At 69.2% G+C, this 107,737-nt stretch carries 116 protein-coding genes, 1 tRNA gene and 1 pseudogene (2 of these 118 only partly in view); 62 read left to right on the top strand and 56 right to left on the bottom strand.

The genetic code is table 11. The annotated features are described in order from the left end of the window. Both gluQRS and AC3WJT_RS09680 read left to right on the top strand, forming a co-directional pair. On the top strand, nt 1-250 hold the end of the coding sequence (gene gluQRS / locus AC3WJT_RS09685; RefSeq protein WP_492342903.1) for a tRNA glutamyl-Q(34) synthetase GluQRS. The gene continues 611 nt to the left of window position 1, outside the view; only the last 250 of its 861 coding nucleotides appear in the window; the start codon falls outside the window, past its left edge; the stop codon is at nt 248-250. Next, nucleotides 247-1,140: a DMT family transporter gene (locus AC3WJT_RS09680; RefSeq protein WP_492342902.1), complete on the top strand. Its 894-nt coding sequence runs from the start codon at nt 247-249 to the stop codon at nt 1,138-1,140. Before gluQRS ends, AC3WJT_RS09680 begins: the two co-directional genes overlap by 4 nt. On the opposite strand, the gene AC3WJT_RS09675 is transcribed toward AC3WJT_RS09680, so the two are convergent. After that, on the bottom strand, nt 1,125-1,847 hold the full coding sequence (locus AC3WJT_RS09675; RefSeq protein ID WP_492342901.1) for a GNAT family N-acetyltransferase: 723 nt from the start codon (nt 1,845-1,847) through the stop codon (nt 1,125-1,127). The two genes, AC3WJT_RS09680 and AC3WJT_RS09675, sit on opposite strands and share 16 nt — an antisense overlap. A gap of 18 nt (nt 1,848-1,865) precedes the next feature. Next, on the bottom strand, nt 1,866-2,441 hold the full coding sequence (locus AC3WJT_RS09670; RefSeq protein ID WP_492342900.1) for a TlpA family protein disulfide reductase: 576 nt from the start codon (nt 2,439-2,441) through the stop codon (nt 1,866-1,868). Nucleotides 2,442-2,480: 39 nt separating this feature from the next. Here AC3WJT_RS09670 and argH point away from each other — a divergent pair, with 39 nt between their 5' ends. Genes argH through AC3WJT_RS09650 form a run of 4 tightly spaced genes read left to right on the top strand, consistent with a single transcriptional unit; the run spans nt 2,481 to nt 7,030 of the window. After that, nucleotides 2,481-3,890 (top strand): argininosuccinate lyase, encoded by a 1,410-nt coding sequence (gene argH / locus AC3WJT_RS09665; protein ID WP_492342899.1) that lies wholly within the window; start codon nt 2,481-2,483, stop codon nt 3,888-3,890. Further along, nucleotides 3,887-4,078 (top strand): hypothetical protein, encoded by a 192-nt coding sequence (locus AC3WJT_RS09660; RefSeq protein ID WP_492342898.1) that lies wholly within the window; start codon nt 3,887-3,889, stop codon nt 4,076-4,078. The genes argH and AC3WJT_RS09660 overlap by 4 nt, the downstream gene beginning before the upstream one ends. A 12-nt stretch (nt 4,079-4,090) precedes the next feature. Continuing rightward, a complete protein-coding gene (gene lysA / locus AC3WJT_RS09655) occupies nt 4,091-5,362 on the top strand; it encodes a diaminopimelate decarboxylase (protein ID WP_492342897.1) in 1,272 nt (423 codons plus the stop codon). A gap of 3 nt (nt 5,363-5,365) precedes the next feature. Then, entirely contained in the window at nt 5,366-7,030 is a 1,665-nt protein-coding gene (locus AC3WJT_RS09650) for a M28 family metallopeptidase (protein ID WP_492342896.1), read from the top strand. 83 nt (nt 7,031-7,113) lie between these two features. On the opposite strand, the gene AC3WJT_RS09645 is transcribed toward AC3WJT_RS09650, so the two are convergent. Next, nucleotides 7,114-7,965, bottom strand: a complete 852-nt coding sequence (locus AC3WJT_RS09645) for an enoyl-CoA hydratase-related protein (protein ID WP_492342895.1) — start codon at nt 7,963-7,965, stop codon at nt 7,114-7,116. Between the two features lie 170 nt (nt 7,966-8,135). Between AC3WJT_RS09645 and AC3WJT_RS09640 the strand changes: the two genes are divergently transcribed. Together AC3WJT_RS09640 and AC3WJT_RS09635 are read left to right on the top strand one after the other, a co-directional pair. Next, on the top strand, nt 8,136-8,555 hold the full coding sequence (locus AC3WJT_RS09640; RefSeq protein WP_492342894.1) for a hypothetical protein: 420 nt from the start codon (nt 8,136-8,138) through the stop codon (nt 8,553-8,555). A gap of 1 nt (nt 8,556) precedes the next feature. After that, nucleotides 8,557-8,772, top strand: a complete 216-nt coding sequence (locus AC3WJT_RS09635) for a helix-turn-helix transcriptional regulator (protein WP_492342893.1) — start codon at nt 8,557-8,559, stop codon at nt 8,770-8,772. A 13-nt stretch (nt 8,773-8,785) separates the two neighbouring features. On the opposite strand, the gene AC3WJT_RS09630 is transcribed toward AC3WJT_RS09635, so the two are convergent. Together AC3WJT_RS09630 and AC3WJT_RS09625 are read right to left on the bottom strand one after the other, a co-directional pair. Beyond that, nucleotides 8,786-9,310 (bottom strand): phosphoribosyltransferase, encoded by a 525-nt coding sequence (locus AC3WJT_RS09630; RefSeq protein ID WP_492342892.1) that lies wholly within the window; start codon nt 9,308-9,310, stop codon nt 8,786-8,788. Further along, nucleotides 9,310-10,170, bottom strand: a complete 861-nt coding sequence (locus AC3WJT_RS09625; RefSeq protein WP_492342891.1) for a DUF3426 domain-containing protein — start codon at nt 10,168-10,170, stop codon at nt 9,310-9,312. The genes AC3WJT_RS09630 and AC3WJT_RS09625 overlap by 1 nt, the downstream gene beginning before the upstream one ends. Before the next feature lie 54 nt (nt 10,171-10,224). On the opposite strand from AC3WJT_RS09625, the gene ftsE reads away from it, so the two are divergent. From ftsE to AC3WJT_RS09600, 5 genes are read left to right on the top strand one after another with little or no spacing between them, the layout of a single operon-like run. Then, entirely contained in the window at nt 10,225-10,962 is a 738-nt protein-coding gene (ftsE, locus tag AC3WJT_RS09620) for a cell division ATP-binding protein FtsE (RefSeq protein ID WP_492342890.1), read from the top strand. Further along, nucleotides 10,959-11,855, top strand: a complete 897-nt coding sequence (locus AC3WJT_RS09615; protein ID WP_492342889.1) for a cell division protein FtsX — start codon at nt 10,959-10,961, stop codon at nt 11,853-11,855. The genes ftsE and AC3WJT_RS09615 overlap by 4 nt, the downstream gene beginning before the upstream one ends. Continuing rightward, complete coding sequence (locus AC3WJT_RS09610; protein ID WP_492342888.1) at nt 11,852-12,487, top strand: YdcF family protein; 636 nt, start codon at nt 11,852-11,854, stop codon at nt 12,485-12,487. Before AC3WJT_RS09615 ends, AC3WJT_RS09610 begins: the two co-directional genes overlap by 4 nt. Further along, on the top strand, nt 12,484-13,197 hold the full coding sequence (locus AC3WJT_RS09605; protein ID WP_492342887.1) for a lysophospholipid acyltransferase family protein: 714 nt from the start codon (nt 12,484-12,486) through the stop codon (nt 13,195-13,197). Before AC3WJT_RS09610 ends, AC3WJT_RS09605 begins: the two co-directional genes overlap by 4 nt. Before the next feature lie 28 nt (nt 13,198-13,225). Further along, the gene (locus tag AC3WJT_RS09600; protein WP_492342886.1) at nt 13,226-13,666 is read left to right on the top strand and encodes a DUF2147 domain-containing protein; all 441 of its coding nucleotides are present in this window, start codon (nt 13,226-13,228) and stop codon (nt 13,664-13,666) included. Here the strand turns inward: AC3WJT_RS09600 and AC3WJT_RS09595 are convergent. Beyond that, nucleotides 13,663-14,217, bottom strand: a complete 555-nt coding sequence (locus AC3WJT_RS09595) for a gamma-glutamylcyclotransferase (protein ID WP_492342885.1) — start codon at nt 14,215-14,217, stop codon at nt 13,663-13,665. The two genes, AC3WJT_RS09600 and AC3WJT_RS09595, sit on opposite strands and share 4 nt — an antisense overlap. A gap of 28 nt (nt 14,218-14,245) precedes the next feature. On the opposite strand from AC3WJT_RS09595, the gene AC3WJT_RS09590 reads away from it, so the two are divergent. The 4 genes from AC3WJT_RS09590 (at nt 14,246) to AC3WJT_RS09575 (ending at nt 18,321) form a co-directional block, all read left to right on the top strand. Next, nucleotides 14,246-15,196 (top strand): DUF2125 domain-containing protein, encoded by a 951-nt coding sequence (locus tag AC3WJT_RS09590; RefSeq protein ID WP_492342884.1) that lies wholly within the window; start codon nt 14,246-14,248, stop codon nt 15,194-15,196. 94 nt (nt 15,197-15,290) lie between these two features. Next, nucleotides 15,291-16,091, top strand: coding sequence for a chorismate mutase (locus AC3WJT_RS09585; RefSeq protein ID WP_492342883.1), 801 nt, complete (start codon nt 15,291-15,293; stop codon nt 16,089-16,091). A gap of 45 nt (nt 16,092-16,136) precedes the next feature. Next, the gene (hisC, locus tag AC3WJT_RS09580; protein ID WP_492342882.1) at nt 16,137-17,261 is read left to right on the top strand and encodes a histidinol-phosphate transaminase; all 1,125 of its coding nucleotides are present in this window, start codon (nt 16,137-16,139) and stop codon (nt 17,259-17,261) included. A 127-nt stretch (nt 17,262-17,388) separates the two neighbouring features. Next, nucleotides 17,389-18,321, top strand: a complete 933-nt coding sequence (locus AC3WJT_RS09575) for a prephenate/arogenate dehydrogenase family protein (RefSeq protein WP_492342881.1) — start codon at nt 17,389-17,391, stop codon at nt 18,319-18,321. Here AC3WJT_RS09575 and AC3WJT_RS09570 read toward each other — a convergent pair. Then, a complete protein-coding gene (locus tag AC3WJT_RS09570) occupies nt 18,318-18,860 on the bottom strand; it encodes an SRPBCC family protein (RefSeq protein WP_492342880.1) in 543 nt (180 codons plus the stop codon). The two genes, AC3WJT_RS09575 and AC3WJT_RS09570, sit on opposite strands and share 4 nt — an antisense overlap. 100 nt (nt 18,861-18,960) lie before the next feature. Continuing rightward, nucleotides 18,961-19,536 carry an SRPBCC family protein gene (locus AC3WJT_RS09565; protein WP_492342879.1) on the bottom strand — a complete coding sequence of 192 codons (576 nt, stop codon included), beginning with the start codon at nt 19,534-19,536 and terminating at the stop codon, nt 18,961-18,963. Nucleotides 19,537-19,717: 181 nt separating this feature from the next. On the opposite strand from AC3WJT_RS09565, the gene AC3WJT_RS09560 reads away from it, so the two are divergent. Further along, on the top strand, nt 19,718-20,533 hold the full coding sequence (locus AC3WJT_RS09560) for an acyl-CoA thioesterase (protein WP_492342878.1): 816 nt from the start codon (nt 19,718-19,720) through the stop codon (nt 20,531-20,533). 10 nt (nt 20,534-20,543) lie between these two features. Here AC3WJT_RS09560 and AC3WJT_RS09555 read toward each other — a convergent pair whose 3' ends face one another. The 3 genes from AC3WJT_RS09555 to AC3WJT_RS09545 all read right to left on the bottom strand — a co-directional run bounded on the left by AC3WJT_RS09555 (nt 20,544) and on the right by AC3WJT_RS09545 (nt 23,370). After that, nucleotides 20,544-20,795, bottom strand: coding sequence for a hypothetical protein (locus tag AC3WJT_RS09555; protein WP_492342877.1), 252 nt, complete (start codon nt 20,793-20,795; stop codon nt 20,544-20,546). A gap of 500 nt (nt 20,796-21,295) precedes the next feature. Continuing rightward, nucleotides 21,296-21,940 (bottom strand): response regulator transcription factor, encoded by a 645-nt coding sequence (locus AC3WJT_RS09550; RefSeq protein WP_492342876.1) that lies wholly within the window; start codon nt 21,938-21,940, stop codon nt 21,296-21,298. Nucleotides 21,941-21,960: 20 nt separating this feature from the next. Then, the gene (locus AC3WJT_RS09545; protein WP_492342875.1) at nt 21,961-23,370 is read right to left on the bottom strand and encodes a DUF4118 domain-containing protein; all 1,410 of its coding nucleotides are present in this window, start codon (nt 23,368-23,370) and stop codon (nt 21,961-21,963) included. A 169-nt stretch (nt 23,371-23,539) separates the two neighbouring features. Here AC3WJT_RS09545 and AC3WJT_RS09540 point away from each other — a divergent pair, with 169 nt between their 5' ends. Next, entirely contained in the window at nt 23,540-25,462 is a 1,923-nt protein-coding gene (locus tag AC3WJT_RS09540; RefSeq protein ID WP_492342874.1) for a potassium transporter Kup, read from the top strand. Between the two features lie 221 nt (nt 25,463-25,683). Here the strand turns inward: AC3WJT_RS09540 and AC3WJT_RS09535 are convergent, their stop codons facing one another. The 3 genes from AC3WJT_RS09535 to AC3WJT_RS09525 form a co-directional block, all read right to left on the bottom strand. After that, complete coding sequence (locus tag AC3WJT_RS09535; RefSeq protein ID WP_492342873.1) at nt 25,684-28,482, bottom strand: ATP-dependent DNA helicase; 2,799 nt, start codon at nt 28,480-28,482, stop codon at nt 25,684-25,686. A gap of 40 nt (nt 28,483-28,522) precedes the next feature. Then, nucleotides 28,523-29,212, bottom strand: coding sequence for a tetratricopeptide repeat protein (locus tag AC3WJT_RS09530; RefSeq protein WP_492342872.1), 690 nt, complete (start codon nt 29,210-29,212; stop codon nt 28,523-28,525). Nucleotides 29,213-29,281: 69 nt separating this feature from the next. After that, entirely contained in the window at nt 29,282-29,974 is a 693-nt protein-coding gene (locus AC3WJT_RS09525; protein WP_492342871.1) for a tetratricopeptide repeat protein, read from the bottom strand. Between the two features lie 140 nt (nt 29,975-30,114). Here AC3WJT_RS09525 and AC3WJT_RS09520 point away from each other — a divergent pair, with 140 nt between their 5' ends. Continuing rightward, on the top strand, nt 30,115-32,553 hold the full coding sequence (locus AC3WJT_RS09520) for a ligase-associated DNA damage response DEXH box helicase (protein WP_492342870.1): 2,439 nt from the start codon (nt 30,115-30,117) through the stop codon (nt 32,551-32,553). Then, nucleotides 32,550-33,275, top strand: coding sequence for a ligase-associated DNA damage response endonuclease PdeM (gene pdeM / locus AC3WJT_RS09515; protein WP_492342869.1), 726 nt, complete (start codon nt 32,550-32,552; stop codon nt 33,273-33,275). Before AC3WJT_RS09520 ends, pdeM begins: the two co-directional genes overlap by 4 nt. A 21-nt stretch (nt 33,276-33,296) precedes the next feature. Here pdeM and AC3WJT_RS09510 read toward each other — a convergent pair whose 3' ends face one another. From AC3WJT_RS09510 to AC3WJT_RS09495, 4 genes are all read right to left on the bottom strand, one after another. Further along, a complete protein-coding gene (locus tag AC3WJT_RS09510) occupies nt 33,297-33,758 on the bottom strand; it encodes a DUF3429 domain-containing protein (protein ID WP_492342868.1) in 462 nt (153 codons plus the stop codon). Nucleotides 33,759-33,763: 5 nt separating this feature from the next. Continuing rightward, the gene (locus tag AC3WJT_RS09505; RefSeq protein WP_492342867.1) at nt 33,764-34,528 is read right to left on the bottom strand and encodes a TIGR02186 family protein; all 765 of its coding nucleotides are present in this window, start codon (nt 34,526-34,528) and stop codon (nt 33,764-33,766) included. Beyond that, nucleotides 34,528-35,448 (bottom strand): sulfite exporter TauE/SafE family protein, encoded by a 921-nt coding sequence (locus tag AC3WJT_RS09500; protein ID WP_492342866.1) that lies wholly within the window; start codon nt 35,446-35,448, stop codon nt 34,528-34,530. Before AC3WJT_RS09500 ends, AC3WJT_RS09505 begins: the two co-directional genes overlap by 1 nt. A gap of 66 nt (nt 35,449-35,514) precedes the next feature. After that, nucleotides 35,515-38,397: a peptidoglycan-binding protein gene (locus AC3WJT_RS09495; RefSeq protein WP_492342865.1), complete on the bottom strand. Its 2,883-nt coding sequence runs from the start codon at nt 38,395-38,397 to the stop codon at nt 35,515-35,517. Between the two features lie 230 nt (nt 38,398-38,627). Between AC3WJT_RS09495 and AC3WJT_RS09490 the strand changes: the two genes are divergently transcribed. Continuing rightward, on the top strand, nt 38,628-38,831 hold the full coding sequence (locus AC3WJT_RS09490) for a hypothetical protein (protein ID WP_492342864.1): 204 nt from the start codon (nt 38,628-38,630) through the stop codon (nt 38,829-38,831). Nucleotides 38,832-38,840: 9 nt separating this feature from the next. On the opposite strand, the gene AC3WJT_RS09485 is transcribed toward AC3WJT_RS09490, so the two are convergent. After that, nucleotides 38,841-40,490, bottom strand: coding sequence for a GNAT family N-acetyltransferase (locus AC3WJT_RS09485; protein ID WP_492342863.1), 1,650 nt, complete (start codon nt 40,488-40,490; stop codon nt 38,841-38,843). A 146-nt stretch (nt 40,491-40,636) separates the two neighbouring features. On the opposite strand from AC3WJT_RS09485, the gene AC3WJT_RS09480 reads away from it, so the two are divergent. From AC3WJT_RS09480 to AC3WJT_RS09465, 4 genes are read left to right on the top strand one after another with little or no spacing between them, the layout of a single operon-like run. Further along, nucleotides 40,637-41,845 (top strand): acyl-CoA dehydrogenase family protein, encoded by a 1,209-nt coding sequence (locus tag AC3WJT_RS09480; RefSeq protein ID WP_492342862.1) that lies wholly within the window; start codon nt 40,637-40,639, stop codon nt 41,843-41,845. Next, on the top strand, nt 41,845-42,468 hold the full coding sequence (locus AC3WJT_RS09475; protein ID WP_492342861.1) for a 2-hydroxychromene-2-carboxylate isomerase: 624 nt from the start codon (nt 41,845-41,847) through the stop codon (nt 42,466-42,468). The genes AC3WJT_RS09480 and AC3WJT_RS09475 overlap by 1 nt, the downstream gene beginning before the upstream one ends. 1 nt (nt 42,469) lies before the next feature. Then, on the top strand, nt 42,470-43,606 hold the full coding sequence (locus tag AC3WJT_RS09470) for an acyl-CoA dehydrogenase family protein (protein ID WP_492342860.1): 1,137 nt from the start codon (nt 42,470-42,472) through the stop codon (nt 43,604-43,606). Nucleotides 43,607-43,608: 2 nt separating this feature from the next. Beyond that, entirely contained in the window at nt 43,609-44,445 is an 837-nt protein-coding gene (locus AC3WJT_RS09465; protein ID WP_492342859.1) for an SDR family NAD(P)-dependent oxidoreductase, read from the top strand. Nucleotides 44,446-44,456: 11 nt separating this feature from the next. On the opposite strand, the gene AC3WJT_RS09460 is transcribed toward AC3WJT_RS09465, so the two are convergent. Then, nucleotides 44,457-46,553 carry an ATP-binding protein gene (locus AC3WJT_RS09460; RefSeq protein ID WP_492342858.1) on the bottom strand — a complete coding sequence of 699 codons (2,097 nt, stop codon included), beginning with the start codon at nt 46,551-46,553 and terminating at the stop codon, nt 44,457-44,459. A gap of 172 nt (nt 46,554-46,725) precedes the next feature. On the opposite strand from AC3WJT_RS09460, the gene AC3WJT_RS09455 reads away from it, so the two are divergent. After that, nucleotides 46,726-47,229, top strand: a complete 504-nt coding sequence (locus AC3WJT_RS09455; protein ID WP_492342857.1) for a pyridoxamine 5'-phosphate oxidase family protein — start codon at nt 46,726-46,728, stop codon at nt 47,227-47,229. Here the strand turns inward: AC3WJT_RS09455 and AC3WJT_RS09450 are convergent. Further along, nucleotides 47,226-48,272 carry an aldo/keto reductase gene (locus AC3WJT_RS09450; RefSeq protein WP_492342856.1) on the bottom strand — a complete coding sequence of 349 codons (1,047 nt, stop codon included), beginning with the start codon at nt 48,270-48,272 and terminating at the stop codon, nt 47,226-47,228. The two genes, AC3WJT_RS09455 and AC3WJT_RS09450, sit on opposite strands and share 4 nt — an antisense overlap. Before the next feature lie 256 nt (nt 48,273-48,528). Between AC3WJT_RS09450 and AC3WJT_RS09445 the strand changes: the two genes are divergently transcribed. Together AC3WJT_RS09445 and AC3WJT_RS09440 are read left to right on the top strand one after the other, a co-directional pair. Further along, complete coding sequence (locus AC3WJT_RS09445; RefSeq protein ID WP_492342855.1) at nt 48,529-49,227, top strand: Crp/Fnr family transcriptional regulator; 699 nt, start codon at nt 48,529-48,531, stop codon at nt 49,225-49,227. 92 nt (nt 49,228-49,319) lie between these two features. Further along, nucleotides 49,320-50,774 carry a flavin-containing monooxygenase gene (locus AC3WJT_RS09440; protein WP_492342854.1) on the top strand — a complete coding sequence of 485 codons (1,455 nt, stop codon included), beginning with the start codon at nt 49,320-49,322 and terminating at the stop codon, nt 50,772-50,774. Here AC3WJT_RS09440 and AC3WJT_RS09435 read toward each other — a convergent pair whose 3' ends face one another. The 3 genes from AC3WJT_RS09435 to AC3WJT_RS09425 are packed head-to-tail and all read right to left on the bottom strand — an operon-like array spanning nt 50,775 to nt 52,512. Next, nucleotides 50,775-51,398: an exopolysaccharide biosynthesis protein gene (locus tag AC3WJT_RS09435; RefSeq protein WP_492342853.1), complete on the bottom strand. Its 624-nt coding sequence runs from the start codon at nt 51,396-51,398 to the stop codon at nt 50,775-50,777. 56 nt (nt 51,399-51,454) lie between these two features. Continuing rightward, nucleotides 51,455-52,135 carry an SDR family NAD(P)-dependent oxidoreductase gene (locus AC3WJT_RS09430; RefSeq protein ID WP_492342852.1) on the bottom strand — a complete coding sequence of 227 codons (681 nt, stop codon included), beginning with the start codon at nt 52,133-52,135 and terminating at the stop codon, nt 51,455-51,457. An 11-nt stretch (nt 52,136-52,146) separates the two neighbouring features. After that, nucleotides 52,147-52,512: a hypothetical protein gene (locus AC3WJT_RS09425; RefSeq protein ID WP_492342851.1), complete on the bottom strand. Its 366-nt coding sequence runs from the start codon at nt 52,510-52,512 to the stop codon at nt 52,147-52,149. Between the two features lie 80 nt (nt 52,513-52,592). Here AC3WJT_RS09425 and AC3WJT_RS09420 point away from each other — a divergent pair, with 80 nt between their 5' ends. The 4 genes from AC3WJT_RS09420 (at nt 52,593) to AC3WJT_RS09405 (ending at nt 56,362) form a co-directional block, all read left to right on the top strand. Continuing rightward, complete coding sequence (locus AC3WJT_RS09420) at nt 52,593-53,627, top strand: serine hydrolase domain-containing protein (protein WP_492342850.1); 1,035 nt, start codon at nt 52,593-52,595, stop codon at nt 53,625-53,627. Between the two features lie 66 nt (nt 53,628-53,693). Beyond that, nucleotides 53,694-54,323 (top strand): SOUL family heme-binding protein, encoded by a 630-nt coding sequence (locus AC3WJT_RS09415; protein WP_492342849.1) that lies wholly within the window; start codon nt 53,694-53,696, stop codon nt 54,321-54,323. Nucleotides 54,324-54,451: 128 nt separating this feature from the next. After that, nucleotides 54,452-55,468 carry an aldo/keto reductase gene (locus AC3WJT_RS09410; protein ID WP_492342848.1) on the top strand — a complete coding sequence of 339 codons (1,017 nt, stop codon included), beginning with the start codon at nt 54,452-54,454 and terminating at the stop codon, nt 55,466-55,468. Between the two features lie 3 nt (nt 55,469-55,471). Beyond that, nucleotides 55,472-56,362 carry an alpha/beta fold hydrolase gene (locus AC3WJT_RS09405; RefSeq protein ID WP_492342847.1) on the top strand — a complete coding sequence of 297 codons (891 nt, stop codon included), beginning with the start codon at nt 55,472-55,474 and terminating at the stop codon, nt 56,360-56,362. Nucleotides 56,363-56,374: 12 nt separating this feature from the next. Here AC3WJT_RS09405 and AC3WJT_RS09400 read toward each other — a convergent pair whose 3' ends face one another. The 3 genes from AC3WJT_RS09400 to AC3WJT_RS09390 all read right to left on the bottom strand — a co-directional run bounded on the left by AC3WJT_RS09400 (nt 56,375) and on the right by AC3WJT_RS09390 (nt 58,770). After that, a complete protein-coding gene (locus AC3WJT_RS09400) occupies nt 56,375-58,009 on the bottom strand; it encodes a flavin-containing monooxygenase (protein WP_492342846.1) in 1,635 nt (544 codons plus the stop codon). 137 nt (nt 58,010-58,146) lie between these two features. Further along, nucleotides 58,147-58,220 (bottom strand) — tRNA-Gly (locus tag AC3WJT_RS09395). A gap of 94 nt (nt 58,221-58,314) precedes the next feature. Beyond that, nucleotides 58,315-58,770, bottom strand: coding sequence for a hypothetical protein (locus tag AC3WJT_RS09390; protein WP_492342845.1), 456 nt, complete (start codon nt 58,768-58,770; stop codon nt 58,315-58,317). A gap of 315 nt (nt 58,771-59,085) precedes the next feature. Between AC3WJT_RS09390 and AC3WJT_RS09385 the strand changes: the two genes are divergently transcribed. Further along, complete coding sequence (locus tag AC3WJT_RS09385) at nt 59,086-59,700, top strand: TetR/AcrR family transcriptional regulator (RefSeq protein WP_492342844.1); 615 nt, start codon at nt 59,086-59,088, stop codon at nt 59,698-59,700. Between the two features lie 20 nt (nt 59,701-59,720). On the opposite strand, the gene AC3WJT_RS09380 is transcribed toward AC3WJT_RS09385, so the two are convergent. Further along, nucleotides 59,721-60,188, bottom strand: coding sequence for a hypothetical protein (locus tag AC3WJT_RS09380; protein ID WP_492342843.1), 468 nt, complete (start codon nt 60,186-60,188; stop codon nt 59,721-59,723). Nucleotides 60,189-60,322: 134 nt separating this feature from the next. Here AC3WJT_RS09380 and AC3WJT_RS09375 point away from each other — a divergent pair, with 134 nt between their 5' ends. Then, a complete protein-coding gene (locus AC3WJT_RS09375; RefSeq protein WP_492342842.1) occupies nt 60,323-60,931 on the top strand; it encodes an HD domain-containing protein in 609 nt (202 codons plus the stop codon). 38 nt (nt 60,932-60,969) lie between these two features. Here the strand turns inward: AC3WJT_RS09375 and AC3WJT_RS09370 are convergent, their stop codons facing one another. The 8 genes from AC3WJT_RS09370 to AC3WJT_RS09335 all read right to left on the bottom strand — a co-directional run bounded on the left by AC3WJT_RS09370 (nt 60,970) and on the right by AC3WJT_RS09335 (nt 65,993). Continuing rightward, entirely contained in the window at nt 60,970-61,851 is an 882-nt protein-coding gene (locus AC3WJT_RS09370) for a TraB/GumN family protein (RefSeq protein ID WP_492342841.1), read from the bottom strand. 90 nt (nt 61,852-61,941) lie between these two features. Then, nucleotides 61,942-62,820 (bottom strand): alpha/beta fold hydrolase, encoded by an 879-nt coding sequence (locus AC3WJT_RS09365; RefSeq protein WP_492342840.1) that lies wholly within the window; start codon nt 62,818-62,820, stop codon nt 61,942-61,944. 30 nt (nt 62,821-62,850) lie between these two features. Beyond that, on the bottom strand, nt 62,851-63,510 hold the full coding sequence (locus AC3WJT_RS09360) for a hypothetical protein (RefSeq protein ID WP_492342839.1): 660 nt from the start codon (nt 63,508-63,510) through the stop codon (nt 62,851-62,853). Nucleotides 63,511-63,534: 24 nt separating this feature from the next. Next, nucleotides 63,535-63,732 carry a helix-turn-helix transcriptional regulator gene (locus AC3WJT_RS09355; protein ID WP_492342838.1) on the bottom strand — a complete coding sequence of 66 codons (198 nt, stop codon included), beginning with the start codon at nt 63,730-63,732 and terminating at the stop codon, nt 63,535-63,537. Next, complete coding sequence (locus tag AC3WJT_RS09350; RefSeq protein ID WP_492342837.1) at nt 63,729-64,127, bottom strand: hypothetical protein; 399 nt, start codon at nt 64,125-64,127, stop codon at nt 63,729-63,731. The genes AC3WJT_RS09355 and AC3WJT_RS09350 overlap by 4 nt, the downstream gene beginning before the upstream one ends. A 25-nt stretch (nt 64,128-64,152) precedes the next feature. Further along, the gene (locus AC3WJT_RS09345) at nt 64,153-64,602 is read right to left on the bottom strand and encodes a hypothetical protein (RefSeq protein WP_492342836.1); all 450 of its coding nucleotides are present in this window, start codon (nt 64,600-64,602) and stop codon (nt 64,153-64,155) included. A gap of 101 nt (nt 64,603-64,703) precedes the next feature. Then, nucleotides 64,704-65,720 (bottom strand): 2'-deoxycytidine 5'-triphosphate deaminase, encoded by a 1,017-nt coding sequence (locus AC3WJT_RS09340; protein WP_492342835.1) that lies wholly within the window; start codon nt 65,718-65,720, stop codon nt 64,704-64,706. Between the two features lie 63 nt (nt 65,721-65,783). Next, nucleotides 65,784-65,993, bottom strand: coding sequence for a hypothetical protein (locus tag AC3WJT_RS09335; RefSeq protein ID WP_492342834.1), 210 nt, complete (start codon nt 65,991-65,993; stop codon nt 65,784-65,786). 236 nt (nt 65,994-66,229) lie between these two features. Here AC3WJT_RS09335 and metZ point away from each other — a divergent pair, with 236 nt between their 5' ends. The 4 genes from metZ (at nt 66,230) to AC3WJT_RS09315 (ending at nt 69,278) form a co-directional block, all read left to right on the top strand. Beyond that, a complete protein-coding gene (gene metZ / locus AC3WJT_RS09330; RefSeq protein ID WP_492342833.1) occupies nt 66,230-67,417 on the top strand; it encodes an O-succinylhomoserine sulfhydrylase in 1,188 nt (395 codons plus the stop codon). Nucleotides 67,418-67,433: 16 nt separating this feature from the next. Next, nucleotides 67,434-67,865 carry a Co2+/Mg2+ efflux protein ApaG gene (gene apaG, locus AC3WJT_RS09325; RefSeq protein ID WP_492342832.1) on the top strand — a complete coding sequence of 144 codons (432 nt, stop codon included), beginning with the start codon at nt 67,434-67,436 and terminating at the stop codon, nt 67,863-67,865. 104 nt (nt 67,866-67,969) lie between these two features. Then, nucleotides 67,970-68,740 carry a DUF2189 domain-containing protein gene (locus AC3WJT_RS09320; protein WP_492342831.1) on the top strand — a complete coding sequence of 257 codons (771 nt, stop codon included), beginning with the start codon at nt 67,970-67,972 and terminating at the stop codon, nt 68,738-68,740. Between the two features lie 115 nt (nt 68,741-68,855). Further along, the gene (locus AC3WJT_RS09315; RefSeq protein WP_492342830.1) at nt 68,856-69,278 is read left to right on the top strand and encodes a hypothetical protein; all 423 of its coding nucleotides are present in this window, start codon (nt 68,856-68,858) and stop codon (nt 69,276-69,278) included. 59 nt (nt 69,279-69,337) lie between these two features. Here AC3WJT_RS09315 and AC3WJT_RS09310 read toward each other — a convergent pair whose 3' ends face one another. Further along, complete coding sequence (locus AC3WJT_RS09310) at nt 69,338-70,261, bottom strand: Hsp33 family molecular chaperone (RefSeq protein ID WP_492342829.1); 924 nt, start codon at nt 70,259-70,261, stop codon at nt 69,338-69,340. Nucleotides 70,262-70,552: 291 nt separating this feature from the next. Here AC3WJT_RS09310 and AC3WJT_RS09305 point away from each other — a divergent pair, with 291 nt between their 5' ends. Continuing rightward, entirely contained in the window at nt 70,553-72,436 is a 1,884-nt protein-coding gene (locus AC3WJT_RS09305; protein WP_492342828.1) for a M1 family metallopeptidase, read from the top strand. Nucleotides 72,437-72,467: 31 nt separating this feature from the next. Here the strand turns inward: AC3WJT_RS09305 and AC3WJT_RS09300 are convergent, their stop codons facing one another. The 4 genes from AC3WJT_RS09300 to AC3WJT_RS09285 all read right to left on the bottom strand — a co-directional run bounded on the left by AC3WJT_RS09300 (nt 72,468) and on the right by AC3WJT_RS09285 (nt 75,488). Beyond that, entirely contained in the window at nt 72,468-72,833 is a 366-nt protein-coding gene (locus AC3WJT_RS09300) for a hypothetical protein (RefSeq protein WP_492342827.1), read from the bottom strand. A gap of 122 nt (nt 72,834-72,955) precedes the next feature. Beyond that, a complete protein-coding gene (locus AC3WJT_RS09295) occupies nt 72,956-73,201 on the bottom strand; it encodes a DUF2164 domain-containing protein (RefSeq protein ID WP_492342826.1) in 246 nt (81 codons plus the stop codon). A gap of 4 nt (nt 73,202-73,205) precedes the next feature. Further along, nucleotides 73,206-74,144 (bottom strand): ornithine carbamoyltransferase, encoded by a 939-nt coding sequence (gene argF, locus AC3WJT_RS09290; protein ID WP_492342825.1) that lies wholly within the window; start codon nt 74,142-74,144, stop codon nt 73,206-73,208. Between the two features lie 123 nt (nt 74,145-74,267). Then, on the bottom strand, nt 74,268-75,488 hold the full coding sequence (locus AC3WJT_RS09285) for an aspartate aminotransferase family protein (RefSeq protein ID WP_492342824.1): 1,221 nt from the start codon (nt 75,486-75,488) through the stop codon (nt 74,268-74,270). 306 nt (nt 75,489-75,794) lie between these two features. Between AC3WJT_RS09285 and AC3WJT_RS09280 the strand changes: the two genes are divergently transcribed. Continuing rightward, complete coding sequence (locus tag AC3WJT_RS09280; protein ID WP_492342823.1) at nt 75,795-76,070, top strand: hypothetical protein; 276 nt, start codon at nt 75,795-75,797, stop codon at nt 76,068-76,070. Nucleotides 76,071-76,222: 152 nt separating this feature from the next. Here the strand turns inward: AC3WJT_RS09280 and AC3WJT_RS09275 are convergent, their stop codons facing one another. Then, entirely contained in the window at nt 76,223-77,044 is an 822-nt protein-coding gene (locus AC3WJT_RS09275; protein WP_492342822.1) for an ABC transporter permease, read from the bottom strand. A 377-nt stretch (nt 77,045-77,421) separates the two neighbouring features. On the opposite strand from AC3WJT_RS09275, the gene gcrA reads away from it, so the two are divergent. From gcrA to AC3WJT_RS09250, 5 genes are all read left to right on the top strand, one after another. Next, on the top strand, nt 77,422-77,937 hold the full coding sequence (gene gcrA / locus AC3WJT_RS09270; protein WP_492342821.1) for a cell cycle sigma 70 cofactor GcrA: 516 nt from the start codon (nt 77,422-77,424) through the stop codon (nt 77,935-77,937). Nucleotides 77,938-78,063: 126 nt separating this feature from the next. After that, on the top strand, nt 78,064-79,521 hold the full coding sequence (gene xseA / locus AC3WJT_RS09265) for an exodeoxyribonuclease VII large subunit (RefSeq protein WP_492342820.1): 1,458 nt from the start codon (nt 78,064-78,066) through the stop codon (nt 79,519-79,521). Nucleotides 79,522-79,548: 27 nt separating this feature from the next. Then, nucleotides 79,549-79,764, top strand: a complete 216-nt coding sequence (locus AC3WJT_RS09260) for a DUF2093 domain-containing protein (protein WP_492342819.1) — start codon at nt 79,549-79,551, stop codon at nt 79,762-79,764. A gap of 29 nt (nt 79,765-79,793) precedes the next feature. Continuing rightward, the gene (locus tag AC3WJT_RS09255) at nt 79,794-80,594 is read left to right on the top strand and encodes a M23 family metallopeptidase (protein WP_492342818.1); all 801 of its coding nucleotides are present in this window, start codon (nt 79,794-79,796) and stop codon (nt 80,592-80,594) included. A 90-nt stretch (nt 80,595-80,684) separates the two neighbouring features. Beyond that, entirely contained in the window at nt 80,685-81,179 is a 495-nt protein-coding gene (locus AC3WJT_RS09250; RefSeq protein ID WP_492342817.1) for a response regulator, read from the top strand. Here AC3WJT_RS09250 and AC3WJT_RS09245 read toward each other — a convergent pair. After that, nucleotides 81,170-82,105: a lysophospholipid acyltransferase family protein gene (locus AC3WJT_RS09245; RefSeq protein WP_492342816.1), complete on the bottom strand. Its 936-nt coding sequence runs from the start codon at nt 82,103-82,105 to the stop codon at nt 81,170-81,172. The two genes, AC3WJT_RS09250 and AC3WJT_RS09245, sit on opposite strands and share 10 nt — an antisense overlap. 169 nt (nt 82,106-82,274) lie before the next feature. Here AC3WJT_RS09245 and AC3WJT_RS09240 point away from each other — a divergent pair, with 169 nt between their 5' ends. Beyond that, nucleotides 82,275-82,661, top strand: a complete 387-nt coding sequence (locus AC3WJT_RS09240; RefSeq protein ID WP_488899062.1) for a helix-turn-helix domain-containing protein — start codon at nt 82,275-82,277, stop codon at nt 82,659-82,661. 20 nt (nt 82,662-82,681) lie between these two features. Here the strand turns inward: AC3WJT_RS09240 and AC3WJT_RS09235 are convergent. Further along, a pseudogene (locus AC3WJT_RS09235) lies at nt 82,682-82,775 on the bottom strand (hypothetical protein); the annotation flags it as partial. 43 nt (nt 82,776-82,818) lie between these two features. Here AC3WJT_RS09235 and AC3WJT_RS09230 point away from each other — a divergent pair. Continuing rightward, nucleotides 82,819-83,631, top strand: coding sequence for an inositol monophosphatase family protein (locus AC3WJT_RS09230; protein ID WP_492342815.1), 813 nt, complete (start codon nt 82,819-82,821; stop codon nt 83,629-83,631). A gap of 157 nt (nt 83,632-83,788) precedes the next feature. Here the strand turns inward: AC3WJT_RS09230 and AC3WJT_RS09225 are convergent, their stop codons facing one another. The 5 genes from AC3WJT_RS09225 to AC3WJT_RS09205 all read right to left on the bottom strand — a co-directional run bounded on the left by AC3WJT_RS09225 (nt 83,789) and on the right by AC3WJT_RS09205 (nt 87,681). Next, complete coding sequence (locus AC3WJT_RS09225) at nt 83,789-84,730, bottom strand: alpha/beta fold hydrolase (RefSeq protein ID WP_492342814.1); 942 nt, start codon at nt 84,728-84,730, stop codon at nt 83,789-83,791. A 10-nt stretch (nt 84,731-84,740) separates the two neighbouring features. Next, on the bottom strand, nt 84,741-85,049 hold the full coding sequence (locus tag AC3WJT_RS09220; RefSeq protein ID WP_492342813.1) for an SCP2 sterol-binding domain-containing protein: 309 nt from the start codon (nt 85,047-85,049) through the stop codon (nt 84,741-84,743). 163 nt (nt 85,050-85,212) lie between these two features. Further along, nucleotides 85,213-85,875 (bottom strand): hypothetical protein, encoded by a 663-nt coding sequence (locus AC3WJT_RS09215; RefSeq protein ID WP_492342812.1) that lies wholly within the window; start codon nt 85,873-85,875, stop codon nt 85,213-85,215. Then, entirely contained in the window at nt 85,872-86,747 is an 876-nt protein-coding gene (locus AC3WJT_RS09210) for a class I SAM-dependent methyltransferase (protein ID WP_492342811.1), read from the bottom strand. Before AC3WJT_RS09210 ends, AC3WJT_RS09215 begins: the two co-directional genes overlap by 4 nt. Before the next feature lie 82 nt (nt 86,748-86,829). After that, nucleotides 86,830-87,681, bottom strand: coding sequence for a class I SAM-dependent methyltransferase (locus AC3WJT_RS09205; protein ID WP_492342810.1), 852 nt, complete (start codon nt 87,679-87,681; stop codon nt 86,830-86,832). A 214-nt stretch (nt 87,682-87,895) separates the two neighbouring features. Between AC3WJT_RS09205 and AC3WJT_RS09200 the strand changes: the two genes are divergently transcribed. Further along, on the top strand, nt 87,896-88,360 hold the full coding sequence (locus AC3WJT_RS09200) for an Hsp20 family protein (protein ID WP_492342809.1): 465 nt from the start codon (nt 87,896-87,898) through the stop codon (nt 88,358-88,360). 309 nt (nt 88,361-88,669) lie between these two features. Further along, entirely contained in the window at nt 88,670-91,963 is a 3,294-nt protein-coding gene (locus tag AC3WJT_RS09195; RefSeq protein ID WP_492342808.1) for a beta strand repeat-containing protein, read from the top strand. A 50-nt stretch (nt 91,964-92,013) separates the two neighbouring features. Here the strand turns inward: AC3WJT_RS09195 and AC3WJT_RS09190 are convergent, their stop codons facing one another. From AC3WJT_RS09190 to gpmA, 4 genes are all read right to left on the bottom strand, one after another. Next, entirely contained in the window at nt 92,014-93,273 is a 1,260-nt protein-coding gene (locus tag AC3WJT_RS09190; RefSeq protein WP_492342807.1) for a pentapeptide repeat-containing protein, read from the bottom strand. Nucleotides 93,274-93,350: 77 nt separating this feature from the next. Then, the gene (locus tag AC3WJT_RS09185) at nt 93,351-94,610 is read right to left on the bottom strand and encodes a pentapeptide repeat-containing protein (protein ID WP_492342806.1); all 1,260 of its coding nucleotides are present in this window, start codon (nt 94,608-94,610) and stop codon (nt 93,351-93,353) included. A 24-nt stretch (nt 94,611-94,634) separates the two neighbouring features. After that, the gene (locus tag AC3WJT_RS09180) at nt 94,635-95,081 is read right to left on the bottom strand and encodes a bifunctional diaminohydroxyphosphoribosylaminopyrimidine deaminase/5-amino-6-(5-phosphoribosylamino)uracil reductase RibD (RefSeq protein WP_492342805.1); all 447 of its coding nucleotides are present in this window, start codon (nt 95,079-95,081) and stop codon (nt 94,635-94,637) included. Nucleotides 95,082-95,274: 193 nt separating this feature from the next. Next, complete coding sequence (gene gpmA, locus AC3WJT_RS09175) at nt 95,275-95,985, bottom strand: 2,3-diphosphoglycerate-dependent phosphoglycerate mutase (protein WP_492342804.1); 711 nt, start codon at nt 95,983-95,985, stop codon at nt 95,275-95,277. A 101-nt stretch (nt 95,986-96,086) separates the two neighbouring features. Here gpmA and AC3WJT_RS09170 point away from each other — a divergent pair, with 101 nt between their 5' ends. The 6 genes from AC3WJT_RS09170 to AC3WJT_RS09145 all read left to right on the top strand — a co-directional run bounded on the left by AC3WJT_RS09170 (nt 96,087) and on the right by AC3WJT_RS09145 (nt 101,284). Further along, a complete protein-coding gene (locus AC3WJT_RS09170) occupies nt 96,087-96,707 on the top strand; it encodes a DUF998 domain-containing protein (protein ID WP_492342803.1) in 621 nt (206 codons plus the stop codon). Between the two features lie 86 nt (nt 96,708-96,793). Further along, nucleotides 96,794-97,144 (top strand): hypothetical protein, encoded by a 351-nt coding sequence (locus tag AC3WJT_RS09165; RefSeq protein ID WP_492342802.1) that lies wholly within the window; start codon nt 96,794-96,796, stop codon nt 97,142-97,144. Between the two features lie 59 nt (nt 97,145-97,203). Next, nucleotides 97,204-97,416 carry a hypothetical protein gene (locus AC3WJT_RS09160; protein ID WP_492342801.1) on the top strand — a complete coding sequence of 71 codons (213 nt, stop codon included), beginning with the start codon at nt 97,204-97,206 and terminating at the stop codon, nt 97,414-97,416. Next, nucleotides 97,413-98,369 (top strand): KpsF/GutQ family sugar-phosphate isomerase, encoded by a 957-nt coding sequence (locus AC3WJT_RS09155; RefSeq protein ID WP_492342800.1) that lies wholly within the window; start codon nt 97,413-97,415, stop codon nt 98,367-98,369. Before AC3WJT_RS09160 ends, AC3WJT_RS09155 begins: the two co-directional genes overlap by 4 nt. A 99-nt stretch (nt 98,370-98,468) precedes the next feature. Then, complete coding sequence (locus AC3WJT_RS09150; RefSeq protein ID WP_492342799.1) at nt 98,469-99,971, top strand: phosphomannomutase/phosphoglucomutase; 1,503 nt, start codon at nt 98,469-98,471, stop codon at nt 99,969-99,971. 11 nt (nt 99,972-99,982) lie between these two features. After that, nucleotides 99,983-101,284 (top strand): UDP-glucose dehydrogenase family protein, encoded by a 1,302-nt coding sequence (locus AC3WJT_RS09145; RefSeq protein ID WP_492342798.1) that lies wholly within the window; start codon nt 99,983-99,985, stop codon nt 101,282-101,284. Nucleotides 101,285-101,433: 149 nt separating this feature from the next. On the opposite strand, the gene AC3WJT_RS09140 is transcribed toward AC3WJT_RS09145, so the two are convergent. Together AC3WJT_RS09140 and AC3WJT_RS09135 are read right to left on the bottom strand one after the other, a co-directional pair. Then, complete coding sequence (locus tag AC3WJT_RS09140; protein ID WP_492342797.1) at nt 101,434-102,333, bottom strand: CPBP family intramembrane glutamic endopeptidase; 900 nt, start codon at nt 102,331-102,333, stop codon at nt 101,434-101,436. A 22-nt stretch (nt 102,334-102,355) separates the two neighbouring features. Further along, nucleotides 102,356-103,177: an AraC family transcriptional regulator gene (locus AC3WJT_RS09135; RefSeq protein WP_492342796.1), complete on the bottom strand. Its 822-nt coding sequence runs from the start codon at nt 103,175-103,177 to the stop codon at nt 102,356-102,358. A 175-nt stretch (nt 103,178-103,352) separates the two neighbouring features. Here AC3WJT_RS09135 and AC3WJT_RS09130 point away from each other — a divergent pair, with 175 nt between their 5' ends. Genes AC3WJT_RS09130 through AC3WJT_RS09120 form a run of 3 tightly spaced genes read left to right on the top strand, consistent with a single transcriptional unit; the run spans nt 103,353 to nt 105,965 of the window. After that, nucleotides 103,353-104,021 (top strand): DUF969 domain-containing protein, encoded by a 669-nt coding sequence (locus AC3WJT_RS09130; RefSeq protein ID WP_492342795.1) that lies wholly within the window; start codon nt 103,353-103,355, stop codon nt 104,019-104,021. After that, nucleotides 104,018-104,968 (top strand): DUF979 domain-containing protein, encoded by a 951-nt coding sequence (locus AC3WJT_RS09125; RefSeq protein WP_492342794.1) that lies wholly within the window; start codon nt 104,018-104,020, stop codon nt 104,966-104,968. Before AC3WJT_RS09130 ends, AC3WJT_RS09125 begins: the two co-directional genes overlap by 4 nt. After that, nucleotides 104,946-105,965: a DUF2891 domain-containing protein gene (locus tag AC3WJT_RS09120; protein ID WP_492342793.1), complete on the top strand. Its 1,020-nt coding sequence runs from the start codon at nt 104,946-104,948 to the stop codon at nt 105,963-105,965. Before AC3WJT_RS09125 ends, AC3WJT_RS09120 begins: the two co-directional genes overlap by 23 nt. Before the next feature lie 100 nt (nt 105,966-106,065). Here AC3WJT_RS09120 and AC3WJT_RS09115 read toward each other — a convergent pair whose 3' ends face one another. Further along, nucleotides 106,066-106,494, bottom strand: a complete 429-nt coding sequence (locus AC3WJT_RS09115) for an MAPEG family protein (protein ID WP_492342792.1) — start codon at nt 106,492-106,494, stop codon at nt 106,066-106,068. Between the two features lie 100 nt (nt 106,495-106,594). Here AC3WJT_RS09115 and AC3WJT_RS09110 point away from each other — a divergent pair, with 100 nt between their 5' ends. The 3 genes in view from AC3WJT_RS09110 to AC3WJT_RS09100 are tightly spaced (at most 28 nt apart) and all read left to right on the top strand, a layout consistent with a single transcriptional unit that may run on beyond the window. Further along, nucleotides 106,595-107,050 (top strand): MarR family winged helix-turn-helix transcriptional regulator, encoded by a 456-nt coding sequence (locus AC3WJT_RS09110; RefSeq protein WP_492342791.1) that lies wholly within the window; start codon nt 106,595-106,597, stop codon nt 107,048-107,050. Further along, entirely contained in the window at nt 107,047-107,697 is a 651-nt protein-coding gene (locus tag AC3WJT_RS09105; RefSeq protein WP_492342790.1) for a glutathione S-transferase family protein, read from the top strand. The genes AC3WJT_RS09110 and AC3WJT_RS09105 overlap by 4 nt, the downstream gene beginning before the upstream one ends. Nucleotides 107,698-107,725: 28 nt before the next feature. Beyond that, on the top strand, nt 107,726-107,737 hold the beginning of the coding sequence (locus tag AC3WJT_RS09100) for a YciI family protein (protein ID WP_492342789.1). 330 nt of this gene lie beyond the right edge of the window; the window shows 12 of its 342 coding nt (coding positions 1-12); it begins with the start codon at nt 107,726-107,728; its stop codon lies off the right edge, out of view.

Here is a 107,737-nt window from a genome sequence, read left to right as displayed (position 1 = left end):
CGATGATGCGCTGCAGGGTGTCACCGACGTGGTGCGGGGCGCAGACCTGTTCGAGTCCTGCCACATCCAGCGGCTGCTGCAGGCGTTGCTGGACCTGCCGACCCCGACCTACCGCCATCATCGCCTGATCATGGACAAGGCGACCGGCGAGCGGATGGCCAAGCGCAAGGGCGGCGAGACGCTCGGCACGCTGCGCGACGCCGGCATGACCGGCGCCGAGCTGCGCGCGCAACTGGGGTTCGACTGGTGAGCGAGACGACGGCCCCAGCCCCGGTAAAGGCGCCCGTTTCGGCTCTGGCCGCCCTGGTCTTCGGCGCCTGCGCCATCGGCTTTGCGCCGATCTTCGTGCGGATGACCGAGACCGGCCCCGCGGCCGCCGGCTTCTGGCGGCTGCTGCTCGCCCTGCCGATCCTGGCGTTGTTCGCCCTGCGCGACGGCGGCGGGGTGAAGACCCTGCCGTCGAAGGCCATGGTGATGGCCGGACTGTTCTTCGCCATGGACCTGTCGTTCTGGCACTACGGGGTCAAGCTGACCTCGGTGGCCAATGCGACCGTGCTGACCAACCTGTCGCCGGTGGTGGTGACGGCGGTCGCCTGGTTCGCCTTCCGGGAGCGGCCGGGGCGCATCTTCCTCGCCGGTCTGGCGCTGGCGATCAGCGGGGCCTGGACCATGGCCGCCGGGGCCGACAAGAGCCAGGCCATCGCGCCGCTGCTGGGCGACCTGCTCTCGCTGGCGACGGCCGTCTGGTACGCGCTCTACTTCATCGCCATGCGCCAGGCGCGGCAGGGCGCGGGCGCCTCGCGGGCGATGTTCTGGTCGACGCTGGTCTCGACGCCGATCCTGCTGATCGCGGCGTTCGGCATGCGCGAGGACATCATTCCCGCGTCCGGCGCCGGCTGGCTGGCGTGCCTTGGCCTCGCTGTCGTGCATGTGGCGGGACAGGGCTCGATCGCCTGGGCGCTGGGCCGCCTGCCGGCCTCGATCGCCTCGGTGGTGGTGCTGGCCCAGCCGGTGGTCGCCGCCGTGGCCGGCTGGATCCTGTTCCATGAGGCGCTGACGCCGGTGCAGATGCTGGGCGGCGCGCTGACGTTGGTCGGGGTGGTGATCGCGCAACGCGCCCCGGTCTACCGGCCCCAGTAGCGGTAGCGGTAGGCCTCGCGGAAGCCGAAGCCTTCGTAGAGCGTCACCGCCGGCGCGTTGTCGGCCTCGACCTGCAGATAGCCGCGATGGGCGCCCGCCTGACGCGCGGTGGCGAACAGCGCCTCCAGGATATCCCGCGCCAGACCCTTGCGACGGTGGGCCGCCAGGGTGCGCATGCCGAAGACGCCCGCCCAGTCCCCCTCGATCGCCGTGCCGCCGATGGCGACCGGCTCGCCGTCGATCTCGATGACGCCGAAGCCGCGCGGCGCGGGGATGCGGCGGAAGGCGCCCATCCGCTCGGCGGCGTCGTCCGGATTGTTCTGGGCGCCGTTGAACACGGTCTCGAAGCGCGCGTCGGGGTCGGCGGTCACTTCGGCTCGACCGCCTTCGCCGCGCAGGGGACCGACCATCATCAGGGTTTCCGTGCGGGGCGCGTAGCCGCGCCGGGCCAGTTCGGCCTCCAGGTCGGGCGAAAGACCGTCCACCGGCTTGAACAGCGGCGGCAGGCCGGCGGCGGCGTAGCGCGCCTCGACCGCGTCCACCGCGTCGGCGATCGGCAGGCCGGGATCGCCGAGCGGCCAGCAGGCGTTCAGGCGCCCGGAGAAGCCGCGATCCGTGTTGACGATCCAGTCGCCCAGCCGGCCCCGCCCGGCGGCGGGCCAGGACCGGTCGGCGATGCGTTCGAGGGTGGCCGGGTCGATGTTCATCCTCAACAGGCTATCCCGTCACTCTTTCAGCAGCGCCTCGATCATCGCGCGGGCTTCCTTGCCGTTCCAGTCGGCGCCGCCGCTGAGGCGGGCGCGTTCGCGGCCCTGGCGATCGTAGATGATCGTCGTCGGGAAGCCGGCGGCGCGGGGCTTGATCGCGAAGGCGAACTTGTAGCCGGGGTCGCGATAGAGCTTCAGCGGGGCGTTCTTTGCGATGTCGGATTTCGCCAGGGCCAGGTCGGCGTCGCGGTCGACGCTGAGCGCCACCACCTGGACCGGCTGGGTCTGGTAGGCGGCCTGCAGCGCGGCCAGGGTCGGCATCTCGATGCGGCAGGGCGCGCACCAGGTGGCCCACAGATTGAGCACCACGATCTGGCCCTTGAAGTCGGCCAGGGTCATCGGCTTGCCGTCCGCGTCGGTGAAGCCGGCGGTCGTCGGGGCGGCCGGGGTCCCGGGAACTTCGAGCTTCGCCAGTTCGCCCCGTTTGAAGGCGTTCAGATCAAGGACTTCAGCGGGTTTGATGGAAGCGCTGGCGATGACGTATAGAACCGCCGCGACGCCGATCAGGGCGGCGCCCCGGATGGCCCAGGTCAACAGATCGGGCCTGGGTCTCGCCGGCTGGACTTCGCTCATATGACTGACAAACCCTCGAATAAGCCCGATGCAGGGCAGGCAATGTGGGGCGGGCGGTTCTCGGCGAGCCCCAACGCCCTGATGCAGGCGATCAACGTCTCGATCAGCTTCGACAAGCGCCTGGCGGCCCAGGATATCGCCGGGTCGCAGGCCCACGCCGCCATGCTGGCGAAGACAGGGGTCATATCTAGCGGCGACGCCGCCGAAATCCAGCGCGGGCTTTCGGAGATCGCCGCGGAGATGGAGGCCGGGACGTTCCCGTTCCGCGACGAGTTCGAGGACATCCACATGAATGTGGAGGCGCGGCTGCGTGAGCTGATCGGCCCCGTGGCCGGCCGGCTGCATACGGCGCGCTCGCGCAACGACCAGGTGGCGCTCGATTTCCGGCTTTGGGTGCGCGAGGCCTGCGACCGCTCCGCCGCCCAGCTCGAGGCGCTGCAATCGGCGCTGATCGCCAAGGCCGAGGCGCACGCCGACACCCTGATGCCGGGCTTCACCCATTTGCAGCCGGCCCAGCCAGTGACCTTCGGCCACCACCTGATGGCCTATGTCGAGATGTTCGGCCGCGACGCCAGCCGGTTCCGCGACGCCCGCACCCGGATGAACGAGTGCCCGCTGGGCGCCGCGGCCCTCGCCGGTTCGCCCTTCCCCATTGATCGCGAAATGACGGCGAAGGCGCTCGGCTTCGACCGACCGACGGCCAATTCGCTCGACAGCGTATCGGCGCGCGACTTCGCGCTGGAGGGCCTGTCGGCAGCCAGCATCGCCGCCACCCACCTGTCGCGGCTGGCCGAGGAGATCGTGATCTGGATGACGCCGCAGTTCGGCTTCATCAAGCTGAGCGACGCCTTCACCACCGGCAGCTCGATCATGCCGCAGAAGAAGAACCCGGACGCCGCCGAACTGATCCGGGCCAAGGTCGGGCGGATACTGGGCTCGCTGACCAGCCTGACCGTGGTCATGAAGGGCCTGCCGCTCGCCTATTCGAAGGATATGCAGGAGGACAAGGTCCCGACCTTCGAGGCGTTCGACGCCCTGGAGCTCAGCCTGCTGGCGATGACCGGCATGGTCGCGGATCTGGAGCCGAACGTGCAGCGCATGGCCGCGGCCGCCGGCGCGGGCTTTTCGACCGCCACGGACCTCGCCGACTGGCTGGTGCGGGAGCTCGACCTGCCGTTCCGCGACGCCCACCATGTGACCGGCGCGGCGGTAAAGCGGGCCGAGCAGCTGGGGGTCGATCTGGCCGATCTGCCGCTCGCCGAGCTGCAGGCGTTGAACCAGGGCATCGGCGAGGACGTTTTCAAGGTCCTGACCCCTGCCGCCTCGTCGGCGAGCCGCGTAAGCTATGGCGGAACGGCGCCGGACCAGGTTCGGTCACAGATCAAGCGCTGGAAGGATACCCTGCGATGAAAGCCAAGGCCCTGATCCTCTCGATGGCCCTCGCGGGTCTGGCGCTCGGCGGCTGCGGCCGGCTGGGCGAGCTGGAACGGCCCGGCGCCGAGCCGTCGAAGACCGGCACCACCGGCACCGTGATGGACCCGGCCACCGACGGCCGGACTCCCCGCGACGCGCCGATCCCCGGCTCCAATCCCAAGTAGACCCGGCAGGCCGTGAACCACTTCGAGGTCCGGGGCGGCGAGCTCCATTGCGAGGATACGCCGCTCTCCCGGATCGCGGAGGCCGTCGGCACCCCCGTCTATGTCTATTCCCGCGCCACGCTGGAGCGGCATTTCACGGTGTTCCGCGACGCCCTGATCGGCGCGGGCCTCGGCGATCCGCTGATCGCCTATGCGGTCAAGGCCAACGGCAATGTGTCGGTGCTCCGGACGCTGGGCGACCTGGGCGCCGGGGCGGACACCGTCTCGGAGGGCGAGATCCGGCGGGCGCTGGCGGCGGGCATTCCGGGTGATCGGATCGTCTTCTCCGGCGTCGGCAAGGCGCGGCGGGAGATCGAGTTCGCGCTGAAGGCCGGGGTGTCGGAAATCAACGTCGAGTCCGAGCCCGAACTGAAGCTGGTCGCCGAGGTGGCGGGGGACCTGGGCCTGCGCGCGCCGATCGTGTTTCGGGTCAATCCGGACGTCGCGGCCGGCGGGCACGCCAAGATCGCCACCGGCAAGGCCGAGAACAAGTTCGGCGTCTCGTTCACCGAAGCCGCGCGGCTCTACGCCAACGCGTCAAACCATCCGCACCTGAACCCGCTCGGCGTGGCCTGCCACATCGGCAGCCAGATCACCGATCTCGCCCCGTTCGAGGCCGCCTTCACCCGCATGCGCGGGCTGGTCGAGGCCTTGCGCGCCGAGGGCATGAGCGTCGAGCGTCTGGACCTCGGCGGCGGCCTGGGCGTGCCCTATTTCGACATGCCCGACCCGCCGGGACCGGCCGAGTACGCGGCGATGATCGGTCGGGTCATGGAAGGTCTGGAGGGCGTGCGCTTCGCGTTCGAGCCCGGCCGGGTGATCGCCGCCAACGCGGGCGTGCTGCTGGCCAGCGTGATCCATCTGCACGAGCGGCCCGAGGGGCGCCGGTTCCTGGTGCTCGATGCGGCGATGAACGATCTGATCCGCCCGGCGATGTATGACGCCTTCCACGACATCCGGCCGGTGAAGGACAGCGACGCCGCGCCCGTTCCCTGCGATGTGGTCGGGCCGGTCTGCGAGACCGGCGACACCTTCACCCGCGAGCGGCTGCTGCCGCCGCTGGGCCCGGGCGACGTGGTGGCCTTCATGAGCGCCGGCGCCTACGGCGCGGCCATGGCCAGCGAATACAATTCCCGCCCCCTCGTCCCCGAGGTGCTGGTCGACGGCGCCCGCTTCGCGGTGATCCGCCGGCGGCCGACCTATGACGAGATGCTGGCGACTGAAACACCTACGGATTGGCAGTAAACCATGACCTTTCGACCGTTCGCCGCCCTGACCCTGGCCGCCCTGCTCGCCGCGCCGGCGCTCGCCCAGGCGCCGGGGATCATCTCGCCCGACCGGCTGGCGGACCATGTGAAGGTGCTGGCCGCCGATGAGTTCGCCGGCCGCGCGCCGGGCGGTCCGGGCGAGCCGCTGACGATCAAATACCTCGTGGACCAGTTCAAGGCGCTGGGCCTGGAGCCGGCCGGCGACAACGGCGGCTGGACCCAGGAAGTGGCGCTGAACCGGTTCGTCGTGCCCGGCGACGCAGGCCTGTCCCTGACCGTGAACGGCGCGACCCAGCCGCTGGTCCAGACCCGCGACATCATGGCCGCCAGCCAGCGGCCCGTGGACCGCGTGACCATCGACAAGGCCCCGCTGGTGTTCGTCGGCTACGGCGTCAGCGCGCCCGAGCGCGGCTGGGACGACTTCAAGGGTGTGGACCTGAAGGGCAAGGTCGCGGTCTTCCTGATCAACGACCCGGACTTCGAGGCCACGGCGGCTGATCCTGTCGCTGGAAAGTTCGGCGGCAAGGCGGCGACCTACTACGCGCGCTGGAGCTACAAGTACGAGGAGGCCGTGCGACGCGGGGCCATCGGCGCGCTGATCGTCCACGAGACGGCCGGCGCGGCCTATCCCTGGACCACGGTGGTCGCCTCGAACGGCGAGAGCTTCGACGTCGTGCGCGAGCATCCAGAGACCGCCAAGCTGCTGCTGCAGGGCTGGCTGCAGCGGGATGTCGCCGTGGACCTGTTCCGCAAGGCCGGGCTGGACTTCGAAGCCGAAAAGCTGCGCGCCCGCACCGCCGGGTTCCGACCCGTCGCCCTGACCGGTGCGAGCTTCTCCGCCGACTATCCGCTGAAGGTCGACCGTCTGGTCAGCCAGAACGTGCTGGCGAAGATCCCGGGGACGACCCATCCGGACGAGAGCATCATGTTCAGCGCCCACTGGGACGCCTTCGGCATCGGCCCGGCGGACGCCAGCGGCGACACCGTGCGGCACGGCGCGGCCGACGACGCCATCGGCGTGGCGGGGGTGATCGAGCTGGCCCGCGCCTTCGCCAGGGGGCCGAAGCCGCAGCGGACGCTGGTGTTCGCCCTGTGGACCGCCGAGGAACGCGGGCTGCTGGGGTCGGAGTATTACGCCGAGCACCCGGGTTTCCCGCTGGCCAAGATGGTCGCCAACTTCACCCTGGACGTGCTGCAGACCGCCGGTCCGAGCCGCGACGTGGTGCTGGTCGGCGCCGGGCAGAACAGCCTCGAGGCGCTGCTGGCCAGGGGCGCCGCGCTGCAGGGCCGGGTGGTGACGCCGGACGCTCATCCCGAGCGCGCGCTGTTCTATCGCGCCGACCATTTCAGCGTCGCCAAGCGCGGCGTGCCGGTGCTGCTGCTGATGGGCATCGGCGGCGGCCCGGACCTGGTGACCGGCCGCCGCGAGGCCGGCGACCGCTGGGTCACGGACTACACCACCCGCTGCTACCACCAGCCCTGCGACAACTGGAGCCCGGCCTGGGACCTGCGCGGCGCGGCGGCCGACGTGGACCTGATCCTGTTCTCCGGCAGCGAGCTGATGAACGCGCGGCAGTGGCCCGACTGGAACGATGGCTCGGAGTTCAAGGCGCTGCGCGCTCAGACGGCCGGGGAGCGGAACTAGCAGGGGACATGTACCGCAGGTACGTGTCCCCTAAACTTGCCGCATCCTGATTTTGGGGGACACGTACCTTCGGTACATGTCCCCTACCCCTCCCACCAGGGATACGGCTTCGGCATGTCCGCCGACACCTTGCCCGGGAAGCTCGGCTTGCGCTTCTCCAGGAACGCCGAAACGCCTTCGCGCACGTCGGGCGACGCGCCCATGGCCATGGCCAGCGGACCGTCGACGGCCAGCACCTTCAGAGGGTCGGGCTCTTCGGCGAAGCGCTGGAACAGGGCGCGGGTGATGGCGATCGAGACCGGAGCCGTCTCCTCGACGATCTCGCGGGCGATCTCGCGGGCGCGGTCGAGCAGGGCTTCGGGCTCGACCACCTCGCTGACCAGGCCGCCGGCCAGCGCCTCGTCCGCACCGAAGACCTTGCCCGAGTAACACCAGCGCAGCGCCTGCGGCAGGCCGACGATGCGCGGCAGGAAGGACGCCGCCCCCGCTTCGGGCGCGAGACCCCGGCGGGCGAAGACGAAGCCGATCTTGGCCTTCGTCGAGGCGATGCGGATGTCCATCGGCAGGGTCATGGTGATCCCGACGCCCACCGCCCCGCCGTTGATCGCGGCGATCGACGGCTTGCGGCAGGTGTAGATCGCCTCGACGAAGCCGCCCTTCGGCGCGCCGGTCGTCGGGCGGCCCTCGCCGAACAGTTTCGCCCCGTCGCCGCCGAAGGCGTCCGCCCCCGCTGACATGTCCGCCCCGGCGCAGAATCCGCGGCCGGCGCCGGTGACGATGACCACCCGCACCGCGTCGTCGGCGTCCGCCTCGACGAAGGCCTGCGCCAGCTCCGCGCCCATGCGGGCGGTATAGGCGTTGAGCGCATCCGGCCGGTTGAGGGTGATCGTCAGGATCCCGTCGCGCACGTCGGTGGTGATCACTTCGAAGGCCATGGCCGTCTTCTCCCGGGCTTTTGCGCCAGCCTGTCAGGCCGGGCGGGGCCGCGGCAAGTATGACGTGAGGTCACCAGCCCACCAGATGCGTGGAAATAATACTGGACTTAATGTCTGCTATTTTTTACATCGAGACCGCTTTATCAGACATCGCGTCGGAGAAACCTGTCATGTCTTTTCGTGAACGCAGCGCCTGGATCTCGCTGATCGCCACGCCGATCATCTGGGGGGCCTACTTCTGGAGGATCTGGCCCGACGCCCAGGACGGCAAGCTGTATGTCGACACCTTCGGCATGTTCGTCGGCACTCTGGTGCTGCTGGTGATCGTCCAGATCGTGCTGGCCGCCGTGATCGCCATCTTCGCCGGCAAGGCAGCCGATGCTCCGATGGACGAGCGGGAACAATTGATCGATCTGAAGGGCGCGCGCGTCGGTTTTCACATGCTGAATGTGCTGCTGGTGGGCGTGTCGTCGTTCTGGTTGCTAGGCCTGAGCCCGCTGGTCATGGCCAATGGCATCCTGGCGGCCATGGTGATCGCCGAGACCCTTCGCGCGGCCAGCGTCGTCTTCGGCTACCGCCGGGGCGCCTGAGATGGCCGGCCCGCCGCCGATCCGCAACACCATCCGCCGCCTGCGCTTCGACCACGGCGAGATGACCCAGCAGGCGCTCGCCGACGCCATCGGCATGACCCGCCAGACCATCGTCGCCATCGAGCAGGGCAAGTACTCGCCCTCGCTCGAGGCGGCCTTCCGCATTTCGCGGGTGTTCGGCGTGGGCGTGGAGGAGGTGTTTCAGTGGGAGGGGTGAGCGGAGTGCAGGCTCAGTCCATCGCCCCGATGTACGGCAGGCCGCGCATCGTGCCCGCCACGTCCATGCCGTAGCCGACGAGGAACCGGGCCGGGGCTTCCCAGGCGACGAAGTCGACCTTGATCGCGCGCTCGGTCGGCCAGGGCTTGCTGGCGAAGACGGCGGTCAGGACCTCGGCGGCGCCGGCATCCTTGACCAGGCGGGCGGCCTCGCTGAGCGACAGGCCGGTGTCGAACACGTCGTCGACGATCAGCGCCTTTCGGCCGAGCACCGGGCGCTGCAGGTCGGCGCGGACCTCGCATCGGCCGTAGCTGTGGCGCTCGTCACGATAGGACGACAGCCAGAGGGCGTCGAAGTGCACATGGCGGCCCAGCCGGGCCAGGGCGCGGGTCAGGTCGGCGGCGAACCAGATGCCGCCCGTCAGCAGACAGACCATCACCGTCTCGTCGTCGATCCGCGGCGCGATCTGCGCTGCGATGGCGGCGACGCGCTCGGCGACCTCCGCCTCGGAGATCAGGACGGCGGGCTGGTCGCTCATCAGTGGCCTTCCTTGGGCAGGGCGTAGGGCGAGGCCTCGGGCAGCGGGTGGGCGTCGACCGCCGCGGCCGCGGCCGGGGGCGCCGCTTCGGTCGAGCCGCGCAGCTCCAGCCGCTTGGTCTGGGGCGTCTCGCCGTGCGCCGGCGCCGGAACGCGATGCTCGAGATCGAAGGCCACCTCGAGATCAGCGGCCGTGGTCGGCGGGTCGAGCAGGCTGACGACGAAATGGCGCACGCCGCCGGGCGGGATCAGCGGATCGGCCGGGGCGGCAAGCTTCACCGCCACCACCTTGCCGGCCTTGTTGATCAGGGTGACGCGCAGCGGCGGCGCGGCGGCCGGCTTGTCCTCGACATTGCGGATGATCCCGGTCACCGACAGGGCCGCGTGACCGTCCTCAAGCGCCGCTTCGGCGCGGATGTTCTCGATCGTCAGGCCCAGCCGGTTCACCGGTAGGCCGACCCCGGCGTAGGCCGCCGCGCTGCCCGGCCAGAGCTTGACCACATTGACGCGGAAGATCACCGCCGAGGCGACCAGCGCGACCATGGCCACCGCCATACCGGCCCAGACCACGCCCGTGGTCACCGCCTCGCGCACGCGGCGGTCGGTATCGGCCTTCTGGCGGAAGACTTTCGGCAGCTCCTCGCCCGGCAGGGCGCTGACCGGCTGTTCCTCGAGAACGGGGTCGGCGGGCGTGCGGACGGTCGCGCCCTCGTCGGCGTCGACGAACAGCTCCAGGGCGGGTTCGCCGTGGGCGGTCCAGCGGTTTCCGCAGGACGAGCACTTTACCGTTCGTCCGTCAGGTCCGACCTTGTCGTCGGGGACGAAATAGCGGGTAGCGCACTCTGGACAGGTCAGTATCATGCCGGCGAATCGGACGCTCCCGCTCCTCCATTGAGGTCGCCGATTTCGGCTCCCATGTCCAGAAACCGAGACGCCGCATCGACCGGTGAATCCCCCGCCGGCCCCATCCTGCGCTTTGACGGCGTGGGCATGCGCTATGGCCGCGCGGCCGAGGTGCTGCGCGACGTCAATTTCGACCTGGCGCCCGGCTCGTTCCACTTCCTCACCGGGCCGTCCGGCGCCGGCAAGAGCAGCCTGCTGAAGCTGATCTACCTGGCCGAGCGGCCGTCGCGCGGAACCATCGAAATGTTCGGCCGGGACGTTGAGGCGGTGGCCCTGGCCGACCGGCCGTTCCTGCGCCGGCGTATCGGGGTGGTGTTCCAGGAGTTCCGGCTGCTCGACCACCTGACCGCGTTCGACAACGTCGCCCTGCCGCTGAGGATCGAGGGCGGCCGGCCGGAGAGCTACCGCGCCGACGTCGCCGAACTGCTGGCCTGGGTAGGGCTGAAGAACCGTATGCACGCCCTGCCCCCGACCCTGTCGGGCGGCGAGAAGCAGCGGCTGGCGATCGCCCGCGCGGTGGTCAACCGGCCCGACATCCTGCTGGCCGACGAGCCCACGGGGAATGTCGACGACGCCCATGCTCTGCGGATCCTCAAACTGTTCGTCGAACTGAACCGGCTGGGCACAACCGTGCTGATCGCCAGCCATGACGAGGATCTGGTGGCCCGTTCCGGCCAGCCCGTGCTGCATCTGGACAAGGGCCGGCTGCGCGCCTTCGGCCGCAATGTGCGCCAGGAGCCGGGCGCATGAGCGAGCTGTTCGACGTCAATCGCTGGCGACCTGCGCCGCTGCTGCCGCGCAAGGACCCGCGCGACGGATCGCTGGTGTTCGTCGTTGCGGTGCTCTGTTTCCTCGCCTGCCTGACCGCGCTCGGCGCGCTGGCCGCCAACCGGGCCGCCCAGGGCTGGACCGGTCAGCTGACCGGCTCGGCGACCGTGGTGGTGCGCGCCCAGGGCTCGGAGACGCCCGACGCCGCCGCCGGGCGGGCGGCGGAGACGCTGGCCGGTGTGAAGGGTGTCTCGGAAGCCCGCGCCATGGAGAAGGAAAAGGCCGAGGCGCTGCTCGAGCCCTGGCTCGGCCGTGAGGCGCTGGAGCTGAACGATCTGCCCATCCCCCGGCTGGTCGCCGTCGATCTCGACCCCGAGGCGCCCGCCCGGGCGGCCGATCTCGACAGGGCGCTCAAGGCCGCCGGCATCGACGCGACCGTCGACGACCACAGCCTGTGGATCGCCGATATCGAGCGCGGCGCCGGCGTCGCGCGCTGGTCGGCGCTGGCGATGTTCCTGCTGATCGCCTCGGCGGCCGGAGCGGTGATCGCCTTCGCGACCCGCGCCGCCATGGCCGCCCATCGCGAGACGATCGAGGTCCTGCACCTGTCCGGCGCCCAGCCGGCGTTCGTCGTGCGCCTTTTCCAGACACGGTTCGCGCAGGCTGCCGCCCTGGCGGGCTTGTTCGGAGCCGTTGGCGCGGCCATCATCGGCGCTCTGGCCAGACTCGCGGGCGGGGGTCAGGGTCTGACGCCTGTGCTGCCCGTGGCCTGGATTGATCTGCTCGCGGTGGCGCCGACGCCGCTGCTGGCGGCGCTGGTCGCCGCGGTGGCCGCCCGGGTCGCCGCCCGGGGCCTGATTGGAGAACTGGCGTGAGACGCGTGTTTGCCGCCCTGCTGATCCTGGCCCTGATCTGGGCCGTCGGTCTGGTCGCGTTCGCCCAGCGGGTCGAGCGCATGACCCCGGCGACGGAGCCGGCCGTGGCGGACGCCGTCGTCGCCCTGACCGGCGCCTCGGACCTGCGGCTGGAGGCCGCCGTGCGGCTGCTCGAGCGCGGCAAGGGCAAGCGGCTGCTGATCTCGGGCGTCAACAAGGAGGCCAGCCGCGCCGACGTTCTGGCGGTCACCGGGGCGGTCAAGCCGGTCTACGATTGCTGCGTCGACCTCGGCTACTCGGCCGCCGACACCATCGGCAACGCCGGCGAGATCGCCGAGTGGGCCGAAGGCAAGGGCTATGACGATCTGATCGTGGTGACCTCCGACTATCACATTCCGCGCGCCATGCTGCTGATCCGCAGGGCGATGCCCGACGCGAAGCTGACCCCCTATCCGGTGGTCACCCCGCCGGTCGATGTGCGGCGCTGGTGGCGGCGCAGCGGCGACGCGCGACGTCTGGCCATCGAATACTGCAAGTATCTGGCGATCCTGGCCCGCGAGAGCGTCGCCGGTCTGGGCGCTGAAAAGGAAACGCCGGCGGACGCGGCCGACGCGAAGGGGACGAAGCCTTGATTCTGGTCCGGTCGCTGACCTTTACCGTCGCCTACTATCTCTACTCGACCCTCGTCGCCCTGCTGATGATCCCGCTGTTCCTGGCGCCGCGGCGGTGGGTGACGCACGTCCTCACCTGGTACGGCGCGGGCACGACCCTGCTGCTGCGCGTGATCTGCAACATCCGGGTGGAGGTGCGCGGGCGCGAGCACCTGCCGAAGGGCGCGGTGCTGATCGCCGCCAAGCACCAGTGCATGTTCGACATCTTCGGCGCCTTCGCCTTCCTGCCGGACGCCTGCTTCGTGACCAAGAAGGAGCTGATGGTGATCCCGTTCCTCGGCTGGTACGCGCGGAAGGGCGGGATGATCGTGGTTGATCGCGACGGCCACGCCAGCGCCCTGCGCAAGCTGGTCGCCGACGCCCGCGACCGCTTCAAGGACGCCCGCCAGCTGGTGATCTTCGCCGAGGGCACGCGCAAGGCGCCCGGCGCCGAGCCGGACTACAAGCCAGGCATCGCCGCCCTCTATCGCGACCTGAACATGCCGGTGACGCCGATGGCGCTGAACACCGGCGTCCACTGGCCCGCGCACGGCGTGCTGCGTTATCCGGGCACCATCGTGTTCGAATTCCTGCCCGCGATCCCGCCGGGCCTCAAGCGCGGCGAGTTCATGCGCGAGATGGAGACCCGCATCGAAGCGGCCTCCAACGCCCTGATCGCCGAAGGCCTCTGACAAACCGCTGACCGACCGGAGATTCTACATGACCCTGCCCCGGCCCCTCCTCGCCCTCGCCGCCGCCCTGACGCTGGCCGCTGGCGCCGCCCCGACCCATGCCGCCGGAGAGGCAAGCCCGATCGGCGTCTGGAAGACTCCCGACGACAACGGCCAGATCGAGATCTTCCAGTGCGGCGCAAAGCTGTGCGGCCGGATCGTCACCTCGGCACAGATCCGCGCCAATCCCGGCCTGAAGGACAGCGCCAACAAGGACCCGGCGCTGCGCAACCGGCCGCTCAAGGGCCTGGTGCTGATGACCGGCTTCAGCGGCGGCCCGTCGCGCTGGACCGGCGGCGCGATCTATCGGCCGCAGGACGGCGGCACCTATCAGGGAACCATCGACCTGGTCGACGCCGGCACCCTGAAGCTCAAGGGCTGCGTCGTCGCCCCCCTCTGCCAGACCCAGACCTGGAAGCGGGCGAGCTAGAGTCCGCCTGACGCGGCCTCCATCGCCTCGACCCTCTCCAGTAGCTGCTCCATGCAGCGGTCGTGGACGCCTTCCTCGCGCAGGTGGGTGACCAGGTCGCGGAGGTAGTCGATGTTGCGGCCGGAGAGGCCGGTCGCGCCGTCGATCAGTTCGGCCTGGCGTTCGAGGGTCAGGTCTCCCGCCCACTGGGCATGGGTCGGATCGGAGAGGAACACCAGCGCGCTGGCGGGGGCCGCGCCGTCGATACGCACCGCGCGCCACGCCTCGACGTAGGTCTCGGTCGGCTGCTCACGTTCCAGCAGATAGGCGAAGGTCTCCTGCCAGTCGGCGGCGGCCACCCGGTAGGCCACGCCGCGCGTCGAGCCGCCGGGCGCGAGGCCCAGCACCAGCCCCGGTCGCTTCGGCGTCCCCCGATGATGCACCGAATATATGCAGAAGGCCCTTCGCCGCCCGTGGAGGGTTGCACGCCGCCGGTCTATGAACGGGAACCCGGGACGCCACATGAGCGATCCATATCCGAACACCCAGCGGTCCTGACCCGCGCCGTCCATTCGACTATCCTGCAAAGCGCCCTCGCCCATGACCCTGCCCGATAGCCCGCCCGCCCGAAAGTCCCGCCGGCTGGGACTTTTTCTGCCGTGGGCCATGGCTTTGCTGCTGGTGGTCGGCTGGAGTCTGGCCTGGGTGACTCTGCGCAGCCAGGCCGTGGCGCGGATGGACGCGGCGGCCGCACAGCTGCGGGCGCAGGGCTACCCCGTCGCCTGGGAGTCGCGGACCGTCACCGGCTATCCGTTCCGGCTGGATGTGACCCTGACCGGCGCCCGTATCGCCGAGCCGTCCGGCTGGGCCATCGCCATGCCGCTCCTGAAGACCGAAGCCTGGATCTACCGGCTCGACCACTGGGTGCTGGTTGCGCCAGAGGGCGTGACCCTGACCCGCCCCGAAGGCGGGCCGGTCAGTGTGCGGGCGCGCGCCCTGCGCGCCAGCCTTGCCGGGATCAATGCAAAGCCGCCGCGCCTGTCGGTGGAAGGCGTCGACCTGGCCTTCGACACCGCACCCGGCGCGCCGGACTATATGATCCGGTCGGCGAAGCGGCTGGAGCTGCATCTGCGACCGGGCCCGGAGGATCAGGGCGGCGTGCTGTTCAAGGTCGAGGGCGCAAAGCTGAGACTGCAGGGTCTGCCGGCGCGCGTCGCCCAGGACCGGCCGGTGTCCATGAGCTGGGACCTGGTGCTGTCGAAGATGAGCGCCTTCAAGGGCTCCAACTGGCCGAACGCGGTGCGCAGCTGGCGCGACGGCGGCGGCGTGCTGTCCGTACGCGGGGCCGAGCTGCGTGGCGGCGACGCCCTGCTGACCGGTCAGGGCGGGCCGCTTCGGGTCGGGCTGGATGGCCGGCTGAGCGGAACGCTGGACGCCACGCTCAAGGATGCTGACGGGAGCGAGCAGGGTTTCGGCGGGCCGGTGGACCTGAAGGACGGCCGGGCGCGGTTCGGGCCGCTCGATCTGGGTCCGGCGCCGCGGGTGTTCTAGGCGCCGGGCGCGGGAATTTTCTTCCCCGGCGCGACGGGTATTGCCCCCTTCGCCGCAATGCCATAGGTCCGCTAGCTCGCTTCGGGGAAGATTTATGGGCGACGACGCCCCCACGCCTCCGCTGACTCTGGACGCCATCCGCGCCCGGCTCGACGTCCTGGACGCCGAGATGCTGGCGCTCGTCGGCGAGCGGGCGGCGCTGGCCAAGGCCGTGGCGAAGGCCAAGGCGGCGGCCGGGGACGGCGGCAAGTTCGGTCTGCGCCCCGTCCGCGAAGCCCAGATCATGCGACGGCTGCTGGCGGCCCGCGACCCGGCGGCCAGCCCGGCGCTGGTGGTCCGCATCTGGCGCGAACTGATCGGCGACAGCCTGAGCCAGCAGGGGCCGTTCCACCTGTCGGTCTGGGGCGGCAAGCTCGAGGCTCGCGCCGTCGAACTCGCACGGCTGCGGTTCGGCGCGGCGCCGAAACTGTCCATGGCCGGCAAGCCCGAGGACGCGATCGCCGCGGCCAAGACGCCGGGCGGCGTCGGCGTGCTGGCCCTGACGCCGGACTCCGGCTGGTGGGGCCGGATGCTGGCCGAGCCGACGCTGAAGGTGTTCGCCACCCTGCCCTGCCTGACGGTCTGGGGCCCGACGGCCGCCCTGGCGATCGCCCAGGTCGAGGTTGGCCCGTCCGGCGCCGACCAGACCCTGTGGGTCACCGACGCCCCCGATATCGGCAAGACCATCGAGGCCCTGAGCCGCGACGGCGTCGCTGGCGGTCCGCTGGCGCAGCACGGCGGCCTGACCCTCTATGCGCTGGCGGGCTATTATCAGCACGATGACGCCAGGCTGGCCCGCGCGCCGGGGCGGCTGCATGGCGTCATCGGCGCAGCTCCCGAACCCTTCGACCTTTAGCCGGTCCTCCTGTATGAGGCCGGTTCCTGAACTGGACCTCCTCAGATGACCCCGCTGCCGACCGACCGCTTCAAAGCCGACCGCCCCACGCCCAAGCCGGGCATCCTCGACATCGTGGCCTACAAGCCCGGCAAGGCGACCGCCGAGGGGATCGCGCATCCGATCAAGCTGTCGGCCAACGAGAACATTCTCGGTTCCTCGCCCAAGGCCCAGGCGGCCTACGCCGAGGCCGCCGGCAAGCTGAACCTGTACCCCGATCCCCGCACCACCATCCTGCGCGAGGGCATCGCCGCGCAGTACGGCCTGGAGCCGGAGCGGCTGCTGTTCGGCTGCGGCTCGGACGAGGTGTTCCAGCTGCTCTGCCAGACCTACCTCGAGCCGGGCGACAATATGGTCCAGCCCGAGCACGGCTTCGCCGCCTGGGCCATCGGCGCCCGCGCCTGCGGCGCGGAGATCCGCAACGCGCCGGAGAAGGATCTGCACGTCGACGTCGACGCCCTGCTGGCCCAGGTCGATGAGCGCACCCGGCTGGTGTTCGTCGCCAACCCGGCCAACCCGACCGGCACCTGGATCCCGTTCAGCGAGATCCGCCGCCTGCACGAGGCCCTGCCGCCGTCGGTGGTGCTGGTGCTGGACGGGGCCTATGCCGAGTTCCAGACCGGCGAGGGCGAGCGCGAGGACTTCGAACTGGCCCGGCACGAGCGCAACATCGCCGTCACCCGGACCTTCTCCAAGATCTACGGCCTGGCCGCCCTGCGCGTGGGCTGGGCCTATCTGCCGGCCGAGATGACCGCCGCCATCGACCGCATCCGCCTGCCGTTCAACGTCAACATCCCGGCTCAGCTGGCCGCCGTCGCGGCGCTGGGCGACGAGGACTTCAGGCAGCGGTCGATCGACCTGGTCGAGACCTGGCGGCCCTGGCTGACCCAGCAACTGTCGGGGCTCGGCCTCGACATCGCGCCCTCGGCGGCGAACTTCGTGCTGGCCGGGTTCCCGACCACCCCGGGCAAGACGGCCGTGGAGGCCGAGGCCTTCCTCGCCGCGAAGGGCTATCTGACGCGCGGAGTGAGCAACTACGGCCTGCCGAACCACCTGCGCATCACCATCGGCCTGGAAGAGCACAACCGCGCCGTCGTCGACGCCCTCGCCGCGTTCATGGGGAGGGCATGACCATGATTGCGTGGTTCGAGACGCTCGCTCAAGGCTGGCTCCTCACCATGACGACGGTGGGTGGCGTGCACGAAATTCGTCATCCTGAGGAGCGATCCCTCAGGATCGCGTCTCGAAGGACCCGCTGATGCCCGGCCAGCTGTTTGATCAACTGACCATCGTCGGCTGCGGCCTGATCGGCTCGTCGATCGCCCGTGTGGCCCGCGAGAAGGGCGTCGTCGGCAGGATCGTCGTCGCCGATCCGTCCGACCATGTGCGTGAACGCGTAGCGGCCCTCGGCCTGGCCGACGCTGTCACCGCCGACATCGGCGCGGCGGTGGAAGCCGCCGACCTGGTGATCTTCGCCACGCCCGTGCTGGCCATCGGCGAGGCCATGGCCTCCGCCGCGGGTCACCTGAAGCCCGGCGCGATCGTCAGCGACGTCGGGTCGGTGAAGGGCAGCGTCGCCGAGGCGCTCGCCAGCCACGCTCCGGCCGGCGTGCATGTGATCCCCGGCCACCCGATCGCCGGCACCGAGTATTCCGGCCCCGACGCCGGCTTCGCCGAACTGTTCGACGGCCGCTGGACCATCCTGACCCCGCTGCCCAGCGAGGACGCGGCCTATGCCGAGGCGGTGGCGAAGCTGTCGGCCTTCTGGCGCGGCATCGGCGCCCAGGTCGAGGTGATGGACGCCGCGCACCATGACCTGGTGCTGGCCATCACCAGCCACCTGCCCCACCTGATCGCCTACAACATCGTCGGCACCGCCTCGGACCTCGAAGGGGTCACCGAGGGCGAGGTGATGAAGTACTCAGCCGGCGGCTTCCGCGACTTCACCCGCATCGCCGCCAGCGACCCGACCATGTGGCGCGACATCTTCGTCGCCAACAAGGATGCGGTGCTGGAGGTGCTGGGCCGGTTCACCGAGGACCTGCAGGCGCTGAGCCGGGCGATCCGCTGGGGCGAGGCCGACAAGCTGCACGACCTGTTCACCCGCACCCGCGCCATCCGCCGGGGCGTCATCGCGCTCGGCCAGGAAAGCGCCGAACCGAACTTCGGCCGGGATCGCGGGAAGCACTAACCCTCTGTCGACAGCCGCTTCAGCGCCTCGAGCACGCGTGGCGTATCGCGGCGAAGGCCGGCGCGGATGAGCATCGGCGGCGCGAAGATCGTGGCGGCCATCCGGGTCTGGTACGTCACGCGCGTGGTCCGGCCCTCGTCGCGCGGCGAGAGCGTCCACTCTCCCTCGAGCGTCTTCACGTTGCCGTCGATCTTGCGGAAGCGGATGCGGCGGCCGGCGTCGTAGTCCGACCGAAAGATGTAGCGGAAGCCCGGCCAGAGGGGTCCGCTGCGCGTGACATGCTCACGGATGTCCCAGCCCGCGCCGGTGCGCACGACGCGGCACTGGATCAGGCTCTTGATCATTACCCGCGTGGCCTTGCAGTCGGTCATCGCGGCCCAGACCCGTTCGGCCGGGGCCGGGATATCGATGGCGGCGTTGATCAGCGCGGCCTCGCCGTCCGGATCGAGCGTGACAGTGACCCAGGGCTGTTCTGCGGCAAGGGCGGACGTGGTGAGGGCGGCGGCGGCCAGGGCGGCGCAGGCGTACAGACGGATCATGGGTCCTCCGGCCGGTCGCGCCCGCCATCGGTCAGGGACGGGCGATCCTTGCTGGAGCGTCGCTAGTCTGCGTTTGCGACAGGCGCGCGACTCCTTCGTGTCAGTCGCCCGACACGATGCGGCGCAGGTTTTCCAGCACCTTCGGCGTGTCCTTGCGCAGGCCGGCGCGGATCAGGGCCGGCGGCGCGAAGATGCGGACCGAAAGCCGGTTCTCGTAGGTCACGCGCGTGGCCCGGCCTCCGTTCAGCGCGATCAGGCCCCAGGCGCCCTCCATGGTGCGCAGGTCTCCCTCGACCCGATGGAACCGGATGCGACGGTACGGCTCGTAGTCCGAGCGGAAGACGTTGCGGATCGAGGGGATCAGCGGCCCGCCCCGTGTCACATGCTCGCGCACATCCCAGCCCGGCCCCTGCGACAGGATCTGGCAGCGAGTGACGTTGGCGACCATTCGCGCGGCGTTGCGGCAGTCGATCATCGCCGTCCAGACCTTCTGCGGCGGCGCGGGAATGTCGATCGCCGCGTGAATGATCGCCGCCTCGCTCGCGGGGTCGACGGTGACCGACACCCAGGGCTTGCCGGTCGCCACGGTCGCCACCGCCTCGGCCGTGGGCGACCAGGCGGACGCCGCCGTGGCCGCGCCGAGCAGCATCAGGATCGTCAGTACAGCCGTGCGCATGACCACCTCGCCTTCAGCCCCTCTCCCGACAAGGCAGCTAGGGCGGCGGGCGACGGCGTCCAGTGTGGTCGCCGGGGGATTCCCGCCGGCCTTGCGCATCCTTTTTAAAAACTATCCTTGCCTGACCCGGCGTCGCCTGTAGGGAATGGGCGTTATCCGCATCGACGCAGACTGAAACGCCATGACCACGCTCCATCCCCTCGACGAGGCCACCACCCTGACGCCTGCCGGCGAGCGGCGGGCGACGGGTCGGACCCATCCGGCCTATGCCAACATGGCCGGGCCGTTCGGCGGGGCGACGGCGGCGACGCTGCTGCGGGCGGTGCTGGAGGATCCGGCCTGTATCGGCGACCCGATCGCCCTGACGGTCAACTTCACCGGCGCGATCGCCGACGGCGAATTCGAGGTCAGCTGGATCGAGAAGCGCACGGGCCGCACGGTGCAGCACTGGACCGTCGACCTGGTGCAGAACGGAAAGGTCGCCGCCACGGCCTCGGTGGTCTGCGCCCTGCGCACCGAGACCTGGGAGCACCGGCCCGGCGTCATGCCCGCCGCGCCCCCGGCGGCCGAGGTCGCGCCGGTTGATCTGGGCGGGAGGCTCGGCTGGCTGCAGCGCTACGTCTTCCGCTTTGTCGAGGGCGCACCGCAGTTCGGCGCCCCGCCCGAGGCGGGTCTGGGCAACGCCCGCACGGTCTGCTGGCTGAGCGACCTGCCGGAGCGGACGCTCGACTTCCTGTCGCTGGCCGCCCTCAGCGACGCCTTCATCGTCCGCATCATCCAGGTGCGCGGCGTGCGCGGGCCGATGGGCACCATCACCCTGACGACCTACTTCCACACCGACGCCGAGACGCTGGCCGCCAACGGGGCGCAGCCGATCCTCGGCGTCGCGGACTCCAGGGTCTTCAACCGCGGTTTCGCCGACCAGGAAGCCAGCCTGTGGTCGCAGGACGGCGTGCTGCTGGCGACCAGCGTGCAGGCGTCGTTCTATCGGGACTAGCGAGGACGGCTTACCGCCGCTGGGTCAGCGCCGCCAACACCAGCGCCGGGTCGCGGTCGATGACCCGCAGATAGGCCTCGAGCGCAGGATCGGGATCGACCTCGCCGCGCTCGATCCAGCCGAGGCGCTCGGGATCGATGCGAAAGGTGGCGGCGAACGCCTGCTGCGACAGCCCGACATGCCAGCGGACCTGCCGTGCGAGCGTGGAGGCGGGAAGCCGGCCCGGCTGGAAGGATCGGGGTTCCCCGGGGATATCACTCATCACGCGCGCCTCCGTTACGCCACTCAAGCCCCGCCGCAACGCCTCTAGCGGACAGGCGTTGCAGGAATAAGACGGCGGGGAGTCCGGACGGGGGTGACTTGTGGATGATCGGAGATCGCCCCGTCCTTTCTCGCCTCTGCAAGGATGAACGGGGGAGAGAAGGACCTGATGACACTCGCCCCAAAGCCTTGATGGAATGGGAGCGCGAGCGGTCGCCCTGGTCAAGGACGACCTCTTCGGGGTCACCGCTGCGCGGCCGCGAAGCGGTCCTTGAGCAAGACGCCCGCTCGCGCACTGCTCCGCCAAGGCAGAAGGGCGGGTTGTGCCGGAGCTCGGAAGCGGAATTGCTGAAGGTCCGCTACGGGTGGTGAGCGGACTTTGCGGCGGTCGCCGCCAGATGGCTGCGGCGCGCAGGGAGCGGTCAATCCCTCGGCCCCCGCAATTGGATCTACCAACTCTCGGGTTTGACACGTCAGCCGGGGCGAAATTCTGCGTCGCGCTCAGGCCAACAAGCGGTAGCCAACGCCTGGAACGGACTGGACGGTTTCATACCCAAGCTTCTGGCGTAGCTGACCGACATAAACCCTGAGGTACTGTATGTCGGCCGTTTCGCTGCCCCAGACGGCACGGAGCAAGTCGGCGTGCCGCACTGGCTGATCTAGCCTGAGGGCGAGTTCGCTGAGGAGGTCGTATTCCTTAGGCGACAGCGACACCGCCCTGCCGGCCCGCACGACCTCCCGCCTTCCCATGTCGATGACCAGCTCCCCAGCCGTAATGACAGGCGGAGCGCCGCGCACCTGAACGCCGTGCCGCAGTGCGGCCCTTAGTCTCGCCAGCAGTTCGTCAACGCCGAACGGCTTGCTCACGTAGTCGTCGGCGCCAAGATCCAGGGCCTCGACCTTTGCAGCTTCCGCGTCGCGCGCTGAAAGCACGACGATTGGGGTCGTCCCCTCTGCCCGCAGCGCACGGATCACCGACAGGCCATCCTGGTCAGGCAAACCCAGGTCCAGCAGCACGACGTCAGGCGAATAGTGCTTGAACCAGCGGAGGCCCTCCGCAGCCGTGTTCGCCGGTACGGGGCGATAGCCGGCTGCCTTCAGAGTCGCTGTCAGCGCGCCGTTCAGATGGGCGTCGTCTTCGATCACCAGTATGGTCGCCGGATCACTCAAGCGAGTGGCGCCGTAAGTCGGACGATCGCGCCGCCGCTGTCACGATCGCACGCTGTCACATCACCCTGCATCGCCCGCAAGAAGGCGCGGGCCAGCGCCAGTCCGAGGCCCGTGCCCGGGGGGCGTCCGTCTCCGGCCTGACCCCGGGCGAACTTTTCGAAGAGCGGTTCGGCATCGCCGCCGAAGCCCGGCCCGTGGTCGGCCACTTCGACCCAGCCCAGCCCGTCCGAGGCGCCGACCGCCACTACGATCTCGCTGCCGCCAGCGTACTTCATTGCGTTGCCGAGCACGTTGGACAGGGCAGTCTCGAACAGGGTCGGATCGACCCGCAGCACGACTCCTGACGCCGCGGCGTTGGTCGCCGTCACGCCGCTCCGAAGAAGCGCCGCCTGAACCAAGTCGGCGGCGTCGCAGGCTTCCAGCCGCACGCTGACCGCGCCGGCCTCGATGCGGTTCATGTCCAGCAGGTTGTCGACCATGCCCGACAGGCGCGACGCCTCGACCGCGGCGCCGGCGAGCAGATCACTGCGGGCCTGCGCCTCATGGTCGAACCGTGTGAGGCTCTCCAGCGTGAACAGAATCGTCGACAGCGGCGTCTTCAGGTCATGGCTGACGGCGGCCAAGAGATCGGTCTTCAGCCGTTCTTCCGCGACCGCGACCTCTCCGGCCAGCGCCTTAGCGGCATAGGCCTCGCGGTCGAGCGCCACGGCGAGGTACCCCAGCACCGTCTCGACCAGTTTTTCGGGCTCGGCGGGGCGACCGGCCTCATCCCCGGAGATTGTCACGCCAACGACGGCGTGACGCCGTAACGGGGTCTTTAGCGGCCAGAAGTCAAAGCTCGCCTCGCCCACCGGGTAGGCTCCGCCTCGTGTCGCCAGACCTGAAGCCATGGCGAGTCGGGCTGCGTCCAGGTCAGCGTCGCTCAGGGACGATCCATCGGACGTGCTCACCTGCAACGCATCGCCATCCGCAAGCAGCACACAGGCCGGCGCCCTGAATATCTTCGCCAGAGCTTCAGTGGCGCGGGCAGCCAGGGCCCGGGAATCGCGCTCGGCGATCAGCTCGCGAGCCAGCTCCCGCACGGCCGCCGCCCGCTCGGCGGCCTCGAGGGCTTCAAGCGTCCTGCGTCGGGCCTGCGCGGTCACCGTGCTCACCGCGAGCGCCACCATCAGCAGAAGGACGAGGGCCAGAACGTTCGAGGCTTCGGCGACCCTCAAGGTGAAGCGCGGCTCGATGAGGTAGAAGTTGCAGGCCAGCACGCCCAGCACTGCTGCGCTCAGGGCGGACGCCGCCCCGTAGCGGATGGCGCAGACCACGACCGGCAACACGAACAGCAGCGACAGGTTCGGCACGCTTGCGACCCGCTCGATGCCCAGGGCCGCCACTGTTGCGAGCGCGACGGACAAGACAGCGGCGGCATGGCTCAGGAGTGGGTTCGGCCGAATGGATAGCATGGTCCTAGGATCGCCCTGCGGGGCTCCAGCGCAAGCGCCAACCCGCACTCTGCCCTACAACCACATGGGATCTTTATGTGCGCCCACGCGACAAGCCGGCCCTGTTCAGACTGGGTGCTGCATGTCCGCGACCAACAACTCCGCGACCAACGACGACGAGGCGCCGGTTCAGGCGCCGAACCTAAAGCGCTTCCTGGCGCTCGCTCTCGGCTCCGCCGGCGTCGTCTACGGCGACATCGGGACCAGCCCGCTCTACGCCTTCAAGGAGTCCATCTCGCACCTGCGCGGACCTGCCGGCGCGCTCGCTGGCGCTGACATCATCGGCGTTGTCTCGCTGATGTTCTGGGCCCTGATGGTTATCGTCACCGTCAAGTACGTCTTCATACTCATGCGGTTCGACAACCGCGGCGAAGGCGGCACGCTGTCCCTCATGGCCCTCGTCCAGCGGGCCGGCGGGCGAGGTGCAGGTCTTGTCCTCATGATCGGCATGCTGGGAGCGGGCCTCTTCCTCGGCGACGCCATGCTGACGCCGGCCATTTCGGTGCTCTCAGCGGTCGAGGGCCTGGGGGTGATCCACGGACTGGAGGGCCGGATCGAGCCGTTCATCGTCCCGATTTCACTTGCCATCATCGTCGGGCTCTTCGCCGTGCAACGACGCGGTACCGGGGGCGTGGGCCGATGGTTCGGCCCCGTCTGCGTCATCTGGTTCCTCGTGATTGCGGTCCTCGGCGCCCGCGCCATCGTGGACGCTCCTCAAGTCCTCTCCGCCTTCAATCCCCTTCAGGGCCTGGCGGTCCTTCAGCGCCACCCTGGTCTCGCCGCCATCATCATGGGTTCGGTCTTCCTGACCGTCACCGGCGCAGAGGCGCTCTACGCCGACATGGGCCATTTCGGCCGGAAGCCGATCAACCTTGTGTGGCTCAGCCTGGTCTTCCCCTGCCTGACGCTGAATTACCTGGGCCAGGGCGCGCTTGTTCTGGGGCATGCCGAAGCCGCGGAGAGCCCCTTCTTCCTGCTGGCGCCGGACTGGTTCCAGCTGCCCCTCGTGGGGCTCGCCACGGCCGCAACTGTCATCGCCAGCCAGGCGGTGATCTCGGGCGCCTTCTCGCTCACCCAGCAGGCTGTCCAGCTGGGGCTCCTGCCACGCCTGACCCTCAAGCCCACCTCCGAGCATCACGCGGGCCAGATCTATGCGCCGCAGATCAACTGGATCCTGCTGCTGGGCGTCGTCGCCCTGGTGCTGGGCTTCGGTTCGTCAAGCGCACTGGCCAACGCGTATGGCGTCTCGGTGGTCGGAGCGATGATTACCTCATCGATCCTGGCCGTCGTCGCCATCCACCGGCTCAGGAAGCGCTCGATCCTTGTGTCGCTGCTCGTCTTTTCGCCGTTCCTGGTCATCGAGGCGAGCTTCCTCGTCGCCAATCTGATGAAGGTGGCGCATGGCGGCTACGTGCCGCTGCTTCTTGCGGCGGCCATTATCTTCGTGATGTGGACATGGACCCGGGGACGGGCCCGTCTGGCGCAGGCCGAGCAGAGCGACCTGGACGTCGCGGACGTGGCCCGGATGCTCAAGGACCGGCCTCCAATGCGCGCCAGGGGCACGGCGATCTTCCTCGCAGCCGAGCCGGGTAAGGTCCCCAACTCTCTCATGCACAACCTCAAGCACAATCAGGTGCTTCACGAGCGCGTTGTGTTGCTGACGGTCAGGACCGTGAAACGCCCTCGCGTCCCCGAAGCCGAGCGGGTGGATGTGACCGACCTCGCACCCGGCTTCATCGGCCTGACGCTGACGTTCGGCTACATGGAGACGCCGGACATCATGGCAGGGCTGGCCCTGGCCCGCGCCAGGGGTCTGAAGTTCGACATCATGAGCACGTCCTTCTTCGTCAGCCGCCGCAGCCTGGTCCTACGTCCCCGCTCTGGACTGGCCCAGGTTCAGGACCGCCTGTTCGCGTATCTCCTTCGCAACGCGGAACGCGCCGCCGACTACTTCCGGGTCCCGCCGTCGAGGGTCGTGGAGCTTGGCGCTCAAGTGTCCATCTAGCGTGTCAGACGGGATTGGGGGCGCTTGGCTGATCCTTGGCGGACGTCGGCTCAAGCGCCAACTGGGGACTTTCCGAACGTCAGCCAGAGTCAGATGCAACCGTCAGCCTGTGGCGTCGCCAACTTCCGCATTGGGTCGGAATCGGAAATGGGCGCCGCGCCGCACAGCGGCCCCTCGATGAGCGATTTCCGCGCGGACATTTTGCGGGCCTTTGCCGAGCCCTACTCCGTCTTCAAAAATTCAGTCGTCGCCTCGATCACCTCGACCAGGCCCATGCGCTGGATCTCCACCCCTTCCGGCAGGCTGCTGAACAGCCGGGTGGGCGCCGCGGCGTCCAGCATAACGAACACCCCCTTGTCGTCGGCCCTGCGGATCAGGCGGCCGAATGCCTGGGCGATGCGGGCTCTCGCGAGGCCGTCGTCGTAGCCCTTGCCGCCGAAGCGCACGCGACGGGCCTTGTGCAGGATGTCGGGGCGCGGCCAGGGCACGCGGTCGAATACCAAGAGGCGTAGAGAGCGGCCCGGCACGTCGATGCCGTCGCGCACCGCGTCAGTGCCCAGCAGGCAGGCGTTCTCCTCGGCGCGGAAGATGTCGACCAGGGCGCCGGCCTCCAGCGGATCGACGTGCTGGGCGTAGAGGGCCAGGCCCTTGTCGGCCAGCGGCGCGGCGATGCGCTCGTGCACGGCCTTGAGCCGGCGGATGGCGGTGAACAGGCCAAGGCCCCCGCCCCCGGCGGCGAGGAACAACTCGCGCATGGCGGCCGACACCTGGCGCGGATCATCCTTGCCGACATCGGTGACCACGAAGGCCCGGCTGTTGGCGGCGTAGTCGAACGGCGAGGCCAGGCGCAGCGTCTGGGGCCGGTCCGGCAGGCGGGCGGCGCCGGTGCGCATCTCAGCCAGGGCGAACGGGTCGTCGAGCGTCGAGTCGGCAAGCGTGGCGCTGGTGACCAGGATGCCGTGCGCCGGGGCGATGACAGCGGCGGTCAGCGGCTCGGTCGGATCGACCCAGTGGCGGCGGCAGGCGGCGTCGACCACCCGGCCATAGAGGAAGGTGGCGTCGAACCAGTCGACGAAGTCGGGGTCGTCCTCGGCGTCCTCCTCGATGGCCTTGAGCATCGAGCGCCAGGCCGGAAGGGTCATGCGGGCGCGCCGGTCGAGACCGCGCAGGGCCCCTTCGATGCGCGCGCGGTCGCTGGTCTGGAGCTCGTCGGACTCCTGGTCGAGCACGTCTTCCAGGTGCCTGGCCAGGGCCAGCAGCGGCGCCTCGACGGCGGCGAGCGCCCGGGCGGCCTCGGCGGCGGTCTGGCGGACGAGATCGGTGGCGGGGCGGGCCGCGCACTCCATGCCCTGGTCGCTCTGGGAGGCGCGGGCGCGCATCTGCTCCATCGCTGCGACAAGGAAGGCCTCGACCGGTCCCTGCGGGTTCACGCCGCCGTCGGGCGGGGCGATGCGGCCGGACCAGCCCTCGCCGGGCAGCGCGCCAGCGGCGCGGATCGCGTCCTGTAGCGCATGGCGCGCGTCCTCGCGGTCGCCGACGATCTCCAGCAGCCGCTGCTCCAGCCCTCGCCCGCGACGGCCCCGCCCCTCGGGTCCGCGGATCCAGCGGCGCATCTCGGCCGACTCCGCGCCGCTGAGCGCCGTGGAGAAGGCGCTGTCGGCGGCGTCGAACAGGTGGTGGCCCTCGTCGAAGACGATGCGGCGCAGGGTGGTGGTCTCATTGTCGCCCTTCAGCCCCCGCGCCGAGCGGGCGCCGTCGAAGGCCGCCTGGGTCATCACCAGGGCGTGGTTTGCGATGACCAGGTCGGCGCGCTTGCTGCCCCGCACCGCCTTCTCGACGAAGCAGGCGCGGTAGTGGACGCAGCCGGCGTGGACGCATTCGCCGCGTCGGTCGACCAGATTGCCGGCGCTGGCCGCCTGGGCGAGGCCGACCGCGAACAGGGTCGGCAGCCAGGCGGGGAAGTCGCCGCCGGTCATGTCACCGTCGCGGCTGGCGCGCACCCAGCGGGCGGTGAGGCCCAGTCCGATCAGGTCGCCGTTGCCCAGCTGCGCCGCTTGAACAGCTTCGTGAAAATTAAGCAAACACAGGTAGTTCTCGCGACCTTTTCGCACGACTGCCTTGCGGGCGCGAACCTCGGGATCGGGATAGATGGCCGCGCTCTCGCGCTCGATCTGCCGCTGCAGGGCGCGGGTGTAGGTCGAGATCCAGACGGACGGTCCATTGGTCTCGGCCCAGACAGAAGCCGGGGCCAGATAGCCGAGCGTCTTGCCGACGCCGGTGCCCGCCTCAGCCAGCATCATGCGCGGCTCGCCCTCCCGCTCGCGCGGCTGAAAGGCCCAGGCCGTCTCGGCGGCGTAGACCTTCTGCAGCGTGCGGACTTCGTCGAGACCGGCGCGCTGCAGCAGGTCGGTCAGCCGTTGTTCGGCGTCCTCCGGCGCGATGGCGCGCCTGCCGGGCTCTCCCGGCGGGGCCTGGTCTTCCCACTCCGGAATGCGGCTCCAGACCTCCAGACCCGAGCCGCGATGGGGCCGCGCGATCGGGCCGCCGGCGCGCAGGGCGGCGATACAGGCCACGCCCCAGGCCCAGCCGGCGCGTTCCAGCGTCTCGGCCAGCGCCAGCGCCTCCTCGCGGGAGGGCCACGGCCGGGCGGCCAGTTCGGCCAGCAGCAGGCCGCAGATCTCGCGCAGCGCCGTCGCCTGGGCCGGGGCGCCCTTCGGCTCCTCCAGACCCAGCGCCTGGGCCAGGCCCGCCGCCGAGGGGGCGGTGAACTTCGCCGGCCGGACGAAGGCGAACAGCTCCAGGGCGTCGAAGATCGCGCGTGACCGGGGCGGCGTGTTCATCCCCAGCCGCCGGGCCGTCATGCCGGCGTGGGCCAGCAGCACCGGCCCATGCTCGATCAGCTCCCGCGCATAGGGCGGCCGCAGGTCTTTCGCCCCTGCCCCGTCCGCCACAGCCGCCCGCGCGCCCGGCAGGACGACGAGGGCGGGAGCCAGTTCAAGGGCGGGAGTCGGCGCGTTCACCCACCCGGTCTAGCGGGATTTGAACAAAAACGGAACGGGCCTAGGTCGCCGTCAGGCTGGTCGCGTCCCTTGCCGGAGCGATCGGCATGGCGCCCTCCCCGACGCGGTCGAGACCGGCCTGGGCGTCCGCGCGTTCTTCGGCGTCGTCGGATTTGGCGGCCTTCCGGTACCAGCGGGCGGCCTCCTCGAAGTCCAGCCGCACGCCCTCGGCGCGCTCATACATGCTGCCCAGATAGAGGGCCGCCGTCGGGTCGCCGCCCTGGGCCGACAGCAGGTACCATTTGACCGCCTCGGCGTCGTCGATCGGGACGCCCTGGCCCATGTCATAGGCGACGCCGACATTGAGCATGGCGATGATGTCGCCCTCGGCGGCGGCCTTGCGGAACCAGGTCAGGGCGGCGGTGTAGTTCCGGGGAACGCCGTGCCCGCGCGAATAGGCGCAGCCGACCTCGTTCATCGCCTCGGGCTTGCCGCGCGCGGCGGCCTTTTTGAACCAGGTGAAGGCGACCTTCAGGTCCTTGGGCGCGCCGTCGCCGTCGCGATAGACCATGCCCAGTTCGTACATTGCATCGACGTCGCCGCGGCTGGCGATGCGCCTGAGTTCGGCGACATCGGCGGCGCTGGCCGCCGCGCCGGCGCGATCGTCCAGCCGTCCGCCCTCCGCCGCGAGGAGCGGCGTCGCCCCGAGCGTCATCGCCAGCGCCGCCAGTACGATCCACCGTGTCCGCATCGAAACCCCCTCGATCCCCGGCCCCAGTGGAACAAGAGGTTTCCCGACGCGTCAAGGCGGGGCGCGGGGTCAGGTCTCGGTCGGCTTGAGCCCCGGCAGGGCGCGCAGCCGCGCCAGGCCGGCCTTTGCCCGCTTGCTGAGCTCGGCGTTGTCGCTGTTGACCAACAGGCCGTACCAGTAGGCGGCGGCTCCGCGATCGCGCTCGACGCCCTCGCCGTCCTCGTACATCTGGCCCATCGCCGCCATGGCCTGCTCGTATCCGCCCTCGGCGGACTTGCGGTACCATTTGACCGCCTCGACATCGTTGATCGGAACGCCAAGGCCCAGGTCGTAGACGTAGCCGACGTTGTACATGCCGATCAAATTGCCGAGGTCCGCGGCCTTGCGGAACCAGCGCAGCGCCTGGACGTAGTCGAGCGGAACGCCGGTTCCGTTGCAGTACAGGTTGCCGAGGTTGTTCATTGCGTCGCGGTTCCCCAGCTTCGCGGCGCGCTGATACCACATCACGCTCTTGGCGAGGTCCCGGGCGATCCCCTCGCCGGTCTCGTAGGCCAGGCCCAGGCTGTACATGGAGCTGGCGTTGCCGACGGCGGCCCGGCCCTGCATCGCCGCGACGTCCGCGGCGGTCCAGGTGTCGTCGGCGGCCGCCGCTGGCGACGGCGCGGGTGGCGCGACCGGCGGCGTGTTGGCCGCGGCCAGGACCGGTCCGGCGAGCACGACGGCCTGAATCGCCAGCGCGACTATTCTCGATGGAAAACGCATGAAGTCCCCGCCCTGATTGCAGCCGGCATTTGCGCCGATGGCCAGCCCGGGTGTCAAGGACGACGCCCTGAAACAGACCGGGAACATTGACGCCGGGCCGCCGGGGTGTTGGGTTGCAGACAATGACCTCCCTGCCCGCGATGACGTCACCGCTCCTGCCGTCCCGGTTCGCCGACTGGTTCGCCTCCCGTGGCTGGGCGGCGCGCGAGCATCAGCTGGCGATGATCGAGAAAGGCCGGCAGGGCCGCGACGCGCTGCTGATCGCCCCGACCGGCGGCGGCAAGACGCTGGCCGGCTTCCTGCCCAGCCTGATCGAGCTCAGCGAGCGGCCGGCGCCCAACGGTCCGCGCGGGATCCACACGCTGTACCTGTCGCCGCTGAAGGCGCTGGCTGTCGACGTCGAGCGCAACCTGCTGGCGCCCATCAACGAGATGGGGCTGAACATCGTCGCTGAGTCCCGCACCGGCGACACCGGCGTCTCGCGCAAGCAGCGGCAGAAGCTGAAGCCGCCGGACATGCTGCTGACGACACCCGAACAGCTGGCGCTGCTGCTGGCCTGGGAGGGCGCGCAGGGGCTGTTCGAGGACCTCAGCTGCGTGATCATCGACGAGATCCACACCCTCTGGCCGTCCAAGCGCGGCGATCTGCTGGCGCTGGGGCTGTCGCGGCTGCAGGCGCTGGCGCCGAAGATGCGGCGGGTCGGGCTGTCGGCGACGGTCGACGATCCGGAGATCATCCTCGACTGGCTGGGCGCCCGGCCCGGCGCGGTCGAGCTGGTGCGGGGACCGCCCGGCCCCCCTCCCGTCGTCGATGTGCTTATTTCCGAGGGGCGCGTCCCCTGGGCCGGTCATACGGCGCAGCACGCGATGGGCGACGTCTACGAGATCATCAAGCAGCACCGCACCACGCTGATCTTCGTCAACACGCGGTTCCAGGCCGAGTACGCGTTTCAGGAACTGTGGAAGCTCAACGACGACAGCCTGCCGATCGCCCTGCACCACGGCAGCCTGGCGGCCGAGCAGCGTCGCAAGGTGGAGGCGGCCATGGCGCGCGGCGAGCTGAAGGCCGTGGTCTGCACCTCGACGCTCGATCTGGGCATCGACTGGGGCGACGTGGACCTGGTGATCCAGCTGGCCGCGCCGAAGGGGGCCGCGCGGATGGTCCAGCGGATCGGCCGGGCCAACCACCGGCTGGACGAGCCGTCAAAGGCGCTGTTCGTGCCGGCCAACCGGTTCGAGGTGCTGGAATGCCAGGCGGCGATCGAGGCTATCGCGGAAAACTCGCTGGATGGCGAAGCGGCGCGCACCGGGGCGCTCGACGTGCTGGCCCAGCACGTCATGGGCTGCGCCTGTTCGGAGCCGTTCGACCTGCTGACCCTCTACGACGAGGTGCGCGGCGCAGGCCCCTATCGTGATCTGTCCTGGGAAGACTTCGAGGCGGTGATAGAGTTCGTCTCGACGGGCGGCTATGCGCTGAAGACCTATGACCGCTTTCGCCGGATCGTGAAGAACCAGGACGGGCTGTGGACCGCCCGCGACGCGGACACGGTCCGCCGCCACCGGATGAACGTCGGGGCGATCATCGCGCCGGCGATGCTGAGCGTGCGGATGGCGGCGCGCGGCGGACGGCCCGGACGCAAACTCGGCGAGATGGAGGAAGGCTTTCTGGAGATGCTGTCGCCGGGCGACACCTTCATCTTCGGCGGGCAGGTCTGGCGGCTGCAGGCGGTCACCGGCGTCGACGTGCTGGTCACGCCCGCCCCGCACGTGGACCCGAAGATGCCCAGCTGGGGCAGCAGCAAGTTCGCCATCTCGACCTTCCTGGCCGGCAAGGTGCGGCGGATGATGTCGAACGAGGCAGAGTGGCATGTCTTTCCCGACGAGGTCCGCGAGTGGCTGGAGGCGCAGCGGCTGCATTCCGCCCTGCCCCGCCCCGACCAGATGCTGGTCGAGACGTTTCCGGAGGGAAAGCGCCACTTTCTGACCTGCTATCCGTTCGACGGGCGCCACGCGCACACGACTCTGGCCATGCTGCTGACCCGCCGGCTGGACCGGCTCGGGATCGGACCGCTGGGGTTTGTCTGCAATGACTATTCAATGGCCATCTGGTCGCTGCGGCCGATGGACAAGATCGACCTCGACGCCCTGTTCGAGGAGGACATGCTGGGCGACGATCTCGAGGCCTGGCTGGACGAGAGCTTCCTGATGAAGCGCGCCTTCAAGGGCTGCGCGCTGATCTCCGGCCTGATCGAGCGGCGGATGCCCGGGCTGGAGAAGTCCGGGCGGCAGGTGACCTTCTCGACGGACCTGATCTACGACGTGCTGCGCCGGCATCAGCGGGACCATCTGCTGCTGCGCTGCGCCCGCTCCGACGCGGCGACCAATCTGGTGGAGATCGAGCGGGTCGGGCAGATGCTTCGCCGCATCAGGGGTCACATCCGGCATATGGCGCTGGATCGCGTCTCGCCGTTCGCCGTGCCGATGTTCATGGAGCTGGGCCGCGAGCGCGCGCCGGGCGGGGCCAGCGAAATGATGCTGGCCGAGGCCGCCGAGGCGCTGATCGCGGAGGCGATGGGATGAACGCGCCGGCTACCTTCGCGCCCGCCTTCGCCGCCTCGCCCTGTGGCGGTCTGGCGCTGGCCATCAACGGCGAGGCGACCGTGCTGCGGGCGTCAGGCGCGATGTGGCTGCCCGATCACCGCGCCCTTATCGTCGCCGACCTGCATTTCGAGAAGGGCTCGGCCTATGCGCGGCGCGGCCAGCTGCTGCCGCCCTATGACACGCGCGAGACGCTGGACCGGCTGGAGCGGGAGGTGGCGGCGACCGCGCCGGCGGTGCTGATCTTCCTCGGCGACAGCTTCCACGACGGTGCGGCGGAGGACCGGCTGGCCCGGGATGACGCGGCGCGGCTGGCGGCGCTGGCGGACGGGCGGCGGCTGGTCTGGGTGGTCGGCAACCATGACGCGGACGGCCCGCGCGCCCTGCCCGGCGAGATCATCGACGAGATGACGCTGGGCGGGCTGCTCCTGCGTCACGAGCCCGGAGCGGGGCATCAGCCGGGCGAGGCCTCCGGCCATCTGCATCCGGCCGCGAAGATCGCCGGACGCGGCGGGCGGGTGCGGCGGCGCTGTTTCCTGACCGACGGCGGCCGGGTGATCCTGCCGGCGTTCGGGTCCTATGCGGGCGGGCTGAATGTGAAGGACGTGGCGTTTGCGGGGATGTTCGCCGCCCGGCCGCTGGCGGCCCTGCTGGGCGCTGACAAGGTGCACGCCATCGGTTGGGCGTCGCTGGTGGGGGATTGAGCGGACCGCAACTGTCCCCAGTCACATGCTCAGCGCCTGCTCCAGCGCGAAGGCCAGGGCGATGGCGGCGCCGGCGGTGATCAGGGTGCGGTAGCGGGGGCGCCAGGCGGGGCCTTCGATGTCGCGGACGTCCCAGAGCCAGACCAGCAGGAAGGCCAGCAGGAAGCCCGAGACCTCCCAGACCGCATCGAACCGGCGCGACAGCGCACCGTAGAGCAGGCCGAAGCCGGCGATGGGGGTCAGCAGCGAGAGCGACATGCTCCACCAGCGCGGCGGGTGATCGCTGGCCAGTTCCAGGCCGGCGCGGATGCCGCCGAGATAGGCCAGGATCGCGGTCGACCAGGCGCCGAGGGCCAGCAGGGCCACGTCGTTGAGCTGCGGCGGGCCGTAACAGTAGATGGCCGAGGTTATGTAGAACGGCGCCAGGCTCAAGATCCCGAGCGTCCAGGCTGACGCGGGGACCCGCGTGCTCGACTGCCTCATCCCCCTCAACTCCTGCGAAACGCCCGCGAGGCCGCCCAGCCCGCGCCCAGTGCGATGAGCGCCGAAAGCAGACCATACGACCACGGACGCTGATGCGCGAAGAGGTAAACCGCACGCTCCAGACCGACCTTCTCGACCTTGAGCGGCAGGGTGCGGTCCGAGACCGGCTTGCCGTCCTGGAACAGGATCACCCGCGCCGTGTACTGACCGATCGGCGCCTGGGCCGGCAGGTCGACGCGGGCGAGGAACAGGCCCTTGTCGACAAAGGTCACGCCGTCGGCGTCGGCGCTGTAGAGGCCGGCCGCCTGCTTCAGCCGCACCACCGCCCCGCGCCAGCGGTAATAGTCATCGCCAAGCGAACTGACGACCATGTCGCGCACGCCGTAGCGCGTCTCGATCCGGCGTTCGGCCGGCGCGGCGATGGCCAGATGGTCGAGCCCCAGGCCCAGCTTCCGCAGTTGGCCGAAGCGGGTGATGTCCTGCAGCGGCCGGGTCGAGGCGGCGCGATAGAAGCCGGGCGCGCCTTCGAACACCACCGGGCGGCTGTTCAGCCAGAAACCACTGACCCGCACCTTGCGCGCGATGCGCACCGGCTGGGTCGGACCGCGCACCACCACGACCACATCGCTGGGTCGTCCCGAGGGGTCGAACACAGCCCCGTAGACCGAGATCTTCGCGCCCGTGAAGCCGGAAGTGACGCGGACGTCCGTCTCGGTCAGGGTTGCGGAGACCGAGGCCGGCGGCGCGGCGGGGGGAAGATCGACCACCATCAGCCCGCCGCCGCCACAAGCACGAACGCGTCGTCCGGCTGGATGAACAGGCCCAGGCCCATGCGCAGACCGACCAGCAGGACGATCAGCGCCAGCAGCGCCCGCAGCTCCTCGGCCCGGAACCGCGCAGAGGCCTTGGCCCCGAGCTGGGCGCCCAGCACCCCGCCGATGAGCAGCAGGGTCGCCAGCACGACGTCGACCGTCTGGTTGCGGCCCGCCTGCAGAATGCAGGTCAGGCTGGCGGTGATGACGATCTGGAAAAGGCTGGTGCCGACCACCACGCTGGCGGGCATGCGCAGCAGATAGATCATCGCCGGCACGAGGATGAAGCCGCCGCCGACGCCCATGATCGCTGACAGGATGCCGACGAACAGGCCGAGCAGGATCGGAGGAATGACGCTGATGTAGAGGCGCGACTTGGGAAAGCGCATCTTCCACGGCAGGGCGTAGAGCAGGATCGGCCGCCGGTCGCGACGCGGCGGCGGGCCCTCGCCGCGGCGCCGACGCACGATCGTTCCGAGCGACTCCCAGAGCATCAGCGCGCCGATAACGCCGAGAAACAGCAGGTAGGACACCGACACGACAAGGTCAGCCTGGCCCAGCAGGCGCAGGAGGCGGAACACCTCGACCCCGATGACCGCGCCGACGATGCCGCCCGCCGCGAGCACGCCGCCCATCCGGAAGTCGACCATCCGGCGACGGCTGTAGGCCGTGACGCTGGAGAAGGACGAGGCGGCCACGTGGTTGGACAGGCTGGCCACGGCCACGGCAGGCGGAATGCCCATGAAGACCAGCACCGGCGTCATCAGGAACCCGCCGCCGATGCCGAACAGGCCGGAGATGAAGCCGACAACCGCACCGAGCGCGATCAACAACGGCGCGTTGACCGACATCTCTGCGATGGGAAGGTAAAGGTCCACGCCCTGACTATGCGCTTGCGCCGGTCGGATAGAACCGGAAATCCACGCGGTGCGCGGACATCGGGGTCACCGGGCGTAGGTCGACAGCTTCAGCATCGTCTGGGAGTCGAGACTGCCCGTCGGCGCCATGCCCTGGTCCCGCTGGAAGGCGGCGATGGCGCCCTTCAGCCCCTGGCTGGCGACGCCGTCCTGCGGACCACGATAGTAGCCGAGCGTCGACAGGGCGCGCTGGGCGGAAGTGATATCGGAGGCCGTGCCGCCGGTGGACGCCTGGACCGTCGGCGCCCGCGCGGCCGTCGGCGCCGACGCCCGGAAGCCGAGCGCCGACCGCTCGGCCGCGCTGCGCGCTTCCGGCGACAGGTCGCGCTTGACCCGCTCGGCGCTCGACTTCGCCTCGGTGTCACCGGCGCGGGCGGCGATCAGGTACCACTTGTAGGCCTCGGCGCCGTTCTGGCTGACGCCGTAGCCTTCTTCGTAGAGCCGGCCGAGATTGTACTGGCTGTCCGAAAGACCGAGATCGGCGGCCTTGCGGAACCATTGCGCGGCCGTCGTGGTGTTCTTGGTCCCGCCCTGGCCCTCGAAGAAGTAGAGGCCGAGGTTGTGCATCGCCTTGCGGTCACCGCCCTGGGCCGCGCGTTCGGTCCAGCGCCGGGCCTCGACCGGGTCCTTGCGCAGGCCGCCCTCGCCGTTCTCGTACAGCTTGGCCAGATAGAACTGCGCCGGCGCGTAGCCGAGGTTGGCGGCGCGCTTGAGGCCGGTCATGCCGGTCAGGTCGCGCGCCTCGATCCGGCGCACGGACTCCGCATAGAGCGAGGCCGGGGTCTCCGCCGGCGCGGCGGGAGTTTCGGTCGCCGGCGGCGCACCCGCCAGCGCGGGGTCGACGGGCGCAAGGCCCGGCGCGATCGCCACCGCGACCTTCGGCGCCGAGCGGTCCGGCAGCGTCGGCGTTGTGTCGGCCTCGGCCGTCTTGATCTCACCCTGTTCGTCGGCGCGACGGTTCTGCAGCGCCTCGGCGACGCGCGTGGCCATCGAGCCCTCGCCCTTGCCGCCATAGACCATGACGCCGCCGGCGCTGAGCAGGCCGACCGTCGCCGCGCCGGCCGCCAGCACCAGGGCCGACTGCAGGGCCGATCCGGCGTGACGCTTGGGCTTCTTCGATCCGGCGCCGAACAGGCTGCGCTTCTCGGTCGCGGCGGGCCGGGCTTCCGGCGCGTTCGCCGAGCGAGCGGCGGCGCGGGCCTGTTCGAGCACTTCACGGGTCGAGCGGGGGCGGCCGGCGTCCTCGATCTCGAACGGCGAGATCTCCGGCGCGGGCGGGATCACCGGCGCGTCGGGAATGTCCACGTCCTCGGTGATCGGCGCGAAGCCGTCGGCGGCCTCGAAGTCTTCCTCGGAGAAGGCCGGCGGGCCGCGCTCGGCCACCGGGAAGGGTTCGGGCTCGACCAGCGGCGGCGGCGCGCTGGCCGCCGGACGGGTCAGCGCCTGGGGCGCGAAGGCTTCCTCCGGGATCGTGCGGCCCGGCGAGGGGAACGGCTCGGACGCGAACGGATCGCCGAACGGTTCGCGCGGCGATTCAGTGCGGCGCTGGACCGGCGCCGCGGCCGCCATGACGGGACCCTGGGCGACCTGTTCGGACAGCCGGCGGTGCGACGCGCTCAGGCTCTGGTCGATCTTCTCGCGGGCCTCGTCCAGCAGGCGGGCGGTACGCTCCTCGCTCTGGCGGATGCGTTCGGCGAGATCGGCGGACGAGCGCTCCTGGCGTTGGTTGATGCGTTCCGTGACGCGGGCGACCTGTTCGCCGACTTCGTCGATGGCCAGGGCGCCGCGACGCTCGGAGTTGGCGATCCGCTCGGCCAGGCGCTCGGTGATGCGGGCGATCTCGCCGCCGAGCTTTTCCAGCGCCTGGGCCTGCACGCCGTCGGCGCGATTGAGCTTCTGTTCGACCACCGTGGCGATACGGGCTACCTCGCCGCCGATCTGCTCGATGGCGTCGGCGCCGTGGTTCTCCACCGTCTGAACCCTCCGGCTGAGACTGTCGGCCATGCTGACCACCTCCCGCCCCATGCGCTCGATGGCCTGGGCCGAGCGGGTCTCGGCCGTCTGGATATGAGCGGCCATCTCGGACAGCTTGCGCTCCATCCGGTCGAACCGGCCTGTCGAGGCGGTCTGAAGGTTGGCGGCCATCTCGACCCGCGTCGCTTCCATGCGGCGGGTCAGGTCGGCGGCGAGAGCCTCAAGCCGTGCGCCGCCATCGCCCGCGCCGCTCTCGACGGTGCGCAGGCGGCGGTCCAGAGCGACGAACGAGGCGCCGAGGTCGCGCAGGGCGTCCGTCGTGCGGCTCTCGGCCTCCTCGACCCGGGCGACCACGACCTCGGCCAGTTGGGTCGGATCGACGGAAGGCGTTTCAGCCGCCTCGACCTTCGCCAGACGCGCCTCGACGGCGGCGAGGGTCTCGCGGGTTCGGCTCTCGCCCTCGTAGACCTGGCCGGCGACCTTGCCGAGCATGCCCTCGATGGCGCGCAGGGCCTCGGCCGAGCGCGGGCCGGTCGATTCCAGCTCGAGACGGCGCAGGCGCTCGCCGACGCCGCCGTAGTTGGTGTTGAGTTCCTCGACCGCGCCCTCGAACCGCGCGGCCACGGCGACCTGCTCGCGCTCGGCGGATTCCAGCCGGGACAGCGCGCCGCGTACGGACTGGTCGATGCCGGTAATGGCCAGGGTCGAGCGCTGCTCGGCGGCCTCGATGCGGGCGGTCAGGCGTTCGATGGCCTCCGCGACCCGGCCGACCTCGTCGGCGGGGTGACCGGCGACCTCGTAGCGCGAGCCGCCGCCCAGACGCGGCAAGCCGACCACGATCGGCTCCTGCGGAGCCTCGAACGTCGGCTCCGGGTCAGGCTGGCCGATCGGTTCGCCGGCCGCGATCATGCTGTTGAGCCACTCCCCCAGAGTCATGCCCGAGCGCCGCGCGAGATCCTTGGCGATCTCGCGCGCTTTTGGGTCGATTCCCTTTACGCTCCAGGGCGCCCCCGACGTCATTCGAATCGTGTCTCCGGCACTCATAGAGCACGCTAACCAGCAAGGGATTGTGTGTAAACGCGGGGTTAACGCTAAATCTAGCGGGTGCGACGATTAGCTGTGGACGAAGCTTGCATCCGCCCGCCCCTGCCGCCATCTGGCCCGGAATGGAACTTTCCGCGACCCTCGCCGTCACCACCGCCTTCATCGGCCTGACCGTGCTGGCGGGCTGGCGCGGCAGTCGGCCGCCCGACCTGCTGAAGGGGCCGCGCATGATCCCCTGGCGGCTGATCATGGTAACCTCGGCGGCTGTCGTTCTGGTGCTGCTGGTGCACCTTGCGAGCCTGCTCGGGCTGCACCACGACCGCTGATCCGACCGCTCAGTCCTCGGCGCGCTTGGGGCGTCGGGCCAGACCGGCCATGCCGCCTGACGACAGCAGGCTGACATCGGCCAGCAGCATCGGGATCTGCCAGCGATGCGGGGCGGCGATGTAGCGCGGTTGCCAGAGCGGGTCGTACTTGTCCTTGTACCGGCGCACGCCGCGGAAATTGTAGATCTCCTCGCCCCGCTCGAACAGCAGCCGGCCGACGCGCGACATGATCGGGGCGAGCGGCCGGTCCTCGAGCCCCGCGAGCGGCGCGGCGCCGAAGTCGAACGCCTGGTAGCCCTGGGCGCGCCCCCACTCGAAGAGCTCGACGAACAGGAAGTCCATGATGTTCTTGGGCGCATCGTCGTTGTAGCGCATCAGATCCATCGACAGGGCCTTGCGGCTGGCCATCGGCCAGAGGGTCGCGAAGGCGACGATCCGGCCCTCCGCCCGCACCAGCGCGATCGGAAACTCGGCCACGTAGCGCGGCACGAACCCACCGAGCGAGAAAGACTTCTCGCCGCCGGAATGCATCGCCAGCCAGGCGTCCGAGATGGCCCGCAGATCCTCGGTCAAGTCGGGCACGGCCTCCGGCTCGATCACCTCGAACGTCGCCCCCGCTTCACCGGCCTTGCGCCAGTTGCGCCGCAGAACCTCGCGGCGGCGGCCGGCCAGCGAGAAGCCGTCCAGCGGCACGGCCGCGGCCTCGCCGATCTTCTGGATCGAGAAGCCCAGCTCCACCGCGTCGGGCAGGTCCTCGGGGCCGATGCCGTAGAGCGCCGGCCGGGCCGCATGGGCGTCGGCCAGTTCGCGGAAGCGCCAGAGCAGTTCCATCCGCTCGCTCGCCCGGCCGACCGGGCCGTCCATGGCGATCCACGATCGCCCGCGCACGCCGAACATCAGGAAGGTCTCGCCCGATGGTGAAAACAGGAACCGCTTGTCGCCCAGCAGGGCCAGGTTGGAATCGGGCTGGGACCATTCAGCGGTTCGCAGGATGGCGCGCACGCGGTCGAAGTCGGGGTCGTGATCGCCGGCCACCGGCGGCGTCGCAGGCATCGCCAGCATCCGCCAGACGCCGAACAGCAGCAGGGCGAGCGCGGCGCCGCCGGACGATCGGATCGCACGGTTGAGGTCCTGGTCGGCCAGCACCTTCCAGACGGACTGGTCGGCGTAACCGGCGTTGGCGAAGGACCACCACCCCAGCAGCGCCGCGCCCCCGAGCATGGCGGCGGCGGAGACCAGCCAGCCGGGCGTGATCTCCATCCGCGACAGGCCAGCCGCCCTCGGGAAGGCCGCATGCAGAGGCAGCAGCACGAAGAAACAGGCGACCAGCACCGCGGCCTCTTCCCAGTTGAAGCCCTTGAACGGCGCCAGCACCGCGGCCGCCAGCAGGGTGATCACGCTGGCCGACCAGGCCGCGTCGAGCCGCGATCGCAGGCCGAACGCCAGCAGGATCAGCAGCAGCCCGAGGATCGAGGACAGGAAGTGGCTGGTCTCGATCAGCAGGACCGGCGCGACTTTGAGCAGCGCGACGACCCGCGACGGATCGCTGGGGGTCGCGCCGGAGGCGACGAGCATGCCGCCCCCCACCAGGGCCGCGATGGCGCCCACCGTCGGTCCCGCCGCCAGAAGCGCAGGTTTCAGTTCGCCATAGAGACGCATGCGATTCCCGGGCCCATCACGTCGCTTCTATAGCGTGGTCCCGCACGGTTCGCGCGACAGATGACTCGAACGAGCGTTTGAACGCGCTTGCTCCCCCGGGCGCGCACGCTAAGCTGGACGAAACAGACCCTGCGGGAGGAACGGCCATGGCGGATTTTGGCGGCGGCGATCTTGAGACCTTCCGTGCGGAAGTGCGGGACTGGCTGGCGGCGAACTATCCGCCGTCCCTGAACGCGCCCATGGATGATGAAACCGAGGCGCCCTGGGGTGGCCGGCGGTTCAATCCGACCAACAAGGACGCCAAGCTCTGGCTCGACCGCATGGCGGCCAAGGGCTGGACCGCGCCGATGTGGCCGACCGAGTACGGCGGCGGCGGGCTGACCCGCGAACAGAACAAGGTGCTGGAGGCCGAGCTGCGCCGCATCAAGGCCCGCCCGGCGCTGATGAGCTTCGGCATCTGGATGCTCGGCCCCGTGCTGCTGGAGTACGCCACCGAAGAGCAGAAGCAGAAGTTCCTGCCCGGCATCGTCAAGGGCGAGATCCGCTGGTGCCAAGGCTACAGTGAGCCCGGCGCCGGCTCCGACCTGGCCGGGCTGCAGACCCGCTGCGAGGACAAGGGCGACCACTTCCTGATCAACGGCCAGAAGGTCTGGACCAGCTACGCCGACCAGGCCGACTGGATCTTCTGCCTGGTGCGCACCGACACCTCGAAGAAGCACGAGGGCATCAGCTTCGTGCTGTTCGACATGACCACCGAGGGGGTCGAGACCCGTCCGATCAAGCTGATCAGCGGCTACTCGCCGTTCTGCGAGACCTTCTTCACCGACGTGAAGGTCCCCAAGGACCACCTCGTCGGCAAGCTCAACGGCGGCTGGGAAATCGCCAAGCGGCTGCTGCAGTATGAGCGGCAGAACATCTCCGCCGGCGGTTTCGGCGGCGGCGCCGGCATCGACGTCGTCGAGGCGGCCAAGGAGCATGTCGGCGTCGACGCCGACGGCCGCATCGCCGACGGCGACCTGCGCACCCGCATCAGCGCGCACAAGATGGACCAGGCGGCCTTCGCCCTGACGATCCGTCGCGCGGAACAGGAAGCCAAGGCCAGCAAGGGCCCCAGCGCCGCGACCTCGATCATCAAGTACGCCGCCGCCAAGCTGAACCAGGAGCGCACCGAACTGACCGTCGAGGCGCTCGGCCTGCAGGGCCTGGGTTGGGAGGGCGAGAGCTTCTCGGCCGGCGAGATCGGCGCCATGCGCTCGATGCTGCGCGCCAAGGCCAACTCCATCGAGGGCGGCACCAGCGAGATCAATCTCAACGTCGTCGCCAAGCGGGTGCTCGGTCTGCTGGATCACCAGTGATGATCGAGTTCTGGTACGAGTTCGCCTCGACCTACAGCTATCCGGCGGCCATGCGGGTCGAGCGGATGGCCGAGGCGGCGGGCGTGCGCGTGGAATGGAAGCCGTTCCTGCTCGGGCCGCTGTTTCATGCCCAGCAGGGGCTGACCGACAGCCCGTTCAACGTCTTCCCGGTCAAGGGCCAGTACATGTGGCGCGACCTGGCGCGGGTTTGTGCCGAAGAAGGTTTACCGTTGAACCACCCGACGCAGTTCCCGCGCAACACGCTGCTGGCGGCGCGGGTGGCGGTGGCCGGACTGGACGACGGCTGGACCGCCGACTTCAGCCGCAAGGTCTATGAAGCCAACTTCGTCGCCGACCAGGACATCTCCAGTCCCGAAGTGCTCGCGCCGCTGCTTGAGGAAGTCGGCGCCTCGCCGGCCGAGGTCTTCGAGGCGGCAGGGTCCGAGGCCGTGAAGGCGCGGCTGAAGGATCACGTCAACCAGGCCAAGGCGCGCGGCGTCTTCGGCTCTCCCAGCTTCATCACCGCCGACGGCGAGCTCTTCTGGGGCAATGACCGTCTGGAACAGGCCCTCCACTGGGCCACCCTCCATACCAACTCCAACTCTCCCGGGGAGCACGCCTGACATGGCCGTCCTGAACGAAGAACAGACCATGCTGCGCGACGCGGCCAAGAGCTGGGCGCAGGAGTCCTCGCCGGTGACGAAGCTGCGCGCGCTGCGCGACGGCGGCTCCGGCCAGAGCTTCGACCCCGCCGCCTGGGCCGAGATGGGCGCCATGGGCTGGGCCGGGGTGATCGTCCCGGAAGATTATGACGGCACGGCGTTCGGCTATCTGAGCCTCGGGCTGATCCTGGAAGAGACCGGCCGCACCCTGGTCGCCTCCCCGCTGCTGTCGACCGCGCTGATCGGCGCATCGGCCCTGACGCTCGGCGGCTCGGACGCCCAGAAGGCCGCCTGGCTGCCGAAGATCGCCGCGGGCGAGGTCGTCACCGCCCTGGCCGTCGACGAGAAGGCGCACCACGCGCCGGAGATGACCGCCCTGAAGGCTGACAAGGCCGGCGACGGCTGGAGCCTGACCGGCAAGAAGACCTTTGTGCTCGACGGCGAGGCCGCCGACCTGGTGATCGTCGCCGCCCGCACTGGCGGCAAGCCAGGCGACACCGACGGCATCACCCTGTTCCTCGTGGCCGGCGATGCGGCGGGTCTGACCCGCAAGCATCTGGCCCTGGCCGACAGCCGCGGCGCGGCTGAACTGACCTTCGACGGCGTCAAGGTCGGCGCCGACGCCGTTCTGGGCGAGGTCGGCAAGGGCTGGGTCGTGCTGGAGCCGGTGCTCGACCGCGCCCGCGCCGGCCTGGCCGCCGAGATGCTCGGCAGCGCCCTGCAGGCGTTCGAGATCACGCTCGACTACCTCAAGACCCGCACCCAGTTCGGCCAGGTGATCGGCACGTTCCAGAGCCTTCAGCACCGGGCGGCGAAGATGTTCACCGACCTTGAGACCACCCGCTCCTGTGTCGAGGCGGCGCTGGAACAGATCGATACGGGCGCCAGCGACAACCGCGCCGCCGCTTCGCTGGCCAAGGCCAAGGCCAGCGATCTGGCGCATCTGGTGACCAACGAGATGGTCCAGATGCACGGCGGCATCGGCATGACCGACGTGCATGACGCCGGCCTCTATCTGAAGCGCGCCCGCGTGGCCGAGCACCTGTTCGGCGGCGCCAGCTATCACCGCGACCGCTACGCCCGCGTGCTGGGCTTCTAGAGGTGAACGTCCAGGGTACAGTCGCCGTCATCACCGGCGGCGCATCCGGCATCGGCTTCGGCATCGCGGCGGCCCTGGCCCGTCGCGGCGCCAAGGTGGTGCTGGCCGACATCGAGGCCGAGCGCGCGCTCGCCGCGGCGGAGACCCTGCGCGGCGAGGGCCTGGAGGCGACCAGCTGCTATCTCGACGTGATCGACCAGGCCAGCTGGGACGCGACAGCCGATGTCGCCTTCGGCCACTGGGACCAGGCGCCGCAGCTGCTGTTCAACAACGCCGGCGTCGGCGGCGGCGGGACGGTCCATGAGACGCCCGAACGCATCTGGGACTGGGTGTTCTCGGTCAATATTCGCGGCGTCTATCTGGGCGTGAAGACCTTCGCCCCGCGCATGTTGGCCAGCGGCCTGCCGGGCAAGATCGTCAACACCGCGTCGGAGCACGCGCTGGGCCTGCCGGAATCCAGGCGCGGCGGGATCATCGCTCCCTACACCGCCGCCAAGCACGCGGTGATGGGCTACAGCCTGTGTATGCGCCGCGACTTCGAGGGCACGCCCCTGTCGGCCGGCGTGATCTGCCCCGGCGTCGTGCAGAGCGACATCTGGAACGCCTTCCGCAACCGCCACGACACCTTCGGCGGCGCCCGGCCGCGCGTGGTCGAGGGCGCCCACCCGATGGCCCACGGCCTGCCCGCCGCCACGGCCGGCGAGCGGATCGCCGACCAGGTGGAAGCCGATGACTTCTTCATCTTCACCAACGGTCCCGACGAGGCCGAGGTGCTGGGCGACTACACCGGCGAGGCGATGGCCGCGATGGCGGCGTTCCGCGGGCGGTACGGGGTCTAGGCCTGCGGGCGTCAGGCCGTCTCGCGGTCCCGTTCACGTCCGGCCGCCGCGGCCTTGTCCAGCGCTGCGTTGATCTGTTCCACCAGGTGCGACGGGTTGATCGGCTTTTCGGCCACATCATCCATGCCCGCCGCGAGATAGTCGCGCTTCTGGCTCGGCAGGACATTGGCGGTCAGGCCGATAACGGGAATGTCGCGCAGCGGGCCATCGAGCGCCCTGATCGCGCGGGTGGCGGTCACGCCGTCCATGACGGGCATCTGCACATCCATCAGCACCAGATCGAAGCGTGAGGCCCGGACGGCGTCGAGACCCTCCGCGCCGTTCGCCGCCGTCTCGACAACCGCGCCGACGGCCTCCAGCAACATCCTTGCGACCTTCTGGTTGGTCGGGTTGTCGTCGACCACCAGAATGCGCAGTCCTGCCGCCATATCATCGTCGGGCTCCTTTGGCGCCGCAGCGGCATCAGGCCGGCCGCCGTCGACCCGCTTCAGGGCGATCTCGAACCAGAAGGTCGACCCCTTGCCCTCGATGCTCTTGAAGCCGATGTCGCCACCCATCAGATCGACCAGGGTCGCGCAGATCGAAAGTCCCAGGCCAGAGCCTCCGTATTCCCGGCGGATCGACCCGTCCGCCTGACTGAAGCGCCGGAACATCAGCGCCTGCGCCGAGGCCGGAATGCCGATGCCGGTGTCCTCGACCTCCAGGCGCAAGGTCTGGACGTCTGCCTCGCCAGACGCCGACACGATGCAGCGGACTTCCACGTGCCCGATGGCCGTGAACTTCACGGCGTTGCCGATCAGGTTCATGCACATCTGGCGCAGCCTGAGACCGTCCGCCAGGAGCGTGGACGGAGCCCCCTCGAAGGAGACCCTGAGGTCCACGCCCTTCTCGCGCGCCTGGGTCGCGAACAGCCCGGCGACTTCCCGCACCAGCGCATCCGGATCCACTGGAGCCGGATCAAGTTCGAACGCGCCCGACTCGATGCGGGACATGTCCAGCACGTCATTGAGCAGCCCCTGCAGCAGGGACCCGCTGGCCAGGCCTTCCTCGATGAGCTGACGGCTCTCGGGATCGAGGTTCTTCCGGCGCAACAGGTGAAGCACGCCGACCACGCCGTTCATCGGCGTGCGGATTTCATGGCTCATGTTGGCGATGAAGCGCGACTTCGACTCGGACGCCGCGTTCGCCGCAACCATGGCCGCCCTGAGCCTGAGGCGGTGCCGGCGGTCCCGGTGGATCGTCACCGCGGGCGCGAGGAGCAGGATAAGCAGCAGAACGCCTGCGGGCGGAGCGACCACCCAGGCGAGATCGCGGGCGGGCTGTCGGTATTCCCAATCGAACCGCGTAACCGGCCCACCCGTGTTGTCGAACAGGACAACGCTGGCATGCCGGGCCTCCAGAGGCAGGAACGGAACGGCGTCAACATGAGGCTTGTCGAGCAGGAAGTGGTTGCCGAGCCACTCCAGATAGGTGGCGTCGATCGGCTGAACGGTAACGACCACCGGCGCGCCTGCGGCGGATGGCAGCGCCGTCCCGAAATCCGGCTGAACAAGGCTGGCTGACACGACGACCGGCCCGGATTCGATGACCACGTTCGCGGTCTCGTCGATGGCCCGGGCAATCATCTCGCCGGACCCCGAGCCTGGCCTGAACGCGCCGCGTCGGGCCTCCCGATTGCGGATCATCGTGACAAGCCGGGCGACGGTCGGCTGGAGCGATGCGGGTATGCCGCCCTCAACGGGCTTGGCGTCACGCCAGCCGCCAAGCACATGGCCCTTGGCGTGAAGGACATAGACCTGCGCGACGGAGCAACTGGTCGTGAGGTACTGGCCGATGTTCGCATCCGCCCAGGCCACACTGAACCGGTTGTCCAGGTTGGCGACCGCATCGTCCCACATCGTATTGGGACTGATACAATCGCGGAGCGCGGTATCCTTGAGCTTGAGACCGTTTTCCACGAGGCGTTCCTCATGGCGTGCGGCAAGGCTGTCGATGCGCGCGGCGGCAACGACCAGCCCTCCAACAAGGGCCACGATCGCCAGGCCGGCGGCCACGACGATCGCCGATGCGCCGGCGCGGATTCCCCGTTCCTGTCGATCGAACTTCAAAGCGTGTCCACGGTCATGACTGCCCCGGCGCGTCGCGCCGCGATCCGCATGGATCGCCTTGTTCCACTCTAGAACGGCAATCGCTTCGTCGGCGTTTACCCGTTCCGAGCCCGGCGGAACCCTTGCCTCAACCCGGGGTTACTCTCGCAGGTTTCAGTAACGGAGTATCGCCATGAGCACCGACATCAACGACCGCGCGGCCGTCGAGGACCGTCTCTGGAAGGAGATCGAGAAGCACGGGCACACCGTGATGCTCGGCGCCCACACCCATCCCATGCAGCACTTCCGGCCGATGACGGCGTTCCCCGAGCGGGACGGCGGCCAGATCTGGTTCTTCACCCGCACCGACACCGAGCTGGCCCAGTCGATCCAGGAGGGCAAGGGCGCGATGATGGTCGTGCAGAACGGCGAGAAGTTCCACGCCTGCGTCGGCGGCGAACTGACGCTGCAGCATGATCCGGTCCGGATCGAGAAGTACTGGAACGCCGCTGTCGCCGCCTGGTACCCGGAGGGCAAGGCCGACCCGAAGCTCACGCTGCTGTGCCTGGACGCCAACGACGCCCAGGTCTGGATCAGCGAGGGCGGCCCGGTGAAGTTCGCCTGGGAAGTCGCCAAGGCCAATCTCACCGGCTCCACGCCCGACGTGGGCGGGACCCGGCGGATCGGGCTGAACTAGCCCTTCTTCACGAACGGTTCCGGCGCGCGCCGACCGCCCTGGCGCTCGAGCATCCACCCCGGATACTCGGGCGGCAGCGCGGAGGCGGCGTCGAGCGCCGCGACCTCGTCCGCCGTCAACTCGATCTCGGCGGCGGCGAGGTTGTCGTCGAGCTGCTCGACTGTCTTGGCGCCGATGATCACCGTGGTCACGAACGGCTTGGCCAGCACGTAGGCGAGCGCGATGCGGGCCACCGAGACGCCCCGCGCGTCGGCGATCAGCTTCATCGCATCGATACAGTCCCAGGCGCGGTCGCGATTGACCGGCGGGAAGTCGAAGCTGACGCGGCGCGCGCCGTTGGGTCCGGCCCCGTCACGGGTGAACTTGCCTGACAGCAGGCCGCCGGCCATCGGCGACCAGACCATCAGCCCCATGCCCTGGTCCTGCATCATCGGCACGACCTCGCGCTCGAGATCGCGGCCGGCGATGGAGTAGTAGGCCTGAACCGTCTCGAACCGGGCATAGCCGCGCGCGTCGGCGATGCCGTGCGCCTTCATCATCTTCCAGGCCGGCCAGTTGGAGCAGCCGGCGTAGCGGACCAGGCCCTGGCTAACGAGGTCGTCGAGCGCCCGCAGGGTCTCCTCGACCGGAGTCACCGGGTCGTTGGCGTGGATCTGGTAGAGGTCGATATAGTCCAGCTGCATCCGGTCCAGGCTGGCCCTGACCGCGTCCATGATGTGCCCGCGCGAGGCGCCCTTGTCGTTCGGACCACGGCCCATCTCGCCGAAGCATTTGGTGGCGATGACCACGTCACTGCGCTTGACCCCGAGGTTGCGCAGGGCGGCGCCGACCATCTGCTCCGACTGACCCGCCGAGTAGACATCCGCCGTGTCGATGAAGTTCACGCCGCTGGCCAGTGCCCTGCCGATCATGTCGTCGACACCCTTCTGGTCGACCGCTCCGATCGCGCCCCACATGCCGGTGGCCTCGCTGGCGAAGGTCATCGCGCCCAGGCAGATTTCCGAAACATAGAGGCCGGTCCGGCCCAGTTGCCTGTACTTCATGGAATTCCTCGTATTTTCAGTGTTTTCGGTGTCGGCGGAAATAATATGCGTTGTCGAGATTACAACGTTCAGTGTGACCAAGGCCGTGACGCGGATATTGCATTGATCCGGCTTCACTTCGGACTGGCGAAAAACCTGTGTCGATTATGTCGACTAAACGACAGTTCTATTCGCCGACTGCCTGTAGCCTGCAACCGTAGTCGTCGAACGGCGTTTTCATTTGGCTATGACGAGTCCCTTACCCTTGAAGAACCGATTGCTCGCCTCCCTGTCGACGGCCGACTTCGCGCTGCTGTCGCCGCAACTGACGCTGGTGGAGATGGACAAGGGCCGCCTGATCTGTGACCCGGGCGACCCCATCGAAACGATATACTTCCCCCACGACTGCGTCATCTCGTTGATGACGCTGATGGAGAGCGGCGTGGCGATCGAGTCCGCGACCGTCGGCCGCGAAGGCGCCTTTGGTCTGCAGGCCGCTATCGCGCCGCGCCTGGCCATGTCGCGCGCCATTGTGCAGGTGCCTGGCCGCGCCTCGCGGATGAGCGCCGCGGCCCTCGCCGAGGCCTGCCGACGCGCGCCCGCGATGATGTCGCTGATCGACCGGCACAACGACGCCCTGTTCGGCCACGCTATCCAGTCGGTGGCCTGCAACGCCCTGCACGGCGTCGAGTCGCGGTTCTGCCGCTGGCTGCTGACCTGCCGCGACCGGATCGACACCGACACCGTCAGCCTGACACAGGAGTTCCTCGCCGACATGCTCGGCGTGCAGCGCACGACCGTGACGGCCATCGCCGGCGGCCTGCAGAGCCGGGGCCTGATCCGCTATCGGCGCGGAATCGTCGACATCCTGAACCGCCCGGCGCTCGAGGCGGCGGCCTGCGAATGCTACGACACCGTCCGGCGGAACTACGAGCGATTGCTGCCCGATCCGTTCCGCCGGATGACATCCGTCTGAGCCTCCACTCGCGTTGCGGGTGACCTCAGGTCAGCCTTCCCCCGGCCTGACCCCTGCGCAATACTTCGCGAAAAGACGGAGGATGCAGCGGCATGGCCGACGATCTGGACGCCATCATCATTGGCGCGGGCTTTGGCGGCCTCGCGGCCGCGATCAAGCTGAAGGACGCCGGGTTCGGCCGCATCGTGGTGCTGGAAAAGGGCGACCGGATCGGCGGCACCTGGCGGGAGAACACCTATCCCGGCGCCTGCTGCGATGTGCCCTCGCGGCTCTACTCCTATTCCTTCGCGCTGAACCCGGACTGGAGCCGGGCCTTCTCGCCGCATGACGAGATCCGCGCCTACATGGACCGCGTGGCCGACAAGTTCGGCGTGACCGGCAAGTTCCGCTTCAACGCCGAGGTCGAGAAGGCCGTCTGGGACGAAGCGGCCGCCCGCTGGGTGGTGACGATCAAGGGCGGGGAGACCCTGTCGGCCCCCGTGCTGGTCTCCGGCCTCGGCCAGCTGAACAAGCCCGGCTATGCAGGCATTCCGGGCGTGGACAAGTTCAACGGCGACAACTGGCACTCCGCCCGCTGGCGTCACGACGTCGACCTGACCGGCAAGACCGTCGGCTGCATCGGCGCGGGCGCCAGCGCCATCCAGTACATCCCGGAGATCGCCAAGACCGCCGGCAAGGTGGTCATCTTCCAGCGCACGCCCAACTACATCGTGCCGCGCCTGGACAAGACTTTCAGCGATTTCGAGAAGTGGCTGTTCCGGACCTTCCCGGCGATCGACCGTCTCAATCGCTGGTTCATCTGGCAGATGATGGACCTGCGGTTCCAGGCGTTCAAAACCGGCACCAAGGCCGCCGAGAGCTTCAAGGCGCTGGCGCTGAAATACCTCGATCAGGTCGTCACCGATCCGGTGCTGAAGGCGAAGCTGACGCCCGACTATCCGATCGGCTGCAAGCGCATCCTCGTCTCGGACGACTACTACCAGGCGCTGATGAAGCCGAATGTCGAACTGGTCACCGAGGCGGTGAAAACCGTGACGGCGAGGGGCGTGGAAACCGTGAACGGCGCGGAACACGCCTGCGACGTGCTGGTGTACGGCACCGGGTTCGTGACCACCGACTTCATCCAGCCGGTCGAGATCGTCGGCGCGGGCGGCAAGTCGCTGACCGAGGCCTGGAAGGACGGGGCGGAGGCCTATCTGGGCGTCACTGTCGCGGGCTTCCCGAACCTGTTCATGCTGTACGGCCCCAACACCAACCTGGGGCACAACTCGATCATCGTGATGATCGAGGCGCAGGTCGGCTACATGGTCGAGGCGATGAAGGCACTGAAGCGGCGCGGCGCGAAATCGCTGTCGGTGACGCCCGAGGCGTTCAAGCGGTTCAACGTTGAACTACAGGATGATCTGGGAAAGACGGCCTGGGCCGGCTCCTGCTCCAGTTGGTACAAGACCGCGTCCGGCAAGATCACCAACAACTGGTCCGGCGACACGGCGACCTACATCAAGCTGATGAAGCAGCCGGTGCTGGCGGACTACGCGGTGGCCTGATCAGAACATCCGCAGCAGCGTCACCACGAAGGCGGTGAAGCCGGCGATCAGGGCCTTGGACAGCACCGCCAGCACGAAGATGCTGACCATCGCCATGACGCCGCCGAACAGGCCCACCACGCCGTCGCGCTCTGCGACGCCGAGGCCGAAGGCGCTGAGCGCCAGCGCCGGCAGCATGTTTCCGAACGGGATCGGCAGAAAGACGATGATCGCCAGCACCAGGCAAAGCAGGCCGGTCACCCGGTCGAGCCAGGGGTTGTAGAGAAAGGTGAAGCGCGGCTTCAGCCTGCGCTCCAGCCAGGTCAGGTACGGCGAGACCTTGCCCATAAGGGTGACGAAGTCGGCGCGGGTCATGGTCCGCTCCGCCAGCGCCTTCGGCAGCCACAGCGTGCGGCGTCCGACCATCAACTGGGCGGTGATGAACAGCAGCGGCGCGCCCAGAATGGCCGAGACTCCCGGCGGCATCGGCAGGGCGACCGGCGCGGCGAAGACGAACAGCAGCGCGCCGAACGCACGATCGCCGAAGGCCTCGAGCACGTCCTGCACCGACACGGTCTTGCGCTTGGAGCCGGAGATGGCGTCCAGGATTTCGGAGATGCGCGGAGCGTGGTCAGAATCTGACATCAGGCCCCGCCATAGCGCGTTCGCGGCGCGCGGTCACGCCCACGAAAACGGGGCTTTCACACCCGGCCGGAGACGGGCAGCAGCGCGCCCGTGACGCCGCCGGCGGCCTCCGACGCCAGCCAGAGGATCGCCGCCGACACCTCCTCCGGCGTGACCCAGGCGGTGACGTCGGCGTCCGGCATGTCGGCCCTGTTGGTCGGGGTGTCGATGATCGAGGGCAGCACGGCGTTGACCGTCACCCGGCCCTTCAGCTCCTCGGCGAGGCTCTCGGTCAGGCGATGCACGCCGGCCTTCGAGGCGGCGTAGGCGCCCATGCCGGCCCCGGCCTTGACCGCACCGCCCGCGCCGACGCTGACGATCCGGCCGGCGGTCGAGGCCAGCAGATGCGGCAGCGCCGTCTTGCAAGCCGTCGCGCAGGTCAGGGTGTTGAGGCTGAACATCCGGCTCCAGGCGGCCAGATCGCCGTCCTCCAGCGTCTGCCAGACGAAGCCGCCGGCGACATTGACCAGCACATCCAGCCCGCCGAGCGCGGCGGCGGCCTTGTCCATCGCCGCGCGCGCCTGGGCCTCGTCGGAGAGATCGACGCCGCCGATCTCGACCGCGCCCGCAAGCGGAGTCCGGTTCGACGGGGCGAAGTCGATCAGCGCGACCTTGCCCCCGGCCGCCAGCGCCGCGCGGGCCACCGCCTGGCCGAGAACGCCGAAGCCGCCGGTGATGACGAAGGATCTGGAGGTCATGGCAAGGTCTCTCACGTGCGGGTGGTGTTGAGTTGCGGACGGGGCAGCAGGCGGTCGGCGTTGCTGCAGTCCGGCGGCGGTCCGGACAGCGGGGATGCGCCGTCGACGGACATCCAGACGCCCGTCCAGCCGGACGCCGCCTTTGGATCCGTCGGGCGGGCCCACTGCATCTGGCGGATGGAGTCGGGCAGCGCCGCATCGAGCACCGGGTTGCCGGAGGGATGGACGATGACCACGTCGCGCACATGGTCGCGGGATGCGCCCCAGCGCAGGCAGACGCCCACCGCGCCCTTCACCACCGGCTCTGCGGCCGGTGCGGGGCCGGCGCCGGCGAGCCCGAGGGCCAGGCCGATCATCAGGGCGGGGGCCAGGTTCATCGCTCCTCGTTCCCGCCTTTCGGGCCAAAGATCAACCGGCGCGGGATGACAAGATCGCGCAACCGCGTGATCCTGTCGCCATGACCCTGATCCCCCTCCCCGCCCAGCCCGCCGGCACGCCCTGGCCGACCGCCGAATGGCCCGAGGGCGAGCCGCTCGACGGCGCCGTCGCCGTTCATCTCGACAGCGCCTTCGCCGGTGAGGCGATGGAGCGGCTGGGCCGCACCGACGCCCTGCTCGTCGTGCGTGAGGGGCGGATCATCTACGAGCGCTACGGCGAGGGCCTGACGGCGCAGAACACCTTCCCCAGTTGGTCCAAGGCCAAGAGCATGACCCACGCCCTGACCGGCCTGCTGGTCGGCGACGGGCTGGTCGATATCCACGCCCCGGCCGACGTCCCCGAGTGGCGCGGCGAGGGCGACGCACGCGGGGCCATTACGCTGGACCAGCTGCTGCGCATGTCGAGCGGGCTGAAGTTCACCGAGGAATACGGTCCGGACGCCCCATCCGACGTCATCCCCATGTTGTTCGGCGAGGGCCAGAAGGACGTCGCCGCCTTCGCCGTGGCCTTCCCGCTGGCCCACGCGCCGGGGACCGTGATGTCCTATTCCAGCGGCACGACCAACATCATCAGCCGGGCCCTGGCCCGGACGCTTGGCAAGCACGGCCCCGACTTCGAGGCCTTCATGCGCGAGCGGCTTTTCGCGCCGATCGGCATGACCAGTCCGATCCCGAAGTTCGATGACGCCGGCACCTTCATCGGCTCGTCCTTCTGCTTCTGCACCGCGCGCGACTTCGCCCGGTTCGGCCTGCTCTATCTGAGGGACGGGGTGTGGGAGGATCGGCGGCTGCTGCCGGAAGGCTGGGTCGACTACGCCCGCACCCGCACGACGGCCGCGCACGACGACGCCGAACCGTACGGCGCGCAGTGGTGGCTGGGCATCGGCGGGCCGGGCAGCTTCTCGGCCAACGGTTATGATGGCCAGTACACCGTGCTGGCCCCTGACCTCGATGTCGTGCTCGTCCGCCATGGTGGAACGCCCGCCGCGCTGAAGGACAACCTGCGGGCCTTCATCGGCGAGGCGGTGCAGGGGCTGCGGCGCGCAACGACTTGATCCCGGGCGCGTTCGAGCCAGATCGTTCGCGACCCCCGTCGTCTGTCGCGGGGCAGGATGGACGACATGAAACCACTGGTGACCGCTATCGCCCTGACCCTTCTGACCGGACTGTTCTCGGGCGCAGCCGCCCGCGAGCGCGTGGAAGAGCCGGCGTTCACGGTGCTGGAGTCGCCAGCGGGACTTGAGATCCGCCAGTACGGCCCGCGCATCGCGGCGGAGACGACGGTCACCGGATCGGACGAAAGGGCCCGCAACGCCGGGTTCCGGCGCCTGGCCGGCTACATCTTCGGCGGCAACACCACCCGCACCTCCATCGCCATGACCGCGCCGGTCGCCCAGGCGTCCGAGAAGATCGCCATGACCGCGCCGGTCGGCCAGACGCCGGACGGCGCGGGCGCCTGGCGCATCCAGTTCATCATGCCCAGCCAGTACAGCCTGGACTCCCTGCCGACGCCAAAGGACCCGTCTGTCCGGCTCGTGGCGCTGGCGCCGGAGACCTTCGCCGTGCTGCGCTTTTCCGGCAGCACGCGCGACGAGGCGGTCAGCGCGCGCAAGGCCGAGTTGCTGCAGCGACTGAATGCGAGCGGCTGGCGCGCCGAAGGCGAGCCCGTGGCCTGGTTCTACGATCCGCCCTGGCGGCTGCCGTCCCAGAGGCGCAACGAGGTCGCCGTCCAGGTGGTGCGAACCCCCTAGGGGCCCTCCGCGCGCGCCGGGTCTGACAGTTTTTCGGGGCTTGGCTTCCGGCGGGGGAGCCGACTAGGAGTCTGGAGACCCCGGTCGCCGACTCCGCGGCCCGCCCTCTCTCATCCGGACGATCCGACATGCAGACCAAACGCCTCGGCCGCAGCGCCATCTATGTCTCCAAGATCTGCATGGGGACCATGACCTTCGGCGGCCAGGCCGACGAGAAGATGGCCCACCGGGTGCTGGACCAGTCGCTTGAGGCCGGGATCAACTTCTTCGACACCGCCGAGAACTACCCGGTGCCGCCCAAGGAAGAGTGGGCCGGCACCTGCGAGGAGATCGTCGGGCGCTGGATGAAGACCAAGCGTCGCGACGAAATCCTGATGGCGACCAAGGTCTGCGGTCCGAGCCACGGCTGGATCAAGGGCAGCCAGCGGGCCGGCATGACCGCGCTGGACCGTCACAATATCGTCCGCGCCGTCGAGGGCAGCCTCAAGCGCCTGCAGACCGACTACATCGACCTCTACCAGACCCACTGGCCCGACCACGACGGCCCCTATGAAGAGGTCATGCGCGCGCTCGACGATCTGGTGGAGTCGGGCAAGGTGCGCGTACTGGGCTGCAGCAACGAGACGGCCTGGGGCCTGATGAAGAGCCTCGGCGTCTCCGCCCGCGAGGGCCTGGCCCGCTACGAGACGATCCAGAACAACTTCAGCATGAACAACCGCCGGTTCGAGGACGCGCTGGCGCAGGTCTGCCTGCAGGAGGGCGTCAGCCTGATCCCCTATTCGCCGCTGGGCGGCGGGGTGCTGTCGGGCAAGTACAACGACGGCGGCAGGCCCGAGGGCGCGCGCTTCTCGGCCTATCTGCAGCTGGGCGGCCGACAGGCCGTGATGGCCAAGAGGTTCGTCAACGACAAGACACTCACCTCGACGCAGCGGTTCATGGCGATCGCCGCCGAGGCCGGCATGGCGCCGGTGACCCTGGCGACCGCCTGGAGCAAGCAGCACGACTTCGTCGCCTCGACCATCGTCGGCGTGACCCACGAGGACCAGCTGCCCGACATCCTCGCCGCCGCCGACCTGACCCTCAGCGACGAGGTGATGAAGGCCGTCGACGCGGTGACGAAAGAGATCCTCTACCCTATGGGGTGATCCATGACCCATCACGCCCCCCTCGCCGGACCGACCTCGCACAGCTTCATGTCGCAGCGACTGAAGCTGCACTATGCCGCCTGGGGTGATCCGGAGGCCCCGCCGCTGCTGCTGCTGCACGGCGGGCGGGACCATTGCCGTAGCTGGGACTGGGTCGCCCAGCGACTGGCCGACCGCTATCGCATTATCTGCCCGGACCTGCGCGGGCACGGCGACAGCGCCTGGTCGCCGGACGGCGACTACTCGATGGCGTCCTACCTCTATGATCTGGCCCAGCTGATCCATCAGCTGAAGCTGGCGCCGTTGAAGATCATCGCCCATTCGCTCGGCGGCAACATCGCCCTGCGCTACACCGGCCTGTATCCGGAAAACGTCAGCAAGCTCGTCGCCATCGAGGGCATGGGTCCCTCCCCCCGGATGATCGCCGAGCGGGAGAAGACGCCTGTCGCCGACCGCCTGCGCGGCTGGATCGACGAGAAGCGCCAGGCGGCGGGCCGCCAGCCGAAACGCTATCCGACGCTGGACGAAGCCTACGAGCGGATGAAGTCCGAGAACGCCTACCTGACCGACGACCAGGCCCGGCACCTGACCGCCCATGGCGTCAGCCAGAACGAGGACGGCACCTACAGCTGGAAGTTCGACAACTACCTGCGCGTCTGGTCCGCGCCGGACCTGACGCACCAGCAGGTCGCCCAGCTATGGGAGGCGATCACCTGCCCGACCCTGCTCTGCTACGGCGAAAAGAGCTGGGCCTCGAACCCGGAGAAGGACGGCCGGTCGAAGCACTTCAAGGACGCCCGCACCGTCAGCTTCCCCGACGCCGGCCACTGGCTCCACCACGACCGGTTCGAGATGTTCATGGACGAGGTCGAGGGCTTCCTCGCGGCGTCCTAGACCGCCCCTGCATCAGCGGCTGAGGGCGAAGCCCGGATAGCCGTCGGCGGCGATCTGGTCGCAGCGCTTTTTGTAGCCCTCGCCGACGTACGGCATGAACACCCGCGGCTTGCCGGGCACATTGGCCCCGACATACCAGGACGCAGCCCGCGGATAGAGGGTCTGGTCGGCCTCGTCGTTGACGTGGGCGACCCAGTCCTCCTGCGCCGCCGGCGTGGCCTCCATCACCGCAGCCTGGGTCTGCTTGACGTGCTGGATGGCGTCGAAGATCCAGTCCACGTGCTGCTCGATCGAGTTGAGCATGTTGCTCAGCACCGACGGGCTGCCCGGTCCGGTGACGGTGAACAGATTGGGGAAACCGGCCACGGCGACGCCCAGATAGGTCTTCGGTCCGTCGCGCCAGACGTCGCGCAGGGCCAGGCCGTCACGGCCGCGGATGTCGATATTGAGCAGGGCGCCGGTCATGGCGTCGAACCCGAGCGCATAGACGATGATGTCCGCCGGGTAGTCGGCGTCGGAGGTCCTCACGCCTGTGGCGGTGATCGCCGCGATCGGCGTGTCGCGCAGATCCACCAGGGTGACGTTGTCGCGGTTGTAGCTGGCGAAATAGTCGGTATCGACGCAGGCCCGCTTGGCGGCGAGGGGGAAGCTGGTCGGGCTGAGTTTGGCCGCCAGCACCGGATCCTTGACGATCTCGCGGATCTTCGCGCGGACGAAGTCGGCCGCGGCTTCGTTGATCCGTTCGTTCTTCACCAGGTCCGGGATCATCACAGCCGAAATCAGGCCGCCGCCGTTCCACAGTTGCTCGACGAGAGCCGCCAGTTCGGCGTCCGTCGGGACCCAACCCTTGGGCGGCAACGGCAAGCCCGGCTCGCCGCTGTCGAGCAACTGCTTGTAAATCGGGAAGGCCTCGTTGAACGCGGCGACCTCCTCGTCGGTCAGCGGGGCGTTCAGGGCCGGCAGGCTGAAATTGGGCGTGCGCTGGAACACCGTGACCTGGGCGGCGTCCTTCGCGATCAGTGGCATCGACTGGATGGCCGACGAGCCGGTGCCGATCATGGCGACCCGCTTGCCCTTGAAGTCCACGCCCTCGTGCGGCCACTGGCCGGTGACATAGGCCTCGCCCTGGAAGCTCGCCGCGCCGGGGATATCGGGCACGCGCGGCACCGACAGGCAGCCGGTGGCCATGATGCAGAAGCGGGCGTCGAACACCTGCCCCCCGTCGGTCTCGACCCGCCAGCGGCCGGTCGCCGCGTTGAACACGGCGGAGACCACCTTGGTGTCGAACAGGAACGACCGGCGCAGGTGATAGCGGTCGGCCACGTGCTCGGCGTAGGCGAGGATTTCCGGCTGGGTCGCGTACTTCTCGCTCCAGCGCCAGCTGTCCCGCAGGTCGTCCGACCAGGTGTAGGAATACAGCAGGCTGGGGATGTCGCAGCGCGCGCCGGGATAGCGGTTCCAGTACCAGGTGCCGCCCACGTCGCCCGCGGCCTCGACGCCCTGGACCGTGAAGCCGGCCTCCCGCAACCGCTGGACCATGTACAGACCGGCGAACCCGGCGCCGACGACGACGGCGTCGATGGACTGCGTGGCGGTGGTCATGGTCGTCTCGTCCCTGTTGCCGCGCCGGGTCGGATCGGTGTCCATGCCCGGTCTTGTGTAGTCCGGCGATGACCGCCGACGGCTCAGGCTAGCGCAACTGGCGAACTTGATAAGGGGCGCCCCGACGGCAGCCGCGCACTTCGTGATCACAGGGGGCCGGGGGCTGTCGCGTGCGACGTATCTGGAGCGGGCACCGGGAATCGAACCCGGGCGTAAAGCTTGGGAAGCTTTCAGGCTACCATTACATCATGCCCGCACCGGGCCTCTCTAGGCGAACTCCGCCGCCAGTTCCAGCCTTGGCCTGAACCAGCCGGACGATTGGGTGTGCGGGCTTTCGGCGCCTTGCCCGATCACCGGGTGCAGGCCGGCTTGCCGAAGGCCTCGGCAAGGACGGCAGGCATGATGTTCCATGGGCGTAGGCGGCCGGTGTAGTCGCCGATCGCTGCCGTCGGATGAAACGCGCCCATGGAGATGAAAAGCGTCCACAACGCGACGGCGAGCGCCAGGGCGGCGATACCGACGGCGGACAAAATCCCGGCGGCGACCGCCGAGCTGCGGTCGAGCCAGCGCAGCGTCATCAGGGCGAGGGGCAGCACAGCGGCGCCGGTCAGGAACAGATTGATCGCCAGCGGCGCGGGCGCGATGAACCATTCCAGCGACGTGACCGTGCTCGGCTCGGCATAGGGCAGCGGGAACCCTTCAAGCCAGGCGATCGGTCCATCGCTCCGCAGCGCGCAGTCCGGATGCCACCACTTCGGTTGCCAGAGCAGGGGTAGCCAGAGTGCGGCCGCCGCCGCCCAGGCCATCGCCCCCGTCCGCCGGCGTCCTGCCACCTGCTGCATTGTTTCCACCCCCGATATGGATTCCCTGTCTGAACCAGTGCGGTGCAGACAGGGTGCAGGGCCCGTGCTGAAGCAGGCCAGCGCCGCTGACGGCGCAACGCGCGGGGGCGGCGGTTCACACCCCGTCCTCTGCCGCGCGCCCCTGGCGAACGCCCCGTTTTGGGGCGGCGTCAGCGTTCACAAGGGGCCTGAAACAGCGTCTCTGGAGACTGAGTGGCAAGCGAGACCCTTGGTCGGGCATCGCCCAGTTTGAGATCGATCCGGTCGGAGCGACCCGTTATGAACCAGATGACATTTGACCAGCCGAAGGGCGTCGTCGTCAGCCGCCCCAACCTGCGAGACGCGGCCAAGATCGTCACGCGCGGGCAGCTCATTGCATCTGCCCGCGCCCGATTCCTCGACCTCGGCTACGAAGCTACGACCTTGCGCGATATCGCGGCGGACGCTGGCAGATCGGTCGGGGCGGTCTTCAACTCCTTCTCTGACAAGCTGGAGCTGCTGGAGGCGGTGCTGGCCGACGAAGCCGTTGGCCTTGGCGAAGCGGCGCGCGCGGCAATCTCCCGCAGTTCGGACTTTGCCGACATGCTCTACCGCATGCACAATCTGATGATTGAGCCCTCGGTTGCGCGCCTGGTTCTGATTGATCGCCATCTCCCGCCGGAGCGCCGCGCAGTCCAACCCGCCCTTCACGCGGTGCTCACGGATGCCGCCATCGAGGCGCGCGATCGGGGAGAAATCGTCCCTCACATCCAGCCGAACCTCATCTGCGGCCTGATCTGGGATCTCCTGGCGGCGCGGTGTCAGAATATTCTCGACGACCCCGCAGAGCCTGGCGCGTCACTCTCCATAACCCGCGACAGGATAGACCTTCTGATGACGGCCCTAAGGCCATAGCGTTGCGCCGAGCCGCCGCATCAGGCCCGCCCGGGATCGTCAAGGATGACGGAGGACTGCCGAAGGTCCCTGAACGCGCTGTCGAGCTCGTCTTCCAGCATCCGTGAGAGCCTCGAGAACCTGGGGGCCGAGAGGACTTCGGACGGAATGTAGTACTTGCCTCCCTCGGCCTGGATGCAAAGCCCGGCAGCCACGAGCCTGAGCGTGTGCCGGCGGATCGTCTCGCGCGGCATTCCAAGTTGCTTTGCCACGGAATAGCAGGAAACCGGCTGCCGCAGGGCGTCAGGGAACAGGCCCGCTTCGGCCAACGGGCTGAGAACGCGAGGCTGGTTCAGATGGCGAACGTTGGCGTGGGCGATTGAGTAGAAGGCGAGCCCGCTAATCAGGTCGCCGTCAAAAATCTCGCCGACGATCACCGAAACGCGAAGGAACAGGTCCAAGCCGACCCGTCCCATATAACGGGTTCTGCCCAGGTCACGATCAGCCATTCCAAGCCTCCCCGCCTCAAAGTTTACGCCTCCGGGGGTTAAGCTAGCCCTCAAGGCCGGCGCGACGAGGAGCGGATTGACGCAGACCAAAGCGGCCCCCAACATCGGTTCAAACAGGTGTTGGGAGAAACGACATGGCCGATGGCGCGCACGGGTCCGAAGAACGGGCCGGCTTTACCTCGATGGTCGAGAGCACCCAGGAAGACTGGTTGAAGATCTCCCAGGCCTCCGCCGAGTACGGCCGCGAGCTGCCGGGCCGTGTGATCAGCCATCTGCAGCTGCTCAAGGGCGACTGCGGCGGCTTTGTCGTCGACCGGCTGGAACACAGCCTGCAGACCGCCACCCGCGCATTCCGGGACGGCCGTGACGAGGAGTACGTCGTCTGCGCCCTGCTGCACGACATCGGCGATGTGCTGTGCCCGCGCAATCACCCCGATATCGCCGCGGCGATGGTCTTTCCCTACGTGTCAGAGGCCAACCATTTCATGGTCGCCCAGCACGGCATTTTCCAGGGCTACTACTTCTTCCATCACCTGGGCCTGGACCGGGACATGCGCGAGCAGTTCCGCGGCCATCCGCATTTCGAATACACGGCCCAGTTCTGCCACCTGTACGACCAGTCGGCGTTCGACCCGACCTACGAGTCCATGCCGCTGGAGGCCTTCGAGCCGATGCTGCAGCGGGTGATGGCCGTTCCCAAGCGCTCGATCTACCTGCGTCCGAAGGAGGGCGCGGCGGCCTGACCCGCCACGCCCTCCCCGCCTGACAGTAGCTGGGGAGCCTAGTCCGTCAGGCGATCCGCTGTGATGCGCCGGCTGGCCAGCTGGGCCTGGACGCTGTCCGGTCCGGCCAGATGAGCCGCGCCGACGGCGATCAGAACCACGCCCTTGCCCTTGAGCAGGGTCTCGATCTGGCCAGCCCAGTCCTTGTTCCGGCGGACCAGCAGGGCGTCGTAGAGACCGGGATAGGTCGCCGCCATCTCGTCATTCATCATCGAGCCGATGGCGTCGACGTCGCCGCCGCTCCAGGCCCCGACCAGGCCGTCGAGCATCGGCGCGGTGTCGTCGGTGGAGTCCAGCGCCGACAGCAGGAACTGCAGCTCCTCGCGGGGCGGCAGATCAGCGAAGAAGCGGATCTGCTGTTCCATGGTTTCGAGCGCGCGGATCGGCTTGGCGCCGTCGCGGGCGGCGGCCTTGAGCTTCTCCTCGACGCCGCTCTTGGGGTCGAAGCCGTTCTTGATCAGCGGCGCGACGCTGAGCGTCAGACCGGCCAGCCAGGGGCGGAACGGCTCGAACCGCGCGGGGTCGGCGCCGAGGGCCACGACGGCGGCGCGGAACCGGACGAGGTCCTCGGCCGACAGCTTGCCCGACAACGGGTTGGCGGGGTCCAGGCCGTAGCGGCCGATCAGCGCCTGCATGCCGGACGTGTCATCGGTCTCGACCTCGACCCACAGCTCGGCGGCCTCGCCCAGCGCCTTGTAGATGGCCGGGGTGCGCCAGACCGTGTCGGGCTTGAGGATATGGATCGTGCCCAGCAGATAGATGGTCGAGTCCTCGTCCCTGACCACCCAGATCGCCGGATCGGCGGCGGCCGGGAAGGCCGCGAGGGCGACCGTGATGAGCGCGGCGCAGGCCGCGACGTTGCGTTTCAGGCGATTGAACACGGGGTGTCCTTTCAGGACTTGGGACGGGCGACCGGCAAGCCGCCGCGGCCTCGCCGAAGCGAGAGGAAGGGTTTGGACGGAAGGTCCGGGCTAGCGGAGGAAGGCCTCGACCTCGGCCGCGAAGGCCTGCGGCTGGTCGAGCATGATGAAGTGGAAGGCGCCGTTGACCGGCTTGAGTGTCACCCCCGGCAGGGTGGCGTAGTTGCGCTCGTAGATCAGGCCGACGAGATCATAGTTCCAGCCCATCTCCGGATCTCGGGCGTAGAGCACTGTGACCGGCGTGCGGATCCCGGCCAGGTCAGCGCGCAGATCGCTGGTCATGACGTCGTAGGTGGCGCGCGCCATCACGCCGCGATCGGTGGCCAGAGACCAGGCGATCGGTTCGGCCCGCGCCTCCGGCGTCTTGATCAGCCCCGCCATCGCCCGCGTCTGACCGGCGGCGAAGACCTCCGGCGACTGGCCGAGAACCATGTCCCGGAAGCCGGCGGCGCGCGGGGCGATCGTCTGGCTGGTGGATTCGGGATCGATCAGCACGCTGAAGAATGGCAGGGCGTCGACCACCATCAGCCGACCGAGCAGGCCCGGGTGTCGGGACGCGATCAGCAGGCCGGTGAACCCGCCCATCGAGTGGCCGATCACAGCGGGGCGATCGAGCCTGTTGGCCCTGATATAGGCCACGATCTCTTCGGCCAGCGGCTCGACCACCGGGCCTTCAGCGTTGCCGCCCGGCGCTGATCCGGCGAACCCGGCGACCTGGATCAGGTGCACGCGGTAACGGCCTTCAAGCTGCTTTGCGGTCGCCCGCCAGACGTCGCGGGAGGACGCAAGCCCGGGGATCAGGATGACGTCCGGTCCCGTGCCGCGCACTTCGACAGAGAAGCGCGTCGGCTCGGCCGCCTGGGCGGCGCCCAGGCCGAGCGGCAGGATCAGGCTGACCAGGGCGAGCAGGCGTTTGACGGACTTGAACATGATGGAACTCCGTAGCGGCGAAATGGCGGTTCAGCTGAAGCCGCGACGAATGGACATGAGCGAGGAGACCACCAGGTAGGCTCCCATCAGGATGGTCATCAGGTCCCAGGCGCTGAGCGCCGGCGCGAGTTCGAGCTTCTCGGCCGCCGCCCAGAGAAACAGCGCGGCCTGCAACACCCAGAAGCAGACCGAACCGGACTCGGCGATCATTCGCCGCATCATCTCGTCGGCCCGCATCCAGACCGTGACGTTGAGCAGGGTCTGCAGCAGGAACAGCGCGATGATCCCGGCCATCACGGCCTGGGCCAGCTGGGCCGGCAACGGCGCCCAGAACAGACGCGCGAGGACCGGCGCGGCCAGCATGATCCCGGCCAGGGCCATGACGACGCCCTGCTGGCGGTAGAAGCTGGCCTGGGCCGGACGCGCGGGCCGGTCGCTGGTGGGGTCCATCATGCGGCCGGCGAGCCGGGCATTGAAGCTGGCCAGGCCGACGAGAAGACCGGTCGCGAGCAGCATGGCGGCGATGGTCCCCGCGGCCAGATCGCTCCAGCCGGCGCCGGAGAGGTCGAGCTGCCCGTGCTTGACCAGCCGGCCGATCAGCCAGCCGAGGCCGCCGCCGACCACCATGCCGGCGGCCGCGAGGGCGAGGCGGACCGGCGTCGGACCGCGTTTGAGTGCAGAAGAGGTCATATCTTGGCTCCCCGGAATTTCGGATCAGGCCTCGCCGTCATCGAAGATCGCTTCGATGGGCTGGCCGAACAGGCGGGCAATCTTGAAGGCGAGCGGCAGGGACGGGTCGTACTTGCCGGTCTCCAGGGCGTTTATGGTCTGGCGGGACACCTCGAGCCGGTCGGCGAGATCCGCCTGGCTCCAGTCGCGCTCCGCCCTCAGGACCTTGAGGCGGTTCTTCACCGGAAGCGCCTCCGCACGAGCAACTGGGACAGGCCCATCGCCAGGCAGAAGATCGGGAAGGCCCAGAAGGACTGCAGTCCGGGCGTATGGACATACATCTCCAGGAAGCCCCAGACCGTGGTGATCGCCAGGGTGATTCCAAAGCCCCAGAGCATCGACTCGACCAGCACGCTGCGCTGGAACTCGTCGGTCTCCTCCTTGATGTAGAGACCCATGATGGCGATGATCGCGAGGATCGGCAGGGCCGGTGCGACGGCGAGAGCCCAGGCGAGCGGACCGCTCAGGTCGAACAGCTCGAAGCCGTATGACGCTCCGAAGATCGAGATGACGTAGGCGATCATCGTCGGGATGAAGCGCTTGAGATACCGGCGGCCGGCAGGGCTGTGCTTGTTCATGATACTTGCTCCGGAAATTCGATGATCAGCGGCTGCGGCTGAGCCACCAGCCGGCCCAGAAGAAGCCGTACCCGACGAGCTGCAGCAGCAGGGTGACCGCTATGCCGGTCAGGATCAGGCCGCCATCGCCGGGCGCTGCTGCGAACCGTTCGAGCGAAACCCCGGATCGGTCGAACAGCAGGGTCGCCGCGAGGCCCATCACCGGAACCATCCCGACCGATCCACCCCAGTACCAGGCGGTCTTGTGCGCCTCGCGGACCGCTTCATCGACTCGCGACCACCAGCGGCGCGACCACAGCATTGTCAGGCCGCTGACCACGACCGCGGCCAGGCCGGCCAGCCACGCCGGGAGGAGGATCCCGACGTTCTCAAGCAGCGCGATCGCGGCGCCGGCAATCATGCCGCAGCCGATCAGCGAGAGCATGAAAGCCCCGAGGCCGGAGCGGCGGGCCGTCGTCGATTTTCCGATCGTCATGTCTTCTGTCCTTGTCGTTTTGACAAGGGTGCTTGTCTCATATCGCCGAGCGACATGTCAAGCAGACCATACAAAAAGTTTTGCAGGCTTGTCTTTCGACCCTATTTCCAGGGCTTGAAGTGCTTTGACAGCTTCAGACCCTGCCGCAGGTAGTGGGAGCCGTCCTCGCCGTAGAGGCGGGTCGGGCGGGCGGTCAGGGGCTCATAGACCAGCCGGGCGACGGTCTGGCCGTCTTCCAGCAGGAACGGGGTCTCGTGGCTGCGCACCTCGAGCACGCCCTTGGAGCCGCGCGAGTTGGTCTCGTCCGTGCCGAAGCCGGGGTCGAAGAAGCCGGCGTAGTGGACGCGGAACTCGCCGACCGCCGGATCGATCGGGGTCATCTCGGCCGCTTCCATGACCGGGATCTCGATGTCGTCCTTGGACGCCAGGATGTAGAACTCGTCCGGGTCGAGCAGCAGCTCGCCGCGCGGCGCCTCCAGCAGCTCCCAGAAATCCCGCGGGTCGTGGCCGTCTTCCTTGTCGAGGTCGATGACCCCGGCGTGGCGACGGCCGCGGAAGCCGGCCATGCCGCCGGAGAGGTCGACGCCGACGCTGCGCATCGACAGCTTGGGCGGGGCGCCGGCCTTCAGCCGCAGCTGGTTCAGCCGGGTGCCGGAGCGGACCAGGACCGAGAAGGTCTGGGGCGCGATTTCGATGAACAGCGGACCGGTGTAGCCCTCGGCCACGTCGTCGAACGCCGCGCCGTGATCGGTCAGCAGCCGCACGAACACATCGACCCGGCCGGAGGAGCTCTTGGGATTGCCGCGGGCCGAGACGCCGCTCGGCAGGGCCAGGCGTTCCTGCACCTCGGCGATGTAGACGCAGCCGCGCTCGAGCACCGCGCCCTGGGTCAGGTCGAGCTGGTGCATGGCCACGTCGGGCAGACGGTCCATCACCCGCCGGCGTCCGGGCAGGAAGGAGGCGCGCACGCGCCAGCAGCGTTCGCCGAGCCTCAGGTCGAGACTGGCGGGCTGCACCTGGTCGGAGTCAAAGGGCGTCAGCGAGCTGATGGCCTCGTGGGCGATCAGGTCCTCGATGGCCTGGCAGGGGAGAATTCCGGCGGTCTGGGCATCATTCATCGTCGGGCCATTACTCACGACCCGGGGCGACAAAGGCAAGGGCCGGTTGTGCTCGCGCCGGGCCTAATGATGCGATTTGTGGCCCGCCGGCGACAGGACATAGATGCCGGCGCCGACGCCGAAGATCATCAGCGCCTCGGTCAGGGTTCCGACGGCGCGCAGCTCGACCGGCGAGTACCGCGCCAGCGCCTCCCCCAGAATCAGCAGCAGGATGTTGAACGCGCCCAGAACGCCCAGCACGCCGGCGAACACGCGAAAGATCATCGAAAGCATGGAAACCTCCCCGTTTCAGGTAACGACGGTATCGACCCTGACCGGAATGCCCGGGCGGACGCATGGTTCCGGAGAACGGCGTTCGAAGAGCGAAGGGACATGTACCGCAGGTACGTGTCCCCCAATCGAGACTCCGGTTTAGGGGACACGTACCGAAGGTACATGTCCCCGGGGCTCTTGACCTCACAGGCCCCTGTCCTGTTGATGCCGCCACCTTTGCAGAGAAAGCCGTAGCCATGGCCGAAGACCCCAAGTCCTGGGACCCCGCGACCCGCCTGATCCGTGGCGGCATCGCCCGCAGCAACTACGGAGAGATCTCCGAGGCGCTCTTTCTGACGCAGAGCTTCGCCTATGAGAGCGCCGCCGCCGCAGACCGGCGGTTCTCCGGCGAGGACCCGGGCTTCGTCTACGCCCGCTACGGCAGCCCGACGACGCAGATGTTCGAGGAGCGGCTGGCGCTGCTGGAAGGCGCCGAATACTGCCGCGCGCTGGCCTCCGGCATGGCCGCGGTGCACACGGCGCTCACGGGCCTGCTGAAGGCGGGCGACCATCTGGTGGCCGGCCGGGCGCTGTTCGGCTCGTGCAACTGGATCGTCCAGAACTGGCTGCCGCGCTTCGGCGTCGAGACCACCCTGGTCGACGCCACCGACCTGAAGGCCTGGGAAGCGGCGATGCGGCCGAACACGAAGGTCGTGCTGCTGGAGAGCCCGGCCAACCCGCTGCTGGAGATCACCGACATCGCGGCCGTGGCGAAGATCGCCCACGCCGCCGGCGCGAAGGTCGTCGTCGACAACGTGTTCGCCACGCCGATCTTCCAGAAGCCGCTGGAGCTGGGCGCCGACGTCGTCGTCTATTCCGCGACCAAACATATCGACGGCCAGGGCCGGGTGCTGGGCGGCGCGATCCTTGGGCCCAAGGATCTGCTGGAAGAGTCCTACCGCGACATCATCCGGCACACCGGGCCGGCGCTGAGCCCGTTCAACGCCTGGGTGCTGCTCAAGGGGCTGGAGACGCTGGACCTGCGGGTGCGGCGCCAGACCGACACGGCCGCCGCCCTGGCCGACCAGATCGGCGACCACAGGGCGGTCAAGCGGATCCTCTATCCCGGCCGCGCCGACCATCCGCAGGCGGCCGTGGCGCGCGCGCAGATGAGCGGCTTCTCCAACCTGCTGGCGTTCGACCTGGGCAGCCGCGAGGCCGCCTGGCGGTTCCTCGACGCGCTGGAGATCGTCGACATCTCCAACAACCTCGGCGACGCCAAGTCGATGGCCACCCACCCGTCCACGACGACCCACCGGGCCATGCCGGAGGCGAATCGTCTGGAGATCGGTTTGACCGAGGGCTACGTGCGGATGTCCGTGGGACTGGAAGCCCTGAGCGACCTGACCCGCGACATCGCCAGGGCGCTCGACGCCGCCGCCTGACCAGGTCTCGAAGGCCATGAGCCGTATCAACCGCCGGGGCAGCCCGGACAGTCCGGTCTACGAAGCCCGCACGGGAGACATCCTGGTGCGGGTCTCGCCGGCCTATCTGCCCGAGGACTCCAACCCGGAGAACGGCCGCTGGATCTGGTCCTACACGGTTGAGATCGAGAACCACGGCAAGGACACCGTCACGCTCGTCTCGCGCCACTGGGTCATCACCGACGGCCTGAACCGGGTCGAGGAGGTCAAGGGCCAGGGCGTGGTCGGCGAGCAGCCGGTGCTGGGCCCGCGCGAGGCGTTCCGCTACGCCTCCGGCTGTCCGCTGGCCACGCCGTCCGGCGCGATGCGCGGGACCTACCAGATGGTCACCGCCAAGGGCGAGGCCTTCGAGGTGACGATCCCTGAGTTCTCGCTGCACCTGCCGGGGGCGCGGCGGCGGCTGAACTAGTCCCCCGGCCCGACCGGTCAATTCTGCAGCCGGGCGCTTGTCAGCCCTGCGGCGCCCCGACATGCTTTTCTCCGGGATCGCCCACAGAGGCGACGGGAGGAAGCATGGATACCTCACTCGGGCTGCCGGCCATCCGGACCATCCGTCTTTCAGCGCCGTTCGGCTGGCTCGCCGACGGCTGGAGCGACCTGATGAAGGCGCCCGGGCCGCTGCTGCTCTATGGCGCGGCGGTCGCGGCGGCCAGCTTCGCGCTCTGCTACGGCGTCTACGCCACCAACGGCGCCTTCTGGGTGCTGGCCCTGACCGCCGGGTTCGTGATCATCGCGCCGATCCTCGCCATGGGCCCCTACGAGGCGGGCCGGCGGATGGGGCTGGGCGAGCGGCCGGGGCTGGGCCAGATCCTGTTCGTCCGCGCCGCGTTCCGCCAGGACGTCGCCTATCTCAGCCTGCTGCTGGTGCTGATCTACTTCCTCTGGGGTCGGGTCGCGCAGGTGGTCTATGGCCTGTCGACCTTCCATGTGCACCGCGACGTCGCCTCGCTGGTCGAGTTCGCCGTCGGCTCGAAGGAGGGTCACGGCATGCTGATGGTCGGCGGACTGACCGGCGGCGCGCTGGCCTTCGTGACCTACGCCCTGGTGGTCGTCTCCGCCCCGATGCTGCTCAACCCGAACGCCAATGTGTTCGCCGCCGTGGCCACCAGCGTGCGGGCGGTCAACGCCAACTTCTTCCCGCTGCTGCTGTGGGCGGTGATCATCACCGTGCTGCTGCTGATCGCCGCCGCGACCGGCTTCGCGGCGCTGGTGGTGATCTTCCCCTGGCTGGGCCTGGCCAGCTGGCGGGCCTACGAGGCGCTGGCCGGGGAGGCTCCGGCCTAGCCCGCATCCGGCAGGGGCAGCTCCCGGGCGTCCCGGCGGGGGGATGATGGCGGCGCGTTCAGCGGCCATTCACCAGCGCGGTGGGTCAATGGCCGCGAGCCGGGGAGAGGACGACATGCGCAGAGGTCTGGTGATGATCGGAGCCCTGATCGGCGGGGGCTTGCTGGCCGCCTTCGCGTCGCCGGTAGCCCCGGCGACCTCGTTCGACATCTGGGGCACCGGCCCGGACATCCTGACCTACAACCGGCTGATGGGGACCTGCGAGACCGTCACCCACGCCTTCGGCCGCAACGCCGCCTGGGGCCGATGGGAGATGCCGCTGGCGCAGGTCGACGTGACCATCGCGCCCATGACCACCGGCGAGGGCGCAAAGATGACCTTCACCTGCCGGGACGGCGCCGACTGTATCCGCGCCGGCGCCCTGGACCGCACGCCCAACCGCGTGGCGATCCACGCGGTCCGGTTCGGCTCGATGGAGCGGGCGCGGGAACTGGAAGGCGCGATCAGCCGACTGCGGGCGGCCTGCGCGGCGGCGTAGCGCCGAGTCCGCAGCGTCTGCTTCTGAAGCCTGAAGCCTCCCGGAGAGACTGTTTACGCCTACCCCGCCTGCGGAGGCTCCAGCTCATACACCCGCGAGCAGTACTCGCAGGTCACCCGCACCATCCCGTCGTCCTCGACCATCGCCTGGCGTTCTTCCAGGGAGAAGCTTTCCAGCACGCCGGTGATGCGCTCCAGGGAGCAGCGGCAGAAGGCTTTCAGGGGTTTGGGTTCGAACAGGCGGACGCCGTCCTCGTTGAACAGGCGCCAGAGCAGGGTTTCGGCCGGGAGGGTCGGGTCGATCAGTTCGTCCTCGCCGGTGGTTTCGAACAGGGCCTGGGCGCGGACCCAGGCGTCGGCGGTGTCGCCGCGGGTCTCGTCGCCGGCGATGTTCTGGATCAGCAGGCCGCCGGCGCGCCAGGTGAGGCCGCTGCCCGTGTCGGACTGGCCGACGGCCAGGCGGATGCGGGTGGGGGTCTGTTCGGACTGGGCGAAATACTGTTCGGCGCAGAGGGCCAGGGTCTCGCCCTCGATGGCGGTGACGCCCTGGTAGCGGTCCATGTCCGGGCCCTGGTCGACCGTCATGATGAAGACGCCCTGGCCGAGCAGGGATTTGGCGCCCGGACGGGTGAAGCCGGCGGCGGCCTGGACCTGCTCCAGGCGCTCGGCGTCGTAGCGGCAGTAGCCGCGCAGGGAGCCCTCGGTGTCGTAGTCGACCACGACATAGGCGACCGGGCCGTCGCCCTGGGCCTGGACGATCAGCCGGCCGTCGAACTTCAGGCTGGAGCCGACCAGGGCCGCCAGGGCGCAGGCCTCGCCGAGCAGATTGGCGACGGCCTCGGGGTAGTCGTGGCGGGTGAGGATCTCGTGCACCGCGTCGCCCAACCGGACGATGCGGCCGCGCACGGGCCAGCCCTCGATCTGGAAGGTCGCGACGAGGTCGTCGGCGGGCGGGACGGGGCGTGTGTCGGCGGTATCGGTCATGGCGCGGGTAGATAGGGGAGCGGGGCGTGGATTGCGAGGGGGATGGGGTGCGTCCTTCGAGACGCGGACCTGAGGGTCCGCTCCTCAGGATGACGGAGAGGGATGGGCTGCAACGGTGTTCGTTATGGTGAGGAGCGAGCCTCGGGCGAGCGTCTCGAACCACGCAAGCAGGGCCGCCGCAGGCGGTCCTTGAGCAGGGCGCCCGACCGGCGCAATACTGGCCGTCAAGACATCAGGGCGTCGTCCGCGTAAGGACGGCCCGTTGAACTCCGCTCCCCTCGAAGGCTGACCATGATTTCCGTGCTTCGCGTCGTTTTGCTTTCCACACTGCTGGGCGCCTGTGCGCTGGTCCCGGGGCTGCGCGGCGACGCGCCGCCAGCCGAGGTCGCGCCGGTCCTCGACCGCGCCGACGCCGTCGACCGCCAGAGCTATGCGCGGCCGCTCGAGGCGCGGGTGACGCATGTGGACCTCGACCTGACCACCGACTTCGCGGCGCACACCGTATCCGGGACCGCCGCCCTGACCGTGCAGGCCGCGCCGGGCGCGACCGAGATCGTGCTCGATACGCTCGACCTGACCATCAGCGCCGTGACCGACGGCGAGGGCCGGGCGCTGGTCTGGGCGCTGGGCAAGAGCGAGGGGGAGAAGGGCGCGCCGCTGACCGTGCAGCTGGCCGGGGCCAGCCGGGTGGTGGTGACCTATCGCTCGAGCGCCACGGCGCTGGCCCTGCAGTGGCTGCCGCCGGAGCTGACCGCCGGGAAGGTCAAGCCGTACCTCTACAGCCAGGGGCAGGCGATCCTGAACCGCAGCTGGATCCCGACGCAGGACAGCCCGGGCATCCGCCAGACCTGGGCCGCGCGGATCGTCGTGCCGGCCGACCTGACCGCCGTGATGAGCGGCGAGAAGCTGACGCCGAAGGGCGAGGCCGCCGGGCCGGGCCAGCGGGCGTTCCGCTTCCGCATGACCCATCCGACCGCGCCCTATCTGATCGCGCTGGCCGCCGGGGACATCGCGTTCCGGTCGCTGGGCCCGCGCACCGGCGTCTATGCCGAGCCGTCCGTGCTCGACCGCGCCGCCTATGAGCTGGCCGACACCGAGAAGATGGTCGAGGCCGCCGAGACGCTCTACGGGCCCTATCGCTGGGGCCGGTATGACGTGCTGGTGCTGCCGCCCGCGTTTCCCTACGGCGGGATGGAGAACACCACCCTCACCTTCCTGACGCCGACCTTCATCACCGGCGACCGGGCCAACGTCGGGCTGATCGCGCACGAGCTGGCCCACAGCTGGTCGGGCAATCTGGTGACCAACGCGACCTGGGACGACGTGTGGCTCAACGAGGGCTTCACCAGCTACGTCGAGAACCGGATCATGGAGGCGCTCTATGGCCCTGAACGCGCGGGCATCGAGGCGGACCTGAGCCGCGACGAGCTGAACGGCGACGTGGCGAAGGGGCCGGACGCGGCGATCACCCTGTTCGGCGAGAACACCGAGGTCGCCTACACCAAGGGCGAGGCCTTCCTGCGGACGCTGGAGCACGCGGTGGGCCGCGAGCGCTGGGACGCCTGGCTGCGCGGCTACTTCGACCGGTATGCGTTCCAGCCGCAGACGACGGCGGGCTTCCTGGCCGACCTGCGCACGCACCTGATCAAGGGCGATGCGGCGCTGGAGGCGCGGCTGCAGCTGGACGAGTGGGTCTACAAGCCGGGGATCCCGGCGAACGCGTATCACCTGCCCTCGCCGGCGCTGGCGAAGGTGGATGCGGCGCGGGGGGCGTTCCTCGCGGGCGGCCCGGCGGCGGCGATCCCCGGCAAGCCCTGGACGACGCAGGAGTGGAAGCGGTTCCTTGACGGCCTGCCGCGTGAGCTGACGACGGCGCAGCTGGACGACCTGGACCGGACGTTCGCCCTGTCGGCCTCGACCAACGCCTATGTGCGGTCGGGCTGGCTGGAGCTGGTGGTGGCCAACCGCTGGGAGCCGGGCCTGCCGTCGCTGGAGGCGTTCCTGCAGTCGAACGGCCGGGGGCTGTTCGTGCGGCCGCTGTACGCCGGGCTGATCAGGGACAAGACCTGGGGCCTGCCGCTGGCGCGCCGCTATTTCGAGCTGGCGAAGGGGGGGTACCACCCCTCGCTCGCCGCCGGGCTGGAACGGCAGATCGCGGCGGCGGAGGGGAAGTAGACGTCGACGGGCGGGTCGCCCGAGCGGCCCGTCAGTCGAAAATCTTCAGCGTGACGTTCAGCATCGTCACCAGGGCGGTAACACCGCCGATCATCATCCATGTCTGTTGCAGGAGCCTGGCGCCGAACTCCGCGCGGAGTTCGGCAAGGTCCGCCTTGGTGACCATATCGCGCTTGAGGGCTCCGATGTCTGCCTTCACCACCTCCAGATCGGCCTTCATCAGCGCGCTCCCGGCGTCGAGGTCCGCTTTCATCAGCGCGCTCCGGGCGTCGAGATCCGCCTTCAACAATGCGCCCTGGGCGTTGAGATCGGCCTTCGTCGCAAGATGGCTGATGTCCGGCATCGCGGAGGCGTGCTGGAATACCGACACCACCGCCTCGGCGACGCCTTCGGGCATGCCCGCTTCGCGGAGCTGCTTTGAGGCGCTGAGGGAGTCAAAGACGAAGGGTGTCATGAGGACAACTTAAGCGGGCATTTCCGCTTTGTCCGCCTCAACGCGATCACGAAAGCAGGAGGCCGTCAGTCCCGCAGGACCGGCCGTTCCAGCTCTTCCAGCGCTTCGGTCAGCACGTCCATGCGTTTGGCGAGCGCCGTGGCGGCGTCGCGGAGACCCTGGTTGTAGAAGCGCGGGCCGACGCGGTCGGCCATGAAATCCAGCAGGAACTCGGCGTCCAGGCCGCCGACTTCGACGTCCAGTTCGTCCTTGAGGTAGGCCCGCAGCCTGGCGGCCAGTTGAATGCGGTCGTCTTTCTCCAGCGACGGCAAGGCTTTAGCCGATCTTTCCGAAGCACCACGCGAGGATAGACTTCTGGGCGTGGATGCGGTTCTCCGCCTCGTCCCAGACCAGTGACTGCGGCCCGTCGATGACGCCGTCGCTGACCTCCTCGCCGCGGTGGGCGGGCAGGCAGTGTAGGAACACCGCGCGGCTGTCGGCGATCGCCATCAGGTCCTCGTCGACCTGGTAGGGCTCGAACGCGTCCAGCCGCTCCTCGCCGTCCTTGTCGCCCATCGAGACCCAGGTGTCGGTGACCACGCAGTCGGCGCCCTCGACCGCCGCACGGGGGTCGTCGGTCATCTCGACCCGGCCCTGCTGCTCGGCCGCGCGGGCCAGGTCGTAGAGGTCAGGGTGATAGGCCGCCGGGCAGGCGATGTTCAGCTTGAAGCCGAGCTTGGGCGCGGCGTGGATGAAGCTGGAGCAGACATTGTTGCCGTCCCCGACCCAGGCGATGGTCTTGCCGGTGATCGGCCCGCGATGCTCCTCGAAGGTGAGGATGTCGGCGAGGATCTGGCAGGGGTGGCTCTTGTCGGTCAGCCCGTTGATCACCGGGATCGAGGCGTTCTGGGCGAACAGCTCGACGTCCTCGTGGCGGTTGGCGCGGATCATCACCGCGTCGACCATGCGCGACAGGACCTTCGCCGTGTCCTCGATGCTCTCGCCGCGGCCCAGTTGCATGTCGGCCGAGGTCGAGATGATGCCGTGACCGCCCAGTTGGCGGATCGCCGCGTCGAAGCTGAAGCGGGTGCGCGTCGAGTTCTTCTCGAAGATCATCGCCAGGGTGCGCTCGGCGCCCGGCGCGTCGGCGTCGACGCGCGCCTGCGGCCAGCCCTTGCGCGCGGCCTTGCGGGCGCGGGCGTCGTCGAGGATCGCGCGCAGGTCGGAGGACTCGAGCTTCCAGATATCGAGGAAGTGGCGGGGCGGTGTGGACATCTGATCCCCCGATCATCCCGGCGAAGGCCGGGACCCAGGTTTGTTTTGAATCCCCTCCGCTGACCCGGACCTTTCAGAAAAAGCCCGGGCCCCGGCCTGTGCCGGGATGAGCGGATTGGGGGGTTAAGCCGCGGCCGCTTTCGCGCGCGCGGTTTCGCAGGTCTTTTCCAGCTTCTCGACCGCCTCGCGGGCTTCCTCGACGGTCAGCAGCAGCGAGGGCAGCAGGCGGACGCAGTTGTCGCCGCCGCCGGCCACCAGCAGCTTGTGCTCGCGGGCCATGGCCATGAAGTCGCGGTTCACCGGGGTGACCTTCAGGCCGATCAGGAAGCCCTTGCCGCGCACATCGACGATGATGTCCGGGAAGCGGTCCTTCAGACCCGTGAGCTGCTGGTTGAAATAGCCCGCCACGTCGCGGACGTTGGCCAGGGTCTCGGGCTTGCTGATCTCGTCGAAGGCGGCGAGACCCACGGCCATGGCCAGCGGGTTGCCGCCGAAGGTCGAGCCGTGGACGCCCACGGTCATGCCCTTGGCCGCCTCGGCCGAGACCAGGCAGGCGCCGACCGGGAAACCGCCACCCAGCGCCTTGGCCACGGCCATGATGTCCGGCGCGGCGTCTTCGGCCCACTCGTGGGCGAACAGCTTGCCGGTGCGGCCCATGCCCGACTGGACTTCATCGTAGATCAGCAGCACGCCGTGCTCGCGGCTCAGGGCGCGCAGGCCGGTCAGGCACTGTTCGGGCAGGGCGCGGGCGCCGCCTTCTCCCTGTACCGGCTCGATGATGATCGCCGCCGTGGTCGGGTTGGCGATGGCCGCCTTGATCGCGTCGTGGTCGCCCCACTTCAGCTGGCTGTAGTTGGGCAGGCGCGGGCCGAAGCCCTCGACGTAGCCCGGGTTGCCGGCGGCGTTGATCGCCGCGTAGCTGCGGCCGTGGAACGAGCCGTCGAAGCCGTAGATCTCGACCCGCTCCGGCTGGCCGTTGGCGGTGTGATACTTCCGCGCCGTCTTCAGGGCGCACTCGATCGCCTCGGTGCCCGAGTTGGTGAAGAACACCACATCGGCGAAGGTCGCGTCGGTCAGCCGTTTGGCCAGGGCTTCCTGGCCCGGGATGCGGAAGATGTTGGACACGTGCCAGAGCTTGTCGGCCTGGGTCTTCAGCGTCTCGACGAGGCGCGGATGGCAGTGGCCGAGCCCGTTGGTGGCGATGCCGGCCACGCAGTCGAGATACTCGTCGCCCTTGTCGTCCCACAGGCGCGCGCCGAGGCCTCGCTCCACAGCCAGCGGGGCGCGGTTGTAGACGCCCATGATGTGGTCGGGGGTCGCGGTCGGAGCGGTCGCGGTGGTCAAGGTCGCCTCCCAAAAGAGAAGACGTCCCCGGCGATGGCGCGGGGACGGGAAGCTTTAGGCTTCTCACCGGGGACGGGAGGATTGTCAAGAAATCGGGGCGTGGGGCGATCTGACTGCGCCTGATTTCCAACGTCATGGCCCGACTTGTTCGGGCCACCCAGGAACACGGTGTCAGACGAGCGTCCGCCCGGTCGGCCCACCCGCCGGATCGGCGCGCTTGGGTGGCCCGGACAAGCCGGGCCATGACGGACCTTTAGGGATGTGGAAACAGGGTCTAAACTCCCCTATCGGCAAAGGATCCAAACCATGAGCGACGCCGTCGGCCCGGGCGATCTGGTGTTGTGCGTCAACGCCTCGCCGAACCATGTCACGGGCGAGCAGGTGCCGCTGGTCGCCGGCGAGACCTACCGCGTCTGGACGGTGATGGACTTCGCCTGCCCGTGCGGGCGGTCCGACGCCCTGCTCGACATCGGCATCGACTTCGCCTGGTGCCAGTCCCGGTTCCGGCTGCTGCCCAAGCCGAAGTTCGAGGCGAAACCCCGCAAGGAGTCGGCGCCGAAGGAGAAGGAACGGGTTCGGTAGGCGACCTCCCCCGTTTCCCCGGCGGCGCCTAAGCCGCTCTTCCCGGCGACGGGCGAGCGGCGGCTGCCATGATTGCACCGGCCGTAAACCTGGGTCCTCGCTTCCGCGAGGATGAGCGGCGGGAAGGGGGAGTTGAGGTCAGCAGCCGGGCGTCAGGTCTTCAGCCGCCAGCCCGTCACGAACACCCGCCAGCACCAGGCGAACAGGGCCGCCACCAGCGCCGCGGTCAGGGCCATGCCGATGCGGATGTCGCCGTCGGCCTGGCCGATGAAGCCGTAGCGGAAGCCGTCGATCAGGTAGAAGAACGGGTTGTAGTGGCTGAGCGTGCGGAACGGCTCGGGCAGTTTGTCGACGAGGTAGAAGGTCCCCGACAGGAAGGTCATCGGCATGATCAGGAAGTTGGTGATCGCCGCCAGGTGGTCGAACTTCTCGGCCCAGAGGCCCGTGGCGATGCCGACCAAGCCCAGCAGCAGCGAGGCGCCGACGCTGAAGTAGATCACCGCCCATGGGTGGGCGATGTGCAGGCCGGTGAACGGCAGCAGCGAGATGGTCACGGCCGTGACGATGCCGACCACCACGCCGCGCGTCGCCGCGCCGAGCATGAAGGCCAGCACCTGCTCCAGCGCCGACAGCGGCGGAGTCAGGAAGTCCGGCGTCAGCCCCATCATCTTGGCCTGCAGCAGGCTGGAGGAGGAGTTGGCGAAGGCGTTGTTGACGATCGTCATCATGATCAGGCCCGGCGCGATGAATTCCGCGAACGGGGTGCCATGGATCGGCGGGGCTGCGCCGCGCACGGCGACCACGAAGACCATCATATAGAGCAGGGTCGTGACCACCGGGGCGGCGACCGTCTGCATGCCCACCTTCCAGAAGCGGCGGACCTCCTTGAGATAGAGGGTGTAAAACCCCGTCCAGTTGAAGCCCGCGTAGTCGCGCGGCTGCGGCGGAAGGACGCTGTCGGCCATGTCTTTCATAGGTCCCTAGGTGCGCCCGGCAGGGGCGAAGCGCAAGACGGGCGTGCGCCGGCTCGCCAACCCTGCGCCCTTCGACACGCCCGCGGCGCGGGCTGCCCAGGATGACGGGCCTTGGGGTTGCGGCGGCATCGTCATGGTGAGCAGCGGTCGAAGACCCCGTGTCGCCCCCCGCACGATCCGACCACGGCGCATTGTTCGCGTCCGGACGGATTCAACATCTAGTTCCTGTGGACAGGGTGATGGCGCCTATTGTGCCGGTTAACAGAAGGTTTACGATATGTTGTAGGCAGGGCGTCCAGCGGACGTCCGAGGCACAATATGTAGGGATCGGCTGCGCGGGGGCGTTTGCCGGCCCTCCAGTAGCAAAGGGTTGGATCATGGGCTGGACCGACGATCGCGTTGCGACGCTGAAGAAGCTCTGGCTCGACGGCCTCTCGGCCAGCCAGATCGCCAAGCAACTGGGCGGGGTCACGCGCAACGCCGTCATCGGCAAGGTGCACCGCCTCGGCCTGTCCGGCCGGGCCGCGCCGTCGCAGCCTGCCCGTCCGGTGTTCAAGGCCCCGCGTCCGGCCCGTCCGGTCGCCACCGCGCCGGCCGCGCCGCGCCGCATGGTCGCCGAGACCGTCAGCAGCACGCCGTCCGTGCCGATGCCCCAGCCGGTGCACCGCATCGAGGAGCCCGGCAGCGCCACGGTGCTGACCCTGGGCGCCCATATGTGCAAGTGGCCGATCGGCGATCCGTCCAGCGACGGCTTCACCTTCTGCGGCCGCCGCAACGGCGAGATCGGCCCCTACTGCCGTGAACACGCCCAGGTCGCCTACCAGCAGCCCCAGACCGGCAAGAAGAAGACCGGCCCGACGGAACTGGCCCGGTCGCTGCGCCGGTACATCTAGTTCAGGGGCGCGGCGCCACTGACGCTGTGGCCAGGGCGTAGGGAGTAGGGAATAGGGAGTAGTCTACCGCGCTATCAGCGCCATGGACTTGCTACTCCCTACTCCCTACGCCCTACTCCCTTCTTCATGACAGACTCACCCGACACCCCCGCGAGCAACGCCCAGGCCTATTCCGTCTCGGAACTGGCGTTCGCGCTCAAGCGGACGCTGGAGGACGCCTACGGCTTCGTGCGGCTGCGCGGGGAGCTGTCGAAGGTCACCAACCACGCCAGCGGCCACGTCTATCTGACGATCAAGGACGACAAGGCCGCGCTCGACGGCGTGGTCTGGAAGGGCAGCGTGCGCGGGCTGTCGGTCCGGCCCGAACAGGGGCTGGAGGTGATCGTCACCGGCAGGATCACCACCTTCCCCGCCGGCTCGCGCTACCAGATCGTCATCGAGAGCATGGAGGCGGCCGGCGTCGGCGCCCTGCTGGCGCAGCTGGAGCGGCTGAAGGCGAAGCTGGCGGCGGAGGGACTGTTCGAGGCCTCGCGCAAGCGGCGGCTGCCGACCATGCCCGCCGTGGTCGGGGTAATCACCAGCCCGACCGGGGCGGTGATTCGCGACATTCTCCATCGCATCCGCGACCGCTGGCCCTGCCGGGTCATCGTCTGGCCGGTCGTGGTCCAGGGCGACGCCGCCGCCGGACAGGTGGCCGCCGCGGTGCGCGGATTCAACGCCATGCATCCAGGCGGCCCTGTTCCGCGGCCCGACATACTGATCGTCGCGCGGGGCGGCGGCTCGGTCGAGGACCTGTGGGCGTTCAACGACGAGGCGCTGGCCCGGACCGTGGCCGAGAGCACGATCCCGCTGATCTCGGCCGTCGGGCACGAGACCGACACCACCCTGATCGACTTCGTCTCCGACCGCAGGGCGCCGACCCCGACGGCGGCGGCGGAAATGGCCACGCCCGTGCTGTCGGAGCTGAAGGCCCTGACCGCCGACTACGACCGGCGGCTGGCGACGGCGGGCGGGCGGCTGATCGAGGACCGGCGCAGTCGCCTGACCGGCGCGGCGCGCGGCCTGCCCCGGCCCGCCGATCTGCTGGCGATGGCTGGACAGCGGCTGGACTACGCCGCCAGCCACCTGACCATGGGCCTGCGCCGGAATGTCGATCTGCAGGCCGGGCGGCTGACCCGGGTCGCCGCGCCGTTGAGGCCGGCGATGCTGCAACGGCGGACCGAGCAACTCGGCGAGCGGCTGAACGCGGTGAACCTGCGCTTCAACGGGACCATCGGGCGGCGGTTCGATGTAGAGGCGACGCGGCTGGAGGCCATCGGCAAGCTGCTCCAGACGCTCAACCCGAAGCGCCCGCCCCGCCCCGGCTTCGTGCTGGTGACGCGCGCCGACGGCTCGCTGACCCCGAACGGGGCGGCCCTGGCCGCCGGCGAGACGGTCAACCTGATGTTCGAGGACGCGACGCGTCAGGCGGTCATCGATGGCCAGGGTGGCGCTCCTGCGCCCGCCCCGTCCGCTGCGGTCCCTCCCCGCCCGGCCCCCAAGCGACCCGCATCGCCACCGGCTGGTCAGGGCGACCTGTTCTAGACGCTCGCGAACCGCTACATTGGCTCCATGAACGCCTTTGACCGCGACCTTGGACGGGACATCGCCACGCTGCACTACGGCGATGGTGACTTCGCCGTCCTCACGCCCGGCCGCCACGTGATCTGCGCCGTCAGCGGCCTGAAGATCCCGCTGGAAGCGCTGCGGTACTGGAATCCCGAGCTGCAGGAGGCCTATGCCGGGCCGGCCGAGGCGCTGAAGCGCTGGCGGGAGCTGAACCCCTGAACCGGCGCGCCCTGCTGGGCGGACTGGCCATGGCGGGGCTCGCCGGCCCTTCGCTGGCCGCCGCTCCGGGCCTGATCATCTCCGGACGCTATCGCCAGGGCGGCTGCGCCATCGGCCTGACCAGCCCGCGGGCGGAGGTCAGTCTCGACGGGCAGATCGTCGCGACGGCCTCGGACAGCGGCTGGTTCTTCATCGGTTTCGACCGGGACGCCGCCCCGTCCGCCATGGTGAGCGTCCAGACGGCCGAGGGCTCGGCCTCGTACAGCATGACCATCGCGCCGGGCGACTTCGACGTTCAGCGGATCGGCGGCCTGCCGCAGAACCTGGTGACCCCGACCGACCCTGCGCTGCTGGAGCGGATCAAGGCCGAGGCGGCGCTGAAGGCCGTCGGCTTCGCCAGCCGCACCGACGACGACGCTTTCCGCGACGGCTTCGCCATGCCGCTGAAGACCTGGCGGCTCAGCGCCCGGTTCGGCGGTCAGCGAATCCTGAACGGAACACCGCAGACGCCGCACTTCGGCTCCGACCTCGCCGCGCCCGCCGGATCGCCGATCATGGCGCCGGCGGCGGGCGTCGTGGCGTTCTCGAATCCGTCGATGCACTACGAGGGCGGGCTGACGATGCTCGACCACGGCCAGGGCCTGATCAGCGTCTATCTGCATCAATCGCGCATCGATGTTCGGGCCGGAGACCGCGTCAGCAAGGGCCAGGTCATCGGCGCGGTGGGCATGACCGGCCGGGCCACCGGGCCGCACCTCTGCTGGCGCATGAAGTGGCGCGGACGCAACCTGGATCCGATGCTGATGGTCGGCCTCAAGGCGCCGGCCTGAAGGTAACGATTCAGAAGGGTGCGCACCCCTATCAAGCCTGAATCATAACAAGGCGTCGGCTATGTCCCGGCGCATCGATTCGAGGGCTCTATGGATTCCGGACTGGGCGCGCTGAAGGTATTGCTGGTCGATGACAACCAGCACATGCGCGCCATCGTATCGACGATCCTGAAGGGCGTTGGCATCCGCGAGGTGCGCGAGGCGCGCGACGGCGCCGAGGGGCTGCAGGCCCTGCGCGACTGGCCCGCCGACATCGCCATCGTCGACTTTCGCATGGAGCCGATCGACGGCGTCGAGTTCACCCGGATGGTGCGCAACTCGCCCGACAGCAAGAACCCCTATCTGCCGATCATCATGATGACCGGTTTCGCCGACCGTCCGCGCGTCTGTGAAGCGCGCGACGCCGGGGTCACCGAGCTGGTGGTCAAGCCGGTGACGGCCCGTTCGGTGATCGACCGGATTACCGCGGTGGTGTTTCATCCCCGGCCGTTCGTCCGCACCGAGGACTATTTCGGCCCGAAGCGCCGGGGCATCGACGATGCCTCCGCCGCGCCGGCGCCGGACGCCGTCGCGCTTCAGGCCTGAGCTTCCGAAGCCGCCAGTTCGGCGTAGGCCTCGTTGGGCCAGCGCCGGTGAACCCAGAACCACTCGCCCGGACGTTCGCGCACCCGGTCCTCGACGAAGGCGGTGATGCGACGCACGCCGGCCTCGATGTCGGCGGTGCGGTCGCCGGTGCGCTCCAGCACGATCGGGTCGTAGACCACCACCCGGAACCGCGCGCCCTTCGTCCGCTGCACGCACATCGGCTGCAGCACGGTGTCGAAGCGCAGGGCCAGCCGCGTCGGTCCGGGCGCCGTCATCACCGGGCGGCCGAAGAAGGGCGCGGCGACCCCGCCCCGGTTGAACTTCTGGTCGTTCATCAACGCAACCGAGACGCCCTTGCCCAGCGCCTCGAGCATCTCGCGGGCGCCGTCGCCGCCCTTGGGTGCGAACAGCCGCACGCCATAGCGGAACCGGCTGTCGCGGATGCGCCGGTCGACATAGGGATTGTTGGCCGCGCGATAGGTGATTTCGCAGTTGATGCCGGAATTGACGATGGCGGCGGGCATCACCTCCCAGTTTGAGAAGTGGCCCGAAACGAACACCACCGGCTTGCCGCCCGCAGCGATCTCGGCAAGCCGCTCACCGCCCACCACCTCGATCCGGCCCGTCGACGGCAGCAGCCGGTCCATCATGGGAAACTCGGCGATCGTGCGGCCGTTGCAGTCCCACTGTTCGGCCAGGATCCGGTTGCGCCATGCGGCGTCCTTTTCCGGGAACGCCAGCCGCAGGTTCTGGTCGGCGAGCCTGTGCGTCTTCGTCAGCGGCCCGATCAGGCGCGCCATCGCCCCGCCCAGCCAGGAGGCGGCGTCCACCGGCAGCAGCCGGAACAGGACGGTGAAGACGTCGAAGCCGAGCGCTTCGAGCCGCCACGCGAGGTCCTGACCGAATGAGACACGCTTGTCACTCATGGCACGTATCTAGCCCGCTTCGGGGCTGAGTGGGAATCGCGCCGGGCGTGATCCCCCCTGAGGCGCTTATCCACAGGCCGGGATCGCTTGGCGCGCGACTTGCGACCTTCAGGTCAGACCGTTTCGTTTCGGAACAGTCGCGGGTGCAACAACACGGGGGCGACAGCCCATGGGCAACGATATCGACGTTCACCTCGGCAAGCGGCTTCGTCGCCGTCGCCGTCTTCTCGGCCTGACCCAGCAGCAGCTGGCCGGCACGGTCGGGGTTCGCTTTCAACAGATCCAGAAGTACGAGTGCGGCGCGAACCGCATCTCGGCCTCGCGGCTCTGGCAACTGTCCGAGGCCCTCGAGGTTCCGGTCGGCTACTTCTATGACGGCCTCTCGGACGCTGACCGTCGCGAACTGCAGAGCGAGAGCTCCGGCGAAGGCGGCGAGATGTTCGCCCGCAAGGAAACGCTCGACCTGATCCGCGCCTACTACCAGCTCGGCGAGCGGCCCCGTCGCCGCCTGCTCGACCTGGCCAAGTCGCTCAACGGCGAGACCGACGCGGCCTGACCCCTGCCCGTGCCCATTCTGTCATCCCGGACGGTCCGCAGGGCCGATCCGGGACCCAGGATGGGCGGGGCGGGCTGGGTCCCGGCTCTCCGTTTCACTGCGGCCGGGATGACAGTTGATGGTTGTTGGCGGACATCACCGCCGCTAACCGTTGGGCATGACCCTTTCCGCTGACCGCCTCGCCGGGCTCGACGCCTTTCTGGTCGCGCTCAACCGCGCCTCGGCCGACGCCATCCTGCCGCTGTTCCGGGCCGACCATGGCCTGGAGAACAAGCTGGCGGGCGGGTTCGATCCGGTCACCGAGGCCGACAAGGGCGCTGAGCGGGCCATCCGAAAACTGATCGCCGAGCGCTATCCCGACCACGGGGTGATCGGCGAGGAATACGGCGAGGACCGCCCGGACGCCGAGTTCGTCTGGGTGCTCGATCCCGTCGACGGCACGCGGGCCTTCATCGCCGGCCTGCCGCTGTGGACCACCCTGATCGGCCTGCGCCATGAAGGCCGCCCCGTGCTGGGGTCCATCGGCCAACCCTATATCGGCGAGCTGTACATCGGCGGCCGCCAGACCGGCTCGCGCCTGATCAGCCGCGGCGGCGAGACGCTGTTGCGCGTGCGCGCCTGTCCCAGACTGACCGACGCCATCATCTGCACCACCGACCCCGCCATCCTGACCGGGCCGGAGCTGGGCGCCTGGACCCAGGTGCGGGCCGCCGCGAAGCTGGCCCGGCTGGGGCTCGACGCGTACGGCTATGCGATGGTCGCGGCCGGGACGATGGATCTCGCGCTCGACACCGGCCTGAAGGTCTGGGACGCCGAGGCGCCGATCGCCGTGGTCGAGGGCGCCGGCGGCTTTGTCGCACATTGGGACGGCTCGGAGGCGCGCTCAGACGGCGGCAAGTTCGCGTTCGTCGGGGATAGGGGCTGCCTGGAGGACGCGCTGGTGACGCTGAAGCGGGCGGCGGTGGATTAGCAATTTCCTGATGCCGTCATGGCCCGGCTTGTCCGGGCCATCCAAGAACACCGCTATCATCGGTAATGCGCGGATTGGTTCGCCAACGGCCAGCCGGGACCGCGTGCCTGGGTGGCCCGGACAAGCCGGGCCATGACGGATGAGGGATTGGTCGGCGTTAGAGCGCGGAAGTAACCGCATCGAACTCCCGCCAGAACACCGCGCGGATGGCGTCGGTTTCCTGCAGGATCTCGTGGTAGCTGCCATCGACCTGGAGCCAGCGGCCCTTCGGGATGCGGGCGGTGATTTCGCGCTGGTCCGCGTTGTCGACGAGGCGTTCTTCTTCCGCGCCCAGCACCAGAACTGGATAGGCTATCTGCGCCACGCCCGGCGCGCGCTTGAGCCAGGCCGAGGCGGAGAAGGCGAAGTCGAGCCAGCCCCAGGTGCCGGCGTTCAGCTTCAGGCCCGGCTCGGCGACGACCTGGGCCTGGTTGCGGGCCCAGCGCTTCGGGTCATGGGTGAGGACGTTGGTCTCGAAGGTGTTGGCGTGGGAATCGCCGGAGTCGCCGAGGATGTACTCGGTCGGTTTGGTGCGTGACATGATCCAGGCCAGCGCGCGCGCCGCGCGTTTGGGCCGGTTTCCGGTCTGCAGCCCCAGCATCGGCGCGGACAGGAACGCCGCGCTGAAGTCCCCGACCCCGTGCGCCAGCGCCAGCAGGGTCAGGCAGCCGCCCATCGAATGGCCGATGGCGATCCAGGGCTTCGGCAGGCGCGCCTCGAACGCCGCCAGCAAGCAGCGGTAGTCCTCGACGAAGTCGGCAAAGCCGTGGGCGTGGCCCTTGAGCGGATCCGGCAGCGGGCGCTGCGACAGGCCCTGGCCGCGCCAGTCATGGGCGAGGACGACGAAGCCCCTGCCCTGCAGTTCGCCGATGACCTCGAAATACTTCTCGATCGGTTCGGTGCGGCCACCGCTCAGGACCACCGAACCCTTCGGCGTTCCTTCCGGCAAAAATAAAGCGGCGCGGAGGCGATAAGCCTCCGCGCCGCTGAACCACTCCGCCGTTCCGTTGGCCGGAACGGGCGCCTCGGGGATGGATACCAGAGGCGCTGTGTCGGTCACTGACTGACCCTTAGGCCATCTTGGCGAACAGGGCGCCCATCTGCGGCTGCAGGCTCATGGCGAGACCCATGTCCGACAGCTTCAGGCGGCCCGACATGAAGGCCATCGTGGCGTCGAGCTTGCCGGCGCCCATTTCCATGAGGTCGGCCAGCGAGATGGTCATCGTCAGGTCGGCGGGCAGGTCTTCGTTCGAAACCGTGCCACCGTCGATGTGGACGAAACCGTCGCCCTTGAGGTCGAACTTCAGCGACTTGCCGAGGCCGGAATCGGCGCCAACGGCGGTCTTCACGCGATCGGTAATTTCTTGCAGCGTAGCCATTGGCGGCCTCCCGTTATGTTGCGTCGAAATCGATAAACGGGTCGCGCTCAACGCACAAGCGACCTGATATCGGCCGATAAAAAAAGATGACGCCAGCGCCACTTTTGCAGGACGAAAGCGACAGGCCGGGCCTTCGACATCCCCTGACGGTGACGCAGGCCGCCTACTTCCTCGGACCGAGCAGGGCGCGACCGGGGGTTTTGGGGAACTTCAGACTGGCGACGCCCGGCAGCGCGACCGGATCGTAGGCCGGCATGCCCTTGTAGAGCGGCAGCGGCGCGGTGCGGCCGTCAGCCATCACGGCGGACCCGCTGGTCACGCCGGCGAAGACCACCTGCTCGATCTTCGGCGCGGCGAAGCCGATGACGCCGGCCTTGGCCTTGATCGCGGTTCGACACTGGACGATCGCGGCGGCGAATTCGGCCGCGGGCACGGTGTCGGCCACGCGGGCCGTGGGCTGCAACTCCATGGAGAGCTGGAACTTCGAGGCCGGATCGGCCTTCACCAGCGTCACCTTGCCGTCCTTCAGGTCAGCCTGGGACGGCGTTTTCAGCAGACGCCCATCGCTCCCGACCGGGATCGGCGAGCGGGCGCCGCCGGCGCTGATCAGCGTCAGGGTCACCCCGGTCGCCGGCTTGCCGTCGCGGCGCAGGTAGTAGGCCATCACGAACCGCGAGCGGTCAGCGGCGGGGATGCCGAGGTAGAGGTCGAGGTAGGGGAACAGCTTCTTCGCCGGGATCGGCTCGCCCGGATCGGCGGCCAGCCCGGGACCGGCGGCCAGGGCGGACAGCGCCGCCCCGGCCAGGGTGCGTCGGGTCAGGGTCATTTCGGCTTCACCAGCTTGAGGGTCATGCGGTCGCTCTCGCCGATCGCGTCGTATCTGGCGTGATCAAAGCCAGGCTGCGCCGGCTGCCCGCGCGGCGCGGACAGCCGCGTCGGGGGCAGGGTCCAGACCCCGAACGGATGGTCCCGCGTGTCCTTGGGATTGGCGTTGATCTCGCTGGTCCCGGCCAGGATGAACCCGGCCTCCTTCGCCAGCTGGATGGCGTAGGCCTGCTGCACATAGCCGTCGGCGGCCAGCACGTCCTGGACCTGGCCGGCCTCGGCGCGGTGCTCCTCGATGCCCAGCACGCCGCCGGGCTTGAGCGCGGCGAAGGCGGCCTTGAAGGCCTTGTCAGCGACGCCGGCGGCCATCCAGTTGTGCAGGTTGCGCAGGAACAGCACCATGTCGGCCGATCCCGGCGGCGCGACCGGTCCGCTGGTCGGGCCGAAGGCGGTCACCGCGACCTCGCCGTAGAGCTTCGGTTTCGCCTCCAGTCTGGCCTTGAAGGCGTCGACGATCTGGGTCGCGACCGGATCGCTGGGCTCGAGATTGGCGGCGTAGAGCTTGCCGCCTGTCCCCTCGAGGAACGGCGCGATGATGTCGGTGTACCAGCCGGCGCCGGGCCAGAACTCGACCACCGTCATGCCGGGCTTCAGGCCCCACCAGGTCAGGCTTTCAACAGGGTGACGCCAGGCGTCGCGGGCGCGATCGGCGGGCAGGCGCCAGTCGCCGGCGACGGCGGCGGCGATGGTCTGCGGCCCCCCGCGCACGGCCTTGGCGGCCGGGACGTCGGCGGCTTTGGGCTTGCAGGCGGCCAGCAGCCAGGCGGCGCCGGCGACCACAACCAGCCGCCGCGAGGCTCCCGATGACGCCACAATCTTCGAGCTATCCGTCAACGCCGCCCCCGCACCGCAAGCTCCGGGCTTACCGCGCCCACCTGACCCGGTCAAAGCGGCGCTATTTGGGCTTCACGAAGCGAAGGGTCATGCGGTCGCTTTCGCCGATAGCGTCGTACTTCGACGAGTCGAAGGCCGGGTTGGCCGGCTGGCCTCCGGGCGCGGAACGGCGCACCGGCGGCAGGGTCCAGACGCCGAACGGATGGTCCTTGGTGTCCTTCGGGTTGGCGTTGACCTCGGAACTGGCGTCGAGCCTGAACCCCGCCTTCGCCGCGGCGGCGACCACCGTGGCGGTGGCGACATAACCGTCGGTCACGCCCGGCGTCTCGGGCCGGGGATCGGCGCGATGCTCCTCGACGGCCAGGAAGCCGCCCGGCTTCAGCACGGCGAAGAAGTCGGCCATCGACTTGGCCAGCATGTCGCCCTGGTACATGAAATTGTGGATGTTGCGGGCCGTGATCACCATGTCGGCCGAGCCGGGCGCGCCGAGCGGAGCGGAGACCGGGCCGAAGTCCGCGTACTGGATCGCGCCGTAGGTCGCCGCGTCGGCGAACTTCGCCTCGAAGTCCGCGCGGCCCTTGCGGGCGCCGGCGGAGAGCTTGGGGTTGGCCAGATCGGCCACGCCGGCGACATAGACGCCGCCGGTGGCCTTGGCGTAGGGCGCGAGGATCTCGGTCCAGTAGCCGCCGCCGGGCGACACCTCGATCACCGTCCTTTTCGGCTTCAGGCCCCAGAAGACCAGGCTGTCGTACGGATGCCGCGCGGCGTCGCGAGCGACGTTGGCGGGCGCGCGCCAGGACCCGGCGATGGCCGCCTTCAGGGCTTTGTCGCCCTCACCCGCGAGGGCCGAAAGCGGCCGGGCGGCCAGCAGGCCCGCGGCCCCGAGAAGCAGTCCGTGTCTGCGCGTGATCATCGCCGTTCTCCGCCTGATGCCGTTTGTGCAGCGAACCTAGCGGTCCCCGGGCGGCGATCAAGAGCGGGGGACTTGAAACCCGAAAACGGGCTCACCACCTCATTGGACGGAGGCGCTGGATGTCCGGGCCTCCCGGGTCACGACGAGGCTTTCGAGCTCGCCACCGGCCCGTACGTCAAAACCGCAACCTTGCTTTGAAAGAAGGACTGCACCCATGCGTACGATCGATTTTTCGCCCCTGTACCGCTCCGTCGTCGGCTTCGACCGGCTCGCCGCGCAGCTTGACGCCGCCGCGACCCAGGACAGCGCCGCCGGCTATCCGCCCTACAACATCGAGCGCACCGACGAGAACGCCTACCGAGTCGAGATCGCGGTCGCCGGCTTCCGTCCGGACGAACTGATCATCGAGGTGAAGGAGAACCTCCTCACCGTGACCGGCCGCAAGGCCGCCAATGACGACGCCCGCAAGTTCCTGCACCGCGGCCTGGCCGAGCGGAACTTCGAGCGCCGCTTCCAGCTGGCCGACTATGTGCTGGTGACCGACGCCAACCTGGCCGACGGCCTGCTGTCGATCGCCCTGAAGCGCGAGCTGCCCGAGGCGCTGAAGCCCCGGACCATCGCGATCAGCACGACCGCCGACGCCAAGCCGGCCCTGCCCAAGGCGAAGAAGGCCGCCTGACGGCCTGACGACAGAACGACCCCTCCGCGTTCGGGATCGGGCGGAGCCGCAAGGCTCCGCCCTTTTTCTTTGGCCTCTTGTCGCGGGGCGGTTGATCCGCGGGGCGGGATTTCTCCCGCCACAGGCGAATTCCACAATCCGGGTAACAGCGTTTGCCGGAATCCGCACCCTCGTCTTGCGCGGCGTTCCACGGCCCCGCCATGCTGCAGGCCGACGTTTTGATGTTGGCGAGCTGGCGCGGTCTGCCCAGGGCTCCGATCGGAGATCCAAGAAGGATATCGCGCCGGCCATCTGGGGGGCCGGTGAATCGTGCGTGGTGCAGTATTTGAATCAGACCCGGGCATCGCGACGATCGGCGCGCAGGCCGGCCGGAGGGGAGCGGACCCAGCCGCGCGCGCAGACGGCGCGGCGTCCCCGGGCGCGTCGACGTCCAATGCGCTGATCCTCGATCCCAAGGCCGGCGGCGACCAGCCGCAGGCGTTCGCCGGCACCGGCGGGCCGAGCGTGGGCTTCACGCCGACGGTCGTGCGGACGGGCGGTGAGATCCTCGTCAATACGGCCACGGCGGGCAATCAACCGCCACAGCAGATCAAGGCCCTGTCCAACGGCGGGTTCGTTGTCGTCTGGACAGATGGCAGCGGCACGGCTCCCGACACCTCCGGCTCCGCCGTGCGGGCGCAGGTGTTCACCGCCGCCGGCGCCATGGTCGGGACCGAGATTCTCGTCAATACGGCGACGTCCCTGAATCAGTCGTTTCCCACGATGACCGCCCTGTCGGACGGCGGGTTCGTGATCACCTGGTCGGACGGCAGCCTCACCGCTCCCGACACCTCGGGCGACGCCGTCCGGGCGCAGATGTTCTCCGCCACCGGCGCGAAGGTCGGGAGCGAGATACTCGTCAACACCATCACGACCGCCGCCCAGAACGGCCCCGAGATCACCGCCCTGTCGAACGGCGGATTCGTGATTACCTGGCAGGACAACAGCCTGACCCCGCCGGACTCCTCCGAAACCGCTATCAGGGCGCAGGTGTTCTCCGCCGCCGGCGCGATGGTCGGGTCGGAGCTGCTGGTCAACACAGCTACGAACAGCCTCCAGAACGCGCAAAAGATCATCCCGCTGTCGAACGGCGGCTTCGTCATCACCTGGGGCGACCTGAGCAGGACCGGCGGGGACACCTCGCTGAGCGCCGTCCGGGCCCAGGTGTTCACCGCTGCCGGCGCGATGGTCGGGACCGAGATCCTCGTCAACACGGTCACGGCCGGCAACCAGGCCATCGCCCGGATCACGGCCCTGTCGGACGGCGGCTTCGTGATCGTCTGGGCGGACGCCAGCGGGGCCGCGCCCGATACCTCCAGTGGCGCCATCCGGGCGCAGGTGTTCACCGCCGCCGGCGCGCCGGTCGGGACCGAATTCGTCGTCAACACCAGCACGAACGGCAACCAGTCCTTTCAACAGATCACCGCCCTGTCCAACGGCGGGTTCGTGGTCACCTGGCAGGACGCAAGCGCGACGGCCCCCGATACCTCCGGCAACGCCGTCCGGGCGCAGGTGTTCAGCGCCGCCGGGGCGAAGCTCGGGGCCGAGCTTCTCGTCAACACAGTCACAGCCAGCAACCAGGGCGGTCCCCAGATCAGCGCCCTGTCCACCGGCGGCTTTGTCATCACCTGGGTTGATGCCAGCCAGACACCGCCGGACATCGTCTCGAACGCCGTCCGGGCGCAGGTGTTCACGGCCGACGGCGCGATGGTCGGGACCGAGATCCTGGTCAACACCACCACAGCCAGCAACCAGAGTTCGCCGCAGATCACCGCCCTGCGGAACGGTGGGTTCGCGGTCATCTGGCAGGACCTCAGCGCATCGGGCGGGGACACCTCAGGCAGCGCCGTCCGGGCGCAGGTGTTCAACGTGGGCCCCTCCGCCGTCGAGCAGGTGGCGCTGGACCTCAAGAACACCGGCTTCACGGTCAGCGACCCTGACGCCGGCGACGTGCTGACCGTCACCCTGTCGACGAGCTACGGCCTGCTGACCGTCACGGCCGGAACCAGCGGCGCGAGCGTGTCCGGCTCCGGCACGGCCAGCGTCACCCTCACCGGCACGGCCGCCCAGATCGCCGCCCTGCTGAACAGCGACGGGACCAGCGCCGTCAGCTTCACCGCCAACACCGACACGCCGCCGGCCTCTGCAACGATCACCCTGGCGGCTGACGACGGCGCGGGCGGCACGGCCTCGACCAGCCTGATCCTGCCGATCGAGGACACGGCGGAGGGGGGCGGCTCGACTACCCCTACGGCCGGCGACGACACTCTCACGGGGACCGGCGGCGCCGACGCGATCAATGCCCAGGCCGGTGCGGATACCGTGGACTCCGGCGCGGGCAACGACACCATCGACGGCGGCGAGGGCGATGACGTCATCGATGCCGGCGACGGAGACGACTATATCAAAGGCGGCCTCGGCGCAGACACGATGCGCGGCGGCCTGGGCAACGACACCTATGTGGTCGACGACGCGGGCGATACGACCGACGAGACCGGCGGCGACGGCATTGACCTGGTGATCAGCAGGATCAGCTGGACGCTGGGCTCCGCGATCGAGAACCTGACCCTCGGCAACGGCGGCAACATCAACGGCACAGGCAACGCACTGGCCAACGTCATCACCGGCAACAGCGTGAACAACACCCTGAACGGCCTCGCCGGCAACGACACGCTCAGCGGCGGCGGCGGGGACGATGTGCTCAACGGCGGCGACGACAACGACACGCTCGACGGCGGGACCCAGAACGACAGCCTGAACGGCGGGGCCGGGGCGGACACGCTCAACGGCGGCGACGGACACGACACGCTGAACGGCGGGACGGGCGCGGACGCGATGGCCGGCGGGGCCGGCAACGACAACTACGTCGTCGACGAGGTCGGCGACACGGTGACCGAGGGCGCCGGCGCCGGGACCGACACGGTGTCGGCGTCCATCAGCTACAGCCTGACCGCCAACGTCGAAGCCCTGACCCTCACCGGATCCGGCGACCTCAACGGCACGGGCAACACGCTGGCCAATACCCTGACCGGAAATAGCGGGGCCAACACCCTCAGCGGCGGCGGCGGGGCGGATGTCCTGAACGGTCTGGCCGGCAACGACACCCTCAACGGCGACGCCGGCAACGACACGCTGGACGGCGGCGGCGACAACGACAGCCTCGCCGGCGGGGCGGGCCAGGACCGGCTGACCGGCGGCTCGGGCGCGGACGCGTTCGTGTTCACTGCGGCCGACATCCGCCGCACGGGACCCGGATTCGGCATGACGCCGGACAAGGACCAGATCCTTGATCTCAGCTTCGCCGCCAACGACCGGATCGACCTCAGCGGGATCGACGCCAACGCCCTCCTCGGCGGCGACCAGGCGTTCACGTTCGTCGGAGCCTTCACCGGCGTGGCCGGCCAGGCGACGCTGAAGCTCAGCGGCGGCAAGACCCAGCTTCAACTCGACGTCGATGGCGACCGCAAGGCCGACCTGATCGTCGAGATCAACGGCAACGTCACGGGAACCACCGCCAACCTCTACACCGGCGGCGGCGATGCGGACGGCGGCTGGGTGCTCTAGCAGGGCTGTCGAGCTGAACCGCGCCCCTGGAGGAAGAGGCCCCGCTTCCGCTACTCCGCCGTGTAGCCGACCGCGTTTTCGATATCCGCGTCGCGGAACGAGGCCTGGGCCGTCCGCGCGCCGGTGAAGTCCGCGCCGCGCAGGTCGGCGCCGTCGAGGATGGCGGCGGTCAGGTCGGCGGCCTGGGCCCAAGTGTAGCGCATGCGGGCCTGGTTCAGGGTGGCCGGGTTGGACCGGCCCGGGCCCAGCGGCAGGACGCCGATGCTGGCGCCGCGCAGGTCGGCCTTGGTCAGGTTGGCGCCGGCCAGCTTGGCCCCGCGCAGGTCGGCCTTGATCAGGCAGGCGCCGCGCAGGTCGGCGCCTTCGAGATTGGCGCCCTGCAACTGCGCGCCGGCGAGATTGAGCCCGACCATACAGGCCTTCTTCGCCGTCATGGCGGTCAGCCGGCCGCCTTTGAGGGCGTCGCCGAGCGGCCGCAGGTCCTCACCGTCGAACTTGGCCGGGGCGCCGCGCTGGCCGCCGGACTCGCACCAGGCCTGATTGCCCGCCGCCAGCCCTCTCAGCTCGTCCGCACGCCCAAGGGCCGCGGGCGTGGGGGCGCGCAGGCAGCCCTCGACATTGGCGCCGCTCATCCGGGCGGTGGCCGTGTCGACCCCGGTCAGGATCGCGCCGGACAGGTTGGCGTTTTCCAGATTGGCGCCCGCGATGTCCGCGCCCTCGAGGATCGCGCCACACATGTTGGCGTCCTTGAGATTGCAGCCGGTCAGCTTCGCGCCCTTCAGGGAGCAGTCGGTGAAGTCCGCGGCGAAGGCGGACGAACCGTTGAACTTCGACCCGTCGAGCGTCGCCCCGACGAAGATCGCGCCGTCCGCGTCGCCGGCGCGCGCCTGGTGGGTGACGACGCTGAGCCCCTTGGTCGGGTGCGGCGTGGCGATCTGGCCTTCGCGGAAGTCCGCCTGGGTCAGATCGGCCATGGTCATGTTGGCGCCGCGCAGGCAGCAGCCGCGCACGTCGGCGCGCTTGAGGTTGGCCCCGCGCAGGTCGGCCTTGCGCAGGTCGCAGCCGAACAGGTTGGCGCGCTCGAGATTGGTGCGGATCATCCGCGCGCCATCGAGGATCGAGGCCGACAGGTCCGCGTCGGTCAGGTTGCGGCCGGCGAGATCCAGCCGTGACAGGTCGAGGAACCGCAGCGAAGCCCGCTTGCCGCCGGGCTTGCCCGACAGGAAGCGCTCATGCGCGGTGATCATCATATCGAGTTCCGCCTGGCTCAGACGGCGACGCCCCGCGAGACTGGTTTGCGTGACGCTCAAGGCTGTTCCCCCACCATCCGAATCATTTCGCGGCGAAGCATAACGCGGGTCGACCAACTGAAGGGTTAAGCATGACGTCAGAGCGCCTCATCGAGGCCGCGCGCGCCCTGGCGGCGGACGCCCGTCAGGTCCGCACCGCGCAGCTGGGCGCTGGAGAAGTTGGCGCGCGACAGGTCGGCGCCGGCCAGGCGCGCCTGGCGAAGGTCGGCCCCGGTCAGGTCCGAGGCCTTCAGCTGTGCGCCCGTCAGGTCGCAGGCCAGCAACCGGTCAGCGGCGATCAGCAGGGGGCCCAGGTGTGCGTCGCGCAGGTCGGCGCCGGACAGCTTGGCGCCCGCCAGCCGCGCGCCACGCAGGTCGGCCCGGCGAAGATTGCAGTTGCGCAGGTCAGCCCCTTCGAGATGCGCGCCCTGCAGCTGCACACCCTCCATGTCGAGGCCGTAGAATACCGCGGCCTTCGCCGACAGGGCAGTCAGGTTGTAGCCCCGGATGGACTTGAGATTGCGCAGGTCGGCCCGATCGAAGACTGACGGCTTGCCCTCGGCCCCGCCCGTCTCGCACCAGCGGGCATGCTCGCGCAGCATGTCCTCGTAGGGCAGGTCGTCGACCGCCTTGCCCGACGGCGCATCGGTCAGCGTCCCGGTCATGTCGGCGTCGCCGACGGTCCAGCCGTAGGTCCTGGCCCCGACCAGCACCGCATCATGCATGTCGGCGCCGGAGATGTCCGCGCCCGACAGGTCGGCGCCGGCCAGATTGGCCCCGCTCATGTTGGCCTGCTTCAGGTTGGCGCGGATCAGCTTGCAGTCCTTCATGATCGCGTCGCTGAAGTCGGCCTTCATGGCCATCACGCCCGACAGCCGCGAGCGTTCGAGATTGGCGCCGGCGAGGATCGCGCCGCAGGCGTCGCCCGAGCGTGTCGCGTGCTCGTGAATGCGCAGGCCCTTGTCGCGATCCGGCGAGGCGATCGTGCCCTCGCGCAGGTCCGCCTCGAACAGGTCCGCGCCCGTCAGGTTCGCCCCGCGCAGACAGGAGCCGCGCAGATCGGCGCGCCGCATGGACGCCTCGCTGAGGTCGGCGCCCTGCATGTCCGCGCCGAAGAAGCTGGCGTTGTCGAGCTTCGCGCCGACCAGCCGGGCGTCGTTCAGCGTGGCGCCGGTGAAGTCGGCGTCCGACAGATTGCGGCCGGACAGGTCGAGACCGGTGAGATCCTTGAAGGCGAACACCGCACGCGCGCCGCCCATCCGCGCCGAGAACAGGCGGTCATGCCTGGCGCAGATCAGCTCAACGTCCTGTTGCGTAAGGCGTCGCCCTGTACCGGTCGACGCCGCGGCGGCAGCCATGGGTTTGTCTCCGTTGGAGAAAACCTATGGCAGACGCGCATTAACATCGCCCTTCCAGAGGTCGTAGCGCAGGGCGTCGGAAGCCTCCTGTGACAGCAGGCCGCGCTCGACGGCGACGCCTGCCGCGATGAGCCGCTCCGAGCCCTGGCCCGAGGCCAGCGGCGAGGGATCCTCACAGGCGTAGATCACCCGCGCGACGCCCGCCTCGACCAGCCGCTGCGAGCAGGGCGCGGTCCCCGACGAGCGGGCGCCGCAGGGCTCGAGCGTGACGTAGGCGGTGGCGCCGCGGGCGTCGATGTCCGCGAGCGCCTGCTCCTCGGCGTGCGGCCGCCCACCGGGCGCGGTGGCCGCCTGTGCGAGGATGACGCCGTCGCGGACGATCACGCAGCCGACCACGGGGTTGGGCGCGGTCTTGCCGAGGTTGGTCAGGGCCACCGCGATGGCGCGGCGCATGAAATCGAGGTCTGACATGGTCCACGTCCTCATCTTTGCGCGGCGATCCTCCCCAGCGCGCTGGGGAGGGGGACCATGCGGAGCATGGTGGAGGGGCGGCGCCGGATCATCCGGAATTCCGGACAGGGCCGTTCGCATTCGCGCAGCCCCCTCCACCGCGCTCCGCGCGGTCCCCCTCCCCGCTACGCGGAGAGGATTGGCGCGCGCTATGCTACAGCGCGGGCAACGGAGTTGCGCGCTCGGTGTCCAGATACCGCGCGCTTGTCGGCTTCAAGGCCCCGTCCAGTTCGATCAGCAGCGGATTGCCCGTCGGGATCTCGACGTCGACGATTTCCCCATCCGGCACCTGGAACAGCAGCTTGACGATGGCGCGCAGGCTGTTGCCGTGAGCTGCGACCAGCACGGTCTCGCCGGCCTTCAGACGTGGCGCGATCTCGGCGTCCCAGTAGGGCTGAACCCGGTCGAGCGTGGTCTTGAGGCTTTCGGTGTCGGGGATCGCGCAGCCGGCGTAGAGCGGGTCGGTGGTGAAGTCGTACGCGCCGCCCGGCGCCAGCGGCGGCGGCGGGATGTCATAGGACCGGCGCCAGACCTTGACCTGATCGTCGCCGTGCTTTTCCGCCGTCTCGGCCTTGTTGAGACCGGTCAGCCCGCCGTAGTGGCGCTCGTTCAACCGCCAGTCGCGGACCAGGGCCAGGTCGCCCTGCCCGGCCGCCGCCAGCGCCAGCTGGCCCGTGCGGTTGGCGCGCTTGAGCACCGAGCTGAACGCCCGATCGAAGTGCACGCCGGCCGCCTTGAGCAGCTCGCCGCCGCGCTGCGCCTCGGCCTCGCCCCGGGCGGTCAGTTCCACATCCACCCAGCCGGTGAAGCGGTTGTCGAGGTTCCACTGGCTCTGGCCGTGGCGGAGAAGAACGAGCTTGGACATGGCCGACGGGCTACGGCGACGGGCGCGGAGCGTCAAGGGCGGAGGGGTGTCATCAACCGGCGATCTGGCCTACAAGCGGCGGATAAAGGGCGGGAATCACCATGATCCGCACCGTCGCCTTCTGGGCCGCCATCGTCGGCTACGTGCTGCTGGTCGTCATGGTCGTCGCCGGCGGCGCGGCCTGGCCCGGCTATTCGCACGTCGGCCAGTTTATCAGCGAACTGGGCGCGACGGGCGCGCCGCACGCGCGGCTGGTCAATTTCGGTGCCTTCCTGCCGATCGGCTTGCTGATCAGCCTGTTCGCGGTCCTCGCAATGCTGATCCCGCCCCGCGGCGTGCTGCGGACGCTTGGCTTTCTCGGCATCGTCGTCTTCGCGACGGGTTACACCGGCGCGGCGTTCTTCCCCTGCGACTTCGGCTGCGACCCGGTCAAACCGGATCCCAGTCCTTCGCAGATGCTGCACTTCCTGTTCGGGACGGCCGGCTACATCGTCGCCGCGCCGACGCTCGTCGCGCTGGCCATCGCATCACGGACCTGGCCCGGCGGACGTCTTCTCTTTCCGCTCGGCATGGTCTGCGCGGCGGTCTCGGGCCTGGCGCTGGTCGCTATGACCCCGCCGATCGAGGGCCTGGCCCAGCGGGTGCTCGAAGGGGCCGTCGCCCTGTGGATCCTGGCGTGCGCCTTCAGCCTGCGCCGGGTGTGGAGCACCTCAAGCGGCTAGGAAGACCATCTAGCTATCGACGGTGAGATCGACATCCACCCCGCCGGTAAACTAGCCTTGGGTGTCTTCGCCCGGGAACGACCTCCATGCCCGACACCGACATTGGCCTTCAGATCTTCGTCGGTTTCTATCTGGTCTTGTTGGCCCTGATGCCGCCCTGGCGCATTTCCAAGGCGCTTTCTGAAGGTAGAGCGAGAGTCTGGAATTCGATCTTCGTCGACCTTGAGGCGAACGCCAGAGGGTTTTGGCTGTTTCTCGCGATACTCGCTGCGGTTTCGGTGGCCAGCATTGTGGGGTTGGCCCTATTCATCGGATCATTCCTCTGGCCGTCACTGGCGCACTTGCGAGACCCGTTGATGACCGTCGTTAGGCTGTCGTCGCTGGCGATTGCCTTGCTCGTCGTGGTTTTTTGGCGCTTCGGGCGCCCCGCCCCATAGCTTTCCGGCAAGCACATCCCCGCCTCGCCGTCCGGCGAAGGCGCTGCTATATCCTCTCCATGCGTGACCGCGTCTTCTTTCCGCTCTGCGCCCTTCTGGCCCTGACCATGATCGCCCTGGCGCTGATCTGGCCGCGCGGCATGGGCGCAGCCTATCCCTCGTTCGCCGACCCGCTGACCTTGCCGGCGCCGGTTCCCGCGCCGCCGCCGCCCGCGAAGAAGGCCGCCAAGTCGACGCCGCCCGCCTCCACGGCTCCGGGCGCGGCGCAATGAGCGGCTTCGACGCTGTCGAGGTCGGGCGCCGGGTGCTGGCCATCGAGGCCGAGGCGCTCGTCGCCATGGCCGACGGCCTCGGCGAGGCCTTCACCCGGGCCGTCGAGATGCTGTTCGCCTGCAAGGGCCGCATCGTCCTGACCGGCATGGGCAAGAGCGGCCACGTCGCCCGCAAGATCACCGCCACCCTCGCCTCAACCGGCACGCCGGCGATGTTCGTCCATCCGGCCGAGGCCAGCCACGGCGACCTGGGCATGATCGGTCAGGACGATGTCGTGCTGGCCCTCAGCAAGTCCGGCGACGTGCGCGAGCTGGCCGACGTGATCGGCTATGCGCACCGGTTCGCCATTCCGCTGATCGCCATCACCGCCAACGCCGAGAGCCAGCTGGGCAAGGCCGCGAGCCTGGTGCTGCTGCTGCCCGACGCGCCCGAGGCCACCGGCGAGGTGCGAGCCCCGACCACCTCGACCACCCTGCAGATCGCGCTGGGCGACGCACTGGCCGTGGCGCTGCTGGAGCGGCGCGGGTTCACCGCGCGCGACTTCCACGTGTTCCATCCGGGCGGCAAGCTGGGCGCCATGCTGCGCACCGTGGGCGACCTGATGCACGCGCTGGAGGAGGCGCCGCTGGTCGCAGAGTCGACGCCGATGCCCGACGCGATCCGCGTGATGACCGAGCGCAGGCTGGGGGTGGTCGGGGTGACCGCCGCCGACGGGGCCCTGCTCGGGATCGTCACCGACGGCGATCTGCGCAGGAACTTCGAAGGTCTGGCCGGCAAGACCGCCGGTCAGCTGATGACCCGCAACCCCAAGTCGGTCACCGCCGAAACCCTGGCCGGCGACGCCGCGCGGCTGATGAACGACAACCGGATCACCGTCCTGTTCGTGGTTCGCGACGGCAAGCCGGTGGGCGTGCTGCACGTCCACGATGTGCTGAGCGCCGGCGTCGTCTGACCCGAAACCGACCGGACGGCGGATTTCCCGCTCCGCCCCCTCACCATTACGTCACACCGGCGTTATAGGAGGCCCAAGCGTCACGCGAGTCCTCCGACCATGCCCTTCCTTCCCCGTTCCGACCTCGTCCCGAATACGGCCGCCTATGAGAACGAGCCGCTCGTCAAGGCGACCGGCTTTCGCGAGTACGACGCCCGCTGGCTGTTCGGCCCGGACATCAATCTGCTGGGCGTCCAGGCGCTCGGGCTGGGCCTGGGGACCTACATCCACGAGCTGGGCCAGTCGAAGATCGTCGTCGGCCACGACTTCCGGTCCTACTCGGCCTCGATCAAGCACGCGCTGATCATCGGGCTGCTGGAGGCCGGCTGCCAGGTACACGACATCGGCCTGGCCCTGTCGCCGACGGCCTACTACGCCCAGTTCGACCTGGACGCGCCCTGCGTGGCCATGGTCACCGCCAGCCACAACGAGAACGGCTGGACCGGGGTGAAGATGGGCGCCCAGCGGCCCCTGACGTTCGGCCCCGAGGAGATGGGCCGGCTGAAGGAGATCGTGCTGGGCGGCAAGTTCGTCCCGCGTGACGGCGGCAAGCTGATCCGCGAGGACGGCGTCGCCGAGCGGTTCATCGCCGACGTCGCCCGCCGGGTGCAGATCACGCGCCCGCTCAAGGTCGTCGCCGCTTGCGGCAACGGCACGGCCGGCGCCTTCGTGCCCCAGGCCCTGCGCGCCATGGGCGTGGCGGTGGTCTACGAGATGGACTGCGACCTCGACTGGACCTTCCCCAAGTACAATCCCAACCCCGAAGACCAGGAGATGCTGCACGAGATGGCCAAGGCCGTGCGTGAGTTCGGCGCCGACCTGGCCCTGGGCTTCGACGGCGACGGCGACCGCTGCGGCGTGGTCGATGACACCGGCGAGGAGATCTACGCCGACAAGATCGGTCTGATGCTGGCCCGCGACCTGGCCCCGCTGAACCCCGGCGCGACCTTCATCGTCGATGTGAAGTCGACCGGCCTCTACGCCACCGACCCGGTGCTGGCGGCCAACGGCTGCACCACCGTCTACTGGAAGACCGGCCACAGCTACATCAAGCGCAAGACCGCCGAGCTGGGCGCCCTGGCCGGGTTCGAGAAGAGCGGCCACTTCTTCCTCAACGAGCCGCTGGGCCGGGGCTACGACTGCGGCCTGACCGCGGCGGCCGCGATCCTCGGCATGCTCGACCGCAACCCGGACCAGAAGCTGTCGGACATGCGCAAGGCGCTGCCGGTGGCCTACACCTCCCTGACCATGAGCCCGCACTGCGGCGACGAGGTGAAGTACGGCGTGGTCGACAAGATCGTCGCCGAGTACGAGGCCCTGGCCGCCGCCGGCGGCAAGATCCTCGGCCGCGGCATCACCGAGGTGATCACCGTCAACGGCGTGCGCGTCGCGCTCGAAGACGGCAGCTGGGTGCTGGTGCGCGCCTCCTCCAACAAGCCCGAGATCGTCGTGGTCGTTGAAAGCACACAATCGGACGACGATATGCGCGCCCTGTTCCGGCAGGAGGTGAAGCCACGTCTGGCGAAACACCCCGAAGTCGGGGCATACAACCAGGAAGTCTGAGGGTTTAATCGATGCGCGTCGCGATGATCGGCACCGGCTATGTGGGCCTGGTGTCGGGAGCCTGTTTCGCCGACTTCGGCCATGACGTCTGCTGCATCGACAAGGATGCCGGCAAGATCGAGCGGTTGAAGGGAGGCGAGATCCCGATCTTCGAGCCGGGCCTGGGCGCCCTGGTCGAGCGCAACGTGCGCGAGGGCCGGCTGGGCTTTTCGGTCCAGGCCGACGAGGCCGTGCGCAACGCCGACGCGGTGTTCATCGCCGTGGGCACGCCCTCGCGGCGCGGCGACGGCTATGCCGACCTGAGCTACGTCTACGCGGCCGCCGAGGAGATCGCCGGGCTGATGGACGGCTTCACCGTCGTCGTGACCAAGTCGACCGTCCCGGTCGGCACCGGCGACGAGATCGAGGCCATCATCCGCAAGGCCAACCCGAAGGCCGACTTTGCGGTCGTCTCGAACCCCGAGTTCCTGCGCGAAGGCGCGGCCATCGAGGACTTCAAGCGGCCCGACCGGATCGTTGTCGGCACCGAGGACGAGCGCGCCCGGGCCGTGATGAACGAGCTCTACCGCCCGCTGTTTCTCAACGAGACGCCGATCGTCTTCACCGGCCGGCGGACCAGCGAGCTGATCAAGTACGCCGCCAACGCCTTCCTGGCCCTGAAGATCACCTTCATCAACGAGATCGCCGACCTCTGCGAAGCCGTCGGCGCCGACGTGCAGCAGGTGGCCCGCGGCATCGGCCTGGACAAGCGGATCGGCAACAAGTTCCTCAACGCAGGCCCCGGCTATGGCGGCAGCTGCTTTCCCAAGGACACCATCGCCCTGGTGCGCACCGCCCAGGACGCCAAGACCCCCGTGCGGCTGATCGAAACCACCGTCGAGATCAACGACGCGCGCAAGAAGGCCATGGCCGGCCGTGTCGCCGACGTGCTCGAGGGGGACCTGAACGGCAAGACCATCGGCGTGCTGGGCCTGACCTTCAAGCCGAACACCGACGACATGCGCGACGCGCCGAGCCTCGACATCGTGCCGGCGCTGCAGGCCATGGGCGCCACCGTCCAGGCCTATGACCCCGAGGGCCACGAGGCGCGCCAGATGCTCCCCGGCGTGGACTTCAAGACCGGCCCCTACGAGGCCGTCGAGGGCGCCGACGCGGTGGTGATCATCACCGAGTGGGACCAGTTCCGCGCGCTGGACCTGGACCGGATGAAGCTGCTGATGAAGGCGCCGAACGTCGTCGACCTGCGCAACATCTACCGCCCGGACGACATGAAGGCCCGCGGGTTCCGGTATTCGAGTATCGGGCGTTCCTGACCCTTCCTCTCCCACCTGGGAGAGGGGGACCAGCCGAAGGCTGGTGGTGAGGGAAGCGTCGGCGTGAGTCGGGACGTCCGAACCGGCCGCGCGTAGCCTTCAGCCACCACGCCTCCCTCTCCACCATGCTCCGCATGGTCCCCCTCCCCCTATTGGGGGAGGTCAGGCTTGGGTCGCCGCCACAACCACAGCACCGCGATGCCCGCCAGGAAGAAGGCGCTGCACAGCCAGCTGCCTTCCGGCCCCTGGTCGGCGCCGGTCAGTGCGGCGGTTCCCTGAGGCGTCAGCTTGACCAGCAGGGCGGGCAGGTCGAGTTGCAGGCCGGTGACGGGCAGCTCGAAGCCCGTGCCCAGCAGCCAGTTCCAGCCGGCGTGCCAGCCCATCGCCCCCCAGATGTTGCCCGCCCTGATCACCCAGGCGCAGGCGAAGGCCGAAAACAGGAACGAGCTGAGCATCACCCGCGCTTCCTGATGCGGCGAGTAGTGCAGGAAGGTGAAAGTCAGCGAGACCAGCAGCACGGCGACGGGCAGACCCAGCTTGCGGGTGATCGCCGACAGCAGCCAGCCGCGGAAGATGATCTCCTCCACCCCCGCCTGGACGATGAAGCTCAGCAGCAGCAGGCTGATACCCGTCAGGGCCGCCGGCGAGGCCAGGGCCGGAGCGATGGCCCCCGTGCTGTAGCCGCCCGCCAGGCCGATGGCGACGACCACCGCCAGGATGGTCGCGGCGCCGACGAGCACGCCACCCACCAACGACTTTACCTTCGCGGGACCTCCGAGGCCGATCGTCGCCAGCGGTCGCCGCTCGACCCACAGCGTCCAGGCCAGGATCAGCAGGCCGTTGAGGGCGAAGGGGATGACCAGGAAGGCGTACCAGCCGTCCAGGCCGACCGGCTCGCCCCGCGCGTCCACCCAGCCATGGCGCGCCAGCAGAGGCTCCGGCCCCAGCGCGCAGACGGCCACAAAGACGATGCACAGGAAGGGCGCCAGCAGGCCCCACGGAATCCAGCCCTTGTGGGGCTCGGGCGAGAAGAGGGTTTTGCGTGTCATGCCCCTTGTTAGGACGACCAGTTCAGGCGCGACTAGAATGATCGTGCGCGGGCTTCATCGCCCGCAACCAGGCGTTGGGAGTCAGGCCCCAGGTCTTGCGGAACTGGCGGCCGAAGTGGCTCTGGTCGGCGAAGCCGCACTCGGCGGCGGTCCGGGCGCCGGACCGGCCTTGCAGCAGCAGGGCGCGCGCCTTCTCCAGCCGGCGCAGGATCAGGTACCGGTACGGGCTGACGCCGAACATGGCGCGGAAGTCCCGCGACAGCTGCCAGCGGTCGTGGCCCGTCGCGTGTTCCAGCTCCTGCAGGGAAAACGCCTCGTCCAGGCAGGCGTCGATGTAGTCACGGGCGGCCAGGGCGGCCTCGCGGTTCGCCCGGCGGATGACGCCCAGGCCGCCGGACACAGCCTCCAGCGCCGCTGCGAGACCGACCAGGGCGTCCTGGTACTCAAGCAGGGACAACGGTCGTTCGCAGTCGGCGAGCAGGGCGTCGACCGCCTCGACCAGCCCGGGATCGCTGGAGAGCCCGCCGGCGACGAACGGCAGGGTCCGGCCGTCCAGAACCGCCTGAAGGTCCGTCGGCCGGATGTAGGCTGTGCGATAGCGGAACGCCGCGCCGTCGCCCGCTCGGCCGTCATGCAGTTCATCGGGATGCAGCACCACCAGCTGTCCGGGCAGGGAATGGCGCGCCTCGCCGCGATAGTCGAAGCTCTGGACGCCGCCCAGCGTCACGCCGATGGCGTAGGTGTCGTGGCGGTGCGGCGCAAAGGCCGCGCCCGTGAAGCAGGCCTCGATGCGGTCCAGATCGCCCGGCGCCCGGCGGACCCAGTTCTCGGCGACGGTGGTCAAGCGGCGGTCCCCCGGTCAAACGCGACCCTCCGATGAAAGCACAGACCGGCCGCGACGCCGCATGAACACGGGTCCATGATTCCGGGCGGGGCCATGGTTCCCCTCCTGCCAGGGGGAGGATTGGCGTTGGGGGTGATTCCGGGTCCACTCTCCGGCGGGACAGGGGAGTCGGCGCATGTGGGTTTTGCTGGGCGTAGCGGTCGTGGTCGTGGGGTTCGCCGCACGGCTCAATCCGTTGTTGATCGTGGCGACGGCGGCGGTGGTCACCGGGATCGCGGGCGGGCTGGACGTGGTGGCGACGCTCGGGGTGCTGGGCAAGGCGTTCCGGGACAACCGCTACATCAGCGTGGTCTGGCTGATCCTGCCGCTGATCGGGCTGCTGGAGCGGGAGGGGCTGCAGGAGCGGGCCAAGGCGCTGATCGGCCGGCTGCGCGAGGCGACCGCCGGGCGGCTGCTGGTGATCTACCTGGTGATCCGGCAGCTGGCCGCGGCGGTGGGGCTGACGTCGCTGGGCGGGCACGCCCAGATGGTCCGGCCGCTGATCGCGCCGATGGCCGAGGCCGCCGCCGAGACCCGTCACGGCGACCTGCCCCAGTCCCTGCGCGACCGGATCAAGGCCATGGCCGCGGCGACCGACAATGTCGGGCTGTTCTTCGGCGAGGACATCTTCATCGCCATCGCCTCGATCCTGCTGATCAAGGGCTTCCTCGAAGAGAACGGGATCATCGTCGAGCCGCTGCACCTCTCCATGTGGGCGATTCCGACCGCGATCTGCGCCCTGGTGATCCACGGCGCGCGGCTGTTGTTGCTCGACCGTCAGCTGGGCAAGGCGGCCGGCCGATGATCGGGCTCGATGTTCTTTACGTCCTGGCCGGACTGCTGTTCGCGGTGTTCGCGGCGGCGACGCTGACGGACGGGACCAACCCGAAGCGGTTCACCAGCGCGCTGTTCTGGGCCCTGTTCGCGACCAGCTTCCTGATCGGCAGCTACCTGCCCGATGTGGTCAACGGCGCCATCCTGGTGGCCATGGCGCTGGTCGCCGGGTTCAATCTGATGGGCCGGGGCGAGCACCCCCAGCCCGTCGACAAGCCGCAGCGGGCCGAGCGCTGGGGCAACCGGCTGTTCATCCCGGCGCTGATTCCGCCTGTGGTGACGCTGCTCGGGACCCTGACGCTGAAGGGCGTGATGGTCGCCGGCCAGCCGCTGGTCGATCCCAAGCAGGTGACACTGGTCTCGCTCGGCGCGGGGATCGTGCTGGCGACGGCCGTGGCTCTGATCATGTTCCGCGCCAGCCCGGTGACGGCGACACGCGAGGGCCGGCGGCTGATGGAGTCTGTCGGCTGGGCCGGCCTGCTGCCGCAGGCGCTGGCGGCGCTGGGGGCGGTGTTCGCCGTCGCCCATGTGGGCGACGTCATCGGCGATCTGGCGACCACCTGGCTGCCGCTCGGCACGCCGCTGGCGGCGGTGGTCGCCTATACCCTCGGTATGGCGCTGTTCACGGCGATCATGGGCAATGCGTTCGCCGCCTTTCCGGTGATGACCGCCGCCATCGGCCTGCCGATCATCGTCGGCAAGTTCGGCGGCGATCCTGCGATCATGGGCGCGATCGGGATGCTGTCGGGCTTCTGCGGCACGCTGACCACGCCGATGGCGGCCAATTTCAACATCGTCCCGGCCGCCTTGCTGGAACTCTCCGACCGCTACGGCGTCATCAAGGCCCAGCTGCCGACGGCCCTGATGCTGCTGCTGGCCAACACGGTGCTCATGTATGTCCTCGTCTATCGCTTCTGACCCCCGGCTGACGGCGGGCCTGGCCGAGCGGTTCGCCGCCATCGCCCTGGGCCATGTGACGCGCGAGTTCCCGCACAAGGCCGACCATGTGTTCACCGGCCTGCACGACATCGGGCCGCACCGGACGCATCACCCGATCTTCTTCGGCAGCTTCGACTGGCACAGCTGCGTGCACGGCTACTGGACGCTGGCGACCCTGCTGCGGCTGTTTCCGGAGATGCCCAGCGCGCCGGCGATCCGGGCCCTGTTCGCTTCCAGCCTGACGCCGTCGAAGGTCGCGGTGGAGCTGGACTACCTCTCCCGCCCGATGAGCACCGGGTTCGAGCGGCCCTATGGCTGGGCCTGGCTGCTGAAGCTGGCGGCGGAGCTGCGGGCGCACGACGACCAGACGGCCCATGCCGCGCTCGCGCCGCTCGCAGCAGCCTTCTCCGACCGGTTCAAGCGCTTCCTGCCCAAGGCGACCTATCCCCTGCGGGCGGGCGTGCATTCCAACACCGCCTTCGCCCTGCGGCTGGCGATGGACTACGCCGAGACCTGCGACGACCCGCTGCTGGCCGGTCTGGCGCGGACCACGGCGATCGACTGGTACGCCAATGACGCCGACTGCCAGGCCTGGGAGCCGAGCGGGGACGAGTTCCTGTCGCCCGCATTGATGGAGGCCGAATGCCTGCGCCGCATGCTGGCGCCCGACCAGTTCCGCGCCTGGTTCTCCGGCTTCCTGCCGCGCACGGGGGGACGCCAGCCGGCGACGCTGTTCACCCCGGCCACCGTCAGCGACCGCAGCGACGGAAAGATCGCCCATCTGGACGGCCTGAACCTGAGCCGCGCCTGGTGCTGGCGGGGGATCGCCTCGGCGCTCGCCGAGGACGACCAGGCGCGGATGACGGCGCTCGCGGCGGCGGAGATCCACCTGGCCGACGCCCTGCCCCACGTGGCCGGCGACTACATGGGCGAGCACTGGCTGGCCAGCTTCGCGCTGCTGGCGCTGGTGGCTTAGGGGACATGTACCTTCAGGTACGTGTCCCCTAACCGAGCTGCCGCTGAATCAGGATCAGAGGACACGATTAGGGGACACGTACCTTCGGTACATGTCCCCGTCAGCTCGCCGCCGGCCAGACCTTCATCGCGAACACCACCCACAGCGCCATCAGGACGACATTGCTCACCGCGAACAGCGCCAGCCGGTGGATGACCTTGTTGTAGGTCACATGCACCAGTGAATGCAGGGCCCGCAGGATCACGTAGGTCCAGGCCAGGGCGAGGCCGAGACCGTCCACCGACGCCGTGACGAACAGGGCCAGGCAAACGGCGTAGAACAGCACCGGCGCTTCAAGCAGGTTCATGTAGTTGCGGTTGGCGAGGGCGACATGACCGGGCACCGCCGCAGACTCGCCGAGGGCGAAATCGTCGGGCGTCACATGCCCTGCCGCCCCCGCTCTGAAACGCCGCTGCGGAATCAGCCCGAGCGCGATGAAGGTCAGGAACCCCATAGCCAGAAAGGGCAGAAAGATCGTCTCCTGGGCCATCGTCGCCTCCCCGCGTTGTCCGGCGGGTGAGCGTTGCGCCGGCGCGATCGGAAGGCAAGTCCGGCTTGACTTGTTAGGTTGATATCAACTTAATAGCGCCATGACCACGCCCGTCATCCCCCTCGAGACCACCCACCATGTCCGCGATACTTGCCTTTGCCTGCATGCGCAGCGGGCGGCGCGGGTGCTGGCGCGGCGGTTCGACGAGGCCCTGCGACCGGCGGGACTGACCAACGGCCAGTTCTCGCTGCTGATGGCCCTCAACGGGCCGCAGCCCGCGCCGATGGGCAAGGTCGCCGCCCTGCTGGGCGCGGATCGCACGACCCTGACCGCCGCCCTCAAGCCATTGATCCGCGACGGCCTGGCCGAGGCCAGCGTCGATCCGAAGGACAGTCGCGTGCGCCGCGTCGCCCTGACACCCGCAGGGCATGCGCGACTGGCGACGGCCCTGCCGATCTGGACCCGCACCCATGCGGCTGTCGAAGCCGAACTGGCCGACGCTGACGCGGAGCGTCTGCGCGGCGACCTTCTCACCCTGTCCGGAGCAGCCTCATGACCGTCACCGTCACCGCGTTTCGCTGGGCGCCGCCCTTCGCCCAGGGATTCGTCCGCGACCTGCGCATCCGCTGGGCGCTGGAGGAGGCCGGCCTGCCCTACCAGGTCGAGCTGATCGGCCTGGAGACCACCGCGTCGGAGGCCTATCGGCAGCGGCAGCCCTTCGGACAGGTGCCGGCCTGGCGCGACGACGAGGTGGAGATCTTCGAGTCCGGCGCGATTCTGATCCGGCTCGCGGGCCAGTCGGAGGCCCTGGCGCCGCAGGATCCCGCCGGTCTGGCGCAGGTCACGACCTGGGTGATCGCCGGTCTGAACTCCGTGGAGCCCCAGGCCCAGAATGTCGCCGCGCTCGATTCCTTCCACGCCGGCCAGCCGTGGGTGGAGGGCTATCGCCCTGTCGCCCGCGCGGCGCTCGAGAAACGCCTGACATCGCTCAGCCAATGGCTGGGCGACAAGGACTGGCTGCTGGGCCGGTTCACGGCGGGCGACATCATCATGGTCACCGTGCTGCGCGAGCTGGTGGACTGCGGGATCCTTTCGGACTTTCCCACGCTTGACGCCTACCGCGCGCGGGGCGAGGCGCGACCCGCGTTCCGCAAGGCGCTGGAAGACCAGCTGCGGACTTATCGCGAAAACGCCCCGGCCTGAGCCGGCCCCCCCCTTGAAAGGACATCTGATGAAGACGTTT

This window comes from Caulobacter sp. FW305-C-30-S16 (genome assembly GCF_058783025.1).
Note: the sequence above shows the minus strand (reverse complement) of the source record. Positions and strands in the feature narration are given on the sequence as shown.

Coding starts and splice junctions, on each gene's coding strand:
- AC3WJT_RS09675 (WP_492342901.1), bottom strand. CDS start 1,847: ATGAACATCGACCCGGCCACCCTCGAACGCATCGCCGACCGGTCCTGG.
- argH (WP_492342899.1), top strand. CDS start 2,481: ATGACTGACAAACCCTCGAATAAGCCCGATGCAGGGCAGGCAATGTGG.
- AC3WJT_RS09660 (WP_492342898.1), top strand. CDS start 3,887: ATGAAAGCCAAGGCCCTGATCCTCTCGATGGCCCTCGCGGGTCTGGCG.
- AC3WJT_RS09650 (WP_492342896.1), top strand. CDS start 5,366: ATGACCTTTCGACCGTTCGCCGCCCTGACCCTGGCCGCCCTGCTCGCC.
- AC3WJT_RS09645 (WP_492342895.1), bottom strand. CDS start 7,965: ATGGCCTTCGAAGTGATCACCACCGACGTGCGCGACGGGATCCTGACG.
- AC3WJT_RS09640 (WP_492342894.1), top strand. CDS start 8,136: ATGTCTTTTCGTGAACGCAGCGCCTGGATCTCGCTGATCGCCACGCCG.
- AC3WJT_RS09635 (WP_492342893.1), top strand. CDS start 8,557: ATGGCCGGCCCGCCGCCGATCCGCAACACCATCCGCCGCCTGCGCTTC.
- AC3WJT_RS09630 (WP_492342892.1), bottom strand. CDS start 9,310: ATGAGCGACCAGCCCGCCGTCCTGATCTCCGAGGCGGAGGTCGCCGAG.
- AC3WJT_RS09625 (WP_492342891.1), bottom strand. CDS start 10,170: ATGATACTGACCTGTCCAGAGTGCGCTACCCGCTATTTCGTCCCCGAC.
- ftsE (WP_492342890.1), top strand. CDS start 10,225: ATGTCCAGAAACCGAGACGCCGCATCGACCGGTGAATCCCCCGCCGGC.
- AC3WJT_RS09615 (WP_492342889.1), top strand. CDS start 10,959: ATGAGCGAGCTGTTCGACGTCAATCGCTGGCGACCTGCGCCGCTGCTG.
- AC3WJT_RS09600 (WP_492342886.1), top strand. CDS start 13,226: ATGACCCTGCCCCGGCCCCTCCTCGCCCTCGCCGCCGCCCTGACGCTG.
- AC3WJT_RS09595 (WP_492342885.1), bottom strand. CDS start 14,217: ATGGACGGCGCGGGTCAGGACCGCTGGGTGTTCGGATATGGATCGCTC.
- AC3WJT_RS09590 (WP_492342884.1), top strand. CDS start 14,246: ATGACCCTGCCCGATAGCCCGCCCGCCCGAAAGTCCCGCCGGCTGGGA.
- AC3WJT_RS09585 (WP_492342883.1), top strand. CDS start 15,291: ATGGGCGACGACGCCCCCACGCCTCCGCTGACTCTGGACGCCATCCGC.
- hisC (WP_492342882.1), top strand. CDS start 16,137: ATGACCCCGCTGCCGACCGACCGCTTCAAAGCCGACCGCCCCACGCCC.
- AC3WJT_RS09575 (WP_492342881.1), top strand. CDS start 17,389: ATGCCCGGCCAGCTGTTTGATCAACTGACCATCGTCGGCTGCGGCCTG.
- AC3WJT_RS09570 (WP_492342880.1), bottom strand. CDS start 18,860: ATGATCCGTCTGTACGCCTGCGCCGCCCTGGCCGCCGCCGCCCTCACC.
- AC3WJT_RS09565 (WP_492342879.1), bottom strand. CDS start 19,536: ATGCGCACGGCTGTACTGACGATCCTGATGCTGCTCGGCGCGGCCACG.
- AC3WJT_RS09560 (WP_492342878.1), top strand. CDS start 19,718: ATGACCACGCTCCATCCCCTCGACGAGGCCACCACCCTGACGCCTGCC.
- AC3WJT_RS09555 (WP_492342877.1), bottom strand. CDS start 20,795: ATGAGTGATATCCCCGGGGAACCCCGATCCTTCCAGCCGGGCCGGCTT.
- AC3WJT_RS09540 (WP_492342874.1), top strand. CDS start 23,540: ATGTCCGCGACCAACAACTCCGCGACCAACGACGACGAGGCGCCGGTT.
- AC3WJT_RS09530 (WP_492342872.1), bottom strand. CDS start 29,212: ATGCGGACACGGTGGATCGTACTGGCGGCGCTGGCGATGACGCTCGGG.
- AC3WJT_RS09525 (WP_492342871.1), bottom strand. CDS start 29,974: ATGCGTTTTCCATCGAGAATAGTCGCGCTGGCGATTCAGGCCGTCGTG.
- AC3WJT_RS09520 (WP_492342870.1), top strand. CDS start 30,115: ATGACGTCACCGCTCCTGCCGTCCCGGTTCGCCGACTGGTTCGCCTCC.
- pdeM (WP_492342869.1), top strand. CDS start 32,550: ATGAACGCGCCGGCTACCTTCGCGCCCGCCTTCGCCGCCTCGCCCTGT.
- AC3WJT_RS09510 (WP_492342868.1), bottom strand. CDS start 33,758: ATGAGGCAGTCGAGCACGCGGGTCCCCGCGTCAGCCTGGACGCTCGGG.
- AC3WJT_RS09505 (WP_492342867.1), bottom strand. CDS start 34,528: ATGGTGGTCGATCTTCCCCCCGCCGCGCCGCCGGCCTCGGTCTCCGCA.
- AC3WJT_RS09495 (WP_492342865.1), bottom strand. CDS start 38,397: ATGACTCTGGGGGAGTGGCTCAACAGCATGATCGCGGCCGGCGAACCG.
- AC3WJT_RS09490 (WP_492342864.1), top strand. CDS start 38,628: ATGGAACTTTCCGCGACCCTCGCCGTCACCACCGCCTTCATCGGCCTG.
- AC3WJT_RS09485 (WP_492342863.1), bottom strand. CDS start 40,490: ATGCGTCTCTATGGCGAACTGAAACCTGCGCTTCTGGCGGCGGGACCG.
- AC3WJT_RS09480 (WP_492342862.1), top strand. CDS start 40,637: ATGGCGGATTTTGGCGGCGGCGATCTTGAGACCTTCCGTGCGGAAGTG.
- AC3WJT_RS09475 (WP_492342861.1), top strand. CDS start 41,845: ATGATCGAGTTCTGGTACGAGTTCGCCTCGACCTACAGCTATCCGGCG.
- AC3WJT_RS09470 (WP_492342860.1), top strand. CDS start 42,470: ATGGCCGTCCTGAACGAAGAACAGACCATGCTGCGCGACGCGGCCAAG.
- AC3WJT_RS09455 (WP_492342857.1), top strand. CDS start 46,726: ATGAGCACCGACATCAACGACCGCGCGGCCGTCGAGGACCGTCTCTGG.
- AC3WJT_RS09450 (WP_492342856.1), bottom strand. CDS start 48,272: ATGAAGTACAGGCAACTGGGCCGGACCGGCCTCTATGTTTCGGAAATC.
- AC3WJT_RS09440 (WP_492342854.1), top strand. CDS start 49,320: ATGGCCGACGATCTGGACGCCATCATCATTGGCGCGGGCTTTGGCGGC.
- AC3WJT_RS09435 (WP_492342853.1), bottom strand. CDS start 51,398: ATGTCAGATTCTGACCACGCTCCGCGCATCTCCGAAATCCTGGACGCC.
- AC3WJT_RS09430 (WP_492342852.1), bottom strand. CDS start 52,135: ATGACCTCCAGATCCTTCGTCATCACCGGCGGCTTCGGCGTTCTCGGC.
- AC3WJT_RS09425 (WP_492342851.1), bottom strand. CDS start 52,512: ATGAACCTGGCCCCCGCCCTGATGATCGGCCTGGCCCTCGGGCTCGCC.
- AC3WJT_RS09420 (WP_492342850.1), top strand. CDS start 52,593: ATGACCCTGATCCCCCTCCCCGCCCAGCCCGCCGGCACGCCCTGGCCG.
- AC3WJT_RS09415 (WP_492342849.1), top strand. CDS start 53,694: ATGAAACCACTGGTGACCGCTATCGCCCTGACCCTTCTGACCGGACTG.
- AC3WJT_RS09410 (WP_492342848.1), top strand. CDS start 54,452: ATGCAGACCAAACGCCTCGGCCGCAGCGCCATCTATGTCTCCAAGATC.
- AC3WJT_RS09405 (WP_492342847.1), top strand. CDS start 55,472: ATGACCCATCACGCCCCCCTCGCCGGACCGACCTCGCACAGCTTCATG.
- AC3WJT_RS09400 (WP_492342846.1), bottom strand. CDS start 58,009: ATGGACACCGATCCGACCCGGCGCGGCAACAGGGACGAGACGACCATG.
- AC3WJT_RS09390 (WP_492342845.1), bottom strand. CDS start 58,770: ATGGCCTGGGCGGCGGCGGCCGCACTCTGGCTACCCCTGCTCTGGCAA.
- AC3WJT_RS09385 (WP_492342844.1), top strand. CDS start 59,086: ATGAACCAGATGACATTTGACCAGCCGAAGGGCGTCGTCGTCAGCCGC.
- AC3WJT_RS09380 (WP_492342843.1), bottom strand. CDS start 60,188: ATGGCTGATCGTGACCTGGGCAGAACCCGTTATATGGGACGGGTCGGC.
- AC3WJT_RS09375 (WP_492342842.1), top strand. CDS start 60,323: ATGGCCGATGGCGCGCACGGGTCCGAAGAACGGGCCGGCTTTACCTCG.
- AC3WJT_RS09365 (WP_492342840.1), bottom strand. CDS start 62,820: ATGTTCAAGTCCGTCAAACGCCTGCTCGCCCTGGTCAGCCTGATCCTG.
- AC3WJT_RS09360 (WP_492342839.1), bottom strand. CDS start 63,510: ATGACCTCTTCTGCACTCAAACGCGGTCCGACGCCGGTCCGCCTCGCC.
- AC3WJT_RS09350 (WP_492342837.1), bottom strand. CDS start 64,127: ATGAACAAGCACAGCCCTGCCGGCCGCCGGTATCTCAAGCGCTTCATC.
- AC3WJT_RS09345 (WP_492342836.1), bottom strand. CDS start 64,602: ATGACGATCGGAAAATCGACGACGGCCCGCCGCTCCGGCCTCGGGGCT.
- AC3WJT_RS09340 (WP_492342835.1), bottom strand. CDS start 65,720: ATGAATGATGCCCAGACCGCCGGAATTCTCCCCTGCCAGGCCATCGAG.
- AC3WJT_RS09335 (WP_492342834.1), bottom strand. CDS start 65,993: ATGCTTTCGATGATCTTTCGCGTGTTCGCCGGCGTGCTGGGCGTTCTG.
- metZ (WP_492342833.1), top strand. CDS start 66,230: ATGGCCGAAGACCCCAAGTCCTGGGACCCCGCGACCCGCCTGATCCGT.
- apaG (WP_492342832.1), top strand. CDS start 67,434: ATGAGCCGTATCAACCGCCGGGGCAGCCCGGACAGTCCGGTCTACGAA.
- AC3WJT_RS09320 (WP_492342831.1), top strand. CDS start 67,970: ATGGATACCTCACTCGGGCTGCCGGCCATCCGGACCATCCGTCTTTCA.
- AC3WJT_RS09315 (WP_492342830.1), top strand. CDS start 68,856: ATGCGCAGAGGTCTGGTGATGATCGGAGCCCTGATCGGCGGGGGCTTG.
- AC3WJT_RS09310 (WP_492342829.1), bottom strand. CDS start 70,261: ATGACCGATACCGCCGACACACGCCCCGTCCCGCCCGCCGACGACCTC.
- AC3WJT_RS09305 (WP_492342828.1), top strand. CDS start 70,553: ATGATTTCCGTGCTTCGCGTCGTTTTGCTTTCCACACTGCTGGGCGCC.
- AC3WJT_RS09300 (WP_492342827.1), bottom strand. CDS start 72,833: ATGCCCGAAGGCGTCGCCGAGGCGGTGGTGTCGGTATTCCAGCACGCC.
- argF (WP_492342825.1), bottom strand. CDS start 74,144: ATGTCCACACCGCCCCGCCACTTCCTCGATATCTGGAAGCTCGAGTCC.
- AC3WJT_RS09280 (WP_492342823.1), top strand. CDS start 75,795: ATGAGCGACGCCGTCGGCCCGGGCGATCTGGTGTTGTGCGTCAACGCC.
- AC3WJT_RS09275 (WP_492342822.1), bottom strand. CDS start 77,044: ATGAAAGACATGGCCGACAGCGTCCTTCCGCCGCAGCCGCGCGACTAC.
- gcrA (WP_492342821.1), top strand. CDS start 77,422: ATGGGCTGGACCGACGATCGCGTTGCGACGCTGAAGAAGCTCTGGCTC.
- xseA (WP_492342820.1), top strand. CDS start 78,064: ATGACAGACTCACCCGACACCCCCGCGAGCAACGCCCAGGCCTATTCC.
- AC3WJT_RS09260 (WP_492342819.1), top strand. CDS start 79,549: ATGAACGCCTTTGACCGCGACCTTGGACGGGACATCGCCACGCTGCAC.
- AC3WJT_RS09255 (WP_492342818.1), top strand. CDS start 79,794: ATGGCGGGGCTCGCCGGCCCTTCGCTGGCCGCCGCTCCGGGCCTGATC.
- AC3WJT_RS09250 (WP_492342817.1), top strand. CDS start 80,685: ATGGATTCCGGACTGGGCGCGCTGAAGGTATTGCTGGTCGATGACAAC.
- AC3WJT_RS09245 (WP_492342816.1), bottom strand. CDS start 82,105: ATGAGTGACAAGCGTGTCTCATTCGGTCAGGACCTCGCGTGGCGGCTC.
- AC3WJT_RS09240 (WP_488899062.1), top strand. CDS start 82,275: ATGGGCAACGATATCGACGTTCACCTCGGCAAGCGGCTTCGTCGCCGT.
- AC3WJT_RS09230 (WP_492342815.1), top strand. CDS start 82,819: ATGACCCTTTCCGCTGACCGCCTCGCCGGGCTCGACGCCTTTCTGGTC.
- AC3WJT_RS09220 (WP_492342813.1), bottom strand. CDS start 85,049: ATGGCTACGCTGCAAGAAATTACCGATCGCGTGAAGACCGCCGTTGGC.
- AC3WJT_RS09215 (WP_492342812.1), bottom strand. CDS start 85,875: ATGACCCTGACCCGACGCACCCTGGCCGGGGCGGCGCTGTCCGCCCTG.
- AC3WJT_RS09205 (WP_492342810.1), bottom strand. CDS start 87,681: ATGATCACGCGCAGACACGGACTGCTTCTCGGGGCCGCGGGCCTGCTG.
- AC3WJT_RS09200 (WP_492342809.1), top strand. CDS start 87,896: ATGCGTACGATCGATTTTTCGCCCCTGTACCGCTCCGTCGTCGGCTTC.
- AC3WJT_RS09185 (WP_492342806.1), bottom strand. CDS start 94,610: ATGGCTGCCGCCGCGGCGTCGACCGGTACAGGGCGACGCCTTACGCAA.
- AC3WJT_RS09180 (WP_492342805.1), bottom strand. CDS start 95,081: ATGTCAGACCTCGATTTCATGCGCCGCGCCATCGCGGTGGCCCTGACC.
- gpmA (WP_492342804.1), bottom strand. CDS start 95,985: ATGTCCAAGCTCGTTCTTCTCCGCCACGGCCAGAGCCAGTGGAACCTC.
- AC3WJT_RS09170 (WP_492342803.1), top strand. CDS start 96,087: ATGATCCGCACCGTCGCCTTCTGGGCCGCCATCGTCGGCTACGTGCTG.
- AC3WJT_RS09165 (WP_492342802.1), top strand. CDS start 96,794: ATGCCCGACACCGACATTGGCCTTCAGATCTTCGTCGGTTTCTATCTG.
- AC3WJT_RS09160 (WP_492342801.1), top strand. CDS start 97,204: ATGCGTGACCGCGTCTTCTTTCCGCTCTGCGCCCTTCTGGCCCTGACC.
- AC3WJT_RS09155 (WP_492342800.1), top strand. CDS start 97,413: ATGAGCGGCTTCGACGCTGTCGAGGTCGGGCGCCGGGTGCTGGCCATC.
- AC3WJT_RS09150 (WP_492342799.1), top strand. CDS start 98,469: ATGCCCTTCCTTCCCCGTTCCGACCTCGTCCCGAATACGGCCGCCTAT.
- AC3WJT_RS09145 (WP_492342798.1), top strand. CDS start 99,983: ATGCGCGTCGCGATGATCGGCACCGGCTATGTGGGCCTGGTGTCGGGA.
- AC3WJT_RS09140 (WP_492342797.1), bottom strand. CDS start 102,333: ATGACACGCAAAACCCTCTTCTCGCCCGAGCCCCACAAGGGCTGGATT.
- AC3WJT_RS09130 (WP_492342795.1), top strand. CDS start 103,353: ATGTGGGTTTTGCTGGGCGTAGCGGTCGTGGTCGTGGGGTTCGCCGCA.
- AC3WJT_RS09125 (WP_492342794.1), top strand. CDS start 104,018: ATGATCGGGCTCGATGTTCTTTACGTCCTGGCCGGACTGCTGTTCGCG.
- AC3WJT_RS09120 (WP_492342793.1), top strand. CDS start 104,946: ATGTCCTCGTCTATCGCTTCTGACCCCCGGCTGACGGCGGGCCTGGCC.
- AC3WJT_RS09115 (WP_492342792.1), bottom strand. CDS start 106,494: ATGGCCCAGGAGACGATCTTTCTGCCCTTTCTGGCTATGGGGTTCCTG.
- AC3WJT_RS09110 (WP_492342791.1), top strand. CDS start 106,595: ATGACCACGCCCGTCATCCCCCTCGAGACCACCCACCATGTCCGCGAT.
- AC3WJT_RS09105 (WP_492342790.1), top strand. CDS start 107,047: ATGACCGTCACCGTCACCGCGTTTCGCTGGGCGCCGCCCTTCGCCCAG.